This is a genomic window from Roseospira navarrensis (assembly GCF_009601025.1).
GTDB classification, from domain to species: domain Bacteria; phylum Pseudomonadota; class Alphaproteobacteria; order Rhodospirillales; family Rhodospirillaceae; genus Rhodospira; species Rhodospira navarrensis.
In genome coordinates this window covers 1-91769 of the sequence record NZ_WIVE01000007.1, presented here as the reverse complement: position 1 = coordinate 91769, position 91769 = coordinate 1, and the positions used below count along the sequence as shown (strand labels likewise).

The 91769-nt window shown below is 72.2% G+C and carries 49 protein-coding genes; 32 read left to right on the top strand and 17 right to left on the bottom strand.

Annotated features, from left to right (window positions below):
- Positions 1 to 369: 369 nt before the first annotated feature.
- The gene (locus GHC57_RS04235; protein ID WP_153341506.1) at positions 370 to 2787 is read left to right on the top strand and encodes a penicillin acylase family protein; all 2418 of its coding nucleotides are present in this window, start codon (positions 370 to 372) and stop codon (positions 2785 to 2787) included.
- A 253-nt stretch (positions 2788 to 3040) separates the two neighbouring features.
- Here the strand turns inward: GHC57_RS04235 and GHC57_RS04230 are convergent, their stop codons facing one another.
- Positions 3041 to 3541 (bottom strand): tryptophan-rich sensory protein, encoded by a 501-nt coding sequence (locus GHC57_RS04230; RefSeq protein WP_153341504.1) that lies wholly within the window; start codon positions 3539 to 3541, stop codon positions 3041 to 3043.
- Positions 3542 to 3713: 172 nt separating this feature from the next.
- On the opposite strand from GHC57_RS04230, the gene GHC57_RS04225 reads away from it, so the two are divergent.
- From GHC57_RS04225 to GHC57_RS04175, 11 genes are all read left to right on the top strand, one after another.
- A complete protein-coding gene (locus GHC57_RS04225; RefSeq protein ID WP_153341502.1) occupies positions 3714 to 4364 on the top strand; it encodes an SCP2 sterol-binding domain-containing protein in 651 nt (216 codons plus the stop codon).
- A gap of 22 nt (positions 4365 to 4386) precedes the next feature.
- Positions 4387 to 5370 carry a ubiquinone anaerobic biosynthesis protein UbiU gene (ubiU, locus tag GHC57_RS04220; protein ID WP_246152122.1) on the top strand — a complete coding sequence of 328 codons (984 nt, stop codon included), beginning with the start codon at positions 4387 to 4389 and terminating at the stop codon, positions 5368 to 5370.
- Between the two features lie 17 nt (positions 5371 to 5387).
- Positions 5388 to 6311, top strand: a complete 924-nt coding sequence (gene ubiV / locus GHC57_RS04215) for a ubiquinone anaerobic biosynthesis protein UbiV (RefSeq protein ID WP_153341500.1) — start codon at positions 5388 to 5390, stop codon at positions 6309 to 6311.
- Between the two features lie 2 nt (positions 6312 to 6313).
- Positions 6314 to 7006, top strand: coding sequence for a GNAT family N-acetyltransferase (locus tag GHC57_RS04210; protein ID WP_153341498.1), 693 nt, complete (start codon positions 6314 to 6316; stop codon positions 7004 to 7006).
- Positions 7007 to 7124: 118 nt separating this feature from the next.
- Positions 7125 to 7580 (top strand): Tat pathway signal sequence domain protein, encoded by a 456-nt coding sequence (locus GHC57_RS04205; RefSeq protein ID WP_211369117.1) that lies wholly within the window; start codon positions 7125 to 7127, stop codon positions 7578 to 7580.
- Positions 7581 to 7748: 168 nt separating this feature from the next.
- A complete protein-coding gene (locus GHC57_RS04200; RefSeq protein WP_211369116.1) occupies positions 7749 to 8405 on the top strand; it encodes a MotA/TolQ/ExbB proton channel family protein in 657 nt (218 codons plus the stop codon).
- Positions 8406 to 8409: 4 nt separating this feature from the next.
- Positions 8410 to 8838 (top strand): ExbD/TolR family protein, encoded by a 429-nt coding sequence (locus GHC57_RS04195; RefSeq protein ID WP_153341496.1) that lies wholly within the window; start codon positions 8410 to 8412, stop codon positions 8836 to 8838.
- Complete coding sequence (locus GHC57_RS04190; protein WP_153341494.1) at positions 8838 to 9242, top strand: ExbD/TolR family protein; 405 nt, start codon at positions 8838 to 8840, stop codon at positions 9240 to 9242. The genes GHC57_RS04195 and GHC57_RS04190 overlap by 1 nt, the downstream gene beginning before the upstream one ends.
- 29 nt (positions 9243 to 9271) lie before the next feature.
- Positions 9272 to 10987 (top strand): DUF4384 domain-containing protein, encoded by a 1716-nt coding sequence (locus GHC57_RS20205; RefSeq protein ID WP_153341492.1) that lies wholly within the window; start codon positions 9272 to 9274, stop codon positions 10985 to 10987.
- Between the two features lie 265 nt (positions 10988 to 11252).
- Entirely contained in the window at positions 11253 to 13001 is a 1749-nt protein-coding gene (locus GHC57_RS04180; protein WP_153341490.1) for a diguanylate cyclase, read from the top strand.
- 99 nt (positions 13002 to 13100) lie between these two features.
- Positions 13101 to 13901 carry a S1 family peptidase gene (locus tag GHC57_RS04175; protein WP_153341488.1) on the top strand — a complete coding sequence of 267 codons (801 nt, stop codon included), beginning with the start codon at positions 13101 to 13103 and terminating at the stop codon, positions 13899 to 13901.
- Positions 13902 to 13985: 84 nt separating this feature from the next.
- On the opposite strand, the gene GHC57_RS04170 is transcribed toward GHC57_RS04175, so the two are convergent.
- Genes GHC57_RS04170 through GHC57_RS04140 form a run of 7 tightly spaced genes read right to left on the bottom strand, consistent with a single transcriptional unit; the run spans position 13986 to position 21450 of the window.
- Positions 13986 to 14552, bottom strand: a complete 567-nt coding sequence (locus tag GHC57_RS04170) for a CIA30 family protein (protein ID WP_153341486.1) — start codon at positions 14550 to 14552, stop codon at positions 13986 to 13988.
- 49 nt (positions 14553 to 14601) lie between these two features.
- A complete protein-coding gene (locus GHC57_RS04165) occupies positions 14602 to 15654 on the bottom strand; it encodes a glycosyltransferase family 4 protein (protein WP_153341484.1) in 1053 nt (350 codons plus the stop codon).
- On the bottom strand, positions 15651 to 17201 hold the full coding sequence (locus tag GHC57_RS04160; protein ID WP_153341482.1) for an ABC transporter permease: 1551 nt from the start codon (positions 17199 to 17201) through the stop codon (positions 15651 to 15653). The genes GHC57_RS04165 and GHC57_RS04160 overlap by 4 nt, the downstream gene beginning before the upstream one ends.
- Entirely contained in the window at positions 17198 to 17998 is an 801-nt protein-coding gene (locus tag GHC57_RS04155; protein ID WP_153341480.1) for an ABC transporter ATP-binding protein, read from the bottom strand. The genes GHC57_RS04160 and GHC57_RS04155 overlap by 4 nt, the downstream gene beginning before the upstream one ends.
- Positions 17988 to 18983: an ABC transporter substrate-binding protein gene (locus GHC57_RS04150; protein WP_153341478.1), complete on the bottom strand. Its 996-nt coding sequence runs from the start codon at positions 18981 to 18983 to the stop codon at positions 17988 to 17990. The genes GHC57_RS04155 and GHC57_RS04150 overlap by 11 nt, the downstream gene beginning before the upstream one ends.
- Complete coding sequence (locus tag GHC57_RS04145; protein ID WP_153341476.1) at positions 18968 to 20698, bottom strand: sulfatase-like hydrolase/transferase; 1731 nt, start codon at positions 20696 to 20698, stop codon at positions 18968 to 18970. The genes GHC57_RS04150 and GHC57_RS04145 overlap by 16 nt, the downstream gene beginning before the upstream one ends.
- Entirely contained in the window at positions 20698 to 21450 is a 753-nt protein-coding gene (locus tag GHC57_RS04140; protein ID WP_153341474.1) for a CDP-alcohol phosphatidyltransferase family protein, read from the bottom strand. The genes GHC57_RS04145 and GHC57_RS04140 overlap by 1 nt, the downstream gene beginning before the upstream one ends.
- Positions 21451 to 21642: 192 nt before the next feature.
- Between GHC57_RS04140 and GHC57_RS04135 the strand changes: the two genes are divergently transcribed.
- The gene (locus GHC57_RS04135; protein WP_153341472.1) at positions 21643 to 22248 is read left to right on the top strand and encodes a cytochrome b; all 606 of its coding nucleotides are present in this window, start codon (positions 21643 to 21645) and stop codon (positions 22246 to 22248) included.
- Here the strand turns inward: GHC57_RS04135 and GHC57_RS04130 are convergent.
- On the bottom strand, positions 22220 to 23953 hold the full coding sequence (locus GHC57_RS04130; protein WP_153341470.1) for a methyl-accepting chemotaxis protein: 1734 nt from the start codon (positions 23951 to 23953) through the stop codon (positions 22220 to 22222). The two genes, GHC57_RS04135 and GHC57_RS04130, sit on opposite strands and share 29 nt — an antisense overlap.
- 446 nt (positions 23954 to 24399) lie before the next feature.
- Here GHC57_RS04130 and GHC57_RS04125 point away from each other — a divergent pair, with 446 nt between their 5' ends.
- From GHC57_RS04125 to GHC57_RS04105, 5 genes are read left to right on the top strand one after another with little or no spacing between them, the layout of a single operon-like run.
- Entirely contained in the window at positions 24400 to 26064 is a 1665-nt protein-coding gene (locus GHC57_RS04125; RefSeq protein WP_153341468.1) for a cyclic peptide export ABC transporter, read from the top strand.
- Positions 26055 to 27710 carry a cyclic peptide export ABC transporter gene (locus tag GHC57_RS04120; protein ID WP_153341466.1) on the top strand — a complete coding sequence of 552 codons (1656 nt, stop codon included), beginning with the start codon at positions 26055 to 26057 and terminating at the stop codon, positions 27708 to 27710. Before GHC57_RS04125 ends, GHC57_RS04120 begins: the two co-directional genes overlap by 10 nt.
- Before the next feature lie 30 nt (positions 27711 to 27740).
- Positions 27741 to 28640: a prohibitin family protein gene (locus tag GHC57_RS04115; protein ID WP_153341464.1), complete on the top strand. Its 900-nt coding sequence runs from the start codon at positions 27741 to 27743 to the stop codon at positions 28638 to 28640.
- Between the two features lie 11 nt (positions 28641 to 28651).
- Positions 28652 to 29983 (top strand): ABC transporter substrate-binding protein, encoded by a 1332-nt coding sequence (locus tag GHC57_RS04110; RefSeq protein WP_153341462.1) that lies wholly within the window; start codon positions 28652 to 28654, stop codon positions 29981 to 29983.
- A gap of 13 nt (positions 29984 to 29996) precedes the next feature.
- Positions 29997 to 30197, top strand: coding sequence for a hypothetical protein (locus GHC57_RS04105; protein ID WP_153341460.1), 201 nt, complete (start codon positions 29997 to 29999; stop codon positions 30195 to 30197).
- A gap of 163 nt (positions 30198 to 30360) precedes the next feature.
- Here GHC57_RS04105 and GHC57_RS04100 read toward each other — a convergent pair whose 3' ends face one another.
- Together GHC57_RS04100 and GHC57_RS04095 are read right to left on the bottom strand one after the other, a co-directional pair.
- Positions 30361 to 30915 (bottom strand): YcjF family protein, encoded by a 555-nt coding sequence (locus GHC57_RS04100; RefSeq protein ID WP_153341458.1) that lies wholly within the window; start codon positions 30913 to 30915, stop codon positions 30361 to 30363.
- A gap of 205 nt (positions 30916 to 31120) precedes the next feature.
- Positions 31121 to 32095, bottom strand: a complete 975-nt coding sequence (locus tag GHC57_RS04095) for an acyltransferase domain-containing protein (RefSeq protein WP_153341456.1) — start codon at positions 32093 to 32095, stop codon at positions 31121 to 31123.
- Between GHC57_RS04095 and GHC57_RS04090 the strand changes: the two genes are divergently transcribed.
- Positions 32094 to 32903 (top strand): 4'-phosphopantetheinyl transferase family protein, encoded by an 810-nt coding sequence (locus tag GHC57_RS04090; protein ID WP_153341454.1) that lies wholly within the window; start codon positions 32094 to 32096, stop codon positions 32901 to 32903. The genes GHC57_RS04095 and GHC57_RS04090 overlap by 2 nt on opposite strands.
- A 126-nt stretch (positions 32904 to 33029) precedes the next feature.
- Here GHC57_RS04090 and GHC57_RS04085 read toward each other — a convergent pair whose 3' ends face one another.
- Complete coding sequence (locus tag GHC57_RS04085; protein WP_153341452.1) at positions 33030 to 33860, bottom strand: metallophosphoesterase family protein; 831 nt, start codon at positions 33858 to 33860, stop codon at positions 33030 to 33032.
- Positions 33861 to 34007: 147 nt separating this feature from the next.
- Here GHC57_RS04085 and GHC57_RS04080 point away from each other — a divergent pair, with 147 nt between their 5' ends.
- The 6 genes from GHC57_RS04080 to GHC57_RS04055 all read left to right on the top strand — a co-directional run bounded on the left by GHC57_RS04080 (position 34008) and on the right by GHC57_RS04055 (position 39833).
- A complete protein-coding gene (locus GHC57_RS04080; protein WP_170294672.1) occupies positions 34008 to 34823 on the top strand; it encodes an FkbM family methyltransferase in 816 nt (271 codons plus the stop codon).
- 13 nt (positions 34824 to 34836) lie between these two features.
- The gene (locus tag GHC57_RS04075) at positions 34837 to 36123 is read left to right on the top strand and encodes a cytochrome P450 (RefSeq protein ID WP_170294671.1); all 1287 of its coding nucleotides are present in this window, start codon (positions 34837 to 34839) and stop codon (positions 36121 to 36123) included.
- Positions 36120 to 37388, top strand: a complete 1269-nt coding sequence (locus GHC57_RS04070) for a hydroxymethylglutaryl-CoA synthase family protein (RefSeq protein WP_153341446.1) — start codon at positions 36120 to 36122, stop codon at positions 37386 to 37388. The genes GHC57_RS04075 and GHC57_RS04070 overlap by 4 nt, the downstream gene beginning before the upstream one ends.
- Positions 37389 to 37605: 217 nt before the next feature.
- Entirely contained in the window at positions 37606 to 37851 is a 246-nt protein-coding gene (locus GHC57_RS04065) for an acyl carrier protein (protein ID WP_153341444.1), read from the top strand.
- Entirely contained in the window at positions 37832 to 39070 is a 1239-nt protein-coding gene (locus tag GHC57_RS04060; protein WP_153341442.1) for a beta-ketoacyl synthase N-terminal-like domain-containing protein, read from the top strand. The genes GHC57_RS04065 and GHC57_RS04060 overlap by 20 nt, the downstream gene beginning before the upstream one ends.
- Positions 39063 to 39833 carry an enoyl-CoA hydratase/isomerase gene (locus GHC57_RS04055; RefSeq protein ID WP_153341440.1) on the top strand — a complete coding sequence of 257 codons (771 nt, stop codon included), beginning with the start codon at positions 39063 to 39065 and terminating at the stop codon, positions 39831 to 39833. Before GHC57_RS04060 ends, GHC57_RS04055 begins: the two co-directional genes overlap by 8 nt.
- A 192-nt stretch (positions 39834 to 40025) precedes the next feature.
- Here the strand turns inward: GHC57_RS04055 and asnB are convergent, their stop codons facing one another.
- Together asnB and GHC57_RS04045 are read right to left on the bottom strand one after the other, a co-directional pair.
- Positions 40026 to 42002: an asparagine synthase (glutamine-hydrolyzing) gene (gene asnB / locus GHC57_RS04050; RefSeq protein WP_153341439.1), complete on the bottom strand. Its 1977-nt coding sequence runs from the start codon at positions 42000 to 42002 to the stop codon at positions 40026 to 40028.
- A gap of 6 nt (positions 42003 to 42008) precedes the next feature.
- Positions 42009 to 42260 (bottom strand): acyl carrier protein, encoded by a 252-nt coding sequence (locus GHC57_RS04045; RefSeq protein ID WP_153341437.1) that lies wholly within the window; start codon positions 42258 to 42260, stop codon positions 42009 to 42011.
- Between the two features lie 310 nt (positions 42261 to 42570).
- On the opposite strand from GHC57_RS04045, the gene fabD reads away from it, so the two are divergent.
- From fabD to GHC57_RS04025, 4 genes are read left to right on the top strand one after another with little or no spacing between them, the layout of a single operon-like run.
- Entirely contained in the window at positions 42571 to 44883 is a 2313-nt protein-coding gene (gene fabD, locus GHC57_RS04040; protein WP_153341435.1) for an ACP S-malonyltransferase, read from the top strand.
- An 11-nt stretch (positions 44884 to 44894) separates the two neighbouring features.
- On the top strand, positions 44895 to 65300 hold the full coding sequence (locus tag GHC57_RS04035; protein WP_153341433.1) for an SDR family NAD(P)-dependent oxidoreductase: 20406 nt from the start codon (positions 44895 to 44897) through the stop codon (positions 65298 to 65300).
- Positions 65297 to 66643, top strand: coding sequence for a flavin-containing monooxygenase (locus GHC57_RS04030; RefSeq protein ID WP_343031101.1), 1347 nt, complete (start codon positions 65297 to 65299; stop codon positions 66641 to 66643). The genes GHC57_RS04035 and GHC57_RS04030 overlap by 4 nt, the downstream gene beginning before the upstream one ends.
- Positions 66640 to 86001: a non-ribosomal peptide synthetase gene (locus GHC57_RS04025; RefSeq protein WP_153341429.1), complete on the top strand. Its 19362-nt coding sequence runs from the start codon at positions 66640 to 66642 to the stop codon at positions 85999 to 86001. The genes GHC57_RS04030 and GHC57_RS04025 overlap by 4 nt, the downstream gene beginning before the upstream one ends.
- A gap of 77 nt (positions 86002 to 86078) precedes the next feature.
- Here GHC57_RS04025 and GHC57_RS04020 read toward each other — a convergent pair whose 3' ends face one another.
- Genes GHC57_RS04020 through GHC57_RS04010 form a run of 3 tightly spaced genes read right to left on the bottom strand, consistent with a single transcriptional unit; the run spans position 86079 to position 89212 of the window.
- Positions 86079 to 87317, bottom strand: coding sequence for a glycosyltransferase (locus tag GHC57_RS04020; protein WP_153341427.1), 1239 nt, complete (start codon positions 87315 to 87317; stop codon positions 86079 to 86081).
- Positions 87314 to 88954, bottom strand: a complete 1641-nt coding sequence (locus GHC57_RS04015; protein ID WP_153341425.1) for an MGH1-like glycoside hydrolase domain-containing protein — start codon at positions 88952 to 88954, stop codon at positions 87314 to 87316. The genes GHC57_RS04020 and GHC57_RS04015 overlap by 4 nt, the downstream gene beginning before the upstream one ends.
- An 18-nt stretch (positions 88955 to 88972) precedes the next feature.
- The gene (locus tag GHC57_RS04010; RefSeq protein ID WP_153341423.1) at positions 88973 to 89212 is read right to left on the bottom strand and encodes a DUF2267 domain-containing protein; all 240 of its coding nucleotides are present in this window, start codon (positions 89210 to 89212) and stop codon (positions 88973 to 88975) included.
- Between the two features lie 205 nt (positions 89213 to 89417).
- Here GHC57_RS04010 and GHC57_RS19820 point away from each other — a divergent pair, with 205 nt between their 5' ends.
- From GHC57_RS19820 to GHC57_RS03995, 3 genes are read left to right on the top strand one after another with little or no spacing between them, the layout of a single operon-like run.
- Positions 89418 to 90191, top strand: coding sequence for a restriction endonuclease (locus GHC57_RS19820; RefSeq protein WP_153341421.1), 774 nt, complete (start codon positions 89418 to 89420; stop codon positions 90189 to 90191).
- A 37-nt stretch (positions 90192 to 90228) separates the two neighbouring features.
- Entirely contained in the window at positions 90229 to 91281 is a 1053-nt protein-coding gene (locus GHC57_RS04000) for an alpha/beta fold hydrolase (RefSeq protein ID WP_153341419.1), read from the top strand.
- Positions 91247 to 91657: a transposase gene (locus tag GHC57_RS03995; protein WP_153341417.1), complete on the top strand. Its 411-nt coding sequence runs from the start codon at positions 91247 to 91249 to the stop codon at positions 91655 to 91657. The genes GHC57_RS04000 and GHC57_RS03995 overlap by 35 nt, the downstream gene beginning before the upstream one ends.
- Positions 91658 to 91769 lie beyond the last annotated feature (112 nt).

Below are 91769 nucleotides of genomic sequence, written 5' to 3'. Positions count from 1 at the left end.
GTTCACGTTATGTTCTACGCCGTTTCAGGCCACCTGTCACCACATGATGTGGTCCCGGACTCAAAGGGATAAGCCTTAAATGGTGATCCTAGTTCCATATTTATGAAAACTGTATCCATTTTCTACCATTTTTTTATTATGCAGACTGCAGCATTTATGATATCGGTATTGTGCTCTTCCGTCAAAAACACTGCTCTATCTTATATCGGTTTTCTTCTTTTTTTGTATGGCATGATGTCAGCACTGTCTGTGGCTGGAATGTTGTTTCAATTGGCTCGATTGTTTAATAGAACTGTGTCAAACGATTTTCAGGATAATCAAGATAATCGTTCTGATTAGCCCTTTCTTTATTGGAGTGGAAACGAAGCAATGATTCGTTGGACATTCCTGATCGTCGGGGTGCTGATCGGTCTGCTGGTCCTGACCGCCGCCGGGTTCGTCGGCTACGGCGTCTGGACGGTCGCGCGGACCGTGCCCGAGGCCGAGGGCACGGTTCCACTGGGCGACCGGCTGTCAGCGCCGGTGACCGTGACCCGCGATGCCTTCGGCATTCCCGTCATCCGGGCCGAGACCTTGCGGGACGCCACCGTGGCGCTGGGCTACGTCCACGCCCAGGACCGCCTGTGGCAGATGGAGTCCATGCGTCGCCTGGGCGCGGGGCGGCTGTCGGAAATCTTCGGCTTTCCGACCGTGGACATCGACCGCTTCATGCGGACCCTCGGCCTGAACCATCTGGTCGAGGCCCAGTGGGAAGCCCTGGACCCTCGGACGCGGGACGCCGCCCGGGCCTATGCCGACGGCGTCAACGCCTTCATCGCCGATCCGCCGGGCGGCCTGCCGTGGGAGTTCCGCATCATCGTGCACGATCCGGAGCCCTGGGCGCCCCAGGACTCCATGTACTGGCAGCGGTTCATGGCGTTGCAACTGTCCGGCAACTGGCATGAGGAACTGCTCAACACCCGCCTGCTGAACCGCCTGGACGCCGAGGCGGTGGCCTTCCTGGTCCGCACCGAGCCCGACGATCCCGCGCCCCTGACGACCGCCGGGGCGACCGGACAGGGCCTGCCGGATGCGCTGCTGCGGGACCTCGCCGAGGCCACGCCGGCGGCCGTGCGGCCCACGCTGGCCTCGAACGCCTGGGCGCTGGCACCCGCGCACACGGCCTCCGGTGGGGCCATGCTGGCCAGCGATCCCCACCTGGGCTTCCAGATCCCCATCCGCTGGTATCTGGTCCGGATCGAGACCCCTGAGTTGACCCTGGAGGGCGCCACCTTCCCCGGTGTGCCCTTCCTCGTGATCGGTCACAACGAGCATCTGGCCTGGGGCTTCACCACCACCCATTCGGACACCGTGGACCTGTACCGGGAGACGCCGGGGGCGGACCCGGACACTTACGAAAGGCCGGACGGCCCGGTGCCCTTCGAGACCCGTACCGAGACCATCGGGGTTCGCTTCGGCGGCGACCGGACGCTGACCGTGCGCGAGACGGTGCACGGCCCCGTCGTCTCGGACCTGAGCCAGGGGCGGTTCCGCGCGGCGCTGGGACCGGGCGGGGAGGACGCGGACGGCGACGTGCTGGTCTCCATGGCGGCGGCCGGGCTGCATCCCGAGGACACCACGCCGGATGCGCTCTACCGCCTCAATCGGGCGCGCGACCTGGATGCGGCGCTGGCGGCGCTCGACCGCTGGGACGCGCCGCAGCAGAACATCATGCTCGCCGATGCCGGCGGGCGCGTGGCCATGGCCGTGCCCGGCCGGGTCCCGCTGCGGGCGCCCGGTCATGACGGGCGGGTGATCGCCGAGGGCAGCACGGGCGCCATGGATTGGCGGGGCTGGCAGCCGCGCGACAGCCTGCCGGTGTTGTTGGATCCACCGTCGGGCCGGGTGCTGAACGCCAACAACCGGGTGCATCCCGAGGACCGGCCGCACCCGCTGGCGGTCTCGTTCCCCGAGCCTTACCGCGCCCAACGGCTGGCGGCGCGGCTGGGGGGGATGACCGGGGCGACGATGGAGGACATGGCGGCCCTGCAGATGGACGCGGTCTCCGGCATGGCGGCCGATCTGGTGCCCGCGCTGGTGTTCGCGGCGCGGGCCGGGGCGCCCACCCATCCGGACGCGGGGGCGGTCCTGGACCGGCTGGAGGGCTGGGACCCGCCCGAGATGGCTGCGGATCGGCCCGAGCCCCTGGTGCTGGCGGCCTGGATCGGGATGGTCACGGAGCGCCTGTTCCGGGACGAGCTGGGGGCGGCCTTCGACGCCTGGGCGGATCGGCCCCGGCCGCTGCCGATCCGGCTGGCGCTGACCGAGGCCGTCGGCTGGTGCGACGATGTGGACACCGCCGCGCCCGAGTCCTGTCCGGCGCAGGTGGCGGCCGCCCTGGACGAGGCCCTGGCCTGGATCGAGGAAGAGACCGACGCCGCGCCGCTGCAGGCGCGGTGGGGTGAGTTCCATCAGGTGCGGATTCGGCACGACATGCTGGGGATGCTGCCAGGGCTGGGGCGCATGATCGGCCTGACCGCCCCGACCGACGGCGGCGACTTCACCCTGAACCGGGGCGGGCACGCCGGCCTGGACGGCAGGCCGCCGTTCGCGCACGGGCATGGGGCCGGTCTTCGGGCGGTCATGGACCTCGCCCCGCCGGCGCGCGGGCGCTTCGTCATCGCCACCGGGCAGTCGGGCAATCCGATGTCGCCGCACTACGACGACCAGTTCCCGGCGTGGCGGGACGGCACTCTGCTGCCCATCGGCCTGGGACCGGACCGTGGCACGATGACGCTGACGCCGTAAGGGGCGTTCACCCGTCGGGCTGCTTCGCCCCGCTCAGCGGGGCAATCCGCCGAGTGCGGACCGCCTCCGGCGGGTTGCGCCTTCGGCGCGAACCCGCTCTACCGGACTGGCCGTCCCCCAAAAAAACGGTGCGGACGGGGCCGAGAGCCGCGTCCGACATGGGGCGTGGTCCACCCGGTCCGACTGGGCCGGCGCCGCAAAGCGGCGGAGGCCATGAAACGGATGGGTCCGTTTCATGGCCGATGCGCATCACTCACGCCGTCGTGCCGTCCGCGTGGACGGTGCGGCCCCGGTTCATCCGCCAGACCGACAGGTTCAGGAAGCTGGCCACCGTCACCCACAGCAGGTACGGCAGCATCATCAGGCCGGCCCAGTAGTTGATCTGGAAGAACAGCACGATAGTGTACAGAATGGCGACCCACATGGCGACAACCACCAGATACGCCAGCCCCATCCACTGCATGCGGAAGAACACGGGCGACCACAGGCCGTTCAGCACGAGCTGGATCGCATAGGCGGACAGCGGGGCGAACGCCTCGCCCGGCGGCGCGAACCGCCACACCAGGAACGCCGACGCGGACATCAGCGCATACATGATCGACCAGGCGATGGGGAACAGCCAGTTGGGCGGTGTCCACCATGGTTTGTCCAGGGCCGCATACCAGGGGCCCGGTCGCGACACGGCGGCCGTCATGGCGGTGGCGAAGCTGGCCGCCAGGATCACGGCCAGGGCAATGATGGAGGAGATGTCCACGGGTCGGCTCCGCTGTCTGTCTGGGGTCCAATCCGCCCTCTATACCGCGTTGCGGGCCGCGCCGCGAGGCTCGCGATGCAACCGGATGCGACGGGCCGCCGCCCCGGGCTTGCCCCGGCCGTAAGACCATATTATTACTGCGGACCTCGCGTGTCCGTTCGCAAGGTGAATCATGTCCCAGTCCGTCCGCACCTTCTCGCCCGGCCTGCTGGTCGGCCTGCTCCTCCGGCCCGTGCCGCTGGGGGTGCTGCGCATCGCGGCCCGCCCGGTCATGGACGGTCTGATCCGCGACCTTGGGCCGCGCCTGGGCGACCGCCTGTCCGGCCTGAAGGGCCGGCTCGCCATCGTGCCGACCGGGCACCCCGTGGCCGTGGCCATCGACATCGACGACGGCGCGCTGGACCTGGACCTGATCGAGGCGGATACCCGCGAGGCCATGGGCGCCGTCGCCGCCGTGCGGGCCCCTCTGGAAACGCTGACCGCCATGCTCGATCTGGAGGGCATGGACGGCGACGCCTCGTTCTTCGCCCGCGCCCTGCATATCGAGGGCGACACCAGTCTGGTCATGGCTCTGCGCTACGCGCTGGAGGACGCCGGCGCGGGCGTGGACGACATCACGGGCGCCGTGCCCTGGCCGTTCGGGGCCGCGCTGCCCCATGCCATGCGGGTCGGCCAGCGGATCCATGACGCCGCCAGCCGCGACCTGGCCACGGTGCAGGACGCCATCCTGGCGCCGGTGCGGACCGAACTGGCCCGCCAGGAGGCCCGCATGGCGCGGATGGAAAGCCAGATGCAGCGCACGCAGCGCCGTCGCGCGAGTTAGCCCCAGTCGGAGAGGTCTCGTCATGAATGCTGTTCCCATGGAACTGGTCTGTCCCGCCGGGACCCCGGCCGCGCTGGATGCCGCCATCGAGGCCGGCGCCGATGCCGTCTACTTCGGGTTCCGGGACCGGACCAACGCCCGCAACTTCCCGGGCCTGAACTTCTCGCCGAAGGAACTGGCGGAGGGGATCGAGACCTGCAAGCGGCGCGGCGCGCGGCCGATGATCGCCATCAACACCTATCCCGATGCCGGCGACGATTCGCTGTGGCGGCGCAACGTGGACATCTGCGCCGAGGCCGGGGCGGGCGCCGTCATCCTGTGCGACATGGGGCTGGCCGGCTACGCGACCAAAAAGCATCCGGACCTGCGGCTGCATCTGTCGGTGCAGGCCTCGGCGTCCAACGCGCCGTCGGTGCGGTTCTACCGCGATGCCTTCAACATCCGCCGGGTCGTGCTGCCGCGCGTCATGACGGTCGAGGAGATCGCCGCCCTGACCGCCGCCGTGCCCGACGTGGAAACCGAGGTGTTCGTCTTCGGCGGCCTGTGCGTGATGGCCGAGGGGCGGTGCTCCATGTCCGGCTACGCCACCGGCATTTCGCCCAACAAGGACGGCGCGTGCTCGCCCGCCAGCCATGTGCGCTACGAGGAGCAGGGCGAGATCATGACCTCGCGTCTGGGCAGCTTCACCCTCAACCGCTTCGGGGCGGGCGAGGCGGCGGGCTATCCCACGCCGTGCAAGGGCCGCTACCGCGTGCATGGCCGCGAGATGCACCTGTTCGAGGACCCGTGCAGCCTGGATGCCACGCCGCTGTTGCCCGCCTTCGCCAAGGCCGGGGTGACGGCGCTGAAGGTGGAAGGCCGCCAGCGCGGCAAGGCCTATGTCGCCCAGGTCGTCAAGAATCTGAAGGCCGCCATCGCCGGGCAGGTCACCGACCCGTCCGCCTCGCGCGCGTTCATGGAAGCCGGCGGGGCGACCACCGGCGTCTACTCCGGCACCTGGCATTGATGAGGGGAGCCCGACCGATGACCCAGACCGCTCCCCGTCTCCAGCTCGGACCGATGCTGTACCACTGGTCCGCCGACCGCCGCCGGGACTTCTACAGGACCATCGCCGAGCAGGGCCCCTATGACTCGGTCGTGCTGGGCGAGACCGTCTGCGCCAAGCGCGAGACCGCGCCCGTGGTCGAGGCCATGGCCGAGGCCGAGGTGGCGCTGAAGGCCGCCGGGCGCACCGTGATCCGTCCGACCATCGGGCTGGCCGTCACCGAGCCCGAGGTGGAGGCCCTGGAAGGGGTCGCCCGGACCGCCAAGGCGGGGGCGCTGGTGGAGGCCAACGACGTCGGCGCGCTCGCGCTGCTGTCCGGGCAGCCGCACCACATCGGCCCCATGGTCAACGTCTACAACGAAGGCACCCTGACCGCTCTGGTCGAGCGCGGCGCGACCTGTGTGACGCTGCCGTGGGAACTGCCCATGGACAACATCGTGGCGCTGGCCGGGGTCGCGCGGCGTCTGGGCGTGGACTGCGGCGTGACCGTGTTCGGGCGCGCGCCGCTGGCCATCTCGGCCCGCTGCTATCACGCCCGCGCCAACGGCCTGACCAAGGACACCTGCCGCCTGATCTGCGACCAGGACCCCGAGGGCCTGGAGGTGGAGACCCTGGACGGCGACCCGTTCATGGTGGTCAACGGCCTGCAGACCCAGGCGTTTACCGTCACCCTGATCGTCAGCGAGATCCCCAAGCTGATCGAGGCCGGTGTCACGGTGCTGCGCGTCTCGCCGCTCGATATGGACATGGTGGCCGTGGGCCAGGTCTACGCCGACCTGCTGGCCGGGTCCGTGGACGCCATCGCGGCCGAGGACCGGCTGCTGGATCTGCTGGAGGACCGCATGGTCTCCAACGGCTTCCTGCATGGCGGCCCCGGGGCCGACTGGATCGCGGCGGAGTAGGCGTGACTCCTGTCCTGACCCCCACTCCCGCGCTGTCCCTGACCCTCGACGAGGCCCGCGCGCGGCCGATCCCACCCGGCCGCCTGCGCGAGACCGTCACCGACATGGAGGGGCGCACGCCGCCGGCCGGGCCGCCGCCGCCCCTTCCGGACGACCTGCGCTTGGTGCGCCATGCGGGCACGCTGTCGTGGGAAGCGTTCGCCCCGCTGTTCTTTGCGGTGGGCGCTCCGTGGCTGTGGCGCGACCGGCTGTATCGCTCCGAAGCCGAGGAAATCGCCCATCTCGCCGACCCGGGCATCGTCATTCACATCCTGGAGCGTGCCGCCGACGGCGCCCGGCTGGGCTTCTGCGAAATGGACGGCCGCGACCCGGCGGCCGGCTTCAAGGTGCTGTATTTCGGCCTGATCCCGGAGGCCATCGGTGGCGGTCGCGGCCGACTGCTGTTCGCCCATGCGCTGGCGGACGCCTGGGCGATGGGGCCGTCGTGCATCCGGCTGGACACCTGCACCCACGACCACCCCAAGGCGGTGGCGTTCTACGAGGGCTTCGGGTTCGTCGCGACCGGACAGCGCGTGACCGAGGCCGACGACCCGCGCCTGACCGGGCTGCTGCCGCGCGAGACCGGACCGACCATTCCGCTCGCCCCCCTGACCGAGCGCCCGCCCGCCCTGCGCACCGACGGCCGGGCGGCCTGACGGGGTCGCCTGGAGGGTGAAGCGGACGGTCTTTTGATGTATGCTCCGACGCATGATCGGGGTCCTCGCGATCCCTGGAGACGCCCGCCCTGCGTTCCGTCTGCTGTCCGGAGGTCCCATGACGTTCCCCTCGCGCTGGCCCGTCGTGGCGGTCGCGCTGGCCCTGATCGGGACAGCGGCCATGGCGCCCCGGCCGTCCCATGCCCAGGACGATCCGGCGACCCGGTCCGGCCTTGAGATCGACCTGAACAAGACCGAGGCGGTCGAGGGCGGCTGCCGGAGCTACTTCCTGTTCCGCAACGACACCGGAACCACCTGGGACGCCTTCGAGCTGTCGCTGGCGATCCTGGACCGGGACGGGGTGATCGCGCAGCTTCTGACCATCGATGCGGCCCCGCTGCCGGCCGGGCGCTCGGCGCTCAAGCTGTTCGACATTCCGGACATCGCCTGCGGTGACATCGGCGAAATCATCCTGCACGACATCGCCACCTGCGCGGATGCCTCCGGCGCCCGGTCGGACTGCTTCGAGGTGGTGCGGCTGGTGTCGCGTTCCGGCATTCCGCTGGTTCCATGAGGTCAACGGCATCTGACGATGGCCGTTGAAGCCCGTGGCCGGCCCGCTCCCCCACCCGGCCCCCCACGGCAGTGTCCTATGGGGTGACCGGGTGGGGGAGCGGGGTCTTACTGCCGGCATATCTGGTGGCTCCCCCCGTTTCCTGGATCGAGAGGACTCCGGCACGCCATGACGGGACTGATCGAGACCGCCCAGGGGGCAATGGAGGCGGGCGGGCCGGTGCTGGTTCTGCTCTTCTTCGTGTCCGTCTATGGGCTGGCGCTCATTGTCATCAAGGCCGTGCACCTCACCGGCGTGATGGGCGAACAGGCGGCGCGGGCCGCCGCCGCCGATGCCTGGGCGCGTGGGGATGAGACCGCCGCGCGCCGCGCCCTGGAGCCCGGCCGCACGCCGCCGACCCGGGTGATGCGCGCGGCCGTGGACCTGCTGGCCGCCGGGCAGGCGGTGGCGCGCGTCCGCCCGGCGGTGGAGCGGGTGGCCAATGCGGAACTGGACCGGCTGCGCCGCCATCTGCGCACCCTGGATGTCATCGCCATGGTCAGTCCGCTGTTGGGGCTGCTGGGGACGGTGCTGGGCATGATCGAGTCGTTCCGTCAGCTCGATCTCGCGGGCGGGTCGGCCAATGCTTCCATCCTGGCGGGCGGCATCTGGCAGGCCCTGCTGACCACCGCCGCCGGCCTGTCGGTGGCGATCCCCGCCGCCGTCGCCGGCACCCTGATGGCGGTGCGCACGGACCGGGTCGCGGCCGTCATGGAAGCCGACGTAGGTGGCCTGCTGGACACGGCGGAAGCGGCGGAGCCCCCGGGGCCCTCGAAGAAGGACTAGCGGCATGCGGCTGGCCCGAGGCACGGCGCCGCGCGGCAGCGCGATCCCCCTGACGCCCCTGGTGGACGTCATGCTGATCCTGCTCGTGTTCTTCATGGTCACGTCCACGTATCTGAACCTGGACATGATCCCCATGATCGACCGGGCGGAAGAGGACATGCCGCCCGCGCGCGGGGCAACGGCGGGTGATGCGGCCGGGGCGGCCATGCTCGTTCGGGTGCGCGCCGACGGGGCGCTGGTGTGGCAGGGCCGCGTCCTGACGCCGGAGGCTCTGGGCGAAGTCCTGGCGGCGCGGGTGACCGAGGACCCGGGCGCCCGGCTGCTGGTGCTGCCGGCCGGGGCGGCCACCACCCAGGCCCTGGTCCGCGTGCTGGACGTGGCCCAGGCGGCCGGGGTTCGCGCCGTCAACCTGCTGCGCCTGGACGGCCCCTGATGCGCCTGTCCCGCTCCTCGCGCCGCGCGCCGGCGGAAACCATCGTCGCCCTGATCGACGTGACGTTCTTCCTGCTGGTGTTCTTCCTGCTGGTGGGGCGGCTGGACGCCAGCGCGCCGTTCGAGGTGATCCCGCCCATCGCCACATCCGGGGAGTCCCTGCCCGCCGGCGGGATGACGGTCAGCATGAGTCCGGCGGCGGATCTGGCCCTGGACGGCCAGCCGACGGAGCGGGCGGCGCTGGTGGCGGCGGTGCGCGGCCGGGTCGAGGCCGGCGACCTGGAGCGCCTGCGCTTGAATGTGCATGCCGACGCGCCGGTGCGCGACCTGCTGGCGTTGGTCGCGGCCCTGGAGGAGACCGGGGCGACGCCGGTGGTGCTGGTGGTGACACCGACACCGCCGTGACGGGAGGATACAGCCGGGGACGGTCGGAAATGGCTCCAGGGCGCGCGACAGACACGACCCCGCTGCGGGCGGCGATCCTCTGGGTCGTGGCGCTCATCCTGTCGGTCGTCGTGCATGGGGGCGTGATCGGTCTGGTCATGGGGCTGGTGTCGCCCGCGCCGGTCGAGGCGCCGGACGAGCCTCCGTCGGCCCTGCGCGTCGCCACCCAGACGGTGGAGCGGGGACGGGCCGCGCCGGCCGAAGACACCCATCAGCGGTCCGAGGCCGAAGCGCTCGGGGGCGAACGCCTCACGGCGGGGGCGGTGCCGCGCACACGGGCGGACGCCGCGCAACCCGACGCGGCGCGCGTGGCGTCGGTCTCTCCGTCCCGAGAGCCGGTGACGCCGGCGGACCCCTCGGATGCGGTGGTCGCCGCCCTGGTTCCGGCTGCGCGCCCGGTCCCGCCCGCCTCTGTGGCGGCAGGCCCGGCGATGTCGGCGATCCCGTCTCCCGCGCGGGTGGCCATGCCGGCCCGGCCGGCCTCGACGGTGCTGGGGGGCGAGGCCCCCGCCGCCACCGTCCCGATGGCGCCCGTCCGCGAGGACGCGCGGGTCGTGGCGGCGACCACGCCGCCCGTGGAGTCCGCGAGGCCCGCGGATACCGGGAGCCAGCCCCTGGCGGCGGCGGCCCCGGTCGCCACCGACCTGGCGGGCAGGACCGCATCCGCCCCCACCGTCGCGGCCGAACCCCTGCCGGCGCGGCCCGCCGCGGCCGCCCGCGCCGCGTCGGTGGCCGTGGCGGCGTCCGAGGCCCCCGATGCCCGGACTCCCGGCGTCATCCCGGCGGCGGCCCTGGCTGGGCGGGTTCCCGCGCGGGCGCCCCCGGCGGCGGCCGTGACGCCCACGCCGCCCGCGCAGCTCGCATCCGTGACGGCGGCGGGATCGTCGTGGGAGATCGGCGGGGCCGAGGCCCTGGACCCGCAGGCCCTGGCGTCCATCCAGACCTTTCTGGCCCCCTACCCCGGGGCCGTGCGCGCGGCCAGCGGCGCGTCGGTGCGCGACCGCCTGACACGGACGCTCGCGGCGGCTCCGTGCAGTCGGCTGGAGGCCTCGCTCGATCCCGGCACCGGCGATCTGACGGTGCGCGGGCATGTCCCCAACGACGCCGTGCGGGCCGATATCCAGGCCCGGGTCGCGGCCATCGTCGGCGAGGCCTTCGGCGTGCGGGCGGATGTGCTGCTGCTGCCCGAACCGCAGTGTGCCGTTTTGGCCCGCCTGGACGCCCTGCCCATGGCGCAGTCGGCCGATCAGGCGGACACGCCGCTGACCGTCGGCGCGGCCGCCCATGCGGGCATCCGGCGCTTCCGCGACGGCGAGACCCTGACGCTGACCGTGGAATCGCCGGACTTTCCGGCCTGGATCCACATGGACTATTTCGACAGCGGCGGCCAGGTCATCCACCTGACGCCCGGGCCGCTGGCGCCCTATCGCTTCGAGGACCCGGCGCGGACCTTCACCTTCGGCGACCCGGCCGATGTGGGCAGCGGGCCGCGCCTGACCATCGCGCCGCCCTTCGGGCAGGAGGTCGTCCTGGTCTTCGGCACCTCGCGGCCGCTGGAGATCGCCCCCGACCGGCCCACCGTGGAGCCGGCCGCCCCCTACCTTGAGCGCCTGGGCCGCCGTCTGGACGCGATGCACGCCCGCCACCCGGACTTCCGCGCCGAATGGGGCTACCTGTTCGTGGAAACCCTGCCGGCGGACGGGTAGGGCCCGGCCCGCCCCGCCCCGGCCCGGCCGTGATCCGGGCGGGGGCGACCCCGGCGCCGCCCCAGGGTCTATGCCTTTCGGCAGTGCAGCGCACGGAGGATTGGTCCGACCCGGCAGGTCAGTTAGGCTGGGGGGTCGCGGCGGTCTTGCGATCCGTCATTGACACCGACACCGAAGGGCGACCGCCGGACCGTGCGGCGCCCGGCGCCGCCCGGGCATAGACGGGTCCGCGCCCGTCTGCCCCCCAGCCAGCGAGACCGCGGTCATGCCCGCACATCGGCGACGCTCCCATCATCTGGTTCGCGATGCCCTGATCTCGCTGGCGCTGTGTCTGGTGCTGGTCGCCGCCGTGCGCTTCGTCGCCCTCACCGAACAGGCCCGCGAAGCCCAGGACCTGCGCGCCCGCGTCACCGAAACCGTGGCCGCCTTGCGCACGGCGCTGGAAGCCGAGATCAACACCAACGTGTTCCTGGCCAACGGTCTGGCGGCCCATGTGATCGCCGTGCCCGATCTGGAGGAGACTCGCACCACGGCCGCGTTGCGGACGCTCTATCGGCTGGGCCAGCACCTCCGCAACGTCGGTATCGCGCCGGGCAACCGCATCACGCACATCTATCCCCTGAAGGGCAACGAGGCCGCGATCGGCCTCTTCTATCCGGATGTGCCGGCCCAGTGGCCCTCCGTCAAGCGGGCCATCGAACGCCGGGAAACCGTGCTGGGCGGTCCCTTCGCCCTGGTGCAGGGCGGCAACGGGCTCATCAGCCGCACGCCGGTGTTTCTGGACAATGGGGACTATTGGGGCATCCTGAGTCTGGTGCTCGATGCCGACAGCCTGTTCGGCGCGGTGGGGCTGGCCCCGCGTCGCGGGGACATTCGGTTCGCCATGAAGGGGCGGGACGGCCAGGGGCCCGACGGCGCCATGATCATGGGCGACCCGACCCTCTTCACCGGCGATGCGGTGCGGGTGCCCGTGGCGGTGCCGGGGGGGCACTGGCTGCTGGCCGCCGCCCCGGTCGGCGGATGGAAGACAGGCGGCGGTCTGGTGCTGGTCATGGAACTGGCGGCCGTGGCGGTCAGCGCCGGATTGGCGGTGCTGCTGTTCCTGTTCCTGCGCAAAGGGGTTCGCCTTGAAGCCAGCGAGCAGCGGACGCGCGCCTTTCTGGAAACCACGCGGGACGGCGTCATCGTCATCGGCGCCGACGGCATCATCCGCGAGTTCAATGACGGCGCGGGCGCCATGTTGGGCTATGCGCCGACCGAGGTGATCGGCCTTTCGGTCAATTCGCTCATGTTCCCGGATGTCGCGACCCATCACGACGGCTATGTGCGCAACGCCAAGGTAACCGCCGCGCATACCATGGGCGGACGGCGCGACATCGTGGCCCGCCGCAAGGACGGCACGGCCGTTCCCGTCGAGATCACGGTTAGCGAAACACTGTACGGCGGCGAGAACCTCCATGTGGGCGTGCTGCGGGACATCACCGAGCGCAAGGCGCTGGAGGCCAAACTGAGGCGTCTGGCCGACACCGACGGGCTGACCGGCCTTCTGAACCGCCGGGCCTTCATGGCCGCGACCGCGCGCGCCTTTCATCTGGCGCGGCGGCATGGGCGGCCGCTGGGCCTGCTGTTGATCGATGCCGATCATTTCAAGAAGATCAACGACAGCCACGGCCATCCCGCCGGCGACCGGGTCCTGGTCGCCCTGGCCGGGTTGGCCTCTTCGTGCTTGCGGTCCTCGGATCGGCTCGGGCGGATCGGTGGCGAGGAGTTCGCGGTCCTGCTGCCGGAAACGGACGAGACGGGGGCCATCGCCATGGCCGAACGCCTGCTGGCCGCCATCCGCGCGGCACGGATCGAGATCGACGGGACCGCGACCCTGTCGTTCACGGTCAGCATCGGCGTGGCGGTCATGACCAGTGGGATGGAGGACCATGAAGCCCTGGTCCAGCGGGCCGACCAGGCCCTGTATGCCGCCAAGTCCGGCGGGCGGGACCGATGGGCGGCGGCGCCCTGACGGCGGATCGGGTGCCCTCGGGCCGCCCCGCATCGGCCGGTGTCGAACGACCCGGAACTTGCGGTACGATGCCCGGCGATCACAGGCAGGGAGGCGATCTTGCCCAAGTCCATCGTGAGCCGGGCCACCGTGGCCGTCGGTCTGATTGCCCTGGGTGTCGTGGGCTATTGCCAGAGCGCCACCGCCGACGGACAGCGCGACGCCGCCGAACAGGAGCGCATCGACCGAATCCGCCGGGCCCTCGCCGGGCCGCAGCATCCGGTTGAGTCGTCGCTTCGCCTGAGCTCGATCGGAAGCGGCTTTTTCGTGGGCCGGGCCGGCTGGATCCTGACCAACAGCCACGTGGTCTCGGGCTGCCAGGCCGTGTCCATCGAGACCCCGGCCGGTGTCAAGGAGAAGGTCAGGGTCGCCGCCCTGTCCCAGGCGGATGATCTGGCGTTGCTGCGCGCGCCCACGCCGGCCCCGGATGTGGCCGCGTTCCGGGAACGCCTGGCGTTGTCCGACGCGCCGGTCGCCGTGGTCGGCTACCCGAACAGGGGGCGGCCCACCATCACGCCGCAATACGTGCCCGGTCGCGCCACGCTCGATCCGGCGCGCCTGACGCCCCGGTTCGTGTTTCAGGCCGATATCCGGCGGGGGGCCAGCGGCGGCCCGGTCCTCGACCAGTCGGGCGCGGTGGTCGGTGTGGTGTTCGGAGCGATCGACACGCCGAAGGTCTACGAGGAGACCGGCAAGGTCGTGGACGACCTCGCGTTCGCCGTGAACGGCAAGGTGGCCTGGGCGTTCCTGAAACGGTCGGGCGTCGCGCCACGGTGGGCGCGGGCGACCGAGCGCCTGGACGAGGACGCCCTGCTTGAAAGAGCCAGCCGGTTCGTGGCGCGCGTGCTGTGCTGGCGGTGAAGTGACGTCACATCGGGGCGCGGACAGACGCCCATGGTCAGACGCCCATGGTGAGACGCCCATGGTCAGGCGCGACGCGCGGGCCTAAACCAACAGGCCGGGCGGCGCGGCGTCCGCGACCGTATCGAACCGGATGTCGGCGAGGGCGATATCGGCCTGGAACGCCTGACCGATGGCGACGATGCCGATCCGGCGCAGCCGCGATAGGTCCAGGGGGGCATCGGTCCGGTGGGGGGTGAAGCCCTCGAAGGGCAGCCGGACCGTCGTCCAGGTGGACGGAGCGCGGAAGCTCTGGCGATAGGACTGCCAGGGCCGCTGGAGATCGGAGGTGCGCAGGTGCAGGTTGTAGGTCTCGCCCGTGCCGACGACATCGAGCCGGATCCCGGTCCATCGGCGCGCATCCACGGGCGCCCCGGCGTCGCCCAGGTCGAGGGCGAGTTGCAGGAATCCGCCGTTGTTCTCAAGGCTGACGCGGCCGGTCATGCGCAGCGCCGTCCGGCCGGCGACGGTCTCGCGCGTCATGCGGCCGTCGGACACGCCGCCCATGACCTGATCGGAGACGAGGCCCCAACGATTGCCGATGGCGGCCCACGGCGCGTCCCAACTCAGGTCGTCGATGATCTCTGGGGCGACGGGGATATCGTGTTTCATGGAACACCATGTAGGGTCACGCGGGCGCGGGGCAACGCCTGACCCGGGGTCAGCCGCCCGGCAGCGCGTCCAGCACCGCCCCAGCCGTGGCGGCCGTGTCCGCCCAGGTGGGCAGGCCGAGTCCGGCAGCCGCTGCCGCGTTGGCCAGCCTGTCGCACGCGGCCCGATCCGTCAGCAGGCGGGCCAGCGCATCGGCGAAGGCGTCCGGGTCGTCCGGCTGGGTCAACAGCCCCGCCTCGGGCGGCACGGTGTCGGGCACGGCCCCCGTGGCACAGGACACGATCGGCAGTCCGTAACTGAGGGCTTCGTCGAACACGAGCCCGTAGCCCTCGTAGCGGGTCGCCAGCGCGAACACGGACGCGGTGCTGTACAGCCGGTCCAGTTCGGCGGCCGAGACCCGCCCCGTCAGCCGGACGCGCCCGCCCAGCCCCAGGGACAGCAGCAGCGCGTCCAGGTGCCGGCCGTGATCGGCGTCATAGCAGTCCCCCGCGATCACCGCCGTCCACGCGAAGTCCCGCAGCCGGGTCAGCGCCTGCAGCAAGACATCATGGCCCTTGCGCGGGTGCTGGATGCCGACGGACAGGATCAGCGGCGGATCGGCCGGCACGCGCGGGCCAGTGGGCCGATCGGTCCCCGGCCGCGCGACGGTGACGCGCGCGGCGGGCACACCGTACTGCTCGGTCACGATCCGCCTGGTGTGCGGGCTGGGCACCAGGACATGCGAGATCAGCGCCAGATTCTCCCGCTCCAGCCGATCCAGCCGGTCCCGCCGGGTGTCGTCCAGGCCGCTCTCCAGGGCCAGGGGGTGGTGCACCATGGCCACGCTCGGCCCCGGCATCCGGGCCAACGCCGCGGGATCCATGGTGGCGGAGACGAACCCGTCCAGGATGACGGCGCGCTCGGGCGGCAGCGCCATCAGTTGCGCCACGGCGTCCGCCATGTCCGCCGGCGTTGGATCGGGAAAGGAGCCGCCGAACTGAAGGTGCAGGACATCGCGGCCCTGGTCGCGCAGGCCCTCCAGCAACCGCCGCTCATAGCGGTAGCCGCCGGTGGGGGTTGCAATGTCTCCGGGGATGGCGAAGGCGGCGGGGCGCGGGGTCATGTCTGCTGCTCCGGGGCGTAGACGGCCAGCACGCGGCGCTCGACGGCGCCCACCAGCGCGTAGCCCAGGGCCGCCAGCACCGAGACGACCACCACACAAGACCACAGCATGTCGTAATCCGACAAGGAGGCGGAGAGCGCCATCAGCCGGCCCATCCCGCTGCCGGTGGCCAGCCACTCGACCACCGTGACCGCCAGGACGGAGGCCGGCACGGCCATCCGCGCCGCCGCGAAAAAGGCCGGCCACATGGCCGGGATGCGCAGGCGGATCAGGCGGGTGACCGGACCGGCCGCGAAGCTGTCGAACACGTCCAGCACCTGCCCCGGGGTCTGGCGCAGGCCGTGCAGGCAGGCGACCAGCGTGGGAAAGAACACCATGACCGCGACCAGCACGATGGTGCCCAGGGCGCCGCGCCCCAGCAGCAGCACGACCAGGGGTGCGGTGGTCACGATCGGCACCGACCGCAGCGCGATGGCCAGCGGCAGCACGGTGCCCGCCACGCCGGGCAGGAGCACCAGCAGCACCGCCAGACCGGCCCCGGCGGCCAGACCGGCGGCATAGCCCGGCAGCAGGAAAACCGCCGTCTCGGCCAGCGCCGCGCCGAGGGTGGCCCGCGTCTCCGGCGCATCCGGGGCGAACACCAGGGCCGTGACCACGTCCCCCGGTCCCTTGGCGAAGAAGGGGTTGAGGCCGCCCAGCCCAATCACGGCGGCCCAGCCCCCCAGCGCGAGCGCGGCGACCAGCGCCACATCGCGCCATGCCGCACCCTGTTTGGATCGCACCGACGGTGCGGCCAGGATCACCGGGGGCGGCGCCCGCAGCACCCGCCGGGCCAGCGCCCCGAGGGCCAGATAGGCCAGCACGGCCACCGCCGTCGCCACCGTCGCGAGGCTCCAGGTCATCGGCACGTCAAGGGCGCGCATGGCCCGGATGGTGAGCACGCCCATGCCCCGCTCGGCGCCTGTGAACTCGCCCACCATCGCGCCCAGAAAGGCGGCCGGCGCGGCGATCTGAAGGCCCGCGCACAGCGCCGGCAGCGCGGCCATGGCGCGAACGTGGACCAGCACCGCCAGCCGGCCCCGCCCCGTGCTGCGCACCAGCTCCACCCAGGTGTCGGGCACGGCGCGCAGGCCCACCAGCAGCGGGATCAGCGTCGTGTAGTAGACCGCCAGCGCCGCCAACGTGATCTGCGGGCCGGGACCGGGCCCGAACAGGACGCGCAGGATCGGCCCCGTCGCCACCAGGGGCAGACAGAACACCAGCAGCGCGAGGCCCGTGACCACCCGCTCGCTGCGCGGCCAGACGACCGCCACGCCGGCCAGCGCCAGCGCGGCCAGATTGCCGATGACGAAGCCGACGGCGGCGTTTCCGAGCGTCACCGCCAGGGCGCGCCCCATCAGCGCCCCTTCATCCATGAGAAACCGCGCCACCGCGACCGGGCCGGCCAGCACGAAGGCGTCCGACAGCAGCCGATCCGCCAACTCCCACCCCGCCAGCAGCAGCAGACCGCCGATCCACGGGCCGAACCGGCTCCCCTGTGGCGTCATGAGGCGGGCCCCGCCGTCGCGGGCGACGCCATGCCGTCGGACAGGGCGGCAAAGATCTGGCGGGTCAGGGCGGCGGCCTGGGCGCTCTCCCCGATCGCCTCCGTGCGCGGCCGGGGCAGGCCGATGGCGATCTCCGCGACCACCCGGGCCGGACGCGGCGACAGCACGATGACCCGGTCCGACAGCCGGACGGCCTCGCTGACCGAATGGGTGACCAGCAGCGTGGTGGTGCCGCGCGCCTCCCAAAGGCGGGGCAGGTCCCGGGCCAACTGGCGGCGCGTCAGGTCATCGACGGCGCCGAACGGCTCGTCGAGCAGCAGAAGGCCCGGCCGCGTGGACAGCGCCCGCGCGATGGCCGCGCGCTGGCGCATGCCGCCGGACAGGGCCGCCGGCCGCGTCTCTTCGAACCCGGCGAGCCCGACGAGGGCGAGCAGGTGGTCGATGTCCGCGTCATCCATGGGGCGGCGCGCGAGGCGCAGGGCCAGCCTGACGTTGCCGCGCACGGTGCGCCACGGCAGCAGCGAGGGGTCCTGGAAGGCCACCGCCAGCCCCGCGCGCCGCAGCGTTTCGGCCGGCGGTCGTCCCGCGATCGCGACCCGCCCCGCGCTCGGGGCCTCCAGACCGGCCACCATGCGCAGCAGCGTGGATTTGCCGCAGCCCGACGGCCCCACCAGGGCGATGGTCTGCCCGGCGCCGACGGTCAGATCGACGGGGCGGACGGCCTCCGTCCCGTCCTCGAAGGTCTTGGCCAGCCCCGTGCAGACAACCGCGGGCGGGTGGTCCGGATCACGTCCCATGGACCTCTTCGAGGATGGAGCGGTCCCACAGGTCCGGCGAGACCGTCCGGCCCAGCAGCGCCAGGGTTTCGATGTTGGCGGCCACGGCGTCATCCGTCCACCAGCCGAAGCCGTGGGCGTCGGTCAGGTCGGAGAACATCAACGGCACCTGCCGCGCCGCCTGCAGCCTCTGCGTTTCCGGGTCCAGGCCGGCGTCGGGATACATCCGGACCGTCAGGTCGGCGGCGGCCTCGGGATCCGCGTGGTAGGCCTCCCAGCCGCGCACCTCGCCCGCCAGCAGCGCGACCAGATCGGCGCGGCGGTTGGCGAGGCTGTCCTCGGTGGCGATGTAGGTCTGGGACTGCAGAACGTAGCCGTGATCGGCCATGAGCATGGTCAGGCTCTCGATGCCCTGTCGTTCCATGGCGACGGGCAGATCGGTTTCCCAGCACAGCAGGCAATCCACCTCGCCCGCCAGGAGGGGCTGCGCGGAATACTGCGTCGGCACCATGGTGATGCGGTCGATGTCCACGCCGTTGAGCTGGCAGAGCGCCTGCAGCACCGGCGTGTTGGCCAGGGCCATGCCGATGCGTTTGCCCACCAGATCGGCGGGCTCATGGACCGGGGTGCCGGGCAGCGAGGCCACCACGAACGGATTCTTCTGCATGGCCACGCCCAGGATCTTGAAGGGCGCGCCCTGCTCGACGGCGGCGGCCGTGTAGTCGGCGGCCGAGACGCCCACCAGCGCCGTGCCCGACACCACCGGCGGTTCCACCGGCGCATTGGGTCCGCCCGGCAGCAGCGACACGTCCAGCCCCCGGGCGGCCCACCACCCGCGATCCAGCGCGATGTAGCTGCCGGCGAACTGCGCCGAGTGCAGCCAGGACAATTGCAGGCCGACCGGCGTTTGCGCCTGCGCCGGTCGGGGCGGCAGCCCGAGGGCGGTGGCGCCCACGGCGGCCGCGCCGGTGCCGAGAAGGGTGCGTCGGGTCAGCGGTCCGGGCATCGGGATATCCTCACGATCTTCGGGGGTAGGCTACGGGCGGCCGGGCCGGATGCAAGGGAAAAGTGGTCCGCCCGTGGCCGCCGGTCCATGGACCAGCCGCCGCGCTCGCCCGCGCGGGGCGTGGAGAACGCCTCCACGATCAGATCCCGCATCCGGTCCATGGGGCGCGGGGTCGCGTCCGGGGCCGGCAGCAGGCCCTCGGTCCAGCCCCAGGCCTCGGTGCGGGCCACCAGCACCGGCGGTCCGATCACGTGGATCGGCACATCCGGGCGCTCGTCCAGCGCCACGAACCGGGCCGCCTGATGATCGCCGACCACGACGATCAGGGGCGGGTCCTCGGCATGGCGCGCGGCATAGTCGAACACCACCCGGAGCGCGTAGTCCACGGCCTTGCGGTACTGCGCGCGCACACGGTCAGGGTCGCGCCAGACCACCGCCGGCGGGTCTCCGGCCGATGCCATGGCGGCGAAGATGCGGCCGTCGCCGATGGCGTCCCACGCCACGAGGTCGGGGACCGGAACCCAGGGCGCGTGCGAGGACACCAGGGCGACCTGCGCGAACAGCGGCCGGTCGTCCGGCCGGGCCCGCAGCCGCCGGTCCAGCGCGGCGAGGGTGTACTGGTCGGGCATGGTCACCCAGTTGAAGGACGGTCCCCGGTAGCCGAGGTCGCGGGCGGCCAGCACCGTCTCGAACCCCATGACGGCGGAGTCCGGCCAGTCGAGGGTGATCTGCGGCATGACGGCGGCGGTATGGAACCCGGCGTCCGCCGCCAGATGGAAGAGCGTGTGCCGCCCGCTCGCCAGCGCGGCGCTGTAGCTGATCTGATCCGCGATCCACAGCCCGTTGGCGAAGGTCGCGTGGCTGAGCCAGCTCTGCCCGCCGCGCGTGGGCGCAGTCAGCAGACCGGACCGCATGGACAGGCCGAGACCGGCCAGGCGCGCCTCGGCCTCGGCCAGCGTCGCCCGATGGGTCGCGGCATACAGCGGCGTGTCCAGGCTGGCCCGGCCGTAGCTCTCGACGAAGATCACCAGCACGTCGCGGTCGATGGCGCTCAGCAGCCCGTCCCGCCCGGCCTGGGGATCGGTCGCGGCCGCCCGCTGGAAGGCGCGCAGGTCGGCCAGGGTCTCACGCGCCATGGCGATGCGCTCCACCCCGACCCGGGCGGTGAACGCCGCGCCGGGGACGGTCACGGGCAGGGTCCAACGCCCCATGGCCTGCCCGACCTCGGCCGTGGCGAGGCCCGCGCAGAGGGCCGCCGCGACCGCCGCCGTCCGCCCCGTCCGGCGGCCGACCCGAACCCGGGACCACGCGCCGGTCGCCCACCAGAGCAGGCCGCCGATCAGGACGACGGCGGCCAGCGCGCCCGTGCCGGCGGCGACGGTCCACAGCGGCCCGATGGTCCCGGCCGACAGCCGCAGCCCGGCCTCGATCAGGGCAAGATCGCCGACCGGATTGAAACCCCGCCCGAAGGCCGTAAACATGACGGAATCCGCAGCCTTCAGGATCGCGATCCCCAGCAGCACGGCGACCAGCGCCGCGCGCACCGCGCGCCCCCCCGCGCCGGGCGGCAGGACGAGCAGCCCCAGCAGGATCACCGGCAGTTCCAGCGGCGGCACGGCCAGCGCGCCCCAGGTCATGGCCGCCGGGTGGTTCGGCTGGATCAGGAGGAGGTGCAGCACCAGGGCAGCCAGGATCAGGCGCGGGGCCGTCCGCATCAGGCCCGCCCTCTCCAGAGCCACAGAATGTCTCTGGCGAAGGACCACCCCACAAGCCCCGCCACGGCCGCCGCCATCACGGCGGCCCCACTCGGGGGCAGCAGCGGCGCCTGCATTGCGATGAGCGCGGCCATGTGCGCGACCGCCACGACTTTGCGGCTGAAGCGATCGGGCAAGGCGGGCCGCATCCAGGGACAGGCCATTCCGGCCGCCAGAAAGGCGTACCGGGGCAACCCGAGCAGGACGACCAGCGCCCCCGCCTCGGACCCGATGGCGGCGTTGAGCGCCAGCACGAGCGCGAAGGCGGAATCCACCTCCATGTCGAACCGCGCGCCGAACGCCGAGACGAGGCCGTATCGGCGGGCCATCCAGCCGTCCACGCCGTCCAGCGTCAGGGCCACAACGGCGACCGCCAAGACTGCCCAGGACGGTCCCACCCCCGCCGCCGTCGGGGCGACGAGCGCGCCCACCAGCGCCAGACGGCCCAGGGTGACGAGATTGCACAGGCCGAGCCGTCGGAAGGGATAGGTTCGCGCCAACGCCCGACCCGCCAGGGTCGCCCCGACAAGGTAGAGGGCGAGGGCCATGGCCCCCGCCAGGACGCCCGCGCCGGGCAGAACGGCGGACAGGGCCACCACCCCCAGAGCCCCGAACAGCGCCGCCGAGACGAAGGCGCCGGTCGGTCCTTCCGGACCGAACGTCGGACGGCTGCGGAATCGGGGATCAGCGGGCGGGTCTTGCGTGGACAGCATCTCAAGCACATGGCGCCGCCGCGCGGCCCGTCAAGCGGTGCGGCCCAGGCCGAGGCCCAAAGGCGCCTCCGTCAATGCGATCCGCCCGCGTGACGACGGCCTTGTCGGGGCCGGCCCCATCAGGCACCGTGACCGAAGGCGGTGTCGAGGCGCCCACGCCGGGCGCGCGCCGCGATATGTTGGAGAGACCCGATGGCGATCCCCGACACCCGATACCGATGGCCGGCGCGCCTGCTCCACTGGTCCATGGCGGCGCTGCTGCTGGCGACCATCCCCGCGGGGATCGTGATGCTGCAGGACGGACTCGATCGCACGACGCAGAACGCCCTGTTCATCTTCCACAAGAACGTGGGCGTTCTGCTGTTCATCCTCATCCTGGTCCGCCTGGCCTACCGCTGGCGACACCGGCCCGCGCCGCTGCCCGACGATCTGCCGGGATGGCAACGGACCGCCGCGCGCCTGTCGCATGGGGCGCTGTACGCGTTCCTGCTGGTGATGCCGATCGCGGGCTATGTGCGCGTCAAGGCGGGCGGGTTCCCGATCGAGACCCTGGACGCCCTGGGGGTGCCGTCGCTGGTGCCCCGCTCCGACGCCCTGGCCGAGGCCGCCAAGACGGTCCATGCCACCGGCGGCCTTGCCGTGGCCGGTCTGGTGGTTCTCCACATCAGCGCGGCGGCCTATCACGGCCTGGTGCGGCGAGACGGCGTGTTTTCGCGGATGTGGCCCCCGTTCGGGGGGCGGTCCGGATCGGGTTCGGGGCCGCCCGGTCTCACGTCAGATGGGGGATCCGGGTCTTGATGTCCTGTTCGAGCGCCGGCGCCAGAGTCTCCAGCGCGGTGATGATTTCCCGGCTGCCGTCGTGCAACTCGCGGAGCAGGGCGAACGCGCGCTCCGTATCGCCCGTGTTGTGCGCCTCAAGCGCGGCCCTGGCGCAGGCGTGGACCCGTTTGTGCGGCTCCTGGATGGCTTTCCAGCCCGGGTGGGCGGTCAGGGCCGGGTCGGTCTGCTGGTCGTACCACTTGCCGAAGCGGCAGGTGTGGTGGTCGGGCACCGACGCCGCGTCCTTGTGGACCGCCCCCATGACCGCGTCGATGATGCCCTTGCGGAACAGGATGTGGTCCACCTTGGCCGTTTCCAGCATGTAGAGCGCGGACTCGTCGCGCATCCAGTGCTCGACCCGCTCCGCGACCAGACTGTTGGCGCCGCCGATGGTGCGCGCCACCCCGTCCACCAGATCGGTGCTGGTTCGCGTCTTGTCGGCGATGCGGGTGATGCGGTCGCTGATCTCCCGCGTGGCTTCGGTCTGCTGGCCCAGGATGCCGCTCATGTCGTCGGCGCGCCGGGTGACGTCGCCCACCCGCCCGGCGGCCGCCCTCATGTCGGCCCCGGTGCGCGTGATGGCCTCGCTGCCGGAGTCCACGGCCTGACGGCTTTCTTCCATCGCGGTCACGATGGCGTTCATCTCGGTGCGCAGCGTGTCGATGCGGCCGCGAATGTCTTCCGTCGCCTTGGCGGTCTGGGTGGCGAGGGTCTTCACCTCGCCCGCGACCACGGCGAACCCCTTGCCGGCCTCGCCGGCGCGGGCGGCCTCGATGGTCGCGTTCAGGGCGAGCAGGTTGGTCTGCTTGGCGATGGCCTCGATGGAGACCAGGATCTCGCCGATCTGTTCGCTGGCCTCGCGCAGGCCCTCGACCCGCTGCGCCGTGTCGGCGACCACGGCGGCGATGCGGCGCATGCCGTCCACGGCGGTCTCGGCGCTGGACTGGCCGGCGCGGACCGCGCTTTCCACCTCGCGCGCGTCGGCGGCCGTGTCCTCGCCGGACTCGGCGATCTGGGCGGTGGAGGTGGTGAGTTCTTCCGCCGCCGAGGCGATGGTCTGGCTGGCGCCGTTGATGTCGCGTGACTCGCGGACCAGTTCGGCAAGCTGGATCATGGCGTCGTTGACCATCTCCGCCAGCTTGGCCACGTGGCGGATGTTGTCGATGCTCTCGCCCAGGCCGTACTCGTCCAGGGCCATGTCCTGGACGTCGCGGCCATAGACCGACAGCGCCAGTTCCATGTCGATCATCACGACCTTCTGGATGGCCGCGATCATGTCGATGGCCTTCCTGCCCTTTCTGTGCTGGCCGACGACCCGGAAGAAGCGATCGAGCACCTTGGCATAGGCGGCCATGTACCAGCGCTCGTCCAGGCCGATCCGGGCGTGGGCCCGGCCGACCGCCTGGGCCTTTTCCACGAAGCTCGCATCGAGGGGATGGCTGAACAGCTCCATCCAATGATTGATCTCGACCTCCTTGACCCGTTCCAGCATATCGTGTTTGGGCACGAAACCATGCAGAGGGGGAAAGGTCTCCATCTCGACATAAAAATCGTCCAGAATATTCGGGAGGTGCGGGCGCAGAAGGTCCCGGAACTCCATGACAAGAGACAGGTCGGATTGCGTGAGATTGATATACTTCTTGAATTCGTCGATGCGAACCTGATCGAGGGACGTTTTTACCATGTGTTGCGGTCTCCGTTACGTCACAAAAAAAGTAATTCTACAGAAATCCTCCCAGATTTGTTCCAACTATAATCAAATATGGTCCGGGCAACAAGTCCACACAGCGTCCGCCGCGATGCGGTGTTGCCGTCTGTCTGATCCACCAGAGGTTCATTTGCACACACTCTTGGCGCGGACCGATGGTCGCCCTCTCCGAGTGTGCAGGGCACTTGCATACACGCTTTCGCCCCCGCCGAACAACCAAGGCGGCAACGGCCTGCCCGGCCGATCCACGCACGATTGGGCGGGCCGGCTTCATCCCGGCGCGACCGTGGGGCGGCGCGGCGTTGCCTCGCGAACGGCCCGTCGATATAGTCGGGAGGAGTGAGGCCAGCGGCGGGTGAGGCACGCTCAGCCGGGTCCGGTCCGGAGCGATTCGCTCCCGGCCCAGCATCGCCGGTGGTTCCATGCATCTTGCCCGCCTCTTGACCGTCGGGTCCCCTCAGCCTCTGCGCAGCGTCGCGGTCATCATATCCCTGGCGGCCTTGGGCAACGCGGCGCTGATCGGCCTCATCAATCACGTGGCCGAGACGGTGGCGGTCCGCGAAGAGATCGGCCCACGCATGGTGCTGCTGTATCTCGCGATCTTCGCCTTCTACTACATCGCCAGCCGAGCCTCGCTGAAGGAGGCCAACCGGGTGCTGCAGGACCGCCTGGCCGGATTGCGGTTGCGCGTGGTCGGCAAGATCCGGAACACCCCGCTGCGGTCGCTGGAGCAGATCGGCCACGGCCACTTGTTCGCCGCCGTGGCGCAGGAAATCAACCAGCTCGCCCACAACCTGCCCATCTTCGTGGCCGCAGCCCAGAGCGCCTTCCTTCTTGCGTTCGTGCTGCTCTACATCGCGGTCCTGTCGGTGCCCTCGTTCCTGGTGCTGGTCGCCTGCGTGGCGCTGGGCGGGTCCCTGTTCTGGCGGCGGCGGATCGCCCTGAACCGGGCTCTCGCGCAGATCTACGACCGCGAGGCCGCGATGATGGAGACCATGGGCGCGTTCGTCGAAGGCTTTCAGGAAATCCGCCTGAACGCCGACAAGAACGACGGCTTGTACCGGCATTTTAATGAGGGTCTCGATGATCTGGAAGGGGCGGTGGTCGGCGTCGGCAGCCGCTGGGTCTCGCTTCTCCAATTCTCCAACGCTTTCGTTTATGCGCTGGTCGGGGTCGTCATCTTCGTCCTGCCGCTCTTCTTTCACGGCTATGACGACACGATCTACAAGATCGCCGCCGCCGCCACGTTCTGCATCGGCCCGGTCACGTCGATCATCGGCGCCAGCCACCTGTCGGCGAAGGCGGAGATCGGCCTGGGCCATGTCCACGACCTGGAGGCGAAGCTGGACCGGGCGGCGGTGGCGCCGGGGCCGCCCGTCGCCGTGTCCCGATACGCCGGGTTCTCGCGGATCGAATACCGCGACATCACCTTTTCCTACCGCACCCCGGACGACGAGACGGTGTTCGCGACCGGCCCCTGGACGTTCTCCCTGAACCGGGGCGAGATCGTGTTCTTCACCGGCGGCAACGGCAGCGGCAAGACCACCGTGATGAAGCTGCTCAGCCTGCTCTACACGCCGGACGCGGGCGCGATCCTGGTGGACGGCCGCCCGGTGACGCCCGAGGCCCGGCAGGACTTTCGAGAGATGTTCGCGGCCATTTTCCACGATTTCCACCTGTTCGACCGGCTGTACGGCCTGGACGACGTCGCGCCCGAGGTGGTCCAGGCCCAGATCGCCGAGATGGAGTTGGCGGACAAGGTCGCGTTCGAGGCCGGCCGGTTCTCGACCCTCGATCTGTCCACCGGGCAGCGCAAGCGGCTGGCCCTGATCGTGAGCCGTCTGGAGGACCGGGAGATCTATCTGTTCGACGAGTGGGCCGCCGACCAGGACAGCCACTTCCGGGACACCTTCTACCGCCGGATCCTTCCGGACCTGAAGCGGCGCGGCAAGACGGTCATCGCCGTGACCCACGATGACAGGTACTGGGACTGCTGCGACCGCCGCATCCGGCTGAGCCTGGGCGCGATGGAGGACACGGCGGACGAGGCCGCGGGCGGCGGGGGAGGCGGACCGACGTGGCCCTGATCGACTTCATCAGGGGCGCGCCCCGCCGGGACCTGTGGTGGATGCTGTCGCTGGCCCTGGTGTCCGGGCTGGCCAACGCGTTGCTCGTGGTTGCGGTGACCGAGGTGACCGATGTGATCGCCGTGGGCGATCGCCCCGGCGTCCTGGCCTGGGGCGGGTTCATCGCCGCGTTCCTGATCTATTACGTCGGCAACAGGGTGTCGATGCTGCGGGCCAACAGGGTGATCGAGCGCCTGCTCAAGGCGTTGCGGGCCCGGGTGATGGACCGCGTCCGGCAGTCGGAACTGCCCCAGATCGACCGGATGGGCCGGGGCCGGCTCTACACGCTGGTGGCGCAGGAAACCAATCACCTGTCCGTGACCTTCCCGCTGATCGTGGACGGGGTCCAGCAGGCGATCCTGCTGGTGGTCTCGCTGATCTATCTCGGAATTCTCTGCCTGCCGGCCCTGCTGGCGTTCCTGGCCGCGGTCGCGGGCGGCCTTGCCGCCTATCGCCTCATCGATCGGGAGTTTCGCCAGGTCCTGTCGCGGATCCACGCCCGCCAGGCGGAGATGCTGGACGCCATCGCGAACATCATCCACGGCGGCAAGGAACTGCGCCTCAACCGCGGCAAAAGCGATGCGGTGCTGTCGCGCTACCGGGTCGTCTCCGATCGGACCCGGGACCTGCTGGAACTGTCGGGCGAGACCTGGACGTCGTTCGTCCTGTTGAGCGCCGTGCAGGTCTATGTCCTGCTGGGCGTGGTCGGTCTGGTCTTTCCGGGCGTCGTGCCGGACTTCGACACGGTCATTTTCCAGGTGATCCCGGTCCTGCTGTTCTGCATGGGCCCGCTCGTCAAGCTGGGGGTGCAGTGGCCGCTGTTCTCCCGCGCGGACGTGGGCCTGCGCTCGATCCTGCAGATCCAGACCGAGCTGGCGCGGGCCGATGCGGTGTCGCCGGACGAGGCCAGGCGCAAGGCCGGCGCGTTCCAGGGGGTCCAGCGTCTCGACTTCGACGGTCTGACCTTCAGCCATCGCGACGACAGCGGCGAGGCGGTGTTCACCGCCGGTCCCTTCAACCTGGGGATCGACCGGGGCGAGACCGTGTTTCTGGTCGGCGGCAACGGCAGCGGCAAGTCCACGGTGCTACGGCTGATCGTCGGGCTGATCTTCGCCGACGCCGGCCGAATCCTCGTGGACGGCCGGCCGGTCCATCGCGAGGCCATCGCCGGGTACCGTGAACTGTTTTCGGCGATTTTCGTGGACTTCCATCTGTTCGATCGGCTGTATGGTGTCGAGGCGGCGGACCCGAACAGGGTCAACGCCCTGATTGAGGAAATGGGCCTGGCCGGCAAAGTGAGCTTCGAGAATGGCCGGTTTTCATGCCTGTCGCTCTCGACGGGGCAAAGAAAGCGGCTGGCCCTGATCGCGGCTTTGTTGGAGGATAGGCCGGTCTACGTCTTCGATGAATGGTCGGCCGAACAGGACGTGCGCTTCCGGGCGCATTTCTACCATAAGGTCCTGCCCGACCTGAAGGCGCGGGGCAAGACCGTCATCGCCGTGACGCACGACGACAGGTTCTGGCAGACGGCCGATCGGGTCGTCAAAATGGACCTGGGGCGGGTGATCTGGGAGCGGCCCGGCACCGACATCGAGAGGGGCCGATAATCATGCCCCCAGCACGGAGTTGAGGTCGCGATGGGCGTCGCACATCCGCCTGAAAACGTCGCCGACAGGGATGACGATGACGACGACGGGTATCGGGCGATCCTCCGGAGGCGGCGTCAGGGGCGATACACCGTCTGGGTGACCCTGGTTGCGCTGGCTTTCGCCATTCTCATGATCCTGCTGTGGGACCGGGTGGTCATCACCATCCACTCGGGGGAATCCGGCGTGCTGTATCGCTGGGTCAGCGGCACCGAAATGGACACGATCTACGACGAGGGGCTGCACCTGATCTGGCCCTGGGACCGGATGTACGTCTACAATGTGCGCCTCCAGACGCAGGAGCGGTCCTATCTTCTGCTGACCAACACCGGCCTGCCCGTGGACCTGAAGGTCGCCATCCGCTACCGCCCGGATGTCCGCCTGCTGCCCCGCCTGCACGTCACCGTCGGCCCGGACTACCTGAACAAGGTCGTGTTCCCGGAAACCGAGGCCGTGCTGCGTAAGGCCGTCGGTCAGTACGGGCCGGAAGAGGTCTACACCAGCAAGCGCGGCTTTCTCGAATCCATCGTCATCAGCAGTCTGACGAGCGTCGAGGACCGTTACATCCTGATCGACGATGTGCTGTTGCGCGCGGTCAACCTGCCGCCGATGGTGCGCGACGCCATCGAGCGCAAGCTGACCCTGAAGGAGGAGCTCAAGGCCTACGAGTTCCGCCTGCAGATCGCGGATCAGGAGGCGCAGCGCAAGGCCATCGAGGCCGGCGGCATCAAGGCCTATCAGGACATCATCAAGCGGAGCCTGACGGCCGACCTGTTGCGCTGGCAGGGGATCCAGGCCACGCGCGAACTGGCCACCTCGCCGAACGCCAAGACCGTCGTGATCGGCGCCGGGGAAAGCGGTATGCCGCTGATCCTCGGCAGTGACCGATAAGGAGGATCGCCGTGCGCGCGCAGCCCCCCGATCCGTCCCGGAGCGCATCGCAGCGGAACCGCGTGCGGGCCAGACGGCGGCGTCTGGTGCCGGCGGTCGCGCTGCTCCTGCTCGGGTGGGCGATCAGCGTCTTCAGGCCGGACTTCACCTTTTCCGAGGTCGGCCTCGCGGACCGGGGTCCCGCCGGGGCGGAGGCCATCCGGATCGTGCTGGTCGAGCCCCCCGCGCACACCGACCAGTTCATGGAGGGCGCGCGGCTCGCCGCCAGCGAGGTGAACCGGGGCGGCGGCATCTCCGGGCGGCCGCTGGCGCTGGTCCACGCCACCGAGGATGCCTACGACGAGCACACGGAACTGCAACGCGTGGTCGCCGATTCAATGCGGCTGGCCAGCGCGATTGCGAAGAAGCGGGACCTGCTGGCCGTGGTGGGCCATGTCTCCTCGGCCACGGCGATCCCCGCCAGCGGCCTCTACGAGGAGAACGACATCCTGTTCCTGGCCAGCCATGCCACGGCCTCGTCGCTGACGCGCCACGGGTTCGACACCGTCTTCGCCCTGCAGCCCAGCAACGCCGACATCGCGGCCGTGATGGCCCATTACGCGTTGCTTCAGGGGCACCGCCGGTTCGTTCTGCTGGCCGACGACACCGGCTATGGGTCCGAGATGGTCTCCTTCTTCCGCAACTGGGTCGCGCTGAACCAGGGCACCGTTCTGTTCGATGGCTCGATCACCAGCCACCAGCGCTCCGTCGAGCGGCTGGTGCTGTTCCTGCTCGACAACGAACTGTTCCGGCCGAGCGACATCGATGCCATCTTCCTGACCGCGTCCTCGGTCGATGACACCGCGACCTTCATCAATACGGCCCGCGGCCTGGGGGTGAGCATGCCGATCCTGGGGCCGGAGTACCTGTTTTCCAATCTGATCCTCAACCGGGTGGACCGTGCCGCCATGAAGGACGTCGTTGGCGCCTCGATCTATGACGGCGACAGCCAGCAGCCGGCTGCCGAGACGTTCAGGACGGCGTTCCAAGAGCAGTTCGGGGTTGAGCCGGATCAGGTGGGGGCGATCGGGTACGATGCCGTCAAGCTGCTCGCGGAGGCCGCAGAGCGGACCGGCGAGATCGAGGCCGGAAAACTGTCCGACACCCTTCGGATCATGCGGTACGATCGACCGTTCGAGGGTGTGACGGGGCGCCTGGTGTTCGATGCCAGCGGTCTGGTGACGGACACCGACGTCTTCGTCGTCCGCCACGACGGCACCCGGTTCGAGACCGTGGCACGTTACAGAAAGCCGCTGGACTGGCAGGTGCTCGTGGGGCCGCCCCCCGCCCCCGACCTGAAATGACGGGAGAGGTTCGATGCCCTACCTGATAAACCCCTGGACTTTCCTGCTCTGGATCGGTCTGAGCTGGGTCGTCGGCCTGCTGGGTCGGGACAAGAAGTTCGGCTTGTTCGGCAACTTCCTGGTCGCCCTGATCTTCTCGCCGCTGGTGGGGTTCATCGTGCTGCTGGCGTCGGACGACCGCCCGACCGTGGCCCGGCGTCCCTCGCGGAAATAGGATCGGTTGGCGCTGCGCCGGGCGGGCTCGGACGCCAATGCAGCGCGCCGCCGCGGACCGTTTTGCCCCTTGCGTGGGGATGAAAACGGTCCGGGCGGGAGTGCATGCAACTCCCGCCCGGCGTCACCGACTGTGTCGAAGGCGTCATCCTCGTCGCGCGGTATCAGGCGGCCTCGGACCCGCCCTTGCCGCTGGCGGCGCCCTTCAAGCCGGCGGCCACCTCCTTGCCCTTGCGGAACTGCTCCTCGTAGAACGCCCGCACGTCGTCCGCGCTGAGGTCGAACAGCGAGCCGCCGCCCTCGAAGTGGTTCACCATGACCCGGCCCACCGCGTAGGTGGTCGCCCCGGAGACGATGGGAAGCGAGGCCATGCCGACCATCCAGCCGATGCCGGGGATCAGCTTGAAGGCACTGGCCGCCAGAACATAGCCGCCGCCGTAGCTGACCACGCCCCCCGCCAGGGCGGAGATGATGTTGCGGGCCGCATGTTCCGAGAACTCTTTGCCGTACAGGTGGGACAGCTTCTGGATCATGCGCAACTGGATGCCGGCCACGGCGGCGATGTCGAACAGCGGCACCGGCACGCTGCCCGCCGCCACGGAGGCGATGACATAGCTCTTGATCATGTTCTCGGCGGAGAGCGCCCGGGTCGTCTTCTCCGGGTCCGCTCCGGGGGCCGCACCGGCGTCGTCATCCGCGACTGAGTCCGATTTCACCATCTCTGTCGTCTCCTTGTGCTGTTCCGGCAGGGTGCTGTTCCGGCAGGGTGCTGTTCCGGCAGGGGCGGTTCCCGGAGCCGTGGCGCGGAGAAACCACCGGAGGACCTTGAGGGATTCCAACTCACAATCCCGACCGTATCGCGGTTTCCCCGGCAATGAAAGGTCCGTTCGGCTTCCGGATCGGTCTCGGTCGCGGAGACCCGCCTCATGCCGTGGGGGCCAGCGCGTCCAGAACGTGGCGCAGGCGCTTGAGGTTGCCGCCGGTGGGCGACAGCACCGGCCACACGCGCGACGGCGACTCCCGGGCCAACGTCTGCCGGATCAGGGCGGCGAAGGTCCCCGAGGGGCTGATGTCCACGTACCGGGCCCCGCCGGCATCCTCCAGGGCCTTGACCGTGGCCCGGACCTTCATCGGGTCGCGCACGATGCGCCAGGCCAGGTCCGGGGTCCGCGTGTCGATCGGCGCCACCGCACGGCACGACCAGACCGGCCAGAATCCCGTTTCGCGGGGCGGGTCCAGGTCGGCGCGAAGGGCGGCCTCGGCGCCGTCGATCCAGCGGGAGTGGAACGGATGGGGCACCGGCAGGCGCTGGAAGATCAGGTCGCGCCGCCTCAACTCGTCTTCCACCGCGGGCAGGTCCTCTGCGAGTGCGGCCAGCGTGATATGCCGATCCGCGCTCACGCCGACCAGTTCGGTCCGCGCCGCCAGGACGGCGCTGTCCGCCTGGACCTCGGGCGGGGCCAGCACCGCGATCAGCCCGCCCGGGGGGCATGTGCGGGCGAACAGGGGGGGCTTGTCGGCGATGGCGCCCAGCATGGTTTCGAACGAGACCATGCCGGACACGGCCATGCCGCAGAACTCCCCCAGGCTCACGCCCAGCAGCATGTCGGGGCGCACACCGTGGTGCTGCATCAGCTTGGCGGCGGCGTATTGCACCAGGAACAGCGCGGGGTGCGTGACCGCCAGCCGGTCGAAGGGGTCGCTCAGCCGCCGGTCCGGGTCGTATGTGGCCTGCAGCAGGGAAATCCCGTGGCGCTCGCGGACCAGTTGGTCGCCGATGCGCATCCACTGCCGGAACACCGGCTCGTGCTCCAGCAGGTCCGCGCCCATGTGGTAGTATTGCGCGCCCTGTCCGGCGAAGCAGAAGACGACGGGCAGGGAGGATGGAGCGGGCGGCATGCGGAAATCCCCAAGCGAGACCCTGGCTGAGCGACGGCTGTTCTGGCACGACCGGACCGGAGTCCACAACCCGGCCGCCGCGCGCGACGTGGTCCGGGTGCGCTGGCTGCCCGTGGCGGCGGTGGCCGCGCATCAGTGGCCGCAGCTCGCCGCCCTGCTGGACGAGGCCGAACGCGACCGCGCCGGGCGGTTTCACTTCGAGCACGACCGCCGTGTCTTCACGCTGGCTCATGCCCTGGCCCGCGCCGTGCTGACCGTGGCCGCCGGGGGCGCCCCGGCGCCGTCGGCGTGGCGCTTCACCGAGGGCGCGCAGGGCAAGCCGGAGGCGGTGTGCCCGCCGGGGTGTCCGCGTCTGCGTCTCAACCTGTCGCACACGCGGGGGCTGGCGGCCGTCGCGCTGGCGGTGGACCATGATGTGGGCCTCGACGTGGAGTGGGCCGGGCGTCCCGCCTCGAGCCTCGACCTGGTGGACCCCTTCTTCGCGCCGTCCGAGGCGGCGGCCGTGCGCGCGGCCCCGGAGGTCGCGCGTCTGGACACCTTCCTGGCCCTCTGGACGCTGAAGGAGGCCGTCGTCAAGGCGGTGGGCACCGGGTTGTCGCAGGCCCTCGACTCCTTCGCCTTCACGCTGGACCCCCTGTCGCTGCGGTTCGCACACGGCAGGGACACCGCCGACCGCTGGCTGGTCCGGCGGCTCGATCCCGGCCCCGACCACCGGATGGCCCTGGCCGTGCGCTGCGAGACGCCGGACCGGCTGCGCGTGGATGCGGCCGCGGCGTCCCTTGCCGATGTGCTGGCGCTCGCCTCCTGAGGGTATCCCAACGGCTTCTGACGAAGATCGTTGAAGTCCGTGGCCGGCCCTCTCCCCCACCCGGCCACCCACGAGAGTATCCTATGGGTGGCCGGGTGGGGGAGAGGGCCGGTGCCGCAGGTATGATCAGCCCGGCCCCGGCAGGATCTCTCTCAGATAGGCCGCCATGCCGCGCGCCGGGTCCCACTGGCGGGGATAGCCGAGCGAGACCTCCTCGAACCGGGTGCCGTCGCGCCAGTCGGTGCGGCGCGTGTGCAGATGCCCGCTGACCACGACCGCCGCGTTGAACCGACGGTGCCAGTCCTCCGTCCGGCGCGTGCCGCACCAGGGCGTGAAACGGGGCACCCGGGGAATGTGGATCAGGTCGCGCCGCAAAGGGTAGTGGTTGACCAGGACCGTGGGCAGCGCCGGGTCCAACGCCCGCAGGCGGTCCTCGGTCAGCCGCAGGCGCGCTTCGCACCACGCCTCGTTGGAGCCGAACGGATCGGGGCGCAGCAGCATCTCGTCCGCGCAGACCGATGCCGCCGCCCGCGCCCAGGGGACGACATCCTCGCGCGCCACGCCCGCGTCGCGGAAGCTGTAGTCGTAATGCAGGAACAGGGGGGCCACGATGCACGGCCCGCCCGGTCCGTCCCAGACCGGATAGGGGTCGTCCGGGGTCAGGACCCCATGCGCCCGCGCCAGGGCCACCAACGCGTCGTAACGGGCCTGCCCGGCCAGGGGCGGAGCGTCGTCGTCCATCTCCGGCACCGACCACAGTTCGTGGTTGCCCGGCACCCAGAGCACGCGATCAAAGCGCCGGCAGGCCTCAATGAAGGCAAGCCGGACGTGCGCGAAGCGCTCCGCCACGTCCCCGCCCAGGATGAGCCAGTCCCCGGGGAAGGCCGGCAGGTCCGCCAGCGCCTGCCGGTTGGCGGCGTTCGCCAGATGAAGGTCGCTGATCGCCACAAGTCGCATGCATGCAGTGTGACGGCGTTGGCCAGCGATGCAAGGGGGCCTCGGCACTGCCTCGGCCGTCCTTGACCGGCCCTCGGGCATGGGGCACGGTTGAGCCGTCAGTTTGTGCGCGTCGGGAATGGCGTGCTGCGACGCCGGGGGACCGCCGTGACCTTGCAGACAGCAGTGCTGCCGGATGGTCGGACCATCTCGTGCGTCAACACCTACGAGGTGGCGTTCGCGGCGCACGAGATCTTTTCCGATGACCTGACAGCGCACCGGGTGACCCTGCCGGCGGCCGGCGTCTTCCTTGACATTGGGGCCAACATCGGCCTGTTCGCCCTGCGTCTGCGGGACAAATGCCCTCAGGCCCGGATCATTGCCTTTGAGTGCATTCCCGCCATCTATCGAGCACTCGAAGCCAACGCGGCCGCGCTGGATCCTCCCATCGAGGCTGTCAATCTGGGACTGTGGGACCGGCCGGGCACCCTCGTTTTCGACTATTTTCCCGGGGTCGCCGCCCTGTCCACGGCCCGGCCCGAGGTGGGGCGCACGCTGGCCGATGGTCTGCGCGCGCTGCTGTCCGGCCAGGGGGTCGCGGACGACGTGCGGGCCCTCATCGAACACACGGGAGCGGACGCCGCGCGGGACGATCCCGCGTTCCTGGACCACCTGTTCCGGACCGAGCCCGTGACCGCCCGCGTGGATACCCTGTCCAATCAGATCGCCGTCCTGGGGCTTGATCGGGTTGATCTGCTCAAGATTGATGTCGAGGGGGCCGAGCGGACCGTTCTGGCCGGGCTGTCCGACCAGGACTGGCCCAAGGTCCGGCAACTTGTCGTCGAGGCGCATCAGGGTGAGGACGATACCCTGGCCCTCGCGGCGGACCTGAGGGCGCGCGGTTATCGTGCCACCATCGGCGGCCATCCCCTGTCCCAGGGCGGGGCGCCTGTGTTCCATGTCTACGCCACGCGGGATGCCTGAAGGGGAGGGACGGATGGAAGGCCCTGAGGACTCCGGCGCGGACACGACGGACGGCGCCGGCTCGGCGGGCGCCACCGACATCGACTGGTGGTCCACCCTGGCCGACCCCGGTTTCCTGCGCCATCCCTATCCCGAACTGGCGCGCCTGCAGGCGCTGGGGCCGGTCCATTTCGACCAACGGTCGGGTGTCTATTTCGTGCTGGGGCACGCCGCCTTCGCCCGCATCGTCAAGGCGCCCCAGATGGGGCGCGACACGCGGCACTGGGCCGACGGCTGGTGCAGCGAGGCCTATCGTGCCCGCGACCCCCTGGGCTACCGGCTGTTCAGCGAATTCCACCCCCAGATGATCAACATGGACGGCGCCGATCATGCCCGCATGCGCGGCGTCTACGAGCCCGCCTTCCGCGCCCAGCCCACCAAGGCCCTGGTCCCGCTGGTGGAGGCGGAGGCGCGCCGCCTGCTGGATGCCCTGCCGCGCCGCGGGTCGGTGGATTTCATGGAAGCCTATGCCGGGCCGTTGCCGCTGCGGGTCCTGTGCGCCCTGTTCGACATCCCCGAGAGCCTGGACGAGACCATCGGACGCTGGAGCGCGTCCCTCATCCGGATCGGCGACATCATGATGACCCCCGACCAGAAGCGGGAGGCCCTGGACGCCCTGACCGAGTTCAAGGCGTTTCTGCGGGAAATGGTGGCGGCGCGGCGCGCGGCGCCCTGTGACAGCCTCATGGACATGGCGATCCGCGCCTACGACGCCGGCACGCTGAACGAGGAAGAGACCCTGACCAATCTGGTGTCCATGCTGATCGCCGGGCACGAAACGACGGTGACCCTCATCGGCAACGGCATGCTGCTGCTGCTGCGCCATCCCGACCAGATGGCCCGCCTGCGCGCGGATCCCGGCCTGATGCGTCCGGCGGTCGAGGAGTTCCTGCGTCTGGAACCGGGCGGCAACATGATCCTGCGCATTGCCCGGGAGGACTTCGAGGTCGAGGGCACCGTCATTCCCGCCGGCGCGCCCGTGATCGGCCTGATCGGCGCCATCAATCGGGATCCCGACCGCTTCGCTGATCCGCACGCCTGCGATATCGGTCGCGGCGGCAATGCCCACTTCACCTTCGGCGGCGGGGCGCATTTCTGCATCGGCGCGCCGCTGGCCCGGCTGGAAGCGCAGGTGGCGTTCTCCGAACTGCTGGCGCGCTTCCCCCGCATTGATCCCGACGGACCGGAGCACTGGCGGCTCGACCGGCTCAATGCGCGCGGGCTGGCGCGCCTGCCCGTGCGGCTGGAGGCCGCGTCATGAGCGCCGGGACCCACCCCGTCGTCGGCATCGAGGCGATGAACGTCTATGGCGGCCTCTGCGCGCTGGACGTCCGGGCGCTGTGCACCCATCGCGGGCTGGATCTGCCGCGCTTCGAGAACCTGCTGATGCAGGAAAAGACGGTGGCGCTGCCCTACGAGGACCCGGTGACCTTCGCCGTCAACGCCGCCCGGCCGCTGATTGATGCGCTCTCGCCCGAGGACAAGGCCCGCATCGAAATGGTGGTGACGTGTACCGAGTCCGGGCTCGATTTCGGCAAGTCGCTCAGCACCTACATCCATCATTATCTGGACCTGCCGGGCAACGGCCGCCTGTTCGAGATCAAGCAGGCCTGTTACGCCGGGGCCGCCGGCCTGCAGATGGCGGTGAATTTCCTGTTGTCGGGCACGTCGCCGGGCGGCAAGGCGCTGGTGGTGACCACCGACCTGTCGCGCTTCGCGCTGGCGGACGCCAACGCCGTGCAGGAGTGGGCCTACTCGGAACCCAGTTCGGGCGCCGGGGCCTGCGCCATGCTGGTCAGCGACACGCCGCACGTCTTCCGCATCGATCGCGGCGCCTACGGCAATCATGCGTTCGAGGTGATGGACACCTGCCGGCCCGGTCCCGACACCGAGGCGGGCGATGCCGATCTGTCGCTCATGGCCTACCTGGACTGCTGCGAGAACGCCTACAAGGACTACGCCCGCCGGGTCGAGGGAGCGGATTTCCGCGACACCTTCGGCTATCTTTGCTTCCACACGCCCTTCGGCGGCATGGTCAAGGGCGCGCACCGGCACCTGATGCGCAAGCTGTACAAGGCGAAGCCCGCCGAGATTGAAGAGGACTTCGCCCGGCGTCTGGGGCCGAGCCTCGCCTACGGCCAGCGGGTCGGCAATACCGCCGGCGGCTCGATCTTCCTGGCCCTCGCCGGAGTGATCGACACGGTGGACTTGAGCCAGCCGCAGCGGGTGGGGGTGTTCTCCTACGGCTCCGGGTGCTGTTCGGAGTTCTTCTCCGGCGTCATCGGGGCGGAGGGGCAGGCGCGACTGCGCGCCATGAAGATCGCCGAGGCCCTGGACCGGCGCTATCGCCTGTCCATCGACGAGTACGAGATGCTTCTGCGGGGGGAGTCGGTGGTGCGTTTCGGCACCAGGGACGCCAAGCTCGACCACGATATCCTGCCGGGGGCTTGGCCCCTGACCCAAGACACCCCCCACCTTGTGCTCGACTCCGTGGTGGGATACCAGCGCCAATATCGGTGGGTCTGACCTTGGCGGACTGGTGCGCCGTGCGGGAAGGGGGGGGCGGACGTATGCACGAGATCCTTCAGTCGCTTCGCGCCTTCAGGATGACATCCTATCATTTTATCTGGTCATCCCGAGCAAGCGAAGCGACGCGAGGGATCTCGGGAGACGCGCTCCGACGGGGCGGGCCGTGCCGTCATGCTCCCCTGGGCGCGTTGGCTTGGATGAAGGGATGAGGGTCATGGACAGCGACGACATCGTCGAGATCATCGTGCGTCACATCCGGGACGTGGTGCCGGAGCTGGCGGATCACCCCATCGGCCGCGACGATGCCATGGCCGATTTGGGTGTGGATTCGATCGAGCGCGGCGAGATCGTGGTTGCGACCCTGGAGGACCTGGGCCTGGACATCCCGCTGGTCCAGTTGCACGGCCCGCGCAACATCGGCGAACTGGCCGACCTGCTGCATGACAAGCGCGCGGCCTGAGGCGGGGGCGCCCCTCGCCGTCACCGGCCTCGGGGCCGCCTGCGGCCTCGGCCACGGCACGGCGGCCCTGCTGGAGGGCCTGCTGGCCGGCCGCGACGTGTTCGGCGTGCTGGCCCGCCCCGGCCGCCAGGCGCCGGACGGGAGCAGCCGGTTCCTCGGCGTCGAAATGCCCGATCCTCCGTCGGTGCTGCCGCCGCGCCTGGCCCGCACGGTCGGTCTGCCGGGGCTGGCGGCGGCGGCCGTGGTGGCCGAGGCCTGGCACGAGGCCGGCCTTGACGCCGTCGCGCCGGAGCGGGTCGGGCTGGTGGTGGGCGGCTCCAACCTGATGGGCCGCGACCAGGTCCTGGCCGCGCGCCGGTACGGGGATCGCCCCGCCTATGTGCCGCCGCGCCATGCCCACGCCGTCCTGGATACCGATCTGTGCGGCGTGCTCTGCGCCGCCTTCCCCGTGCGCGGGTTCGCCCATACCGTCGGCGCGGCGTCGGCCAGCGGGGCCGTGGCGGTGCTGGAGGCCGCGGCGGCCGTGCGGGCGGGGCGCGTGGATGCCTGCATCGCGGTCGGGGCCCTGCAGGACCCGTCCTGGCTGGACCTTCAGGCGCTGACGGCCCTCGGCGCCATGGGGTCGTCGCGCTTCGCGGATGCGCCCGGCCGGGCCTGCCGCCCCATGGACGCCGACCACGACGGCTTCCTGTACGGCGAGGCGAGCGCGGCCCTGGTGGTGCAGCGGGCGGAGGAGGCCACCGCCGCGCCCTGCGGCCTGATCCTCGGCGGGGCCGAGGTGGTGGACGGGCAGCGCGGTCCCGAGCCGGACACGGCCGCCCAGGTGCGGGCGGCGCGGCTGGCCCTGGAGGCCGCCGGGCTGACGGCGGCGGACATCGATACCGTCAACGGCCACGCCACCGGCACGCCGCGCGGCGATTGGGCCGAGTTGGAGACCTACCGCACCCTTGGCCTGCGGCATGCCCGCATCAACGCCACCAAGTCGGTGATCGGCCACGGACTGGCGGCGGCGGGCGCCATCGAGATCGCGGCGGTCCTGCTGCAGATGCGGGCGGGGCGCCTGCATCCGACCCGCAATCTCGACACGCCGCTGGATGCGGATTTCCGCTGGGTGCGGGGCGAGGCCGCTGACCATGCCATCCGCCGGGCGCTGAAGCTGTCGTTCGGGTTCGGCGGCATCAATACCGCCCTTGTCCTGGGAGCCCCGGACCATGCCTGACATCAGGGGCGAGACGCTGACCGCCCGCATCGACGGCGGCGTCTGCCGCCTGTGCTTCACGCGACCCGAGGCCGGCAACACCATCACCGCGGCCCTGGTGACGGAGATGGACGCGGCCCTGCGCCGCTGCGAGGACCCGGCGAGCGGTGTCAGCGTCGTGGTGCTGGAAGGCGCGCCTGATGTCTTCTGCACCGGCGGGGATTTCGAGGGCATCGCGGACGACGCCCCGTCCAACGATCCCGAACCGCTGTACGACCTGTGGCAGCGCCTGGCCGAGGGACCGTTCGTCAGTGTGGCCGTGGTGCGCGGGCGGGCGAACGCCGGTGGTGTGGGCTTCGTGGCGGCCTGCGACCTCGTGCTGGCCGAGCCGTCCGCCAGCTTCAGCCTCTCGGAGTTGCTGTTCGGCCTGTATCCGGCCTGCGTGCTGCCGTTCCTGGTCCGCCGGGTGGGCCGCCAGACGGCGCACGTCATGACGCTGACCACCCAGCCGATGGGCGCCGCAGAGGCGCTGCGCGCGGGGCTGGTGGATGCCCTGGACGAGGCCGCCGAGCCCCTGCTGCGCCGTCACCTCGTGCGGCTGCGTCGCCTCGCCCGGCCGGCCGTCGCGCGCTACAAGCAGTACACAGCCGAGATGGACGGCGCATGGCTGGCGGCGCGCCGGCCGGCGGCCCTGGCGGCCAACCGGGAGATGTTCGCCGACCCGGCGGTGCGGGCCGGCATCCGGCGCTATGTCCGCGAGATGAAGTTCCCCTGGGAGGATTAGCAGGCTGCGGAAAAAGCCGTCCGGCCGACTGGATGAACAGGCCCAAGACGCCCACCCTCCCGAGATCCCTCGGCTCGCTTCGCTCGCTCGGGATGACACACGCCATTGAAAACAAAAGAGAACGTCATCCTGAGCCGCCGAAGGTGGCGAAGGATCTCGAGAGGAGGCATCCAGAGGAGTTTCTCAACCCGATCAGGCGGCCCCGGCCGTGCGCAAATCCACCACCTTTTCCAGCGGCGGGGTCACGCGGGTGGACAGGGCCTCCGGCGCCCGGGCGCGCCGGACGAAATCGTGGTGCAGCAGCACCGTGGACAGCAGGAACAGGAAGGTCTGGTTCTCCTTGGTGCTGATGCCGTCGGGCGGGCTGGTCAGCACCTTGCGCGTCAGGCGCTGGGCGAAGCGGGCCTCCAGGAAGGGCAGGGCGGCCAGTTCCGCCTCCGACCGGACCAACTCCAGATAGTCCGGCTGCGCCTGTGCGAAGGCGGCGACATCCGGGGCGCGATAGGGAAACTTGCGCTTGCGCACGACGGCCTCGGGCAGGTCGGCGGCGAAAGCATCGCGCAGCAGCTTCTTTTCGTCGAACCCGTCGTCGAACCGCAGGTTCACCGACCCGGCCAGGTCCACCACCGCCTTGTCCAGGAACGGGCAGCGGTTCTCGACGCCGTGGGCCAGGCTCATGCGCTCGCCCTGCGTGGACAGCAGGTAGCCCGGCAGCAACGTCTTGTACTCCAGCCACTGCGCCCGCTCGACCGGGCTCATGGCCTGGTATGCGGGCGTTTCGGCCACCAGCGCCGACAGCGGCGCGAAGGGATCGCCGGCATCGCGCATCAGGCGGGCCGAGAAGCGGCCGTTCTGGAAGCGCAGTTCGTGCGAGAACAGGCCCGGCATCCGCTCTTCGGCGAACTGCTGGTACAGCCCCGTGACGGCGGCGATGTCCCGGGGACCGTAGTGCGCATAGTGCGGATACAGCCGCATCAGTCGCTCGCGGCGCAAGGCCTCGTCGCTCTCGCTCCAGGCGGCGCGCAGCAGGGTCTCCTTGAACAGGTCATAGCCCAGATAGGCCTCGTCCGCGCCCTCGCCGCTGAGGACGACCTTGATGCCGGCCTCCCGGGTGCGGCGGGACAGCAGGAACATGGGCACGAAGGCGCTGCGGAAGGTGGGCACTTCGGCGTGATACACTGCGTCCGGAAAGGCCGCGGCGATGTCCTCCTGGGTCACGCGCAGGGCGTGGTGGCGCGAGCCCAGGTGGTCGGCCATCATCCGCTGCTCGGCGGATTCATCGAATTCAGCATCCGCGAATTCCACCGAGAAGGTGGACAGCGGCCGGTGCGTGATCTCGCGCGTCAGGTGGCCGACGATGGCGGAGTCCACGCCGCCGCTGAGATAGACGCCCACCTCCACGTCGCTGCGCAGGCGCATCGCCACGCTCTCGGTCAGGCGGTCGCGGATCAGGTCGCGCGCGTCGGCCGCCGAGGCCACGGCCGGGCCGTCGTCGAAGGTGAGCGAGGCGTAGGTGTGCCGGCTCACACGGCCGTCCTGCACCGACACCCAGCAGCCCATGGGGACGTTCTCGATCCCCTCGAAACCGCTCTGGTCGGGCAGGGGCGTCCACTGGCCGAGGATCGAGGCGATCTGGGCCGGATCCTGGCGGAAGGTGAAGCCCGGAACGGCCAGGAACGCCTTCATCTCGGACGCGAACACCAGCCCCGGGCCATGGCGGGCGAAGAACAGCGGTCGCTTGCCGAAGCGGTCGCGCGCCAGCACCAGCCGGCCCTCCAGGCGGTCATAGAGCGCGAAGGCGAAGCCGCCGTTGAAGCGGGGCAGGGCGGCGTCTCCCCAGGCGCGCCAGGCTTCCAGCACCACCTCGGTGTCGCAGCGGGTGTGGAAGACGTGGCCCTTGGCCTCAAGCTCGGCCCGAAGCTCGCGGTAGTTGTAGATTTCGCCGTTGTAGCAGAGCCAGACCCGTCCCTCGGCGTCCCCGAACGGCTGCGCGCCGTGGGCGGGGTCGAGGATGGCGAGGCGGACCGTGCCCATCGCGCACGGGTCGTCCACCATGTACCCCAGCCCGTCGGGACCCCGATGCGCGATGGCGCCCAGCATGCCGGTGACCACGCGCGGCAGGTCTCCGGGCGCCGTGTCAGACTGGAACAGGCCGGCGATCCCGCACATGGCCGGTCAGGAGGCGGCGGGCAGGGCGGCCACCTTGCGCAGGACGGTCTCGCGGATCTGGGTCAGGCTGACGAGGACGTTGCCGGTCATTTCCTCTTCGGTGAACGTGATTCCGTATTCCTTTTCCAGAAAACGGCAAAGCTGAACGTACCCGAAAGAGTCCATGACGCCTTCCTTGAAAAGGTCTGACTCCTCGGTGAGCGTCTCGTCGAATTCGACAAGGAATTGCTCTTCAACAAAGGCGCGAATCTTGTCCATCGCCGGCCCCGCGCATCGTGATGGTGCAGGATGCTTCGGCGGGATTTCTCGTCACCCCACCGCGCTCACCTGGGGCCGACTCTGCCGCATTTCGGGTCGCCATGGCAAATGTTCCGTTTCCGGCGTTGCTATCGGGGGAGCAAGCCCTCAGACTGACCCTTGGGTTGCCTGCGGGCTGACTGGATCGCGTCGGACGGTGCGGATGTCCGGGCTGCCCGGCGTGGCGGGCGTGCGCGGGACGCGACGGGCCGGCGGCAGCGGCGTCCGTTGCGGTCCGACGGGCACCCTCCGGAGGAAACGCGAGGGTCGAATGAAGGCGTGGATCTTTCCGGGCCAGGGTGCTCAGCGTATCGGCATGGGCGAGGCGCTGTTCGCGGCGTTCCCCGACCAGACGGCCGCGGCCGATGCGGTGCTGGGCTTTTCCATTGCGGACCTGTGCCTTGCCGGGCCGATGGAGCGCCTGACCGAGACGGCCAACACCCAGCCCGCGCTTTACGTGGTCAACGCGCTGGCCTATCTGCGCCAGTTGAACGAGGTCGGCACGCCCCCGGATGTGCTGATGGGGCACAGCGTGTCGGAATACGTCGCCCTGTTCGCCGCCGGGGTCGTCGGGTTCGAGGACGGCTTGAGGCTTGTGGCCCGACGCGGCGCCCTGATGGGCGAGGCGAGGGGCGGCGGCATGGCCGCCGTGCTGGGCCTGGACGCCGCGCAGGTCGAAGAGGTCATCCAACGCCACGGCCTGACGGATGTCTTCGCCGCCAATTACAACACGCCGCGTCAGATCGTCGTGTCCGGCCGGCGCGCGGCCGTGGAGGCCGCCGAGCCGCTGTTCCTGGAGGCCGGCGCCTCGCATTACCGCGTGCTGACGGTCGGCGGGGCCTTCCACACGCCGTTCATGCAGCCCGCCCGGGACGCGTTCGCCCCCTTCATCGCCGATGTGCCGCTGGCCCCGCCCCGGATCCCGGTCCTCTCCAACGTCACCGCCCGGCCCCACGCCGACGATCCGGAGAGCATCCGCGCCCGCATGATCGATCAGATCACCGCGCCGGTGCGCTGGAGCGACAGCATCCGCTATCTGCTGGCCAAGGGCGTCACATTCGCCGACGTCACCGAGATCGGTCCCGATGGACCGCCGGTGGTCAAGCCCATGGTCAAGCGCACCGAGCTGGAGGCCGGGGCGCTGAGCGCGGATGAGTTGGCGCGGGAGGACGCGCCGCCCGCGCCGGTCGAACCACCCAAGCCGCCCGAGCCCGCCCCCGTCCGGTCCGCCGGACCCGGTGTCTCGGTGGAACGTCTGGGCTCGCGGGCCTTCCGCGAGGCCTTCGGCGTGCGCCATCCCTATGTGAGCGGGGCCATGTACCGGGGCATTGCCTCGGTGGATGTGGTGGTGCGCATGGCCAGGGCGGGCATGCTGTCCTTTTTCGGCACCGGCGGTCTGTCCATCGACCAGGTGCGCGCCGCCATCACCGCGATCCGCGCGGCCATCCCCGCCGGGGCGGCGTTCGGGGTGAACGTGCTGGCGCACGTCAACCGGCCCCAGCTTGAAGAGGACATGGTTGACCTGCTGCTGGAGCAGGGGGTTCGGGTCGCCGAGGCCTCCGCCTTCATGGAGGTGACACCGGCCCTGGTGCGCTACCGGGCGCGGGGACTGGTGGACGCGGGCGGTGGCCGGGTCGAGGCGCGCAACCGGATCATGGCCAAGGTGTCCCGCCCGGATGTGGCCGCGCAGTTCCTGTCGCCGGCGCCTGAAAGGGTCGTCGAACGGCTGGTGGCGCAGGGGACTCTCTCCGCCGACGAGGCGGCGCTGCTGCGCCACGTGCCGATGGCGGACGCCATCACCGTCGAGGCCGATTCCGGCGGCCACACGGACCAGCGCATGCCCTTCGCGCTGGTGCCGGCGGTGCTGCGGGAGCGCGACCGGGCGCAGGCCCGCTTTCCGCGCTTCGGCCCCCTTCACCTGGGGGCCGGCGGCGGGATCGGCACGCCGGAGGCCGTGGCGGCCGCGTTCATGCTGGGCGCCGACTATGTCCTGACGGGCTCGATCAACCAGTGCACCGTCGAGGCGGCGACCAGCGATGCGGTGAAGGACATGCTGGCCGGCATGAACGTCCATGACACGGCCTACGCGCCCTCCGGCGCCATGTTCGAGCTTGGATCCCGGGTGCAGGTGCTGAAGAAGGGACTGTTTTTCCCGTCACGGGCGGAAAAGCTGGTCTCCCTCTACCACCGGCACGAGCGCCTGGAGGACATCGAGCCCGCGCTGAGCCGCCAGATCCAGGACAAGTATCTGCGGCGCAGCTTCGCCGACATTCTGTCGGACCTGAAGGACTCGCTGCCCGCCGACGAGGCGGAGCGGGCCGAGCGGATGCCCAAGCACCGCATGGCGCTGGTGTTCCGCCGCTACTTCCAGGACACCTCGCACTGGGCCATCACCGGGGATCTGGCGCGCCGGGTGGACTTCCAGGTCCACTGCGGCCCGGCGCTGGGGGCCTTCAACCAGTGGGTCGCCGGCACCGACCTGGAGGACTGGAAAGCCCGCCACGTGGACGGCATCGCCGAACGCCTGCTGGACGAGACGGCCGCGCTGCTGGGTCGCCGGTTCTCCGCCCTCGTCGGCGCCTGAGGGGGGCGGCCATGACCATGACCCCGCCCGCCGCCCGTCCGTCCGCCCCCCATCCGTCCGCCGAGCCGGTCGCCATCATCGGGGTCGGCCTGCGCCTGCCGGGCGCTGACCGCCTGGACGGGGTCTGGGGGCATCTGGCCGCGGGCCGGTCCCTGATCTCGGAGGTTCCGGCCAACCGATGGGATGCCCAGGCCCTGAAGGGCAACCCGGCGCGGGGCAACTACACCAGCAGCGTCTGGGGCGGATTCCTGGAGGACGCGGACGGCTTCGACGCGCCGGTCTTCAACATCTCGCCGCGCGAGGCGGCCTGGATGGACCCGCAGCAGCGCCTCGCCCTGGAAACCGCCTGGCACGCCATCGAGGACGCGGGCTACGCCGCCGACGCCCTGGCCGGCAGCCGCACCGGGGTCTATCTGGGTGTCTGCCACTGGGACTATGCCGAGCTTCTGGAAAAGCGGCTGGCGGCGGTGGATGCCTACACGCCGACGGGCATCGCGTTCTCGATCATCGCCAACCGGGTCTCGCATTTCTTCGACTTCCAGGGCCCCAGCATCACCAACGATACGGCCTGCGCGGCGTCGATGACGGCGCTGTACGAGGCCGTGCGGGCGCTGCAGGGCGGCGAGTGCGACCAGGCCCTGGCCGGGGGCGTCAACCTGATCTGGTCACCGAACCACTTCGTCGCCTTCTCCAAGGCCGGCATGCTGTCGCGCGAGGGCCGCAGCAAGACCTTCGACGATGGGGCCGACGGCTACGTGCGCGGCGAGGGCGCGGCCACGCTGCTGCTCAAGCCCCTGGCCCGGGCGCGGGCCGACGGCGATCCGATCCATGCCGTGATCCGGGGGATCGGCGTCAATCACGGGGGCCGCACCAACTCGCTGACGGTCACGAACCCCAAGGCCCAGGCCGCCCTGATCGAGCGGGTCCACCGCGACGCCGGCGTGACGCCGGGGACCATCGACTACATCGAGGCGCACGGGACGGGCACGCCGCTGGGCGACCCCATCGAGATCGCCGGCCTGAAGCAGGCCTTCGCGACCCTGCACGCCGAGGCCGGCACGCAGCCGCAGCCGGAGTCCTGCGGGATCGGGTCGGTCAAGACCAACATCGGCCACCTGGAGGGCGCGGCGGGGGTCGCCGGTGTCGTCAAGGTTCTGGCCGCGCTGCGCCATGGCGTGATCCCGGAGACCGTGGGATTCCAGACGCTCAACCGGCTGATCGACCTGTCCGGGACGCCGTTCCGCATCCAGACCGCCGCCACGCCCTGGCGCCGTCGCGCGGACCGGCCGCGCCGGGCCGGCGTCAGTGCCTTCGGGTTCGGGGGCAGCAACGCCCATGTGGTGCTGGAGGATCCGCCCGTCACGTTCGCCGCCGGCGCCACGGCCGGGCCGCTCGTGCTGCCGCTGTCCGCCCGGACCGAAGCGACCCTGCGCGCCTATGCCGGGGACGTGGCCGATGCGCTGGAAGCCGGGCGCGGCGCCCGGTTTGCCGCCGACCTGGCCTACACGCTCCAGGTGGGCCGCGTCGCGATGGCGGAGCGCCGCGCCCTGGTGGCCGCCGATCGCGACACGCTGGTCGCCGCCCTGCGCGCGGTGGCGGCCGGGGAGAGACATCCCGCCGTCGTGGCCCCCGACGCCGAGGCCCCGACCGACGATGCGGCCGGACTGGCGGCGCGCTGGGCGGCGGGGGAGGCCGTGGACTGGCGGGCGCTCCTCGACCCCCGGGCCCCGCCGCGCCGCATTCATGCGCCCCTTTATCCTTTCACGCGCGAGCGGCACTGGATGGACGACGCGGTCGCGGTCAAGGACGACGCGCCGGTGCCCCATCCCCTGCTGCATCGCAACGTCTCGGGCTTCGACGGCCCGCGCTTCCGCACGGTGCTCGACGACACCGCCTTCGTGTGGGCCGACCACCATGTGAACGAGGTTCGGGTGCTGCCCGGCACCGCCTCGCTGGAGATGGCCCGCGCCGCCCTGGCGCTGGCCGAGCCGGACGCGCCGGTCGCCGGGGTGGCGCTGGAGGGCATCGCCTGGACCCGCCCGCTGCGAGGCGAGGGGCGGCCGGTGACGGTGGAAACGCGCCTGACCCGCCGGGACGACGGCAGCGTCGGGTTCGCGGTGGCGGAGGCCGGGGCCGCGCCGCACGCCCAGGGACGTCTGGTGCGTCTCGACGCGGTTGCGCCGACGCCCCTCGACCTGGAGGCGCTGCGCCGCGACGTGGCGGAGGATGTGCCGGTGGAGACCTGCTACCGCCGACTGGTGGACAGCGGGGTGCGGCACGGGCCCGCCTATCGGGCCCTGGCGCAGGTCCGGCGCGGGGCCGGGCAGGTGCTGGCCCAATTAAAGCTGCCCCGTCGCCTGCTGCCGACCCTCGATGCCATGGCGCTGCACCCGGTCCTGCTCGATGCGGCCATCCAGGCGTGGGTCGCGCTGGACGAGACCCCGGCGACCGGGGCCGCCGTGCCCTTCACCTGTCGCGGGGTCACCGTGCACGCCCCGTGCCCCGCGCGGGTCTGGGCCCATGTCCGGCCGACGCCGGGCACGCGGGGGGGCGAGGCCGTGCGGCATCTGGACATCACGCTGTGCGACGCCGACGGCACCGTCTGTGCGGTCCTCCAGGATCTGGTGCTGCGCCGGATGCCCGCCGCCGACGCACCGGCGACCGGGGATCGCGCGGCGGCGGCGCCCGTGGTGTTCGCCCGGCCCGCCTGGCAGCCGGCGCCGCTGGTCCGGGCATCGAACGCCCGTCGCACCACCGTGCTGCTCGCGGGCTGGACCCCGGCGGTGGCGGACGATCTGGCGGCGCGCACGGGCCTGGATGTCGCGCGCCTGCCGGAAGCCGACCCCGATGATCTCGCCGCGACCGCGACGGCCTGGATCGTCGATCTCAACCGCCGTCTGGTCCCGGTCCTGGGCGCGGCGCGGCGGGAGGCGCAACAGGTGCTGGTGGTGGCCCCAGCCACCCTGCCGCCGCCGCTGACCGCGCCGCTCGCCGCCTGTCTGCGCACGGCGGCGGTCGAGACCCCGAAGGCCGGGGGCGCGGTCGTCACCGTACCAACCGGCCTCGCCCCGGAGGCGCTCGCGGATCTGATCGCCGCCGAGGCGGAGCGGGACGACACCGAGACCGAGCTTCGCCACCGTCACGGCCAGCGCGAGGCCCTGCGGGCGGAGGCGTTCGACCCGCCGGCCGCGCCCGCCCCGACCCTTGATCCGGAGGCGTCCTACTGGATCACCGGCGGGCTCGGTGGCCTGGGCCTGATCTTCGCCGCGTGGCTGGCGGAGCGCGGGGCGCGCGCCCTCGTCCTCAGCGGTCGCCGGGCCGAGCCGGATACCGCCGCGACGGCCCGCCTCGACGCCCTGCGACGGGCCGGGGTGACCGTGCATGTGACCGCCTGCGATGTGACGGACGCGGCGGCGGTGGCCCGGACCGTGGCGTGGATCGGGGCGGAGGTCGGCCCGCTGAAGGGGATCATCCACGCCGCCGGGGTGCTGGACGACGGCTATATCCTGACGCGCGACATCGAGGGCGGGGCCGCCGCTCTGGCGCCCAAGGTGGCGGGTCTCGTCAATCTGGATGCCGCCACGGCCGACGCGCCGCTGGACCTGATGGTGCTGTGTTCGTCGGTCGCCGCCGCCTTCGGAACTGCGGGGCAGTCGCTCTACGCCGGAGCCAACGCCTTCATGGACGCCTTCGCCGCGCAGCGCGCCGACCGTGTGGCCGCCGGGGCGCGGTCGGGGCGGACGGTGGCCGTCTCCTGGCCGCTCTGGGCCGACGGCGGCATGACCGTCGATGCGCCCACCCAGGCCGCGATGACGCGCCGCCTCGGGGTGGCGCCCCTGCCCACCGCCGCCGGTCTGGCGGCGCTGGACCGCATCCTGTCCGCGCCTGATCTTCCGCGCTGCATCGTGCTGCACGGGGATCAGGCGCGGATTCATGAGGCGCTGGCGGCGCAAGGGGCCGCCGCCCAGGCTCCCGCCCGCGCCGTGCCCGAGGCCACGGCCGATGCGCCGTCCGGACAAGCACCGCCCGAGGCCCCGGCGGACCTGCCGGCCCGCGCCGCCGCCTTCGTGCGCGAGGTGCTGGCCGATGTGCTGCGGATGGAGCCGGCGCAGATCCGCACCCACCGCAAGCTGGAGGAATACGGACTGGACTCGATCGCCATCGTCGAGGCGACCAACCGCCTGGAGGAGGCGCTGGGACCCCTGTCCAAGACCCTGTTCTTCGAGTTCGTCGATCTGGACGGGATCGGCGCGCATCTGGCCGAGGACCACCGCGATGCCCTGCTGGCCGCGCTGGGGCCGGCGCGTGCGTCCGCACCCGCGCCCGAACCCCTCTCGACCGAGCCCCGGCCGACCGAGACCCGGCCGGCCGAGCCCCGTCCGGCCGACCGGCATGACATCGCCATCGTCGGGCTGTCGCTGCGGGCGTCGCATGCCAACACGCCGGCCGAGCTGTGGTCCATGCTGGCCAGCGGCGCGCACGGCTTCGAGCCCTATCCGAAAGAGCGCTGGGACCATGCCGCCCTGCTGCACCCGGACCGGGACGTGCTGGGCAAGACCGTGGTGCGCACCGGCACCTTCCTGGACGGCATCGACCTGTTCGACCCACGCTACTTCCGCATCTCGCAGGCCGAGGCGACCCTGATGGCGCCCGAGGTGCGGCTGTTCCTGGAAGCCAGCGTGGAGGCGTTCGAGGACGCCGGCTATTCCCGCGAGACCCTGCAGACCCGCCTGGGCGGGGACGTGGCGGTCATCGTCGGCGCCATGAGCAACGAGTACGACCTGTACGGCTTCCAGAACATGCTGATGCGGGGTTCCCCCGCCAGCGGCAGCTACACGGGCACCCTGCCGAACATGGTCTCGTACTATTACGGCCTGACCGGCCCGTCCTACTTCCTGGACACCATGTGTTCGGCCGCCTCCACCTGCGTGCACGAGGCGGTGCACATGCTGCGCGCCGGGCGCTGCCGGATGGCGCTGGCGGGCGGCGTCAACCTGATGTCCCATCCGCAAAAGCTGATCGCCACCTCGCAGGAGCACTTCACCAGCAAGACCGCCGATGTCATCCGGGGCTACGGGCTGGGGGCCGACGGCACCATCCTGGGCGAAGGCGTGGGCGCGGTGGTCCTGAAGACGCTGGAGGACGCGCTGCGCGACGGCGATCACATCCACGGCGTCATCCGGGGCACCGGCATCAGCAACGCGGGGGTGCGCAACGGCTTCACCGTGCCCAATCCGGCGCAACAGGCGGTGGCCATCGAACAGGCCCTGGACGATGCCGGCCTTGATGCCGGCACCCTCAGCTATGTGGAGGGCCACGGCTCGGGCACGGCGCTGGGCGATCCCATCGAGGTCAAGGCCCTGACCCGCGCCTTCCGCCGCCACACCCTCACCAACGGCATCTGCCCGCTGGGCACGGTCAAGAGCAACGTCGGCCACCTGCTGGGTGTCTCGGGGCTCGCCGGCATCGCCAAGGTGCTGATGCAGCTTCGGCATGGCCAGATCGCCCCGTCGCTGCACGCCGAGACGCTGAACCCGAACATACCGTTCGACGAGACGCCCTTCTTCGTGCAGCGCGCGCTGACCCCCTGGGCGCGGCCCCGGGACAGCGAGGGGAGGGAACTGCCGCGCCGTGCCGGGGTCACCTCGATCGGGGCCGGCGGCATGAACTCCCACATCATCATCGAGGAACCGCCCGCCCGCCCCGCGCGCCCGGCGCCCCGGGGGCCGGAGCTGCTGGTCTTCTCCGCCATGACGCCCCGGGCGCTGGGCCGGGTGCTGGCCCGGTTCCGGGACCACGTGGCCGCGACCCCCGACCTGCGCCTGGACGACGTGGCCTTTACGCTCCAGGTCGGCCGCACCGAGTTGCCCTGTCGTCTGGCCCTGGTGGCCGAGGACCTTGAGGGCGCGGCGGCGCGCCTGACCGGCCTGGGAGACGATCCGGCCCCGGACGCGGACGCGGGTCTGTACTACACGCCCTCCGTTCTCGATGCCGATCCGGATCCCGACACCCGGCACCTCGACGCCGCCGTGCGCGCCCGCGATCTGGCGGCGGTGGCGGCGGCCTGGACGCGGGGCACCGCCATCGACTGGGCGCGGCTGCACGAAGGCCGCCAGCCGTGCCGGGTGCCGCTGCCGCCGTATCCCTTCGAGCGCGTGCGCTGCTGGTATCCCGAGCATCCCGACGCGCCCTCGGTCGTTCACCCGCTGGGGTCGCGGCTGAAGCTGCATCCGCTGGTGGGCCGCAACGAGTCCGACAGCACCGGCCTGCGGTACGCGACGGCGGTCCACCTGGACGAACTGCTGGATTACGGCGTCAGCCACCAGCGCCGCCGGGGACTCGTGCCGACGGTCGCGGTGGAGGCGGTGGCGGCCGTGGCCCATCTGGCGGCGCTGCCCCGGCCGTTCGCCCTGCGCCATCTCGTGGTGCGGCGCGCGCCGGACTGGTCCCGCGTCACCGACCTTCGGGCCCGCGTCGAGGGATCCGATCCGGCGCGCGTGGTGCTGGACGTGGTGGACGCGGACGGGGTGGCCATACCCTGGGCCGAGGCCGAGGTGGGGCGGGTGTCCCCGTCGGACGCGCCGGCGCCGATGGGCGAGGGCGGGCGGTCGCTGGATACGGCCGCCATCACGGCGACCCTGGCCGAGCGCGGTCTTGATCCCGGGCCGTTCGGCGATGTGCTGGAGACGGCCCGGGTGCGGCCCGACGGCGGCGTGGTCGCCACGCTGCGTCCCGACCCGCCCCAGCAGGACAGGTTCAAGCGCCACCAGCAGCTTCCCGCGCCCGCCGTGGTCGCCGCCTTCCAGGTGCTGTGCCTGGCCCGGCCGGACAGCGCCCCGGCGGGGCTGTCGCGGGTCGCGGGCGCCTGGAGCCGTCCGGATGGTGGCGACGTGGCCCGGATCGTCGCACGGCCGGCCGACGGCGGGGTCTTCGACCTGTCTTTCCTGGACGCGGACGGCGCGCCCGTCGGCGGATGGACCAGCGTGCGGACCGGCGCGCCGGAGCACGCGGCAGCCCCCCCCGAGGACGACACCTCGGACAACACCCCCGAGAGCGGCGTGACCGCAGGCGCGGACGAGGCGGCCCTGATCGATGCCCTGCGCGTCCAGGCGGCGGACATCCTGAAGTTCCCGGTCGCGGATCTGGGCGCGCGGGAGTCCTTCCATGACCTTGGCTTCGATTCCATCTCGCTGACGCGTCTGGCCGCCGACATCTCCCAGGCGCACGGGATTCAGCTCTCGCCCGCCGTTTTCTTCGAATGCCCGCATGTGGAGGCGCTGGCCCGGCACCTGATCGCCCGCCACGGCGTGCGCCCGACGGTGCCGGATGGCCCCGCCGTCGTCCCGGCCGCGCGGGCGGAACCCGTGTTCCTCCCCACGCCCGCGCTGCATCCGCCCGACACGCCGGACGACGCGGTGGCCATCATCGGCATGGCCGGCCGGTTCCCCGGGGCGCCCGACGTCGAGCGGTTCTTTGACGCCCTGTTGGACGGGCGGGACCTGACCCGGGACATGCCACGGGACCGGCTCTGCGCGGGGAATGCGCCGTGGCGGGGCGGGTTCCTGGACGATGTGGACCGCTTCGACGCCGCCGCCTTCAAGGTCTCGCCGGTCGAGGCCGAACGCATGGACCCGCAGCAGCGCCTGCTGCTGGAGGTCGCGTGGCACGCCATCGAAAACGCGGGGTACCGACCGGACGAGGTGCCGCGCGATCTGGGTGTGTTCGTCGGCGTCACGGCCCTGGACTATGCCGACCTGCTGCGCGCCCAAGGGGTGGCGCGGGACGGCTACGGGGCGACCGGCAATTCGCTGGCCATGGTCGCCAACCGGCTGTCGCATGGGCTGGACGTTCACGGCCCCAGCCAGGCCATCGACACGGCCTGTTCCAGTTCGCTGATCGCCCTGTTGCGGGCGGCGGAGGCGGTGCGCGCCGGGCGCTGCGGCGCCGCGCTGGTGGGCGGCGTGAACCTGTGCCTGAGCACAGACGGGTTCCTGGGGCCGCAGGCGGCGGGCATGCTGAGCCCGGACGGGCGCTGCAAGAGTTTCGGCGCGGCCGCCGACGGCTATGGGCGGGGTGAGGGCGTGGCGGCCCTGCTGCTCAAGCCCCTGGCGGCGGCCCGGCGCGATGGCGACCGCGTGCTGGGTCTGCTGGTCGGCGGGGCGGAGAACCACGGCGGTCGCGCCGGGTCCCTCACCGCGCCCAGCGTGACGGCGCAGGCCGCCCTGATCGAACAGGCCATGGCCGGGCTCGACCCGCGCTCTGTCTCGTACATCGAGGCGCACGGCACCGGCACGGCCCTGGGCGACCCCGTGGAGGTGGAGGGCCTGCGCCGGGCCTATGCGGCCCTGCTGGGCACGGAGACCGTGCCCGCGCCCTTCATCGGCCTGGGCACGGTCAAATCCGCCATCGGCCACCTGGAGGCCGCCGCCGGTCTGGCCGGCGTGGTCAAGGTGCTGATGGCCCTGGGCCGGGAGGAATTGCCGCCCACGCTGCATTGCGAGGCCGTCAACCCGCACCTGTCGCTGGAGGGCAGCCCCTTCCGATTGGTGCGCACGCGGGAGCCCTGGCCGCGCCGGCCGGACGGGCCGCGCCGGGCCGGGGTCAGCAGCTTCGGGTTCGGGGGCGCCAACGCCCACGTCGTGCTGGAGGAGGCGCCGGCCGACCTGACGGTCGGGCGCGCACCGCTGCCGCCCACGCCCTTCGCGCCGACCCGGTTCTGGGTGCCGGGGGCGGGTGTGTCGGAGGAGCCCGCCGCCCCCGCCATGATCCTGGTGCCGCGCTGGGTCGAGGCCCCCGCCGCGACGGCCGCCCTGGATCGGCGGCGCCTGATCGTCACCTGCGGGGTGGATGTTGCCCCCGGGGCGGGCGCGGACGTCCGGCCGCTGTCTCGGCCCGGGGGCGATACGGCCGCGCGGTATGCCGCCGCCGCGCGCGATCTGCTCGGTCTGCTGCGCGACATGATGCGGGACGCGGACGCCGCGCCGGTCCTGCTCCAACTCGCCGTGCCGGTGGATGACGCGGGGCTTGCGGCCGGGCTGGGGGCGATGCTCGACACGGCGGCGCTGGAGGACCCCCGGCTGACCGGGCAGGTGGTGGAACTGCCCGCCGGTCTCGACGCCGCGACGGCCGGGCGCCTGCTGGCCGCCGAATCGGGCGCCGACAGCCGTGTTCGCCTCGGGGAGGGCCGCCGGGTCGTGCGCGCCTGGCGCGCCTTGCCCGACGGAGCCGAGCCCCACCGCTGGCGCCCGCGCGGCGTCTATCTGATCGTCGGCGGCATGGGCGGGCTGGGCCGCCTCCTGGCCCACGACATCGCGGAGACGACCGCCGGCGCGGTGGTCGTGCTGGCCGGGTCCGGGCCGCTGGACACAGCGCGCGAGGCGATCCTGGACGACGTGCGGAGGGCGGGCGCGGTCGCCGCCTATCGGCAGGTGGATGCGGCCGATCCCGCCGCCGTCTCGACCCTGGTGCGGCATATCCTGGAGATCCACGGCACGCTGACGGGGGTCCTGCACTGCGCCGGGCGGCTGCGCGACGGGCTGGTGCCGAACACGTCCGATGCGGCCCTTGACCATGTGATGACACCCAAGGTGGCGGGGGCTCTGGCGCTCCGGGACGCCTGCGCCGGGCTGGACCTGGACTGTTTCGTGCTGTTCTCGTCGCTGGCCGGGGCCGTCGGCAACGCGGGTCAGGCCGGCTACGCCGCCGCCAACGGGGCGCTGGATGCCCTGGCGCACCGCGCGGGGCCGCCGGTCGTCTCCGTGAACTGGCCGCTGTGGCGCGACGGCGGCATGACCGTGGACGCGGCGACGGAAGCGGCCCTGTTCCGCCGCATGGGACAGCGCCCGCTGGAAACACAGGCGGGCCTCGCCGCGCTGCATGCGGTGCTGGCCTCCGGCGAGCCCCAGGCCGCCGTGATCGCGGGCGATGCCGCACGGATCCGGGCCTTTTTCGGGCTGGACGGGGCCGTGTCGGACGCCCCCACACCGGAGTCTGGAGCCGCTCCGATCTCCGATGAACCGACCCCGGACGCGGCGCTGGAGGCCCGCACGCAGGCCCGGCTGCGGACGCTGTTGGCCCAGGTTTCGGGGATCGAGGCGGCGCGCATCCAGGCCGCCGCGCCGCTGGAGGACTACGGCATCGACTCCCTGATGGTCACGCGCCTCACTGCGGCGCTGGCCGAACCGTTCGGGGCTCTGCCCAAGACGCTGCTGTTCCGGTATCGCACTTTGGGTGCGGTCGCGTGCCACCTCGCCCGCGATCACACCACCGCCTGCCGACGCTGGACCGGCCTTGCGGTGGATGCCGGTCCCGCGCCCGAACCGATGGCCGCCCCGGCCCCCGCGCCGGCCCAACCAAGCGCGCGCGCCGCCGAGCCCATCGCCATCATCGGCATGAGCGGCCGCTATCCCGGCGCGCCCGACCTGGACGCCTTCTGGGACGCGCTGGTCGCGGGCCGGGACGCGGTGGGCGAGATCCCCGCCGACCGCTGGTCCCTGGACGGCTTCCTGCATCCCGACCCGGACGAGGCCGTGGCCCAGGGCCTGAGCTATGCCCGGCACGGCGCTTTCCTGGAGGGCTTCGCCGACTTCGACCCGCAGGTGTTCCGGATCTCGCGCCGCGAGGCCGCCGCGATGGATCCGCAGGAGCGCCTGATCCTGATGAGCGCCTGGGCGGCGTGCGAGGATGCCGGCTATTCCCGCGCCCGCCTGCGCGCCGTGGCGGGCACCGACGCCAGCGGCGGCGGCGCGCGCGTGGGTGTATTCGTCGGCATCACCAAGACGGGCTATGCGCTGCACGGCCCCTTCACGACCGAGGGCGGGGCGCGGGTGCGGCCCTCCACCTCGTTCGCCGGCGCCGCCAACCGGATTTCGCATGTCCTGGACCTGTCGGGGCCGAGCCTGCCCATCGACACCATGTGCTCGTCGTCGCTGACAGCGATCCACGAAGCCTGCGACCAGCTCAGGGCCGGGGCCTGCGCCATGGCGCTGGCCGGCGGCGTGAACCTGTACCTGCACCCCACCACCTACATCGAGTTGAGCGCCGCCCGCATGCTCAGCCGCGAGGGCCGGTGCCGCAGCTTCGGCGCCGGGGCGGATGGCTTCGTGCCCGGCGAGGGCGTGGGCTGCCTGCTGCTGAAGCCGCTGTCGCGCGCGCTGGCGGACGGCGATGCCATCCACGCCGTCATCCGGGGCAGCGCCGTCAACCACGGCGGCCACACCCACGGCTATACGGTGCCCAACCCGGCGGCGCAGGCCGACCTGATCCGCGCCGCGCTGGACCGGGCCGGCGTGTCACCCGACGCGGTGACCTGCATCGAGGCGCACGGCACCGGCACCGCCCTGGGCGATCCCATCGAACTGGCGGGCCTGACCGAGGCGTTTCGCGCCGGGACCGACCGGGCGGCGTTCTGTGCGCTGGGCTCCGTCAAGTCGATGATCGGCCATCTGGAGGCGGCGGCGGGTCTCGCCGGGCTGACCAAGGTCATCCTGCAGATGAAACACCGCACGCTGGCGCCGACGCTGCTCGCGGAGGCCGTCAATCCGGACCTGGACCTGGAGGGCAGCCCCTTCGTGTTGCAGCGGACGGCCGCCCCCTGGCAGCCCGACGGGCCGCGCATCGCCGGGGTGTCGTCGTTCGGGGCCGGCGGCGCCAACGCCCATGTGGTGGTGGAGGAATGGTCCGGCCCGTCGGTGGGGTCTGATCGCCCCGCCGACGCTGGCCCGCAGGCGGTCGTCCTGTCGGCCCTGGACGAGGACCGCCTGCGCGAGTCCGCCGAACGTCTGCTCGACTGGCTCGACCGGGCGCCGGTGACGGACGCCGCGCCCCTCGATCCGCTGCCGGACCTGCGGGCGCATGTGGCCGGGGCTCTGGGCGTGACCCCGGACGACGTGGACCCCGCCGAGCCGCTGGATGCCCTGGGGCTGGACGCGCCCCAGCGCCTGGGGCTGCGGCGCTGCGCCGAGGACTGGGGCGGCCACGCCCTGGACCCAGTCGCCTTCGCCCGCGCCGACACCCTGGACGCTTTGGCGGATCTGCTGCGCCCTGGCGGTCCTGCGGAGGAGGAGGCTGCGGACTCCCTCGCGGACATCGCCTATACCCTGCAGGTGGGGCGCGAGGCGATGGCCTGCCGGCTGGGCTTGGTGGTCGCCGACCGGGCGGCGCTCAAGGCGGCGCTGCGCGGCTGGCTTGAGGGCCGGACGGACCTGACCGGGGTGCACGCCGGGCGCGCCGACCCAACGCAATCCCCGCTGGGACCGCTGTTGGCCGAGGGCGCCCTAAGCGACCAAGCGGGACCGCTGTGGCGGGACGGACGCCTGGACGAGTTGCTGCGCCTGTGGGTGGCGGGACTGGATGTGGACTGGGCGGCCCTGCCGCGCCCGTCCCCCGTACGGCCGTCCCCCGTACGGCCGTCTATTGTCCGCCTGCCGACCTATCCCTTCGCCCGCGAAAGGTTCTGGCTGTCCGGCCGCGCCGATGATGCGGCCGTGCTGATTGCCGCCCCCGTCGGCGATCCGGGCCTGGAGGCCGCCAACGCCGCGCTGGACCGGCATGTGGGTCAGGTGCTGAAGGCGGTGTTGAGGGCGGTCCCGCCCGAGGCCGTCACAGCCGCCCTTGCGCCGTGGGTGGAGGCCGCCGGGCGGCTTGTCCCGGACATCCCGACCATGACCCCGGCCGAGGCCTGGGCGGCGTGGGACGCCCACAAGGCCGCCGGTGGTCCGGCGGCGCAGATGACCCTCGCCGAGACGGCCCTGCGCGCCCTGCCCGACATCCTGGCCGGCCGAAGGCGGGCCACCGACGTGCTGTTCCCGGATGGGTCCATGCGGCTGGTCGAGGCGGTCTACAAGGACAATCCGGTCGCCGCCCGCTTCAGCCGAACTGTGGCGGACGCCGCGGCCGCAGAGGTGCGCCGGCGGCTCGCCAAGGACCCCCAGGCTCGGCTGCGCATCCTGGAGATCGGCGCGGGCACCGGCGGCACCAGCGAAGCGGTGTTCGAGGCCCTGGAGCCCCTGCGGCACGCGGTGGCGGCGTATTGCTACACCGACGTCTCGCGCGCCTTCCTGATCCATGCGGAGCGGACCTATGCGGACCGGGTGCCCGGGCTGCGCACGGCCCTGCTGGACCTGGAACAGCCGCTGGCGGGGCAGGACGTGGAGCCCGGCGCCCATGACCTGGTGATCGCCGCCAACGTGCTGCACGCCACCGCCGACATGCACCAGACCGTGAGCCTGGTGCGCGAGACCCTGGCGCCGGACGGGGTGCTGCTGGTCAACGAAACCAGCATGGCGACCCTGTTCACCCATGTGACCTTCGGCCTGCTGGACGGCTGGTGGCGCGTCACCGATCCCGCGCGGCGCATCCCCGGCACGCCGGCCCTGACCCCGGAGAGCTGGCGGATGGTGCTGGAGGGCTGCGGCCTCGCCTGGGTCGCCGGGTCGTCGGAGGCGGAGCGCCGCCTCGGCCAGCAGATCATCGCGGCCCGCGCCGTGGGGGGGATCGCCGCGCCGGACGCGCAGGTGCATCCCATCCGGGCGCGCACCGGCACGCTGCGGGATGCGGTGGTGGGAACGCTGGCCGAAACCCTGAACTGTGCGCCGGGGGCCATCGCCCTCGACCAGTCCTTCGCGGACATGGGGCTGGATTCCATTTTGGGGGCCGAGTTCGTCCACCGCCTGCGGCAGCGGCTCGGCATCCCGTTCGACCACACCCGCCTGTTCGATGTCGCCACGGTGGCCCAGCTCGAAGCCTTCCTGGCCGCCGAGCATCCCGGCATGGCATCCGGGCCGGACCCGGCCCCCGTCCCTGCGGCGCCGGTCGCCGCGCTCTCTGTCCCGCCGTCCGCCGCACGGGAGCCGATCGCGGTGGTGGGGATGAGTGGCCGATTCGCCCGGTCGGAAACGGTCGCGGATCTGTGGGACCACCTGATGGCCGGGCGCGATCTGGTGACCGAGACCACCCGCTTCGACCCGACGCCGCTCGACCCCGAGGCGGCGGCCCGACCGCATGGCCGCACGGGCAGCTTCCTCGACCACATCGACCGCTTCGACGCGGTGTCCTTCGGCATCTCGGGCCTGGAAGCCACCCACATGGACCCGCAACAGCGGCTGTTCCTGGAGGAGGCCTGGAAGACGCTGGAGCACGCCGGCCACGCCGGACCGGACATGACCGGGCGGCGCTGCGGCGTGTTCGTTGGGGCCAGCCACGGCGACTATCAGGAACTGTTCCGCCGCCAGCCGCCGGGACAGGCGTTCTGGGGCAACACGGCCTCGCTGATCCCGGCGCGCATCGCCTATTGGCTCGACCTGAAGGGGCCGGCGGTGGCCGTGGACACGGCCTGTTCCAGTTCATTGGTCGCCGTCCATATGGCCTGCCAGAGCCTGTGGACCGGCGAGTCCGAGATGGCGCTGGCGGGTGGCGTGTTCGTGCAGTGCTCGCCGCGCTTCTTCCACTACGCCAACCAAGCCGGCATGCTGTCCCCCAGTGGGCGCTGCGCCGCCTTCGGCGCCGGGGCCGAGGGCATTGTCCCCGGCGAGGCCGTCGCGGCGGTGCTGCTGCGGCCGCTCTCCCAGGCGCTGGCGGACGGCGACACCGTGCACGGTCTCATCGTCGCCTCGGGTGTCAATCAGGACGGCGCCACCAACGGCATCACCGCGCCCAGCGCCGCATCGCAGGACGCGCTGATGCGCCGCGTCCACGCGGACTTCGGCATCGACCCGGCCGGGATCGGCCTGATCGAGGCCCACGGCACCGGCACGCCCCTGGGCGACCCGATCGAACACGCCGCCCTGTCCCGCGTGTTCGGCGGCGCGGGCCTCCCCCGGCGGAGCATCGCGCTCGGCTCGATCAAGTCCAACATCGGGCATGCCACCTCGGCGGCCGGGATCGCCGGTCTGGTCAAGGCGCTGCTGTGCCTGAAGGCCGGCGCCATTCCGCCGTCGCTGCACCTGGACGGCGGCAACCCGGCCATCGATTTCGACGCCGGTCCTTTCCATGTGCCGACCGAACCGCTGACCTGGACCCCCGCCGACGGCGCGCCGCGCCGGGCCGGGGTCAGTTCGTTCGGCTTCAGCGGCACCAACGCCCATGTGGTGGTGCAGGAGGCGCCCGCCTCCGAACCGACGCCCGAGGACCCGGCGCCGAGCCATCTGTTCGTGCTGTCGGCGCGCAGCGAGGCCCTGTTGCGCGCCCAGGCCGAGCGGCTGGCCGCGCACATCGAGGGTGGCACGGATCAGGCGGCCGGGGATGTGGCGTTTACGCTGCAGGTGGGGCGCCGTGCCGCCCCTGAGCGTATCGCCGTGGTCGCCGACGACCTGGCGGATCTCGCCCGGCGCCTGCGCCTGTGGCTGGCCGGAGAGGCCGGCGGCGGCGTCGGTACGGCGCGCGTCGATGACCGCGCCGCGTCCCAGGAAACCGAGGCGGCGGCGCTCATCGACCGGATGGATCCCTCGGACGGGACGGCCTGGCGGGCCGGGCTGGCGCAGCTTGGCGCGCTGTTCCTGAAGGGGGAGCGGGTGCCGTTCGCGCGTCTGCCGCTGCCCGGGCGGCGTCGGGTTCCGCTGCCGACCACGCCCCTTGCCGACACGCGCTACTGGGTGGCGGAGGAGGCCCCGGCGCCGGCGCCTGTGCAGGCCGCTGCGCCGATGCTGGTAGAGACCGCGAAGGTGCGGCTGGCGCCCCCGGCCGCGTTCGACGGATCGACGGTCGCGGCCCGCCGCGGCCCGCCGCGCGTGCGGCTCGATCCGCTGCCGGTGGTGGCCGCGCCCGCCCTGGTGCCCTGCGAGGACGCGCCGCCCGGCGTGCGGCGGCTCGATCTGGCCCAGGGAGTGGACCCCGCGCGTCTGTCCCAGGCGCTGGGGGACGCCGCCGAAGACGACGCGGTTCGGGTGGTTCTGCTGGTGGCCGGGGGGGACTGGGGCCGCGACGTGCCCGAGGCGCTGGCCGAAGTATTGGGTCGGTGCCCCCTGCCTGTGGTGCTGGCCCTGCCCGGCGGCGCTTCGGGGGCCGGGGCTGCGGCGGCGCTGGCGGCGGATTTCATTGTGGTGTCCGAGACCGCGCGCCTGCACGGTCCGACCCCGGTGCCGGGGCATCGGCTCGACTTCTCCGGGGGGGCCCTCGACGCGGCGGCGCTCCGGGCGGCGGGCTTCCGCGTGGTCGCGGCCGACCGGGTGACCGCAACCGCGCAGGAGATCGCCACCGCCATCGCCGAGGCCCCCCGCGACCCGCTGGTGGCGCTCAAGCGGCACATGCGCGAGGCGGTGCCGTCGCTGGACGTCGGCCGCTCCACCGCCGGCGCGGCGCTGGCCGCCCTGGCGGAGTCGGACCCGGGGGGGCCGTTTGCGGAGCCCGGGCCGGGCCGCCGCGTCGCGCTTGACACCAGCGTGATGGACCTGGAAGCCCACGACGACGGCGTGGTCGTGCTGCGCATGGTCGAGCGGGCGGCGGCCAACACCTTCACCGCCGCGTTCATGGACGGGATCACCGAGGCGTTCGCGGCCATCGCCGCCCGGCCCGATGCGAAGGTGGTGGTGCTCACCGGCTTCGATGGCTATTTCGCGTGCGGTGGCACGCGCGAGGGGCTGACCGCGCTTCAGCAGGGCACGGCCGCCTTCACCGACCGGCGGATCTACACCCTGCCGCTGGACTGCCCCCTGCCGGTCATCGCCGCCATGCAGGGCCATGCCATCGGCGCCGGCTGGTCGCTCGGCCTGTTCTGCGACACGGCCATCGTGGCCGCCGAGGCGGTGCTTCACAGCAACTATCTGTGGTTCGGGTTCACGCCGGGGGCGGGGGCTACGCTGGTGTTCCCCCACCGCCTGGGCGATGACCTGGGGCGGGAGGTGCTGTTCACCGCCCGCGAATACCGGGGCCGCGATCTGGCGGCGCGGGGACCGGACCTGCACGTGCGGCCGGGGTCCGCCGTGCTGCCGGCGGCGCTGGATCTGGCGCACCGCCTCGCCCGGCACCCCCGCGAGCGGCTCACGGCGCTGAAGGCCGAGCAGGCCCGGCCGCTGCGCCGCGCCATCGAGACCGTGCTGGACTGGGAACTGGCGATGCACCGCACGACCTTCGTCGGCAGCGACCGGGTGCGCGCCCGCATCGCGGAGAAGTTCCCCGAACCGGCACGGGCGGCCGCGCCGGCCCCGAGCCGCGAGACGGCCGCGCCGCCCCCGGGCGATGTCCGCGCCCGGGTGGTGGAGACCCTGGCCGAGGCCCTGATGATCCCGCCCGTCGAGATCCGCGACGACGCGGCGGTCCTGGACCTGGGGCTGGACTCCATCCTGGCCGTGACCTGGATCCGGCTCTTGAACGGGGTGCTCGGGACCGACCTGCCGGCGACGGCGGTCTATGCCCATCCCACCGTGGGTGCGCTGGTGGCGCATGTGTCCGGACTTGGCGCACAGCAGGTCTCCGCCGATCCCGCAGCGGATGCCGCCCCGACCCTGACCCCGACCCCGGGGATCGACGGGCGCGGCACGGTCATCGGCACCCTGGCCGAGGCCTTGATGATCCCGGCGGCGGAGATCCGCGACGACGCGGCCTTCCTGGACCTGGGGCTGGACTCCATCCTGGCCGTGACCTGGATCCGGCGCCTGAACGGGGTGCTCGGGACCGATCTGCCGGCGACGGCGGTCTATGCCCATCCCACCGTGGGTGCCCTGGTGGCGCATGTGTCCGGGGTGGTGCCGCCGGCGCCGGAACCGGCCCCCGCGCCCGCACCGGCAGCCGCGCCGGTCCCGCCGCCGGCGCCGGACCCCGCGTCCGCGCCCGCCGCAGCCGAGGATACGGACGCCATCGCGATCATCGGCGCGTCCGGACGGTTCCCGATGGCCGACGACCTCGCCGCCTTCTGGGACGCCATCGCCACCGGCCGCGACTGCATCACCGAGGTCCCGCCCGACCGCTGGGACGTGGATCGGTTCTACCACCCCGATCCGCACCATCCCGGCACGTCCACGTGCAAGTGGATGGGGGCCATCGGCGACATCGACCGCTTCGACGCGGCGTTCTTCACCATGACCCCGCGCGAGGCCGAGCTGGTGGACCCTCAGCAGCGGCTGTTCCTCCAGCACGCCTGGCACGCCATCGAGGACGCCGGCCGTGATCCCCTCACCCTGGGCGGCAGCCGCTGCGGGGTCTATGTCGCCGCCGGCCCCAGCGGTTACGCCGACCTGATCGACGAGCGCAACGCCTACAGCCTGCTCGGCAGTTCCGGGTCCATCCTGGCGGCCCGCATCGCCCACATGCTGGACCTTCAGGGACCGGCGCTGTCCATCGACACGGCCTGTTCCAGTTCGCTGGTGGCGGTGGCAGAGGCCTGCGACAGCCTGCGCGCGGGGCACACCGATCTGGCGGTGGCGGGCGGGGCCTGCGTGCTCATCGGTCCGTCCATGTTCATCGACACCAGCAAGGTGGGCATGCTGTCGCCGGACGGGCGCTGCCACACCTTCGATGCTCGCGCCAACGGCTTCGTTCCCGGCGAGGGCGTCGGCGTGGTGATGCTCAAGCGCCTTTCTGATGCGCGCCGCGACGGCGATCCGATCCGGGCCGTGCTGCGCGGCTGGGGCACCAACCAGGATGGCCGCACCAACGGCATCACCGCGCCCAATCCCCAGGCTCAGACCCGCCTGATCCGCGAGGTGCACGACCGCTTCGGTCTCGATCCGGCGTCGATCGGGCTGATCGAGGCGCACGGCACCGGCACCGCGCTCGGCGATCCCATCGAGGTGGAGGGCCTGACCGAGGCCTTCCGGGCCGTGCGCGACCGCCCCGGACACATCACGCTGGGCAGCGTCAAGAGCAACGTCGGCCACCTGCTGGCGGCGGCGGGGATCGCCGGCCTGCTGAAGGCCATGCTGGCGCTGGAGCATGGGGAATTGCCCCCCACCGTCCACTTCGAGACCCTGAACGACCACATCCGGCTGGACGGCACGCCGTTCCGGATCGCCACCGACCGGCGGCCCTGGCCCGAGGGCTCGCCGCGCCGGGCGGCCGTCAGTTCGTTCGGCTTCAGCGGCACCAACGCCCATGCGGTCCTGGAGGCGGCCCCGGCCCTCCCGCCAGCGCCGGACACGGCCGGTCCCTGGGTGTTCGTGCTGTCGGCCCGCACCCGGGCGCGGCTGCTGGATTACGCGGCGGTGATGGAACGGTTCGTTGCGGGCGCGCGCACCCTGCGGCTGTCGGATCTGGCCCATACGCTGCAGGTGGGGCGCACGCCGCTGCCGGTCCGGCTGGCGTTCGTGGTCCGGGACCGGGACGAGCTGCTGCGGCGTCTCGCCTCGGTCGCGGCCGGACAACCGTTGCCGGGGGTGCATGTCTCGGAGGGGGATGCCGACGCGGTCGCGGTGTTCGAGGGCGATGCGGACATGCAGGCCCTGCCCGCGCGATGGCTGGCCTCCGGCGTGCCCGAGAAGCTTGACCGTCTGGCGGCCCTGTGGGCCAAGGGACTGGCGGTGGACTGGACGGCGGGGCCGGCCGGACGGCGCATCCGCCTGCCCGGGTATCCCTTCGCGCGGGACCGCCACTGGGTGACGACCCGCCCCGATGAAGCGGTGTCGCCTGCGCCGGTGCCGGCCCCTCACCCGCTGCTGGACGGCTCGGACGCGCCGGGGACGCTGGCCCGCTTCACGCTGCCGGTGCAGCGCGACGGCGTGGCCCTGACCACGCACGAGGACGGCGCGCGGCGCCTGCTGCTCGGGCTGTCGCTTCCGGAACTGGCGCGGGCGGCCGTGGCGCGCGCCACCGGGCGCCCGGTCGCCACGCTGCGTCATCTGGTCTGGGGACGGCCGCTCGCCCTGAACGGGGGGCCGCGTCTGGTCGAGGTCACGGTGGCGGTGGATGCGGATGGGGCGCTCTACCGGATGGCCGCCCCGGGGCAGGAGGCCACACCCTGCCATCTGGGCAGTGTGGCCCCCGACGATCCCGGGACGCCGGTCGCGGCGCTGACCGCCGAGGCGGCGGCGGTGGGGGCGGATGTCTCCGACGCCTACCGCGCCTTCGCGGACGCCTGCGCCGTCCGGTCCGGCCCCCCGGCGCCGGAGGCCTCGGCCGTGCGCTGGGTGCGGCGCGCGGGGGACACCCTGACGGCCGAACTGGCGCGGCCGGCCGGTGTGCCCGCGCTGGCGTTCGATCCGGCGCACCTGGATGCCGCGTGGCGTCTGGTCGCGTTCCTGGAGGCGGATGCGGCCGGGGCGGCCGCGAACGTCGGCGTGCTGCCGGTCCCGCTGGCGGCCGGGCGCATGACCGCTCCCGCGCCCCAGCCGTCGCGGGTGATCCTGCGCCTCGGCCCGGGGGCCGACCGTAGCCTGACCCTCAGCCTGCATCACCCGGACGGGACGGCCAGTCTCGTGATCGAGGACCTGCGCCGGGTCGCGCTCGATCACTGCCGCGACATCCGCCTGGACGAGGAGCCCGTGTCGTGACCAAGACCGAGACCGACACAGCAGGGACCGTGGCCATCATCGGGGGCGGCCCCACCGGCATCGGCGTGGGGCGCGAGCTGATCGACGGCGGCTTCACCGTGCATCTGTACGAGGCGGAAGCCGATTTCGGCGGCGTGTGGAACGACGAGGCCCCGTGCGGCCGCACCTATCGGTCCCTGCACCTGATCTCCCCCAAGTTCAACACCCAGGTGCCGGACTTTCCCATGCCGGCGGACTATCCGGTCTATCCCAACCACCGGCAGATGCTCGCCTATATCCGGTCCTATGCCCGGGCGCACGGCCTCTACGAGCGGGCGCGCTTCAACGCCCCGGTCACGCGCCTGGAGCCGGCGGGCGGGCCGTGGCGGCTGGTGACGGCGGCCGGCCACGATCTCGTTTATCCTCTTGTGGTCGTCTGCAACGGCCTGCAGCGGGAGCCGCGCTATCCCGATCCGCCGATCCCCGGCGCCTTCGCCGGCGAGACTCTGCACGCCCGGGACTACAAATCGCCCGATCAGGTGCGCGACAAGCGCGTGCTGGTGATCGGCGGCGGCAATTCGGGCTGCGACATCGCGGTGGACGCGGTCACCCAGGCGGCCGGCGTCATCCACAGCACGCGGCGCGGGTACTACTACCAGCCCAAGTTCATCGCCGGAAAGCCCACGCCGCAGTGGATGATGGAACTGGGCACCAAGTTCGAGACCAAGGCCGAGACGATGGCGTACATCGAGCAGGTGTTCCGCCTCGCGGGCTATGACGGGGCGGACTACGGCCTGCCACGGCCCGACTATCCGCTGGATGCCGCCCATCCGGTGATGAACTCGCTGATCCTGTATCACATCGGTCACGGCGACATCGTGCCCAAGGGTGATGTGCAATCCTTCGCCGGCAAGACGGTCCGCTTCGTGGACGGCTCCGAGGCCGAGGTGGACCTTGTCCTGTACGCCACCGGCTACCAGCGCAGCTTCCCGTTTCTCGACAGCGACCTGTTGGAATGGAGGTCGGGGATTCCGGACCTGTTCCTGCATTCGACGCCGCGCAACCACGACCGCCTGCTGTTCATGGGGTTCATCAACGCCGCCGGGGGGTTGGGCGACGGCCTGAAGACCCAGGGCCTGTTCGTGCGCGCCTACGCCCGCGCGCTGTTCGACGACCTGCCGGGGTTGAAGCGGTTCCTGACGGCCAAGACGGTCGACACCCCCGATCTGGGGCAGACGTATTTCATCGACAGCTATCGCCACCTGTGGGAGGCGGACCTGTGGAAGCTGCTCGCCCACATGCGCCGGTATCGCGATATGCTGGGCGAGGGTGCTCCGGTCCGGGAAGAGGTGCGGGTGCCATGACATCTCCTCCCGAAGAAAACCTCGCCGCACGGATGGCGCGCCTGCTGGATCAGGAACTGATCGCGGCGGCCCGCGCCCGCGTGGCGGCGGTCGCGCCCGAGCCGAAGGCGGAGGCGGCCGGGGAGGCGGGCCCCGACCGCCGGCTTGAGGACGACGTTCTGCGCATGGCCGCCCAGGCCCTGCACATGGCGGAACAGGACCTGGACCCGACCGAGAACCTGGCCAACTTCGGGGTGGATTCCATCGCCATCACCGAGATCATGGCCCGCATCTCGCGCGCCTTCGGCATCTCGGTGGCGCCGACCACCTTCTTCGAGGCGCGGGATCTGGACGATCTGGCGCGCATCCTGCGCGCCCGGCACACGGCGGCCATCGACGCGCACTACGCAACGTTCCCGAACGAGCCAACACCCGAACCGGAGGCCGTCCCTGCGTCCGATGGATCACAGGCCCCGGACGCCCCGGACGCCCCGGACGCCTGGATCGCCCGCCACCGGCGGCAGTGGGCCGCGTCGGCCCCGGCGACTCCCGCGCCCCCCGCACCGGCGCCCCCCGCGTCGTCTCCGGGGCCCGCCGAGGTCCGGCGTCCGGCCGACCCGGCTCAGGCCCCGATCGCCATCATCGGCATGGACGGCCGCTTCCCCGGGAGCCCCGACCTGGACACCCTGGCGGCCCATCTGCGGGCGGGCACCGACTGCATGGAAGAGGTGCCCGCCGATCGCTGGGACTGGCGCGCGGTGGATGGTGATCCGGCCACGGGTCCGTTCACCAATGTCCGGGTCGGCGGGTTCGTGCCGGACGTGGATGCCTTCGACGCGGCCTTTTTCCGCATCGCCCCGCGCGAGGCGGAACTGATGGACCCACAGCATCGCCTGTTCATGGAATGCGTCTGGGCGGCCATCGAGAATGCGGGCCATGCGCCGGGATCCCTGGCCGGGCGCAAAGTGGGGCTGTTCCTCGGCATCAACCTGCTCGACTACATCGAGATGGCCAACCGCGCCGGGATCATGGAGCCGCAGCAACTGGCGGGTCTGGGCCACGCCTTCTGTCCCAACCGGCTGTCGTTCCTGCTCGACATCCACGGGCCGAGCCAGGTGATCGACACCGCCTGTTCCAGCTCGCTGGTGGCGGTGCACCGGGCCGTCATGAGTCTCCGCCACGAGGGCTGCGAGATGGCCATCGCGGGCGGCTCCAACCTGATGCTGTCGCCGCTGCAACATACCCTGTTCTCCAAGGTGGGGATGCTGGCCCCGGACGGCCGGTGCAAGACGTTCTCCAGCCGGGCGGATGGCTATGGCCGCGCCGATGGTGTGGGCGCTGTCGTGCTGAAGCGCCTGGATCTGGCGGAGCGCGACGGCGATACGATCCTGGGCGTGATCCGCGCCTCGGTGGAGCATCACGGCGGCACCGCCACCTCGCTGACAGCGCCCAACCCCAAGGCGCAGGCCCGTCTGATCGTCGAGGCGCATCGGGCCGCCGGCATCGACCCGCGCACGGTGGGGCTGATCGAGTGCCATGGCACTGGAACGCCCCTGGGCGATCCGGTGGAAGTGGAGGGGCTGCGGACCGCCTTTGCCGACCTGTACGCGGACCATGGCCTGGAGCCGCCACGCCAGCCGCACATCGGGCTGGGCTCGGTGAAGTCCAACATCGGCCATACCGAGACCACGGCCGGCCTCGCCGGCCTCATCAAGGTGCTGCTGGCCCTGCGGAACGGCACGCTCTTCAAGACCCTGCATTGCGAGGACCCCAATCCGCTGCTGGCCCTGGAGGGGAGTCCGTTCTACCTGCTGACCGAGGCGCGCCCCTGGGAACGCCCCCTGATCGACGGGGTGGCGCACCCCCGGCGGGCGGGCCTCAGCTCGTTCGGCGCGGGTGGCGCCAATGTCCATGTGGTGCTGGAGGAGGACCGGGGGGCCGACACGGCGGCCCCTCTCCCCGCCGGTGCGCCCGACGCGCGGCCCGTGGTGGTGCCGGTCTCGGCGCGGGACGGCGATGCGCTGCGCGCCGCCGTGACCCGTCTCCGGGCCGTGGTGGAGACGGTGCCGCTGCCGGATCTGGCCTACACGCTGCAGGTCGGACGCGATGCCATGCGCCACCGCGTGGCCTTCGTGGTGGACGACGCGGCGGACCTTGCGCGACGGATGGACGCCGTCCTGGCCGAGCGGCGCGACCCGGGCGTGGTCTCCGGCGTGGCGGCGCGCGGCCGCCGCACCGACGAATCGCCGGTCGATCCGGTGGGCATGGAGCCGCAGGATCTCGCCGCGCGGTGGGCGGCGGGGGCGGCCGTGGACTGGGCGGCGCTGCATGCCGGCCGTCGTCGCCGGCGTCTGGCGCTGCCGACCTATCCGTTCCAGCGCAAACGGTACTGGCTGCCGCTGCCCCAACCTGACCGGGCGGAACCCGCGCCCCCGGCTCCGGCGGCACCTTTCCCCAGGATGCTGCGCGGGGACGAATTCTTTCTGGCGGATCACCGGGTGCAGGGGCGTCCGGTTCTGCCGGGCGTCATGTCTCTGGAGGTCATGCGGCAGGCCGCTGTTGCGGCGGGCATCGGCGATCCCGTGCTGACGGGCGTGGTCTGGATCAAACCACTGGCGGTGACGGAGCCCCTGACCCTGGACGTGGTCCTGTCGGGTTCTGCCGACGGCGCCCGGCGGGCGGAGGTCTTCAGCATCGCTGCCGACGGCACCCGGGACCGGCACGCCCAGGCCGACGTGCGGGCTGGTCCGGCCGCGCCGGCTGCGCCGGCCGCGCCGGCCGCGCCCGTGGATCTGGCGGCGCTGCGGGCGCGCTGTCCCCAGCGGATCGGGGCGGAGGTGGTCTATGCGGCGTTCGACCGCATGGGGATCGCCTATGGCCCCGGTCACCGCGCGATCACGGGCCTTGCCCTCGGGGCGGCGGCGGACGGCCGGCGCGAGGTGGTGGCGGATCTGGTCCTGCCCGAGGCGGTGGCCGGGACTCTGGGCGCGTTCGTGCTGCACCCCAGCCTGATGGACGGCGCCTTCCAGGCCGCCGTGGGCATGGTGCTGGACCCGACTGGCGCGGCACCGGGCGGCGCGGCACCAGGCGGCACGGCGCTGCCCTTCGCCGTCGCCGCCGTGGAGGTGTTCGGGCCCTGTTGCCGCGAGATGGTGGCGCACGTCCGTCCGGCGGCGGGTGTGGAGGATCGCGGCCGGGTGCGGACCCTGGACGTGGACCTGCTGGCGCCCGACGGCGAACCGCGCGTGCGCCTGCGCGGGTTCGCGACCCGCGAGGCCCCTCAACCGACGACCGGGCCGACGACCGGGCCGGCTCCGGTGCTGCGCTTCGTCCCCCGGTGGCGAACTGTCACCGCGTCGAGTGCGCCGCCCGCGTCGGCCCTGGTGCTGGTCTGCGGTGGTCTGGCGGTGACGCCGGATGCGCTGGCGGCCCAGTTGCCGGGCTGGACCGTCCGGGCGCTGGACGATGACCCGTCCGATGGCCTCGCCGCCCGCTATGTCCGCCTCGCCACGGCCCTGCTGGCCGAGGTGCGGGCGCGTCCCGCAGGGGGGGCCGCGCTGGTGCAGCTTGTCGTGCCGGAGGGGCCGGACGCGCCCATGCTGGCCGGCCTGGGCGGCCTGCTGCGCACGGCCGCGCTGGAACACCCGGGCCTGACCGCGCAGGTCTTGACCGTGGCCGGCGGCCTCGACGGCGCGGCGCTGGCGGGTCAACTCCGCGCGGTTGTGGGGACCGGACCCCGGGTCCGGGTGGACGCCACAGGGCTGGCCGTCGAGGGCTGGGAGGAAACGCCCCCGGTCGCCGCGCCGGCCCCATGGCGGGCCGATGGCGTCTATCTGGTGACCGGCGGTCTGGGCGGGATCGGTCGTCGCCTCGCCGCCGCCATCCTGGAGACAGCACCCGGATCCGCCGTGGAGCTGGTCGGACGGTCCCCGCCGGATGCGGACGGGCGGGCCTGGCTGGAGGGGCTGGGCGGTGCGCGGGTGCGCCACCATGCCGTCGATGTGACCGACGCCGAGGCGGTCGCCGCGCTGGTCGCCGAGGTGCGCCGCCGCCACGGCCGCCTGGACGGCATCCTGCATGCGGCTGGCGTGCTGCGCGACGCCACCCTGGCCCGCAAGACGCCCGAACACCTGGCCGAGGTGCTGGCCCCCAAGGTGGCCGGCACGATCAACCTGGATCGGGCCGTCGGGGCCGCGCCGCTGGACCTGTTCGTGCTGTTCTCCTCCGTCGCGGGTGTGTTCGGCAACCCCGGGCAGGCGGACTATGCCGCCGCCAACGCGTTCCTGGACGGGTTCGCCGAGGCCCGCGAGGCCCGACGCCGGACCGGGGCCTGCCACGGTCGCACGGTCGCCATCGCGTGGCCGCTGTGGCGGGACGGCGGCATGGGCATGGACGACGCGGCGCGGGCGGCGATGACCCGCACGACCGGCCTTGTCCCGATGGAGACGGCGGACGGCCTGGCGACCCTGAACGCGGCGACAGCCGGAGAGTCGGCCCGCCTGCTCGCCCTGGCCGGCGCGGCCGACCGTGTGCGGCGGTGGATCGCCGGGATCGGCCGGCCCACCGCGCCCGAACCCCGGGCCGCGCCGTCCCCGCCTCCGGCGGTCCCCGGGGACGGCGGGGCCCTGCGGGCGCGCGTGCTGGCGGTGGTGACACAGGTCGCGGCGGCGCAGTTGAAGGTGGACGCGGACGACCTGGAACCGGACGTGGAGCTGACCGAATACGGCTTCGATTCCATCGGCTTCACCCAGTTCGCCAACGCCCTGAACGAGCGCTTTGCGCTGGCGCTGACGCCGACCCTGTTCTTCGACCATCCGACGCTGGACGGGCTGGCCCGCCATCTGGCCGAGGCGGACCGGGACGCCGTGGCGGCCGCGCTCGGCATGCCGGCCTCGGTGCCGGAGCCAGCGCCGGAGCCGAAGCCCGCGCCCGACCCTGTGTCTCCGCCCGCGCCCGCGCCAGTCGTGGCGCGGCCCGAGCCCTCGGGGACCGCCGTCGCCATCATCGGCATGAGCGGCCAGTTTCCCGGTGCGCCCGATGTGGAGACCTTCTGGCACAATCTCGCCGAGGGCCGCGACGGCATCGGCGAGGTGCCCGCCGACCGCTGGGACTGGCGCGCCGTCGAGGCCGCCGCCCCGGATGCCGCCGCCAAGGGCACGGTCCGCCTGGGCGGCTTCATGGCGGGCATCGCGGCCTTCGACGCCGCGTTCTTCGGCATCGCGCCGCCCGAGGCCCGCCTGATGGACCCGCAGCAACGCCTGCTTCTGACGCAGGCGTGGCGGCTGCTGGAAGCGGCGGGCGTGGCCCCGCGCCGCCTGTCCGGGTCGCGGACCGGCGTGTTCCTGGGGATCGCCGATACCGGCTACGGCCGGATCATGGCCGCCGCCGACGTGGGTGTGGAAGGCTTCGCGATGACGGGCCTTGCGCCGTCTCTCGGGCCGAACCGCATCAGCCATTATTTCAACCTGACCGGCCCCAGCGTGGCGGTCGAAACCGCCTGCTCCAGCGCCCTGGTCGCGGTGCACCGGGCGGTGCAGGCGATCAGCGCCGGGACCTGCGATGCCGCCATCGCCGGGGGCGTCAACACTCTGCTGCTGCCGGACTCGTTCGTCGGGTTCAGCAAGGCCGGCATGCTGTCGCCGGGCGGGCGCTGCAAGCCATTCTCGGCCGCTGCCGACGGCTACGCGCGGGGCGAGGGGCTGGGTCTGGTGTTGCTGAAGCCGCTCGTCGATGCCGAGCGCGACGGCGACCGCATCCTGGCCGTCATCCGGGCCAGCGCCGAGAACCACGGCGGCCGGGCCGGGTCGCTGACCGCGCCCAACCCGAGCGCCCAGGCCGAGCTTCTGCGCACGGCTTATCGCGCCGCCGGCTTCGATCCGCGCACCGTGAGCTACATCGAGGCGCACGGCACCGGCACGCCGCTGGGCGATCCCATCGAGGTGGAGGCCCTGACGACGGCCTTCGCCGACCTCGCGCGCGAGGCGGAGGCGGTCCACGGGCCCGCGCCGCCGGCGATCACGCGGCATCTGGGCGCGGTGAAGTCCAACATCGGCCATCTGGAGATCGCGGCCGGGGCGGCCGGGCTCATCAAGGTCGTGCAGCAGATGCGGCACGGCACCCTGGCCGGCACGCTGCACTGTGACCGGCTCAACCCCTATCTCGCCCTGGATGGCAGCGGGTTCGCGGTGGTGCGCGAGACACAGCCCTGGGCGCGCCCCGTGGATGCCGAGGGCCGGCCCCTGCCGCGCCGCGCCGGAGTCAGCAGTTTCGGATTCGGCGGCAGCAACGCCCACGTGGTGCTGGAGGAATACATCCCCGCCGAGGCGGCCCCGACGCCGCCGGTCGCGGCGCCCGGGCCGCAGCTCATCGTTCTGTCCGCGCGCACCGAGGAGCGCCTGAAGGCGAGCGCCCGGCGTCTGCGCGAGGCGGTGGCCGCGCTGGATCCGGACGTGCCGCTCGCGGATGTGGCCTGGACGCTGCAGGTGGCGCGCGAGCCGATGGCCCACCGCCTGGGGGTCCTGGCGGCGGATCGGCGCGAGGTACTCGCCCGGCTGGACGCCGTGCTGTCGGACCGCGCGGACCCGGCGATCTTCGCGGGGACGGTGAAGGGCGGACGGGCCGCCATCGGCATTCTTGAAAGCGATCCCGAGTTGCGGCGCGGCATCGCCGGTCTGGCCGCGCGCGGCCGCGCCGACGGCCTGCTGGAACTGTGGGTTCGGGGTCTGGAGGTGGACTGGTCCGCGTTGCACGAAGGCGGGCGCCGCGCGCTCGTGGACCTGCCGGGCTACCCCTTCGCGGACACGACCTACTGGGTCTCCGATGCGGTGCCGGCGGCCCCGGCGCCCCAGCCTGCACCGCCTCCGGTGGTCGAGCCCCGCACCGCGCCCGAGGCGGAGACCGCCTCGGCGCGCGAGGCGCGCGCCCTGACCGCCCTGGTGGACATCGCCGCACAGGTGCTGGAGGTGGAGCCGGCGGCGCTGGATGTGGAGACGGAGCTGGGGGACTTCGGCTTCGACTCCATCACCATGACCACGTTTGCGTCGCGGGTGAACGCGGCCCTCGGGCTGTCGCTGACCCCGGCGGACTTTTTCGAATACGCCACGCTGCGCCGTCTGGCCGGGCGCGTGGCCGCCGACCTGCCCGCGTCCGCGCCGGGTGGCGAGCCGGATCCCGCGCCGCCGCCGGTCGTGCCCGCCGGGCCGGACGACGACGACCCGGTGGTGATCGTCGGGGTCAGCGCCCGCCTGCCCGGCGGCGCCGATGCCGAGGCCTTCTGGCGCACCCTGGCGGAGGGGCGGGACTGCATCACCCGGATTCCGCCCGATCGCTGGGACTGGCGCGCCGTGGACGGCGACCCCCGGACCGAGTCCGGCAAGACCGATGTCCACTGGGGCGGCTTCATCGACGGCGTCTTCGGGTTCGACCCGCTGTTCTTCAACATCTCCCCGCGCGAGGCGCGGCTGATGGATCCGCAACAACGGCTGTTGTTGATGCATGCGTGGAACGCGGTCGAGGACGCGGGTCACGATCCGCGCACCCTGGCCGGTCGCCGCGTCGGCCTGTTCGTGGGCACCGCCGACAGCGGATACCTCGACGCCGACCCGGGGGACGACGGCGGCGAAGGCTATGTGGCCACCGGGTCGGTGGCCTCGGTGGGACCGAACCGGGTGAGCTATGTCCTCGACCTCCACGGCCCCAGCGAGCCGGTGGAAACCGCCTGTTCCAGTGCGCTGGTGGCGCTGCACCGCGCCGCGCAGGCCATCCGGACCGGCGAGTGCGACATGGCGCTGGCGGGGGGCGTCAACACCATCGTGACGCCGACCGCCCACGTCACCTTCGCCAAGGCCGGGATGCTGTCGCGCGACGGGCGGTGCAAGACCTTCTCGGCGGCCGCCGACGGCTATGGGCGCGGCGAGGGCGTGGCGATCCTTTTCCTCAAGCGCCTCTCCCACGCACGGCGCGACGGCGATCCGGTCCGCGCCATCGTGCGCGGCTCGGCGATCAACCACGGCGGCCGCGCGCAGTCCCTGACCGCGCCCAACACGACGGCGCAGGCGGACCTGCTGCGCGAGGCGTATCGCCGGGCGGGCGTCGATCCCCGCACCGTCGGCTATATCGAGGCGCACGGCACCGGCACGGCGCTGGGCGATCCGGTGGAGATCAACGCCCTGAAGTCCGCCTTCCGGGACCTGCTGGCCGAGGCGCCCGATGATGTCCTTGAGGGCGTGGGCTGCGGTCTGGGTTCGGTCAAGACCAACATCGGGCACCTGGAACTGGCCGCCGGGGCCGCCGGCGTGGTCAAGGTGCTGTTGCAGATGGAGCACGCAACACTGGCCCCCAGCCTGCACTGCACCGGGGTGAATCCCTACATCGACCTGTCGGGCACGTTCTTCGACATCGTCCGCGCGGCGCGGCCCTGGACCCCGGTGCGCGATGCCGCCGGCCGGGCGCTGCCCCGCCGCGCCGGGGTCAGCAGCTTCGGCTTCGGCGGGGTCAACGCCCATGTGGTGCTGGAGCAGGATCGTCCGCCGCCGGTGTCGCCGCGCGGGACCCGGGGGCCGGTGGTGGTTGTGCTGTCGGCCCGGGACGCCGCACGGCTGCGCGATCGCGCGCGCGATCTGGTGACGGTGCTCGATGCGGGGCGTCTGACCGATCCGGGCGATCTGGCGGACCTCGCCTTTACGCTCCAGGTCGGGCGCACGCCGATGCGCCGGCGTCTGGCGGTGGTGGTCGAGACGCTGGCCGACCTGCGCGCCCGGCTGACCGCCTTTCTGGCGGGCGACGCGGCCGGGGTCCTGACCGACGAGGGCGCGGCGCCGCTGCCCGACGGCGCGGGGCCGGGATCCGAGGCGACGCCGCAGGCCCTCGCCGCGCACTGGGTGGCCGGCGGCGCGGTAGACTGGGACGGGCGGCACCAGGGGCCGCGCCGCCGTCTGCGCCTGCCCGGCTATCCCTTCGCGGCCGATACCTACCGGATCGGCTCGGCCCTGCCGGGCGCGTCCGCGCCACGCCTGGAGTCCGTGCAACTGGAGGCGGACGCCTTCTACCTCCGGGATCACCGGGTGCAGGGGCACCGTGTGCTGCCCGGGGCCCTGAGTCTGGAGCTGGCGCGGGCCGCCAGCGGCCAAGGCTGGCCGGTGCATCTGGCCCGGGTGGTGTGGCTGCGTCCCGTCACGCTCGACCAAGGATCGGTTTCGGTCACCGTGCCGGTGGCGCCGGACGGGCGCGTGGCGCTGCGCGGTCCCGACGGCACCGAGCACATGACGGCCGAGATCACCGAAGCCCCAGCGTCGCCGCCGCCGGAACTGGACGTGGAGTCGGCCCGGGCCGCCTGTAGCAGAGACCTGGACCCCGACTGGCTGTACGCCGCCTATGCGGCGCTCGGCCTGTCGTACGGCCCGGCGTTCCGCGTCGTCCGGGCGCTGTGGGCGGGCGAGGGGGCGGTGTTGGCCCGGCTGGCGCTGCCGCAGCCGGCCCCGGACGCCGCGCTGTCCTTCGCGGTGCATCCCAGCCTGCTGGACGGCGCGTTTCATGCCGCTTTGGGCCTCTTCGCCGACGGTCCGGCGGGCGAGGGCGGCGGCCGCATGGCGCTGCCCTTTGCCGTGGACGGCGTGACCTTCCATGGCCCGACCACCGCCGAGATGTGGGCGCACGTCCGGGACCGCTCCCGGGGCGACGGCGCCATGCGGCTGGACATCGACCTTGCGGACGCCGAGGGGCGGGTGCGGGTGGCGGTGCGCGGCTTCGCGCTGCGTTTGTTCGATGCGGGGCCGACGGTGGAGCGCGTGGCGGCCCCGACGTCAGGGGTCAGGGCGGCCGCCGAGGCCTACTTCCGCCATCTGGTGGCGCGCGAGACCGGCGTTCCGGTGGACGAGATCGCCCTGGACGTTCCGCTGGAGGCCTACGGCCTGGACAGCGTTCTGATCGTCCGCCTGACGGACGCCCTGGAACAGGCGTTCGGGCCGCAGCCTACGACCCTGTTCTTCGATCACCGGACCCTGGGCGGCATCGTCGATCATTTCATGCAGACGAACCCGGAGGCCGTGGCCCGCGTGGCCGGCGTGGCGCGGGAGGGCAACCCCGCGCCGCCGTCGGTGCGACCTGAAGCGCCTCCGCCGGCCCAGGCATCGGCGCGTCCCGCCTCCGACGAGCCCGTCGCCATCATCGGGCTGGCGGGCCGCTATCCGGGGGCGAACTCCGTGGACGCCTTCTGGCGTGTGCTGGCCGAGGGGCGGGACTGCATCACGCCCATTCCCCCAGACCGCTGGGGACCGGACCGGGCGACGGGCGAACACGGCCGCTGGGGCGGGTTCCTCGACGGCGTGGACCGCTTCGACCCGCTGTTCTTCAACATATCGCCGCGCGAGGCGGACTACATGGACCCGCAGGAACGGTTGTTCCTGCAGACGGCGTGGGAGGCGCTGGAAGACGCCGGCCTGACCCGCGCCACCCTGGCCCGCAGCGCCCCGCCGCTGTCCGGCGGGGATGTGGGTGTCTTCGTCGGGGTCATGTACGAGGACTATCAGCTCTACGGGGCCGAGAAGACCGCCGCCGGGCAGCCCATGGCGCTGGGGGGAAGCGCCGCGTCCATCGCCAACCGGGTCTCGTACGTCTGCGATTTCCACGGGCCCAGCGTCGCCGTGGACACCATGTGCTCGTCGTCCCTGACGGCCATCCATCTGGCCTGCGACAGCCTGCGGTCGGGCGGCTGCGCGGTCGCGCTGGCGGGCGGGGTCAATCTGACGCTGCATCCGAACAAGTACCTCGCCTTGAGCCAGGGCCGGTTCCTGTCCAGCGTCGGGCGGTGCGAGAGCTTCGGCCGGGGCGGCGACGGCTATGTGCCCGGCGAGGGCGTGGGCGCGGTGCTGCTGAAGCCGCTGTCCCGCGCCATCGCCGACCACGACCGGATTCATGGGATCATCCGGGCGTCCGTGCTCAATCACGGCGGCAAGACCAACGGCTACACGGTGCCCAACCCGGCCGCGCAGACGGCGGTGATCGGGCGTGCGCTGGCGGCTGCCGGGGTCGATCCCCGCGATATCGGCTATGTCGAGGCGCACGGCACGGGCACCAGCCTGGGCGATCCCATCGAGATCGCCGCCCTGTCGCGGGCCTGGGTGGACGCGCCGGCGGGGTCCTGTCCCATCGGCTCGGTCAAGTCGAACGTCGGCCATTGCGAGAGCGCCGCCGGCATGGCCGGCCTGACCAAGGTGCTGCTGCAGTTCCGCCACGGCCAGGTGGCCCCGTCGCTGCATGCGGACACGCTCAACCCGAACATCGACTTCGCGGCCTCGCCCTTCCGGGTCCAGCGCCGCCTGGAGCCCTGGACCCACTCGGCCGGTGGGCATCGGGTCGCGGCCCTGTCCTCGTTCGGCGCCGGAGGATCGAACGCTCATCTGATCCTGGAGCAGTACGAGGCCCCGGCCTCGGTCCCGGCGGCATCGCCGCCCGCCGGTCGGTGGGTTGTCCCGGTTTCGGCCCGCGATCCGGAGCGGCTGCACGCGGCGGTATCGCGTCTCCGGACGGCGGTCGCGACCCTGGACGAGGCGGCCCTGGCCAGCATCGCCCACACCCTGCAGGCGGGGCGCGAGGCGTTCGAAGAGAGGCTGGCCATTGTCGCGGCGGATCGGGCCGGTCTGCTGCGGGCGCTGGACGCGGTGCTGGAGGGGCGGACCGACCTCGCGGGAGTCCATCGCGGGCGCGTGGCGCGGGCCCCCGCCGCCTGCGCGGATCCTCGTGATCCGGAGGCCGTGGCCGCCGCCTGGGTGACGGGCGCCGCCGTGTCGTGGCCGGCGCTGTGGGGAGACGGCCCCCTGCCGCCGCGCATCGGGCTGCCGAGCTATCCCTTCGCGCGCGAGTCCCACTGGGTGCCCGGCGGCGCGGCACCCGTGGTCGCGGCCGTCGCCGCACCTGAAGAGCGGCCGCTTCTGTTCGCGCCGGAGTGGCAAGAGCGATCGGCGGGTGCCGGCGACACCTCAAAGGCGGCTCTGCTGGTCCTGTGCGAGATGCCGGACGCGGCGCGCCGGGCGCTGGAGGGCGAGGGCGCAGACCTTCTCGTGCTCCCCGCCGACGCCAGACCCCCGGCGGCGCGCTTTACCGATCACGCGGCGCGGCTGCTGGCCCGGTTGCAGGCCCTCGGGCGGGAGCAAACCCCGGCAGCCGTGGTCCAGGTGGTGGGACCGGCGGGCGGCGAAGGAGCGCCCGCGCTGGAAGGGCTCGCCGGGATGCTGCGTTGCGCCCGGCTGGAGATGCCCTCGATCCGGTTCCAGGGGGTCGCGGTGGACCCGGGTGCGACCGATCTTCCCAACCGGCTGGCGGCGGATCGCGCGGCGGCCCAGGATCAGACCGACATCCGGTACCAGCACGGCCGGCGGCTGGTGCGGCGCTGGCGGGAGATCGACCCGCCGTCCGCGCCGCCGCGTCCCTGGCGGGACGGCGGGGTCTACCTGCTGACCGGCGGCCTCGGCGGGCTCGGTCGCGTGCTGGCCGAGGACATCGCGGCGCGGGCGGACAGACCCGTCCTGTGGCTGGTGAGCCGGTCGGTGCCGGACGCCGAGACGCGGGCCTGGATGGAGGCGCTGCCGGCGGAGATTGTCCACCGATCGGTGGACGTGACCGACATCGATGCGGTGGCGCGGCTGGTGGCGGAGATCACCGCGCGGCACGAGCGGCTGACCGGGGTGATCCATGCCGCCGGCCTCCTGCGGGATGCCCGGATCGCCCACAAGCGCGAGGCCGACCTGCGCGCCGTTCTGGCGCCCAAGGTGGCGGGGGTGGCCGCCCTGGACGCGGCGACGGCGGATCTGGATCTCCACGTCATGGTGCTGTTCGCCTCCGCTGCCGGGGCGCTGGGCAACGTGGGGCAGGCGGACTACGCCGCCGCCAATGCCTACTTGGACGGCTTCGCCGAAGCGCGCAACGCCGCCGTGGCGGCGGGCCGACGGCGCGGGCGGACGCTAGCGCTCGACTGGCCGTACTGGGCCGAAGGGGGCATGCGTCTCGATGCCGCCACGCTCGACGCGATGGCGCGCGACGTGGGCGTGCGACCGCTGACCACGGCGGCGGCGCTGCGCGCGCTGGATGCGGCCCTCGCCCAGGCCGAGGCGGATCAGGTGCTTGTTCTCCAGGGCGATGCCGACCGGCTCCGGCGGCTGATGGACCCGCCGGAGGCCCGACCGCAACCGACCCCCACCCCGACGGCCCCGGATCCGAAGCGGCGGGACCGGGTCGTGGCGCTCCTGGCGGAGCGGATGGCCGAGGTTCTGAAGATCCCGGTCGAGCGGCTCGATCCCGAAGCCCCCATCGACCGCTTTGGGGTGGATTCGGTGTCCGCGCTGGAGATCGTCGAGGCCCTGAAACCGGACTTCGGCCCGCTGCCGAACACCATCCTGTTCGAACACCCGACCCTGGACCGGCTGGCCGACCATCTGGCGGACCGGGCGCCGGTCGGGACCGAACCCGTCGCCGCCGCCGAACCGGATCCCACGCCCGCGCCGCCGGAGGTGGACGGCGTGGCGGTGATCGCCGCCGCCGGCCGCTTTCCGGGGGCGGACACTGTGGAGGCGTTCTGGGCCGCGCTGGAGGCCGGCCGCGATCTGGTGACCGAGGTGCCGGCCGACCGCTGGGACCACACCGCCATTCAAGGCGAGACCAGGGGCGAACCCGGACGCACCCCGCTGAAATGGGGCGGCTTCATCGCCGACGTGGATCGGTTCGACGCGGGCTTCTTCGGCTATACCCCGCGCGAGGCGGCGCTGAGCGACCCACAGGAGCGCCTGTTCCTGGAAACCACCTGGCATCTGCTCGACCGGGCCGCCCATCCGCGCCCGCTGCTGCGCGACCGCTACGCGGGCCGGGTTGGCGTCTTCGTCGGGTCCATGTACCAGCAGTACCGGGCTTTCGCCTCCGATGCCGACACCCGGGCGCTGCTGTCGCTGTCGTCCTATTCCGCCATCGCCAACCGCACGTCGTTCTTTTTCGATCTGCAAGGTCCCAGCGTGGCGGTGGACAGCATGTGTTCCTCGGGCCTGCAGGCGGTGCATCAGGCCTGCCAGAGCCTGCGGCTGGGGGAATGCCGGCTGGCCATCGCCGGCGGCGTCAACCTGTCGATCCATCCCGACAAGTACCTGGGGCTCGGCCGCACGGGTCTCGCCGGCACCCAGCCGGGAAGCCGGACCTTCGCGGCCGGGGACGGCTATCTGCCGGCCGAGGGCGTGGGCGCGGTGCTGCTCAAGCCCCTGGCCGATGCCCGGCGCGACGGCGACCGGGTGCTGGGGATCATCCGGGGCAGTGCCGCCAACCATGCCGGCCACTCGGCCGGGTATGCCGTGCCCAGCGCCGATGCCCAGGCGCGGCTGATCGAGGATGTGCTGCGCCGCACCGGCATCGACCCGCGGTCCATCGGCTATGTGGAGGCCGCCGCCAACGGCGCCCCCATCGGCGATGCGATCGAGGTGCGGGCGCTGACCCGCGCCTTCCGGGCGTTCACCGAGGACGAGGGGTTCTGCGCCATCGGCTCGGTAAAGGCCAACATGGGGCATGCGGAAGCGGCCTCGGGGCTGGCGGCGCTGGTCAAGGTGCTGCTGATGCTGGAGCACGGTCGCCTTGTTCCCTCCGTGCGGCCGGATCTGCCGGCCAACGTGGACATCGCCTTTGCCGGCACGCCCTTCGTGCCGCAGACCGCCGCCGCGCCCTGGCCGCGCCCGATGGTGACGGGAGTCGAGCCGCCGCGCCGCGCCGCCGTGAGTTCCTTCGGGGCCGGTGGCTCCAACGTCCATCTGGTCGTCGAAGAGGCACCGGACGCCGACGGCGCGCCCAAACCTCAGGAGGAGACAGAGCGCCCGCGCCGGTTTCCCCTCTCGGCGCGCACGCCGGAGCAACTGGCGGAGGTCCGGCGGCGGCTGGCGGATCATGTGGCCGATGCGCCCGGTGGTCTGTCCCTGGCCCGGCTGTCCCGAACCCTGCGCGAGGGCCGGGAGCCGCTGGACTGCCGCCTGGACATCGTCGCCCGCACCACGGACGACCTGCTGCACGCGCTGCGCACCCAGGACCCGGGGACGCCGCCCGATCACGACCCCGAGGCCGACGCGCCGGAAGAGGGGACGGGACCGCCGCTGATCCTGCCGCCGTATCCCTTCGCGCGGGAGCGGCACTGGCTCGACGGGAGCGTGTCTCCGTCGATGCCGCCTCCGCCCGTCGCGCCCGAGGCACGAGACCCCCTCGCGATCATCCTGAACACGATCGCCGAGGAAACCGGCCATCCGGGGGAGACCCTGGACGCGGATGCGGACTTCGCGCGCCTGCGGCTGGACTCCATGGGGGCCATGCGGCTGTTCCACGAGGTGGCGGCGGCAACCGGCGTGATGCTGGCCCACCGCGACCTGGAGGCGCATCCGACCCCCCGCCGCCTCGCCCGCCATGTGGCCGCCGCGACCGCCGCCGGTCCGGTCGCGCCGGCTGAGCCCGCGCCCGTGCCCTCGACCGTCGTTGACCGCGCGCCCGGCCCCTGGCGCGCCGATCTGAGCGAGAACCAGACCGGCCTGTGGGTGCTGCAGGCGCTCCATCCGCGCAGCGGCATCTACAACGTGCCCATGGCCTTCCGCCTGCGGGGCATCGACCCGGCCGTGTTGGAGCGGGCCTGTGCGTGGCTGGTCGAGCGGTTTCCGATCCTGACCGCGCGGGTGGAGGGCGGCGAGACCGACCGTCCGGCGCTGGTCGCGCGTCCCGTGGGGGCGCCGCTGCTGACGCGGGTGGCGATGCCCAAGGACATGGACGCCGTGGATTGCGCCCGCCGGCGCGCGGTCCGTCCCTTCGCCCTCGCCGACGAGGCGCCCAGCCGGTTCGAGTGGCTGCACGGCGGGGCCCTGGGCGAGGACGAGGCGATCCTGCTGGTCACCCTGCACCACATCGTGTGCGACGGCACCACGGCGGCCCTGCTGGCCCGGTGGCTGTGGCGCGCCCATGACCGGCTCGCCGCCGGGGCCCTGCCGGGCGCGCCGGAGGGCGCGGCCGACGCGGCCGCCTTCACCGCCTGGGAACGGGACCTGCTGTCCAGCGCGCGGGGCGAGGCCGAGAAACGCCATTGGCTGGCGGTGCTGTCGGACGCGCCGGCGTCCCTCGACCTGCCGACGGACCACCCGCCGCGTCCCGACGGGGCCATTCTCGGCCGCTGCCTGGAGCGCCCGTTGAGCGCCGAACGGGCGCGGGCCGCGCGGGATGCGGCGGCGTCGGTGGGCGTGACGCCGGCGGCGTTCTTCCTGGGTGTCCTCGCGGCGGTGCTCTATCGGGTCGCCGGGGCCCGTGATCTGGTGGTGGGTGTGCCCACGCTGCGGCGCCCCGGTCCCCAGTTCGCCGACACGGTCGGCTATTGCGCCAACCTGATCGCCCTGCGTCTCGGGGTGGCGGGGGACCAGCCCGCGGACGACCTGCTGCGGGACGTCCAGGCCCGTCTGACCGAGGGCCTCGACCATGCCGCCTATCCCTTCGCCGCCCTGGCGCGGGATCTGGCGGGCGGGGCCACCGGGCGGCCGATGTATCAGGTGAGCTACGCCTATCAGGCCGCCGCGCGCGGCCCGGCGACCGCGCCCGACGGGGTGGCGTACCTGCCGCAGGTGCGTCAGGTCGGGGACACGGCCTTCGGTCTGGAGGTCCATGAGGCGCAGGACGGCCTGCGCCTTGTGGCCGGCTATGACGGGGCGCGCTTCGAGCCGGCGACGGTGCAACGGCTGCTCGATCATGTGGAGACGCTGCTGGACGGCCTGTGCGCCGACCCGGCCCGTCCCGTGGCGGCGCTGCCGCTGCTGTCGGCGGCGGACCGGGCGCGGCTGGCGGAGGCCTGGGACGACGGGGGGAGCCTGCTCGGCGATCCGCGTCCGGTGCTCGACCGGATTGCGCGGCAGGCCCGCAAGACCCCCGATGCCGTGGCGATCGTGGCGGACGACGCCACGGTGAGCTATCGCGCCCTGGATCGCCGCGCCACCCGTCTGGCGCTCCATTTGCGGCAGATCGGCGTCCGGCCGGGGGATGCGGTGGCGGTGCTGCTGGGCCGGGAGGTCCGCGCGATCGTCGCGCTGCTGGCGGTGATGCGGGCCGGCGGGGTCTGGGTCCCCCTCGATCCGGAGTCCCCCGACGCGCGGCTGGCGCTGATCCTGCGGGCGTGCGGGGCGGCCCGGCTGATCGCCGCCGGGTCCGAGGCGACCCGGGCCGCGACCCTGGCCCCGGCCGTGGCGCTGGTGGACCTGGATCGCGATCGCAAGGCCATCCGCCGCCAGCCGGGGCGCGCCCCGCGCGTGACGCACGAGGGCGAGGCACCGGCCTACATGATCCATACCTCGGGGACCACGGGCACGCCCAAGGGCGTGGTCGTCTCGCGCGGGGCCCTGGATGCGCACTGCCGGGTCGTGGCGGACCGCTACGACCTGTCCCGGCGCGATGTGGTGTTGCAGTTCGCCGCCCACGCCGTGGACACGGCGGTGGAGCAGATCCTGCCGACGCTGGCCGAGGGGGCGCGGCTGGTCATGCGCACCGGCCCCGCCTGGACGCCGGATGCCTTCCTGCGGCTGCTGGTGGCGCGGGGCATCACGGTGGCCGACGTGCCGCCCGCCTACCTGCGGGAAGTGCTCCAGGCCCTCGGCGCGATCCCGGCGCCCGCCGGCCTGCGTCTGCGCCTGTGCCTGGTCGGCGGCGAGACGCTGACGCCCGAGGTGGTGCGCCTGTGGCGGTCGGGACCGCTGTCAGAGGCGCGTCTGTTCAACTGCTACGGTCCCACCGAAACGACCGTGACGGCGCTGGTCCACGAGGTGACGGCCGAGGACGGGGATGGGCCCGCCGTGCCCATCGGCCGCCCGTTGCCCGGGACCCGGGTGGCGATCCTGGACGGCGACGGCACCCCCGTGCCGCCGGGGACCAAGGGGGAGTTGCACCTGGGCGGCGTGCGGCTGGCCATCGGATACCACGGGCAGCCCGACCGGACGGCCGAGGCGTTCGTGATGCGATCCTTGCAGCCGGATCGCCCTGCGGTCCGTCTGTACCGCACGGGCGATCTGGCGGCCTTCCTGCCGGGCGGCGCGGGCGTGATCGCCTTTCACGGCCGCCGCGACCATCAGGTCAAGCGGCGCGGGTTCCGCGTCGAGCCGGGCGAGGTCGAGGCGGCGCTGGAAGCCTGCGGCATGCAGGCCGCCGCCGTGGTGCCGATGGGTGACGATCTGGTGGCCTATGTGGTGCCGGGGGATGCGGGGTTCGACGAGGCGGCGGTGCGGGCGAGTCTCGCGCGCCGGCTGCCGACGCCTATGCTGCCGGCGGCCTACGTGCTGCTCCCGGCGTTGCCCGTGACCGCCGCCGGCAAGCTGGACCGGCTGGCGCTGCCGACGCCGGCGCGGCGGACCGAGGCCGGCGTGCCGCCGCGCGACGAGACCGAGGCCCGGATCCACGCCATCTGGACCGAGGTTCTTGGTCGGGCCGATCTGGGCGTGGAGGATGACTTCGGCGTCAGCGGCGGGCACAGCCTGCTCGCCGTGCGGCTGCTGCACGCCCTGGATCGCGCCTTCGGCCGGGCTCTCTCGGTCGCGGACCTGGTGGCGGCGCCCACCATCGCCGCCCAGGCGCGTCTGGTCCGCGATGCGGACCCGGGGGAGGGTGGCGCGGTGGACCGCGCCGAGACGGGACCGGCGGGCGGGCTGGTCTGCCTGCGCCGGGCCGTGGGCGGGCAGGCGGATGCACGGCCGCCCCTGGTCCTGGTGCATCCCTTGAGCGGAACGGTCGCCTGTTATGCCGGGCTGGCCCGCGCGCTGACCGGGGATCGCACGGTGTACGGGGTGCAGGCGACACCAGGAACCCCGGACAGCCTGGAGGCCATGGCGGCCCGCTACGTGGATGCCGTCCGCCACGTGCAGGCCCGTGGTCCGTTCTGTCTGGCCGGATGGTCCATGGGCGGCGTGATCGCCTTCGCCATGGCGCGGCGTCTCCGGGAGCAGGGCGAGACCGTGGCGTTCCTCGGCCTGATCGACAGTTACACGCCCGAGGCCCTGGAGCGCCTGGGAGTCGCCGACTTCGGCGTTGAAGACGTGAACCGCGATCTGCGGGCCGTGCAGGCCGGGGGCGGCGGCGACCATGGTGGTCTCGCCGCGTGGATGCGGGAGGTGGCCCTGGCCCATGGCGCGCTTCTGAAGCACCATCGCTCGCAGCCGTGCGACGTGGCGGCGACCCTGCTGCGGGCCGCAGAGGGACCGGACGGCGCAGAAGTGCATGGGTGGCGCGCCCTGGCGCGGGGCGGGCTTTCGGTTCATACGGTGCCGGGCGACCATTACGGCATCCTGACCGCGCAGGGACGGGCGGTATGCGCCAGACTGATCGACCGCGCACTGGCCGATCCCGTGACGTGACAGCACCCGCCAGCGTCCGATGCCAACGGCATATGACGCCGATGCCAACGGCATCTGACGAGCGAGGGCCGCTGGTCTCATGCGCCTCTGGTCGCCTCGCCCGCCCCGCGCCCCGGCGCCGCGCCGTAGGCCTCAAGCAGCGCCCCCACCGTGCCGGACCAACTGAAGGACTCCTCCACGTGGCGGCGCGCCCGTTGGCCGATCGCGGCCCGGTCGGCCGCCACGGTTTCGATGTTGGCGGCCATGGCGGTCGCGTCGTCCACCGGCCCCAGCGCCCCCAGGTCCGGCGGCACCCGTTCCGGCAGCGCGCCGGCGTCCACACCGACCACCGGCAGGCCGCAGGCCTGCGCCTCGATGATGCTGAGCCCGAACGTCTCGTGCGGCCCCGCTGTCACGTAGAGGTCGGCCGAGGCCAGCAGGCGGGCCAGCGCCGCCTTGTCGGTCTGGAACGGCAGCAGGGTCAGGGCCGGCCGGGTCCGGGCCATCTCCTCCAGCTCGTCGCGCAAGGGGCCGTGCCCGATCAGGCACAGCCGCGCGTGGCGGTCCTCGGGCAGGGCATCCAGCGCCTCGACCAGGGTGAGCACCCGCTTCTCGTGGGACAGCCGTCCGGCATAGATCAGCAGCAGATCGTCCGGCTCGGCGCCCGCCTCGGCGCGCGCCTCGGCGCTGCCCCGATCGGGGTGGAACCCCTCCAGATCCGCCCCCAGCGGCACGACGCGGACCCCGTCCACGCCGTACTCGTTCAGCCGCGCCGCCTGCGCGGGGGACGGCGCAAAGGCCAGGTCGCAGGCCTCGAACACGCCCGCCATGTAGCGTTCGATGCCGGCCGCCGCGACCTCGGAGATGCGGTCGCCCAGTTTCGTCCAGACCGAGTCCTCGGAGTCCGACAGCCAGTCGCGGGCGACGTTGCGCAGCGGGGCCGCCACATAGGCCTCGGCGACGTCGGTGTGGAAATAGCCGCCGAGCACGCAGGGCAACCCTTTCTCCCGCAGCCGGTTGCGGGCCGAGATCGCGGCCCAGGCCTCCAGGTAGTAGCTGCCCAGTTCGATCACGTCCGGCCGCAGATCGACCAGAACGTCCCGGATCTTGCGCGGCCGGATGAAGGAGCGATAGGCGTCCTGGCCGGGCAACAGCGGGCTCTCGATCTCCACCGTCACCAGCCGCCCGTCCTCGTGGACCCGGTCCTGTTCGCCCGGGATCACCAGCACATGGGTGTGCTCGGTCTGCTCCGTCAGGATGCGGCGTTTCTGGTCGATGTAGGTGCGGATGCCCCCGCTGCTGTCGTTGTAGGCCAGCGTGATGTCGCACAGCTTCATGCGCGGTCTCCCGGATGGTTGGCGGCGGGAGACAGGCTCAGGGTCTCGCCGAACGCAAGATGGAACGTCCGCTCGCCCCACGGGCCGCGCACCGTACCACGCACCGCGCCGCCGGACCGGATCTCGGCGCGGATGTCCAGGCCAGGGTGCGGCAGGGACAGGGTGAGCCGGTGGCCGGCGGCGCGCTCCGGGAAGCGGGGGGTGAGGGTCAGGCCCTCCGGCTCCCGGCGCAGCCCGAACAGGGTCTCGATCACCAGCGTGTTGACCAGACCGGACCAGCCGACGAAGTCGATCACGGGCTTGTCCCCCAGGGTCACGCGTTTCCACAGGTTGCCGCGCTTGCGGTGGAGGGCGTCCACGCCCGGCCGATCCGGATCATAGAACTCGTGGATGTGCCCCGTCAGCCGCGCCGTGCGGTAGACGCCGTCGCACAGGCGAAACGCGAGGTCGGCGGCGGTCTCGCCGGAACCGTATCGCTCCAGCCCCTGGATGACGGCATAGGCGGTGTTCACCCACACGGGGCCGCGCCACATGTCCTTTTCGAACGCGGGATCGGAGGCCGCGACGGACGGCAGCGGGATCGGCGTATTGAACGCCTCCAGGTCCACGATGTGGGTGTGCAACCGCTTCGCCCGGTCGGGGTCGGGTATCCCGGCCCAGAGAGGCAGCAGGGACGCGATGGTGCGGCACCGGATGAACGCGCCGCTGTCCATGTCGCGGTCGAAGTACAGCCCTTCGGTCTCGTCCCACAGGACCGCGTTCGCCTGGGCGCGCAGGGCGGTGGCATCGGCCTCGTGCGCCGCCGCCTCGCCCGTGCGCCCGATCCTCCGCGCCAGGGCCGCCAGGGCATCGCAGGTGAGCACCATATAGGCCGCGAAGTCGGGCGCGGCGACGCGACGGGTGTCCCGCAGCCGGCGTTCATCGCGGGAGCCGAAGCGCGGGGCGTTCTCGCCCCCGGATTCGTAGGCATGATCCCAGGCGAACAGGCCGTCCGCCGTGCGCCGGTGGGTATAGAGCCACCGTTTGTAATCGCACAACGGCCCGTACAGGTCCGCCAGTCCGACACCCTCGGTCTCGGCCGCGTCCAGACCGTCCACGAGTTGGCGCAGGGCCCAGGCGAGCAGGGGCGGCTGGGTATAGGGCGACCGGGCGAAGGCGGCGGTGAAGTGGCGCAGGCGGTCGCCGTCGCGCGTCTCCACCACCGCCCGCAGCACGTCGGCCGCGACGGCCGGGTCCCACCACCGCCAGACCTGCGCGATGAAGGCGGAGTCCCACAGATAGATCGCCGGGAACGACGGCGCCGGATGGGCATGGCGCACCCCGGCCATGTCGTTCGGTGTGTGCAGGTTCATGTACAGGGCCGCGTTGACGGCGGCGAAGCCCCGGTCCCACGCCCGGTCGGGATCGTCCGGCCCTTCCAGCGTCAGCACCGGGGGCGGATGGCCGATCCCCTTGGCACGCATCAGGGCCTGCGTCACCTCGGCCGGGGCGGCCCGCCTCAAGCTGGAGAAGACGCGGGCCAGGACGAAGTGTTGCAGGCCGAACCAAGCCAGCCGGGCCAGACCGCGCAGGTCGACCCAGCCGCGCCGCAGGCGGGCCGCCACGCGGGGCCCTCGGATCGCGGTGTGCTCCGTCATGGCGCGGGATCGCCTCCGTCAGTGACCGGCGGTGTGGGGGCGCGCCTTGCGCGCCTGCGGGCCGTAGGCGCCTTCCGCCCCGGCCACCACGAAGCGCGCGGCGTCGCCGTTCGCGATGTCCTCCAGGGCGCTGTGTTCCAGCACCGCGCGCAGCGCCCCATAGGCCTGATTCCGGGTCTCGACGGCGGGCGTCTCGGTCAGCCTGTTCAGCCACGTGTTGGCTTCGTGATCGGCCTGATCCAGGCGGGTGACGGTCATGAGGGACCTCCCGTTGGGACAAGAGGGCACGCGGCGTGGTCAGCTTTCCGCGCCGACGGTTCCCCCGGGCAACGCGCGCCGGGCCGGGCGGGTTCCACCCCGCCGCCCGCGGGCGGCCCGGCTGGGCCTGTGCCTCTTGAAAAGCCGCGCCCGGACTGATTCCATGGGCATGGTCCGGACGAGTCCGGGTCATGGATGCTCCGGATTGGACCCTTTCATGCTGCACGGCCTGATCGAAAACGGCGCGCCGCTTCTCGCCTGGGGCGGGCTGGCGCTGGCGGGGATCGCCGCCCTTGGGCTGGTCGCGGCCCTGCTCGACTATGCCCACCGCACGGTGCAGCGCGAGACGGCGGAGCGCATCTTCGCCCAGTGCGTGGCCGAGCACCTGGACACCCTGGCCCGCAACCGCGACCAGAAGATCCACATCGACTGTTATGGGGTCGTGGATGCGTCCGAATGGTGCCGGGAGGCCAAGTACTTCATCGACAAGGTCATCATGCCGCACCTGTCCGACGCGCAGGCCCGGGTGATCCGGAGCGATCTGAACCGCTATGCCCTGCATCTGCTGGAAAAGCCCGTGCACCGCCGGTGCGTGGCGATCGCGGCGGACTGCGCGTTCGATCCCGACATGGACGGCTATGCCTTCGAGCGCTTCTGTGCCGGGCTGCTGGACCGCGCCGGCTGGACGACCGAGGTGACGGCGGCCTCGCAGGACCAGGGCGTGGACATCATCGCGACCCGGGACGGCGTGCGGGTCGCCATCCAGTGCAAGAAGTACGGCGGGCCCGTGGGCAACAAGGCCGTGCAGGAGGCCTCGACGGCCCGGCTGCATGCCCGCTGCCGCCATGCCGCCGTGGTGACCAACGCCACCTTCACCCGCAGCGCCTCGGCGCTGGCGCAGAGCAGCAGCGTGCTCCTGCTGCATTACAGCGATCTGGCGCGCCTGGATGCGATCCTGGCGGGCGAGCAGGTGGCGTGATCCGCCCGCCCCGTTCCATTGAAGAGGACCCCCGCCCGTGATCGTCATTCAGGGCCTGATTCTTCTCGCGATCGCCGTGGTCGGCGGCTACGCCCTGCACAAGGCCCTGCACCGGGCGTTCCGGGCGCCCCGCCTGGGCGCCGGGACGGACCCGGGCGATCTCCTCGTCAACGGGCAGGGCGTGCGCCTCCCCACCGCCAAGGGCAAGAGCCTGTTCGGCTGGTACGCGCCGCCCCCGGCGGCGCCCGACCGACCGTCGGCGCCGGCCCTGGTCGCGATCCATGGCTGGGGCGCCAGCGCGGATGGGCTGCTGCCGCTGGCCGGGGTTCTGCAGGCGGCCGGATACGGCGTTTTGCTGCTGGATGCCCGCTGCCATGGGCGCAGCGACGACGACTCCTTCGCCTCCCTGCCCCGGTTCGCCGAGGACCTCTCGGCCGGGCTGGCGTGGCTGCGCGCCCGTCCGGAGATCGATCCCGCCCGCCTCGGCGTGATGGGGCATTCCGTCGGCGCCGGGGCCGCGCTGCTGACCGGCAGCCGGCACCCGGACCTGGCGGCCGTGGTCAGCCTTGCGGCGTTCGCCCATCCGGAGGAGGTGATGCGCCGGACGCTGGAGGGCTGGCACGTGCCCTATCGCCCGATCGGGTGGGTCATCAATCGCTACGTGGAGCGCATCATCGGCCATCGCTTCGCGGACATCGCGCCCGTGACCACGGTTGCGCGCCAGCAGGCCCCGGTTCTCCTGCTGCACGGCACGGCCGACACCGTCGTGCCGATCGCCGAGATGATGCGCCTGCGGGACGCGGCCCGGGCCGCCGGGTGCGTCGTGACCGCGGAGCCCCTGCCGGGCGTCACGCACGAGGGCCTGGACACCGAGACCGGCGAGAGCCGCCTGGACCTGGCCGCCGGGACCATCCTGGCGTTCCTGGAACGCCACGTGCCCGTCGCCGATCTTGAGCGTGCTCAGGCGGACGGATGGCAAGGCGAAGAGCTGTCTGACCCGTCTCCAGAACGGTGGACACCTCCGACAAGCGCCCTCGGGAGTGGAGACGTGGACGATGACGACCAAGACCCGACGGTCCTTCACGGATGAGTTCAAGCCGGACACGGTGGCGCTGTTGGCGAGCAGCGGCCGGCCCTCGGGGCGGGTGGCCCGCGTGATGCGCCGCCATGGCGTCCAGGCCAAGTGGCGCCGGGCCTATCGGCCGTGTCCTACGGACAGCAACCACACTCTGCCCGAGGCGCCCAGCCTGCTGGACCGGCAGGTCTCGCCGGACGCCCCAGGGCGAGCCCCCACGAAAGCCCTGGGCTCGCCGATATGTCTTACATCCCAACCGCCGAGAGGGTGGCTGTGCCTCGCCGTGGTCCTCGACCTGTTCGCCTCCATCGAAGGGACTTACACTCGCTGGCGCCTGCACTCGGCGCTTGGCTCCATCACCGAGGAGCAAGCCGCGTTTCGTGCCGCGTAACCCGGTGTCCACTTTTTCGGGGCAAGGTCACTTGCTGTGACGAGGTAACCGGTATGGCACACGGTCAGAATTCGGGGATATATCCAGATTTTTCGATACATATCGGGATTTA

Bases quoted from the DNA above. Each gene is read 5' to 3' on its own strand.
- GHC57_RS04150 (WP_153341478.1), bottom strand. From the start codon at position 18,983: ATGCCCGGACCGCTGACCCGACGCACCCTTCTCGGCACCGGCGCGGCC.
- GHC57_RS04090 (WP_153341454.1), top strand. From the start codon at position 32,094: ATGCGGAAATCCCCAAGCGAGACCCTGGCTGAGCGACGGCTGTTCTGG.
- GHC57_RS20205 (WP_153341492.1), top strand. From the start codon at position 9,272: ATGGCTCCAGGGCGCGCGACAGACACGACCCCGCTGCGGGCGGCGATC.
- GHC57_RS04225 (WP_153341502.1), top strand. From the start codon at position 3,714: ATGTCCCAGTCCGTCCGCACCTTCTCGCCCGGCCTGCTGGTCGGCCTG.
- asnB (WP_153341439.1), bottom strand. From the start codon at position 42,002: ATGTGCGGGATCGCCGGCCTGTTCCAGTCTGACACGGCGCCCGGAGAC.
- GHC57_RS04010 (WP_153341423.1), bottom strand. From the start codon at position 89,212: ATGACCGTCACCCGCCTGGATCAGGCCGATCACGAAGCCAACACGTGG.
- GHC57_RS04135 (WP_153341472.1), top strand. From the start codon at position 21,643: ATGGCGATCCCCGACACCCGATACCGATGGCCGGCGCGCCTGCTCCAC.
- GHC57_RS04195 (WP_153341496.1), top strand. From the start codon at position 8,410: ATGCGGCTGGCCCGAGGCACGGCGCCGCGCGGCAGCGCGATCCCCCTG.
- GHC57_RS04025 (WP_153341429.1), top strand. From the start codon at position 66,640: ATGACATCTCCTCCCGAAGAAAACCTCGCCGCACGGATGGCGCGCCTG.
- fabD (WP_153341435.1), top strand. From the start codon at position 42,571: ATGAAGGCGTGGATCTTTCCGGGCCAGGGTGCTCAGCGTATCGGCATG.
- GHC57_RS04155 (WP_153341480.1), bottom strand. From the start codon at position 17,998: ATGGGACGTGATCCGGACCACCCGCCCGCGGTTGTCTGCACGGGGCTG.
- GHC57_RS04105 (WP_153341460.1), top strand. From the start codon at position 29,997: ATGCCCTACCTGATAAACCCCTGGACTTTCCTGCTCTGGATCGGTCTG.
- GHC57_RS04015 (WP_153341425.1), bottom strand. From the start codon at position 88,954: ATGACGGAGCACACCGCGATCCGAGGGCCCCGCGTGGCGGCCCGCCTG.
- GHC57_RS04075 (WP_170294671.1), top strand. From the start codon at position 34,837: ATGGAAGGCCCTGAGGACTCCGGCGCGGACACGACGGACGGCGCCGGC.
- GHC57_RS04145 (WP_153341476.1), bottom strand. From the start codon at position 20,698: ATGCGGACGGCCCCGCGCCTGATCCTGGCTGCCCTGGTGCTGCACCTC.
- GHC57_RS04190 (WP_153341494.1), top strand. From the start codon at position 8,838: ATGCGCCTGTCCCGCTCCTCGCGCCGCGCGCCGGCGGAAACCATCGTC.
- GHC57_RS04100 (WP_153341458.1), bottom strand. From the start codon at position 30,915: ATGGTGAAATCGGACTCAGTCGCGGATGACGACGCCGGTGCGGCCCCC.
- GHC57_RS04170 (WP_153341486.1), bottom strand. From the start codon at position 14,552: ATGAAACACGATATCCCCGTCGCCCCAGAGATCATCGACGACCTGAGT.
- GHC57_RS04095 (WP_153341456.1), bottom strand. From the start codon at position 32,095: ATGCCGCCCGCTCCATCCTCCCTGCCCGTCGTCTTCTGCTTCGCCGGA.
- GHC57_RS04035 (WP_153341433.1), top strand. From the start codon at position 44,895: ATGACCATGACCCCGCCCGCCGCCCGTCCGTCCGCCCCCCATCCGTCC.
- GHC57_RS04045 (WP_153341437.1), bottom strand. From the start codon at position 42,260: ATGGACAAGATTCGCGCCTTTGTTGAAGAGCAATTCCTTGTCGAATTC.
- GHC57_RS04130 (WP_153341470.1), bottom strand. From the start codon at position 23,953: ATGGTAAAAACGTCCCTCGATCAGGTTCGCATCGACGAATTCAAGAAG.
- GHC57_RS04070 (WP_153341446.1), top strand. From the start codon at position 36,120: ATGAGCGCCGGGACCCACCCCGTCGTCGGCATCGAGGCGATGAACGTC.
- GHC57_RS04160 (WP_153341482.1), bottom strand. From the start codon at position 17,201: ATGACGCCACAGGGGAGCCGGTTCGGCCCGTGGATCGGCGGTCTGCTG.
- ubiV (WP_153341500.1), top strand. From the start codon at position 5,388: ATGACCCAGACCGCTCCCCGTCTCCAGCTCGGACCGATGCTGTACCAC.
- GHC57_RS04205 (WP_211369117.1), top strand. From the start codon at position 7,125: ATGACGTTCCCCTCGCGCTGGCCCGTCGTGGCGGTCGCGCTGGCCCTG.
- GHC57_RS04235 (WP_153341506.1), top strand. From the start codon at position 370: ATGATTCGTTGGACATTCCTGATCGTCGGGGTGCTGATCGGTCTGCTG.
- GHC57_RS04165 (WP_153341484.1), bottom strand. From the start codon at position 15,654: ATGACCCCGCGCCCCGCCGCCTTCGCCATCCCCGGAGACATTGCAACC.
- GHC57_RS04180 (WP_153341490.1), top strand. From the start codon at position 11,253: ATGCCCGCACATCGGCGACGCTCCCATCATCTGGTTCGCGATGCCCTG.
- GHC57_RS04055 (WP_153341440.1), top strand. From the start codon at position 39,063: ATGCCTGACATCAGGGGCGAGACGCTGACCGCCCGCATCGACGGCGGC.
- GHC57_RS04020 (WP_153341427.1), bottom strand. From the start codon at position 87,317: ATGAAGCTGTGCGACATCACGCTGGCCTACAACGACAGCAGCGGGGGC.
- GHC57_RS04060 (WP_153341442.1), top strand. From the start codon at position 37,832: ATGACAAGCGCGCGGCCTGAGGCGGGGGCGCCCCTCGCCGTCACCGGC.
- ubiU (WP_246152122.1), top strand. From the start codon at position 4,387: ATGAATGCTGTTCCCATGGAACTGGTCTGTCCCGCCGGGACCCCGGCC.
- GHC57_RS04140 (WP_153341474.1), bottom strand. From the start codon at position 21,450: ATGCTGTCCACGCAAGACCCGCCCGCTGATCCCCGATTCCGCAGCCGT.
- GHC57_RS04115 (WP_153341464.1), top strand. From the start codon at position 27,741: ATGGGCGTCGCACATCCGCCTGAAAACGTCGCCGACAGGGATGACGAT.
- GHC57_RS03995 (WP_153341417.1), top strand. From the start codon at position 91,247: ATGACGACCAAGACCCGACGGTCCTTCACGGATGAGTTCAAGCCGGAC.
- GHC57_RS04085 (WP_153341452.1), bottom strand. From the start codon at position 33,860: ATGCGACTTGTGGCGATCAGCGACCTTCATCTGGCGAACGCCGCCAAC.
- GHC57_RS04125 (WP_153341468.1), top strand. From the start codon at position 24,400: ATGCATCTTGCCCGCCTCTTGACCGTCGGGTCCCCTCAGCCTCTGCGC.
- GHC57_RS04200 (WP_211369116.1), top strand. From the start codon at position 7,749: ATGACGGGACTGATCGAGACCGCCCAGGGGGCAATGGAGGCGGGCGGG.
- GHC57_RS04065 (WP_153341444.1), top strand. From the start codon at position 37,606: ATGGACAGCGACGACATCGTCGAGATCATCGTGCGTCACATCCGGGAC.